The organism is Thermoplasmata archaeon, from assembly GCA_015063285.1.
In the GTDB taxonomy this organism is placed as follows: Archaea; Thermoplasmatota; Thermoplasmata; order Methanomassiliicoccales; family Methanomethylophilaceae; genus Methanoprimaticola.
Genome location: SUST01000002.1, coordinates 1 through 112,900 on the forward strand (window position 1 = coordinate 1; position 112,900 = coordinate 112,900).

Consider the following 112,900-nt stretch of genomic DNA (forward strand, 5'->3'; position numbering starts at 1 on the left):
GGTGTTCAGTCTCCGAGCTGATGGATGGAGAGCAGAGGGATCTGCGATCACATAGAGGAAACCGAGGGTTTCCTCAAGCCGACAGATACCTTTCCAGTATCACCAGTGCACCTATGAGGATGACCGTTCCGATTATCACAGCGGTACTAGGCTGATGATCGGAATCGTTCGTAAGGTGAGGTCCAGAATCTAGAACGTCGATGATCGTCTGTTCTGAATCAGTCTCAATTCCGGTCGTTAACACGAAGGATGCCAGGATTGCTGCTGCAACAATTACGGCAGCTATTGCGATTTGCCTCTTTTTCATGTCTATTCCTTCTTTCCTGATTATCAATATGTCGAGAATCTATTAAAATATACCCTTAGGGGGTATCCGTATTTCTAATTCCTACTAATCGTATAGTATTTACGACAAATAGTGAATCCAGTGTCATGGAGTTCAAGTACCTTACCGCAGAGGATGCCGAAGAGGCCTCGGCGTTCGTTCATGACATGTGGGTAGACACGTATGCACCCATAGTCTTAGGCGGGAGGGAAAGAGCAGAGAACATCTTCGATGATTGGATCGGACCTAACAAGATCCGCAAGGACATGTCTAGAGGACATTTCTTCATTTACATTGTCGAGGACGGAAAGACAATAGGGCTGATGTCCGCAGGCAAAGAGGACAATGGCTTGGAGATCAGCAAGATCTACCTTCTTCCAGAATACCGCGGAAGAGGTCTGGGAAGGAAGTGTATGGAATTCATGATGGACAAGGGAAGGGAGATGGGCTGCAAACGTGTCTATCTTGAGGCCAATCATGATAACAGGAACGCGCTGGCGTTCTACGAATCGCTAGGTTTCAAACCGTCAGGTAAGAATCTGTATGAGCATTCATACACATTGGTCATGGCGAGAGAACTCTGATCGCCATGACCGTTTGATGTTTGTTCAGGCGCCTTTGTGGCGGAGCATCTGAACTTCTACTTTGTCGCCTTCGACCGTGACGATAGCACTGTAGCCGTCCTTTGCCGGTCCGGGGTTCACGAATGTAGTTCCGTTCTTGATCTCGCATCCGATCGCTTCATGGATGTGACCGGACATCGCCAGAATCGGGTGGTATTCCTCGATGATCTTTGTGATTCCCTTGCATCCGACGTGCATGCCCAACATGATTTTATCCATCATTCCGTAAGACGGTGCATGCGTCATCAGGATCATTCCCTCCGAAGCGTTGGCCTTTATTCCCTCATAGATCTCATCGTCTTCCAGTTCGAAAGGTGTACCGAAGGGACTCTTGTTTCCTCCTCCGAAACCTACGATGTCATGGCCTTCGATCGTGACCTTCTTTCCGTGAAGGTCTGTTGCGACATCTCTGATTTTCTCAGGCATGTCCCTGGGGTCGCAGTTTCCGGGGATGACGTAAACTTTCGCCTTAATCTTGGACAGCAATTCTACGGCATCCTCGGATGTTCCCATGTCGGTGACATCTCCGAGATGGATGACGAAATCGACCTTGTACTGTTCGATCTCCTCGTTGATCCACCCCATCGCAGAGTGGTGCTGGTGCAGATCGGTGATCAATAGAAATTTCATGGTCCTGAATTGTCGGATTCATACTTAATTTCTGTCCGAAAGCGTAAACGGATTACTGAAGAATCTACATTTTTATATTGAGTAGTCAATATTTTGGATGATACATCCAAAGAGGAGAGTTTCATATGGAAAAGATCGAAAGATTCTGGGGAGACTACTTTTTCTTGAACAAGTGGTATCCGATAGGCATTGAATATGACGGAATGAAGTTCCTGAACAGCGAGGCCGCATACCAGTCTCAGAGATGTGCTGATAGGGAGGATGGTGCCCGTTTCGCAGGTCTTGACCCTGCCAGGGTCAGAGTCTACGCGGATTAGATGGTTCCGCGTCCCGGTTGGGAGGAACAGAGGATATCTGTAATGGAGGACGTACAGATGCAGAAGTTCCTTCAGTATCCCGATCTGGCCAACAAGCTCCTGGCTACTGGGGATGCAGAGCTGGAGTACAATAACACCTGCGGCGACACATATTGGGGTATCGTCGATGGAGTAGGCGAGAACAATCTTGGCAAAGTCCTAATGAAGGTCAGAGACAGATTATCCCAACAGGGTGCTTGATCAATACATCATCAGGGGTCTGGGCTCATCCTTGGGCTCCCCCTGATATGGTTTCTTACCTATCGATTCCAGCTTCTCTAGCACGAGTTTCTTTCCGATATCGGTCACGCCGAAGATCTGAATCTTGTTGCCCGCGACCAATACGTCCCTCTTCTCGGCCTCCGCCCTTATGCGTCCTGAGGCACATGCGGTGATCATATCGCAGTTGTCGAACATCTTCTTGGCACCGTCGCAAGTGGAATGGCTTGTGTGGACACCGACTATCACGACGCTGTCTCCATACTTCTCACGGATGGTCACCGCATCGTCGGGGATCGCTACTGTTACGGAGAATCTCTTGTATCCCTTCTCATGGGCAAGATCGGCCCCTTTGACCATGTTCAGAGGCACGGTTTCCGGATCCAGGACATTGTCTCTGCCGATGGCATCCAACACTACCTGGAGAGGGGATGTCTCGACCAGGCCGGAGATCCTTCCGCACATACCCTGCAGCAATGCAGGTTCAGTGATGATGGCGGTCCCGCATCCGTCCGCGGCTATGACGCAGGCGTCCAGCTGGTGCTTCTCCAGAGCTGTGCTCAGGATTTCAGAGACACCGAATGTGACGTAGTCCTTTGCACGGACCACACGGTTCTCGGTGCAGAAACCGAAATCCCTGATGCGGAATTCTATGTTCTCACGGATCTTCTCAGGCGATATATCCTGCATGCCGACCAGTTTCTTGAACAGGGGACAGTACTTGAGCTCGGGTTCGCCGACTTCCACGACCTTTCCGTTCTCTATGACTATGCGCGTCATCCCCAAAGCATCAAAAACATGTCTATCGCCATTCCCAGACATAGTACCGGACGTTAGAGCGATCTGTATGTATTTAAGAAGGTCAGCTTAGAGAATTAGAGTAAACCTCAGTCATGGCATTCAGCTTCTTGTCCAGAGCATCCAGCACCAGATCCACGTGCTCCTCCCAGTGCATGATGACGGCCTGTTCTGGCAATCCGGACAACACGGTGCCGATCACGCTCCATCTGTTGAAGTTCTTGTAGAAGTCTCCCTTGTGGTCAAGGATGAACGCTTTCCCTTCGTCAAGGCTCTTCCTTATGAGATCGGTCGACTCTGAAAGCTTCGATGCCACGATTTCTCTGAATTCCGGATACTCCAATAGTTCGCTGTACCAAATGTTGGTCTCCGCTGCATACATGTGGTTGGGAAGAAGTGAGTAGTACCTGTTCCCGTTTCCGGCGGTCCTGTCCAGATCCCATGCAGGTCCGCTGTACAGCTTGCTGTCCTCTGCCATGTACAGATAGAAGCTCGATATGCCCACGTCCTCGTTGCTGAAAAGCTCATGAAGTATGTAGGAGGAAGCGAAGGATTCCGGATCGATGTATTTCTCCACCTCGTTCCAGTTCCCTGATGTTATCCCTTTCCAAGCGGATTGCATGTCGTTCTTGATCGCGTCCACCTGTCCAGGGGTACAGTCCGGATCCTTTACTGTGTAAGGCATCTTATTCACAAGGAAATAGTCCGTACCCTCAACGCCCTTCTCAGATGCACGGACGTCCATCTCGACTATGAATGCGATATGGCCCTCGGGGTCCTTGACGTCGACACGGTTCTTCCCGATCTCTATCTTTTCGCTCAGAAGATACAAGCCGCGGTATTCTCCGTTGATGTATAGATGAACGAATCTGCAATCCATGTTGGAGCTGCAGTCAAGTGTGTCGGCCACCAATGAGGCCAGATAGTTCCTGGACAGGCTCTGGTCGAAGTAATTGCATACCAGTACCCATTTCTTGGCAGCGTTCATCCCCAGTACATCTGTCTTGGATTCGAACTTCAGGCTGTACGGTTTCTTGGGGGACTCCCAAGTTGTATTCCCGCGTCCTTTGATCTTCGCAGGTTCATCATAAAGTTCCTGGCTATCACCCAGAAGGTCCACTGTGCATGCGATGTAATCCTCTTTGGATACGATTTCGGATCCGTTCTCGGTATCGATATGTATAGCAGGGAAGGACTCTTCCCCCTCAGGGACGGCAGTCATCATCGCCAAGATGATCACTGTCGCCGATACGGCTGCAAGGATTGCTATTTTGATCGCAATTCCGGTGTTCATGCCCACATCACCACCGATGTTAAGAAGCCCAGGAACAGATCCAATGCGCAGATGTATACGGTAAGGGCTATTGCATTATTCAAAGAGATCCGTTTCGCCACGAAAAGTGTGATCGCGGTTTCCATGATTATGAGCATCAAGCTCCAGCCTATGAATACCGAGAGGTGAGCGAATTCTTCCACGATCGCAATCATGCATCCTGTACAGAACAGCAAGACTGTCAGACACAAGGAGACAGTGGCGATCGCGATCAAAGCAGGGGCAGGCAGAACCTTCCTGGCATCGGTCTCAACCAGGATGAGCTGGATGTTCTCCTTTTTCCAGAATAGAAGCGTGGCCACGGTGGCGATCGAAGCCACTGCAGTCATCCAGTAATATGGTGCCCGGTCGATCAGTATCATCACGATTGGTACCGAGACGAGAAGCCCCATCACGATGCCTGGAAGGTTCGTTTTGACACCGCCTGCCACTGAAAGGATGATGAGCAAGACGCCCATGCCCACGGTCGCCAACTGAGTTCCGAGGACCACAGGCGAGAGCAGTCCATCGAAAGTACACGAGACTGCCATCGAGCAGATTATGCCGACTGTCAGCGAGATGATGATCGGTATCGGAGAATAGGATTCTTCAACGTATTCTCTGGAAATCCTGAAAACACCAAAGATAGCTAGCAGCGCTATCGCAAGAGCGGGAATCCAGTAGAGCACGCTTTGAGAGCTTAGTGTGCATAGATAATTGTATGGTAGTTATTGACCAGATTAAACCGTCTTTACGAATGGAAGGGCCCGGCATTCGGCCGGGGAATAGGTTGAATCTCAAGGGCTGGCGGGATCTTCCTCAGGGGCCTTATCGTCACTTCCCTCAGGCCCTAGTTTACCGAAATCGCTTATCGTGTATGTCTCTTCCACGGGCAGGACGATTATCTTTCCGTCCCCGTGGTTCCCTGTGGTTGCCGTCTTGCATACGGAGTCGATCACAGCTTTGACATCCTTATCATCTACCACGATCTCGAACTTCGTCTTCTCTATCTCGTCGACGACGAATTCCCCGTACCTGTTGGCGAACTTCAGACCTGCCTGTCTTCCGCGCCCGGTAACATGGGTGATCGTCATGCCGTTGAATCCCGCCTCATGGATCGCATCCTTGACATCCTGGGCCTTCTCGGGACGCACAATTGCAATTATCATCTTCATGTCATCACCTCACTGATATGCACGTTCTCCGTGTTCTATGATATCCTGCCCCATGTCCTGTTCCTCAGGCGTCACACTTACACGGATGAAGAGTGATATCACCTTCAGGATCACGTATGATATGGCCGAGCTGTACACAACTGTGAACAGCACCATGACTATCTGACTGGCCAGGAGCGAGAAACCTCCGTATATCAGCCCTTCGGCCTCCTCTCCGACAACGGCCGGATCGGCCAGGAATCCGAGGGCTAAGAGTCCGAACATCGTCACGCACCCGTGCAGTGCGAACACATCCAGGGCGTCATCGAATTTCTTAAGGCTGTGGAAATAGCTGATGGCGTAGTATCCCACGACGGAACCGCATATCCCGAGGAATATGGACGCAGGTATCCCGACGTATCCTGCACAGGGGGTGATCGCAACGAGGCCTGCCAGCAGACCAGTGCATATTCCGACGGTGCTGACGCGTCCGTACATCGAATACTGGATGATCATCCAGGTGACGGTACTGCCTAACCAAGCGACTATGGTGTTGATGACCGCATGGATTGTGTATGAGTCCGCTGTTCCGAACCCTCCTCCGTTGAAGCCCATCCATCCGACCACGAGTATCCCTGTTCCTAGGAATACCATCGGGATGTTATGGGACGGGAGCTTGCGGATGTGCTCCTTTCTCGGTCCAAGGAATCTGACCGCTACCACCCCGGCCATAGCGGCCGCAAGATGGATTGCTATACCTCCTGCGAAGTCCAGGCCTTGGAACCAGTCGCCGAACATGCTGGAGAATCCGCCATCCCAAACAAAATGGACCAGAGGTGCGTAGATAAGGATGGACCACGCGGCCATGTATGCTATGACAGCTTGGAACCTCATACGTTCCGCACATGCTCCCAGGAACAGGCATGGGGCGATCATCGCGAACATCATCTGATACATCGCGAATTCAAGTTCTGAGATGTTTCCGCCGGATGCGGTGTCTATGGCTCCATCCATGAACAATCTGGAGAAATCGCCGAAGGTGCCGTCTCCTCCGAACGCCAGAGAATAGCCGCAAACCACCCATAGCAGACCAACGACTGCTGCACCGCCCATGGATTGGGCGATCATCGCAGACATGCTCTGCTTACGGAGAAGCCCTCCGTAGAACAGGATTAGTCCGGGGATCATCAGGAGGACGAGGCTCGAACTCACTAGCATCCACGAGATGCTGCCTCCTGCAGTCTCATCTTCGGGATCCACGGATGCGTCAGAACCCGGCGTTACACATACTAGAATCGATACGGCCGCTACGGCCGCAATCATCAGGATCATTGCCATCTTCTTTTCCATTCTATACCTTCCTGCTTCGATTCGGCAATGCTTACCACACGTTTTTTCATGATATTTAGAACGTGTCCAGATAACCAAAAATTAGGTAGTTTTATGTCGCACTGGCGGAAAATCGCAATGTTCGGAATCGGACACTTTTCTTTACCGATTGGACAGATTGGACAGAAGTTTGTAAAACCGCTTTTTCCGGCGGAACGTCCGGAGAACGCCGGTTTATTGGGCCGTCGGAGCCTTGTCTTTGGACATCAGCGAAGCTACGATCGTGATGAGGAGCACCCCGACGATGAAGGCCAAGGATGCGATGATGGGGACCTCGATGAAATCGACAAGAAGAAGTTTCGCGGCTATGAACATGAGGATGATTCCCAGACCGTACTTCAGATACTTCAGGGAACTCAATCCCCCCTTGATGGCGAAGTACAGCGACCTTAGTCCGAGGATGGCGAATATGTTCGATGTGTAGATGACGAGCAGATCGTTTGAAAGTGCTAATACGGCGGGGATGGAGTCCAGAGCGAAGACCAGATCTGAGAATTCTATCACGATCACACATAGGAGCAGAGGGGTTGCGACCTTCTTTCCGTCTATTTTTGTGAAGAATTTGTTACCATCCAGTGTTGGAGAGGTCTTCAGATGTTTGCTCATGAATTCAGCTATCTTGCTCTTTCCTTCTTCCTCTTCTTTGGCGAATAACGTTTTCAAGGCCGCATAGGCAAGGAGCGCTCCGAATATGTACATAACGAAATGGAATTTCATCAATTCTACGCCTATGAGCATGAACAGCAGACGGAATATCACCGCTCCGAATATCCCATAGAACAATGCCTTGTGCTGGTATTCGTCTGGTATGGAGAAGAGACTGAAGATTATGATGAACACGAACAGGTTGTCTATGCTCATCGATTCTTCCATGATGTATGCGGTGATGAATTCCAGTCCCTTGTCGTTTCCAAAAGTGATGAAGATGAATATGCCGTAACCCGCTGCTGCGAGGATCCATATCATCGTTTCCTTGAGGGCCCTCTTCATCGGTATGTGCTCGGGTTTGCGATGGAGGATCAGATCGAGGACAACCAAAACGAGTGCTATGATTATGAAAACAATCCAAGCCATCATTTCGTTATCCATTCGACTACGGTCCCCACTGTCTTGTGTAATGGGGTGAATAATCCTATTACAATATCAATCAATCGAATGCAGACGGGTTTCGTTTCTGAAAATCATAAGCGGTAGGAGAATGGCGTGGAGGACGTGATGCAGAACGTCCCGACCCAGCCGAGATGTGTGATTCGCCATCTTGGAGGGTCTGGGAAAGTTGCTAAGCAACCTCTCTACGCCATGACTTGCAGAAAACTACAACTCTTAGATTCATTTTGCAATCCGATCCGTCCCGTATTCGTTAGATTTTGGTGTTAAACCTCTTAAATCAACGAATTGCGAGGAATCAGAAATGGCAATTGGTAACATAGGAAATGATGTCATACAGACATTCGGAACAGCAGCACAGCCCATCAGGAACGAGCACCCTCCCATGAGGGACAACGTCATGGAGTTCAGGAGAGGGCCTCTCATGATCACCGTGAGCATGAGTTCGTTCTACGACGAGGCGAAGAAAGAGTACGGACCCTACACCGCAGGAATCTCGGTTGCGAACAACAAGAGATACAGTTCTCTCCCCGCGGATCCCAAGGTCCTCCTCGAGCTCAGCGATTGGCTCAAGGTCGTCGCGAAGGCAGTCGAGGGAGCACCCACCAGGGACGGAGACAGGACCGACAACAACGTCGATGAGGCCAAGAGGATCATCGCGAAGTACAAGGTCTGATCCACATGAGGCCCTTCGTCGTGGACATATTCAGGACGGACTCCAAGAACAACGTTTCTAAGAGACGCCTGCAGGCCGATACCCTCGAGATCGCGAAACGTCTCATGGAAGTACACAAGGAAACCGGGGATGTGACCCGCATAGTGATATCGGAACGTGTCGGAACGAGATACACCAGACTCGAGAAGAAGTGTGTCTGGACGAGGGGCATCTGAACTGGTGAAGATCGCTGCGGACGGTCCGGTCCAAAGAGGGGATGTTTCCATCCTCCAGGCTGTTTTGAATGAGTTTGCAGCCTCAGACCGAACCGCTCGTTTTCTTCCTGCGTCCTTTGTCGGGTGGTGAGGTCATGGTCTTCCGGTCTGCTTTTTCGGCTTGTTTTCTCAGGCCGGTCGACCGCATCCCCTCGGACATACGGACCGTCCGCGGCAAACCCCTTCTCTGCAGGGGCACCAAGCAGAGCGAATAAAGAAGGTGTCAACAATGGCAAACAGATATTTCAGGCCCGGAGAAGTGGACGATATTTTCGGTTCCATGGATCGCGTCAAGGCCACGAAGTACGCCCACAAGGTCCTTGCCAACAGGGATTCCCCTGTCGTCAACAAGGATGCCGTGGCTGCGTACATGAGCGCACACCCTGAGAAGTTCCTCACCCAGGAGCAGATCGACCTCGATCCGTCCATCATGGGAAGGAGATCCTTCTTCGGGGGAAGGAAGACCAGAAGGCCCATCGCCGAGGTACGCTCCGTCGAGGAGATCTCCAAGGCGGTCAGCAACATGGGCACCCCTCTCAGGAGGAGGATGTACCTGGAGAGCATCATCGACAATCCGGACACCCCGGCGGAGACCCGCCAGAATGCGAAGGATTTCATGAACCTCAACAGGGACCGCCTCGCTACTGACAAGCAGGTGGAGGCCTATAAGGCAAGGAAGGCTGCAGAGGCAGCTGACCCCGAGCTGAGGAACAGGAGGTTCTGGTCCAGGTTCTGGAAGTCCAAGGAGGACTACGCGAAGATGTCCCCCAAGGAGAAGAAGTTCTTCGGAATAGCCTTCCAGAACAAGAATCAGACCCGTACCGCCTCGTATTTCCTGAGGGTACTCACCAACAAGGAGTCCTCCCAGGAGGACAAGGATGCGGTCACCAAGGTGATCCACGACAATCCCCACATGGTCTTCAAGCACTACAACCGCGACTGGAAGAACGCCCCCAGAAGGGAGTACGGCACCAGAAGGGAGTGAGCAGGGATGGTCGGAATCAGATGTGTGGCAGCGATAGCTATGGCCCTCCTCGTGGTGATGACCTCGGTCGCATTCCTCGCGGACGATTCCGACGCTGTCGATGAGCACGGCACCTCGAACCACCCATTGACCGGGTTCTCGTACGACTGCTACATCCTGAAGGAGGACTCCGACAGGACATACTATGTGGCTGTGGGAAGCGATGTAAGCATCGTTAGCGGATACCACAAGGATAACTCGTGGTCGGCTCTGACCTACTACAACCCCGGATCGGTGACCTCCGGATACGGGCTGTCCTTCAACGGCAGCAAGGTTTCCGGTACCATCTCCAAGGAAGGGCTAATCGAGGTCGAGGTCAACCACTCCCAGATGGGCGTCGTCTACACGGACTTCACCCTGAGGATCTTCGCAGTCAACACCAACCCGGTCTACACCATCACATACGATGCTGGGATCGGACTGGTGAACGGCCATCAGACATGGTCCGAGCAGATCCCCGAGGGATCCTTCGCTTCGCTACCTCAGGCCGTCCATTCCAGCGGTGCATACGCATTCATGGGATGGAGCGAGTCCGAGACTGCAGACGAGGGGGTATCCTCGTACAACGCCACCAGGGACGTCACCCTGCATGCGGTCTGGAAGAGGAACGCGGTGCAGATCAACGATGCCACTGCCACAGTAACTAGCGGCCAGTCGGCCTCGCTCCCGATCCACACCAGCCCCTCATCCGCTGCGGTATCCATAGGATCGGCCGGAGGTCTTCCTATAGATAATATCAAGATTGAAGGCCACGACCTCATCCTCGATATGACCGGAGTGGATCCGGGAACGTACTTCATACAGCTGAACGCATCCTACACGGGATACATCACAGGCGAATCCGTCGTCACCGTCAAGGTGCCGATAACCATCGTCAAGCCTATAGAGTACGTCCTCACCGAAGGGGATTTCTTCTCCTACACCCCGGTGACCAATCCCACCAACGCCGAGATCACACTGGTCTCGGTGACCAAGGACGGCAACCTCGTATCCGATACTGGGCTGCAGGTCAACGGAAGGTCCATAGCAGGGACGTTCGATGGGAAGGGGACCTATGCGATTACCTACAGGGCTAGTCTGGAAGGATACGTTGATGTCAGCAACACCGTATTCGTGAAGGTCAACGAGAGACAGGCATCCGCCCCAGCGCCGGTGATGGGAACAATAACGGCGACTCCGAGGGCAACGGAGCCTAGGGTCTACGACTTCGTGATCTCCGGATACGCCAATGCATCGAACATAATCTGGTCCTACGAGGGAGTGGTATTCGCCACATCATCCCCCACGGCACTGTACGAGTTCCCCGCATCCGGCAGCTACACGGTGAAATGCACCCTGGCGGGATTCGACGGATTCTTTGTATCGGAGGACGTGTCGGTCATCTGCCTGGACAACTATCACCGCGAGGCGGCTTGGGTCGGGATACCGTACAGCTTCATCATCGAATCCGATGACGAGGTCAGCATCGAGGACGGCGCCCCGTTCAGCGTGATCACTTCGACACTGGATGGAAAAACGTACAGGATGGTCTCCGGAACCCCCGGCGACGTCTTCGTGGGCGAATCCTTCGGGGTCAACCTCGGAGACGACTCATGGAGCATCCATGTGTATCCCAGGGAGACCTCCGCGCCGGTGGTCGATTTCGATCTGGTCCTCAGCGACGACGGTTACACAGTGGTGGCCCTTTTCAAGGGACAGAACGCATCGTTCTACTCCTTCGACTTCAACGGCGACGGCATCCCCGAGCAGGGCAACGCCTACACCTACGACAGGGAGGGAAGGTACACCGTGGTCTGCAAGGCAGTCAACAATGTATCCGAGACCTCCAAGTCGGACATGGTGTCGATCAACGTCATCCCTCACGAGGACGTCTACGTCCTGGAGCTCACCGATTTCCAGATGGTCGTCGGAGAGAGGCTGGACGTCATCCTCACGGTGGAGGAGGGCGACATCGTCACGGTCTCCGGCCCCGCGGCCGATTTCGTCACCGTGAGGGACGGTTCCACCCTCAGGGCTGAACCCACCGAGAAGGGCGTCTTCGATCTGAAGGTCACCGTCCATCACGACAACGGCACATCCGTCTCCAAGACGGTGAAGGTCACGGTAAGGGGCGACGAGGTCCAGGACCTGGTGGAGGAGAAGCACGACTACATGGTGGTCATGGCGATCTTCTTCATCATCTCGGTCTCGGCTATTGCGGTCTTCATCCTCAGGGACATCAAGACCCCGATCCAGAAACCTTCGCTTATCGGCAGGTACCTCCGCAGGAGGCAGTACAGATGACAGACGTTGTCATCCCGGTCACAACGGTATGGGACGTTCTGGCCAACGCTCTCGACGACCCGTGGTTCTGGGCGCTCTCAGCAGTGGGGGCGTTCGGTACCGCACTGGTAATCAGGTCCAGGCTCAAAGGAGGCTGCTATCGATGGTTCTCCCTGCGATAATCCCTGCGATTGCATCCGCCCTGGCCTGGGTGGGCATCGACCTTGGAATTTCGTACCTCACCAGCGATTCCTCGGACGTATCCTACGTCTCCGGACTGGACTTCCCCATGTTCCTGGAATCGTACTGGCTTCCTCTCCTACTCTACGGTCTTATGATGGTCTCAGCGGTAGCTCTGGCCATCCCTAAGCATACACATTCGAACAACGGTCCCGGCCGCCGTATCTAAGGCCGGAACAAACGAGTTGAAACAATGTTTAGCAACATCAAGGCGACCGCATTGTTCGCAGTCCTCGTCATGGCGATGGCAGGTTTCTGCATCCTTGCGGAATCCCATGAGTCCGACGCTATAGGCGAAGATCTCAGCGCAACATACGGAACGCCCACGAACATCAACATCGCTCCCGGCTACAGGTGGACATACACCCCTGACTTCCCGAGCGATCTCACACAGTACCTCACGGTCTCCCTGAAGGTCAACGACGGAAACGTCGGATCGGTTAGCGGAAAGACCGTCACAGTGAACATCCCCAGCAACGCCACTGCCGGAACGAAGTACAACGTGGTCATCCAGGCCAGCATGACCTCTCCGGTCTCCCAGACCGCCTACCAGTACGTGACATTCACAGTGGTTGGCGGACTCTCGGTCTCCGGAACCATCAACGACATAATCAAAGGCAGCAACATCAACTTCACCCCCACCGGAACATCCGGAATGGGTACAGTCACATGGACGGTCCAGTCCGGTAAGACCCTTCCGGCAGGCCTCAGCCTGAGCAACGGAAAGGTCACAGGAACCCCTACGGCCACTGGCCTTCAGACAGTCTATCTGACAGCCACGGCTCCCGGAGGAGAGACCAAGAACCTCGCGGTCTCATTCACCGTATATTCCAAGATTGTCGGAGGAGCCGCAGAGACAATCACTTCCTATGGGACCGTGGTCTCTTCCGCAGGCATAACCAATTCCGAGGACATCGGAGTCACTTGGGCGGTCACCAGCGGCACCCTTCCCACCGGATTCACTCTGAACTCCAGCACCGGAGTCGTCAACGGATCCTCTTCCGAAGTGAAGTCCACCACCATAACCATCACGGGAACCTCCAGCCACGGACCTTCCCAGACTGCAACCAAGCAGATCACCATCCAGTCCGAGCCCCAGCTCACGCTCTCCAGCGACTCCAACATCCTGACCTACAGGAACAATCCCGTCGAGAAGACCCTCCAGATCACAACCCCCGAGACATCGGCGAAGACCTGGTCCGTAGAGGACTTCTCAGGAGCGTCCGTCGAGGACGGCGTCCTGAAGATCGTGAACTCCGACCAGCCCGGTCTCAACCAGATGGTCGAGGTCACCTGTCATACGGCATACGGCCAGACCAGGTCCGCGTACTTCTTCGTCAACGTCGAGGACACCCTAGCTATCTCAGGTGATGACGTCCTCAACGGGGTCTGCGGTACAAGCTCCAAGACCTCCGCCTACACCATGTCCGGAGGATCCACCAACCAGCTCACAGCTTCCACAGAAGTCCCCGGCCTCTCATGCAGCATCGTCAACAGGGAGCTCCGCGTCATGGGATATTCCCCAGGAGAGGACCTCACAGTGACCCTGACGGCAACATCCGCCGCGGGACAGACCGCGACCAAGGAGGTAACCGTCAACCTGTACAGCCAGCTGATCTTCACATCCGCACCCACCGGCGGAGCGGTCATCTACGCCGTGTGATACGATGATCACCAAGAGCATGAGACTGTTCATGTTCGCGGCCTTGGCCATACTCATGGCCTCGGCCTGCGTCATGATTTCGGAGAACTCCGAGGAGGCGGACGCGATCTCCAACCACGGAACCTCGTCCAGCCCCCTCGATTCTCTGAGCGCCAACGGGGCCCAGTTCAACACTGACTCGAACAACTCGTACTACGTGAAGGTAGGGGGAACGGTCAGCATAACCCTCGGATCCAGCGGAAACTATTCCTATTATCCGAACACCGTGACATCGGGATACGGCCTCTCCAAAGGCAGCGGGTCCGTCTCCGGAACCATTTCTAAGGCGGGAACGATCTCCGTCGGACTCGTACGCGAGAACTCCAACGGTAACGTCTCCACTGTGAAGACCATTACGATCTACGCCGTGAACGCCTCGTCGTCCAGCTATACGGAGCAGTCCTACTCGTGGAACGTCGGGGACTCCATCAACAAGGTCCTCGGACCCGGAGACGACTTCACGGGATCCATCCCTGGAGTCACATTGTCTTCGTTCATCAATGCTGGTGTACCGTTCGTCAAGGCGGTCGGTTCTCCAACCACGGCAGGTACCTATGTGATCACCACCGATTATGATTACAAGTTCACCGTCACCGTTACCGGAAGTGCTGCGACTCAGTACACATGCTATCTGTACTACAACGCTAACGGCGGATCGGGAGTACCCAGCACCCAGTCCTATTCTGGAACGAGCACTAGCAACCATTCGTTCACCGTCTCGTCTACGACCCCCACTAGGTCGGGATACGACTTCCTCGGATGGTCCACATCGTCATCGGCTACCAGCGCCTCATACCAGGGTGGCAGCTCCATCTCCGTATCCTACAACGGATCGAAGACGCTGTATGCGGTCTGGCAGGAGAAGGTAACCACCTACACCATTACCGTCTATAAAGGGAACTGGGAAAGCTTCCATGTCCTCGGAGTGGATACAGACGTGGTCACCGCGAGCAGCAAGTCCTACACCGTTGAATCGGGAACTAGGTTCGACGTCGACTGGTACGGGGCACAGGACGAGACGGGATCGGGAACCAACTACACGTACACCGTGAGCTACGATTCCGGATGCTACAACATGGCGTCTTCCCTCTACGGCACCAGCCTCGGGGACTCCGTCACCGTGACCAAGACCGCCAAGTACTATCCGGCGGAGGAGATGGGATCGACCACCACCTACAGCTACCAGTACACCATCAAGTACAACGCGAACGGCGGATCCGGTGCCCCATCGAACACCACCGCGACGGCTTCCACCACCAGCAAGTCGATAACGTTGTCATCGACGGTGCCGACCAGATCTGGATACACGTTCCTCGGATGGTCAACTTCATCATCGGCGACATCGGCGAGCTACCAGGCTGGAACGGCCTACAGCTTCAGCTACGGGTCCACCCAGCTCTATGCGGTCTGGAAGCAGTCCACCATAACCGTCTCCGGGACCCCCGATACCTACGGTGTCGTTGGTTCCGCGTGGAGCTTCAAGCCCACCGTTTCCGTCAGCGGATGCTCGGTCTCGATAAGTGGAGCCTCATGGCTCTCTGCCAACGGGACCAACGTATCCGGAACACCCACCAGTCCGGGCACTTACAACGTGACCCTCACATTCTCGAAGTCGGGCTACACATCGGCGACCAAGACCTTCTCGATCACCGTCCTGTCCGCTCTGAATTTCGAATCATCTCCCACAGGAGGTGCGATCATCTATGCAGTTTGACAACAGAATCCTAGCAGCAGCCATGGCCCTCGCTTTCATCGTGGGGGCCTTCTCTCTGGTCGGCTCGGAAGTCGATGCCGATCCAGAGATAACGAGGGATTACGGGGAATTCTACTCCTACACCCTCCAGTTCGTATTCGACGGAGCCGACGCCCAGACCATCGACTGGGATTTCGGCGACAACACTGAGCATTCAAACGAATGGAACCCCAGGCACACATATGCCGCAGTGGGGACATACTTCGTCACTCAGACCACCACCAACACACAGGGAACGACCACTGAGATCTACAAGGTCCAGGTCATGGGATACCCCAAGCTGACCTTTAACAGCAACGGCGGTTCTGCCGTCTCCGAGATCCAGATGGATTCCTACAACGCAACGGCCACCAGACCTGCGGATCCCATCAGAGATGGATATACCTTCGACGGTTGGTATTGCGAAGCCACATTCGAGAACGCCATGGACTGGACCGCAGGCATCACAAGGTCGATGACCCTGTACGCCAAGTGGACTCCCGTCCAGGCTCCTGCTGCAACGCACACCGTGACCTTCGATTCCAACGGAGGATCCCCCGTCCAGGCTCAGACGGTCCAGGACGGTATGACCGCAACCGCTCCCGCGAACCCTACCAGGGACGGATATGTATTCTCGGTATGGTTCCTTGGAAGCCGCGCATACAGCTTCGACACCCCCGTCACCCAGGATATCACCCTGACTGCGGTATGGTCGCAGGTCCCCGAGACGGTCTACCGCACGGTGACATTCAACGTCGACGGAGGATCCACCACCGTTCCCATGATCAACGTGGAGAGCGGAACCCAGATCACCCTTCCCGGATACACCGGAACGAAGGAAGGCTATGCCTTCGGCGGATGGTCATGCAACAGCACCACCTATCAGCCCGGACAGCCTTTCACCGTGTCTTCCGACATCGTGTTCAAGGCCGTCTGGAGGTCCACTGCTCCTGTGGTCTCCGAGATCGTCGTCACATTCAACGTCGACGGCGGATCCAAACCCATAGCTGCGATGAACATCCAGTCCGGAGGCATGTTCACCTTCCCCGAATACGACGGAACGAAGGAGGACTGCACATTCGGAGGATGGGCATGCGGACTCCAGGTCTATCAGCCCGGACAGTCCGTTCAGCTCACAGGCGATGTGACCGTCAAGGCAATCTGGAATGCGGCGGAAAGCGGTTCAGGCGATGATGTGAATGATGTCATCGACCAGATCAAGGATTTCGTCGAGAAGAACCTCGTCCTGTGCATCATCATCCTCGTGTTGATCGTGCTAGCCATCCTGTACATCAGATCAAGGAGGATGTACTGACCATGTCAGCCTGGAGCAGTCTGGCCAAGGCGGTCTCGAACCTCTTCGGAAAGGGAGGCTCCACCGCCACGGCCACATGGACCAAGACCTGGACGGCCAACGGCGTCAAGAACGTCCAGACCGTCACGAAAGTGGCGGGAGAGGCTGTCCAGGCGGGAGCGAAGACAATCATCACCTGGGGCAACGCCGCGAAGGTGGCCATCGTCGGAGGGTTCACCTACCTGTTCCTTAACGGGGGCGCATCCAACGTGGTGGCCTCCACCCTCGGCATCAGCCAGGAGGCGGCCCAGATACTGATCATCTTCGGGTTCATCGTGATGATGGTCCTCATCCTGAGGTACATCGTCAACTACCTGAGGGCCAACCACGGTCTGAACAGGGAGTATCTCGAGACTCCGATCATCCAGAACACCAGGAACCACTACTGGAACGAGGAGGAGCGCAGATGGGAAAGAAGATGATCTTCTGGGTCCCGCTTCTGGCAGGGCTCCTGAACGCCAGCTTCATCCTCGATCTGGTCGTGACCCTGGGGACCGGGGAATCCCTCGGCTCCCTTCTGAGCGACGCAACAGGGAACACTGTCGCGAGGGCGGTGGTGGACAGCATCCCCACCGACCCCACCGTCTTCTGGCTGATGGCGGGGTTCATCCTGTTCTTCGTCTGCGCCCTGGAGTGCATCGTCATCTACCTGGCGTTCTACTCGGAGATCTCGGATTGCGAGTGCAGGAGGCCCTTCCCATGAACTTCATCCGCATGATCATAGGGGCCGGGTTATTCCTGGCATCCTCATGGCTGTCGCCCTATCTTAGCGACGTCCTGGGGATACCGGAGACCCTGTCCTTCCTGACCGTCGGAGGGATACTGGCCTTCTTCGGAGGCATGCTGTTCTACTCGGGGGTGAGACCGTCAACATCGTACTATGCGTTCTGATGGTCGCCGTCACCGCCTGGGTGTTCATGAGGTCGTTCAGGTACCACATCATGAAGATGGATACGGAGGTCCGCGATGTCGTCTGAGGAAGGCGCCTATGAAAGATACGAGGAGGAGCAGCTCTCGGAGGACCCCCAACCCATACCAGATACGGCCAGGAGGCGCATGCCTTCGGTCTTCGGTATACTGGTCCGCAGGATCCTCCTGCTGGCGGTCGCCATCGGTATCGTCACGGCCGTGTGCTATTTCGTGTACGGCCCCGAAGCGATCAAGGAGGTGGTCCAGGAATACTGGCCCATCGCCCTTGCGCCCATCATCGGTTGGATCCTCGGATCCTGGGCATCGAAGATACTCTACCGTCCCAACGGGAAGATTGTCATCGCCCTCGAACCTGAGACCCACGGGATCAGGGTGGTGTTCGTGCCCGAGAGGATGTTCAGGTTCTTCAGGCAGTCCGGGAACAACGTGACCTACCACACGCCGCTCTTCAGCGACGTGTATCTGGCCAAATCGATCGATACCGACAACGGCGACATCGATTACGGCTGGGTGCACGAGCTCAACGCTCTGCTGGTGTTCACCAGGGAACAGGGCTACACCAGGTTCAGCAATCTGACCGAGGAGGTCCTGATGGAGAACAACCAGATCAAGGACAGGGGCACAGCCATAGGTCTGGCGTATGCGAGGAGCTTCCTGAAGGGGATCCTCGACGACATCGGTTCCGCCGCAGGGCTGATCAAGCCCGACTACTCGAAGGACAGGACCGCAGAGGGGCCTGTCGACAGCGGGGGTGCGAGGGATGACCGTCCAGAGGAGTAAGGCCATCGACTACATCCGCGACATGGAGCACGGCATAATCATCGCCGTGGGCAGCGGGAAGCAGGGCAAGTCCTGCTCCCTCCACAGCCTGATAGCGATGTGCTGGCCGGACCGTCCGAAGTACATGCTGGACACCCTGACCTACGATGTCAGCATCTTCCCGGGGTACACCTTGGTGGAGAAGACCTCGGACATCCCGGTGAACGCGATAGTCGTCATCGAGGATGTGAACAGGATCTTCCAGTCCAGAGGCTCGTCCAAAAGGACCGATCTCCAGGGATGGCTGTCCATCATCAGCCACAAGAGCATCGTGGTGTGCATCACCACCCAGAACCTCGCCGATACGGACATAGCCTTCCTGCGCAGCCAGGATGCGGTCGTCATGTGCAAGTACATGCATCAGGAGGACCTGCAGTTCGAGAGGCCCGAGTTCAGGCAGTCGCAGGCATCTGCCAACTTCTGGATCGACGTGGCCAACGCCAGATTCCCGAAGGTCGACAGGCGTGCCTGGTGCTACTTCCCGAGGTTCGAGGACTGCGTCGCGGTTCAGAAGGTCCCATGGTGGACCTACCGCAACAGCCACATGTTCAGGGACGTGGTGATATGAGCGTCAGCATCACGACGGACCAGGAGACGGACAGGATGCTCTCGATGAGAGCTTCCGCACACGTACCCCTTCCACCGGAGATCTCCCTCGCCGAACCGAGGGACTCCAGGCAGTACTTCGAGTGGCTGTTCCCGTTCAGGTTCCTCGGTCTCGAGGACCATCCGGTGGTGAGATTCATGGAATCCATCGGAAGGGAACGCATGATGTCTGCCGCCGTATCCAAGGCGGAGCATCTGGACAGGGTGTCCCATTACGGCTCATGGCTCGGCAACGACATAGTGTCGATCGTCGACCTCACCCATCCGACGATGGATGATAGGGAGGAGGTGGGGCCTATGCAATGAGGTCGGGGGCAGCGGCCATCCGCACCGCTGTTCCCCAACGGCGGCGAAGCCGCCCATATGACTACCACGGAACCCACCCCCTATCCCTACGGGGTCGCCCGGCCGAAGCGCAAGCGAAGGCCGCGGCCCCGAGCGAAGCGAAGGGGACGGGCGACAAACAGGCCGAGCGTGCCGTTGGGCACCGCCCAGGCACGCCGGCCGCCTTCCAACGGCGACCCGTCGCCGCTTACCCCGACCGTAAAGTCGGAACGCATAGCATACGAACGAACCTATCAAGGAGGAATGGAAGATGATGAGATCATTGGATTACTACGACGCCAAGGCGGAGGAGTCTCGCATCAGGGCCCTCGAACGCCGTATGAGGGATGCAGAAATCGTATCCATGGCCGAACAGGCCGCCCTCAGTCAGCACCCTGTAGTACCTTACGTTCTCAACTTACCAGTCCAGTCGCCCCTGTATCCTGCCAATAGGTACCTTAGATTTGCGAACAGGGTGAGCAAGGATGACGGTTCGTTCATAGACCAGGGAACTCAGGAAAGCGATCAGGAAGGGATACCTCTCGAGAACACTAAACTTATCACACCCACAGGAAAGGACACGTCCGAGAGAAAGATATCGAGGCAGCTTCAGGAAAGGATCACCAACCACATCACATGGGATATGCCCGGCCACGATCAGGAAAGACCCCTATCGAGAGGATGCGGCTTCATCAGAGCATCGGATAAGACAATCGTATACACAGCCTGTCCCGAGGACCATCACCATCACTGCAAGGCCAAGAACAAGCACTGCTGGTCGCTAAGATGCCCGAAATGCATGAACGACACCGCACTCAAGAAGGCCGTCAGCGTAGAGAAGAGGATGCTCCAGTTCAAGGGCCTCAACCAGAAGCAGGGAACGGACGTAGGCGACGTATCGCATTGGGTGGTATCCCCGCCCCAGGACTTCATGAAGTCCGCGATGCAGTCATACCAGCCCTACGACGACGTATGCAAGTACATAGAGGCACAGCTCGTGAAGCACGGAGGCCTCGCTGGATTCAACGTGTTCCATCCCTGGAGGCAGTCATGGAAGGCCAGCACAGGAAGCTTCTGGGAACTCTCGCCGCATTTCCACATAATCATGTTCGGAAGGATCGATACAGACGCATTCAGGAAGGAGAACCCGGGATGGATAATCAAGAAGATACACTCGAGACAGAAGATCCGCAGCATAAGGCACACGGTAGCATACCTGATGACGCACATGGGCCTCGGCTACGTCGATATAGAGCCGGAGGACGTCGATTGGGACCTGGATTTCATGGACCACATGATCCCCGGCCTCAAGTCCCCCGGAGCGCACTACTCGGACAAGGACTACGAGAACCAGGATCTGGGCATAGGCCGTATGGTAGGCGACCTCAGCGACATCGACTGGGAGCAGTGGACCATGGACAGGCTCTACAAGGACCTTCGCACCAGATACTGGGGCGGAGTGTCCAGGAAGGCGATAGTCAACATCGACATCTATAGGGAGTACAAGATCAGGGTCTGCAAGGAATGCGGATGCCTCCTCAGGACATACGACGGAATATCAGATAGGGAAGGCCAGTACGTCAGATACATCGCGGACCATCAGATAGTCGCATTCCGCAACAACGCCGACCTCGTGAGACAGTTCTTCCAGAGGTACAAGTCGCAGCTGCGTGACAAAGAATTGACCAAATACGATCTGGCAAGGATGGTCCCCTTCTGCATCTGCTCCAAGGAGCTGGAGATAGAGAGGGAGAACCACGACCTGGTCATGGACGGCCCCTTCGCGGAACCCGACGAGTACTTCCTCAGACGCCAGCGCAAGGCATTCGGCACGGAGGAGGCGATAGTCACCGCCTGACCTCATTCTCGCCAAGAATCCGTCTGGACGTCGTCCAGAACATGTCTGAAATACGAACGAGTCAGCGGACGCTCTAGATCCGTACAGGAGAGAACCTGTCTAAAAACATCGAACAAGGTGATAATATGACAGAGATCACACAGGAAATCAGGGAACAGAACATCGAACGCAGGTGCATCGAGCTCGCGAGATGCCCCAGGAGCGACAAGGTCGTATTCGGGAAGCAGCTGAAGGGATACGGCATCAGGATGCCGGAGGGCCTCGGATTCTGCGACGCCCTCGACTGGATCGCGGAGTACATCAACAAGGTCTACGGACCCGACGCGATAGACGTCACGGTCAGGGTCAGAGCCCTCGAGAGGTCCGACGTGGGATACCGTCCGATGCTCATCGAGTCAGAGGATGGGAGGCAGATCGAGAAAGCAGAGCTGGGAATGAACGACGTGTTCCTCCCCGACGGCAGACCCGCATCCAGGTGCCCGTTCCACATCCATCTCAGGATGAACACCCTGATGGCGGAGGACTTCGAGGCACTCGGCGACAATCTCGCCGGATCCGCCGCACAGAATGACGGGGAAGGATACGATGACGACGACTCCGACAAGGATGACGATACGGACGGAGAGTCCGGTCAGCATCAGGAAGGGACGGACCTCAGGAACTCACACGTCCCCGAGCATCTCGAAATCGACCTCACGACCAAGGAAGGCCCGGTCCTTTCCGAGATAGGCGACATCAGACACGGGGAGACGGTGGAGTTCACCGTCCGCTGCCCCAACCACGACATCGCGTTCGACCTCCTCCAGACCATCGACGGGAGATACTTCCCGGACGAGGGCCAGGATTCCACCGAGGCATCCCCATGACCAACAGGAAGGTCAACAAGTGGGTCGGCAGCATCAAGGAGACATACGAGGCCGAGAACTCGCCGTACAGGAAGAACTCGGAGGCCCATGAGTACTTCGTCATCCCCACGAGGTACCCAAAACAGACCAGGGTCAACGGCGACTGGCGCAACTGGAAGTCCAGCAGGCCCATCCCCCGCGGATGGGTCGACATCAGCAAGATCACCGGACCCGTGGTAAGGAAACTAGACGACGGTTACATCAGACAGAGATTGGCACTCACAAAATCCAACATCGCATACAACCAGCATTACATAGAGCGCATCCTGAACAATCCCAAGTCCCCCCAGTGCAACCGCGAAGCAGCCATCAAGTTCGTCAAGGACCATCCGGATTACTTCATACCGAGACCGACAGACACACCATTCGAGGACCTCAACAGGCACAATTCGGTAATCAACGGCGACAACCCCGACAGGAAGTTCATCTCAAGGTTCATCTGAATAATCAAGGGGGCGTGGGCATCCGCCCCTATCTTATGTTGTTTATATCTGTGACTTCATCGGCTCATCATGGAAGAGAGACAGGATCAAGTTGAATACACCATCGGTACCGATGGTTACGAGGGCGAGATGGAGTTCGAGGACGGAAGCCTCAGGCTGTTCTTCCAGGGCGGAGATGTGTATTACGAACTCCATGAGAACATCGTCTCCAGATTGGAAGATTATCGCATCCCATACGATGATGTGGAGTATATCATTCTCAAGAGGAAGAACAGCGAATACTATGTGGATAAGGACGATTTCTTCGACAGATTCTCCCATCTGTTCATCTGGACCGGCCTCGAGCCGAAGATCACTGTCGTCGGCAAGGGGTTCACCATGCAACCCGTCGATACAGAAACCGGTTTCCATGCAAGCTTCGAGGATAAGTCCCGCTACGAGGGGCTCAGCGATTGGTACAGGGAGCATGAGACGGACTACAGGCGTCCCGTGAAACCTTCGATAAGGGTGACCAACGGCCTCTATCCCGACGATTCGGATCTGAGGCATTCGTGGTTCGATCCCTATCAGGATGAGCCTGATATCGATGAGATCAGGAGAAGGGTAGCCATAGCCTGGGAGAGGATGATAGACAAGCCTTCCAGGATATACATGCTGAATGACGATAACGTTCACGACTTGATATTCATGCTGGAAGGCCGCACTTCCATATACCCTCCGGACAACAGGGACTTCCAGCCTCTGTTCGGAAGACAGGTCCATGTCTTCTTTATGAAGGACGTTCTTGATTGCGGCACCAAGGATTACGTGTGCGTTTATGAACGCAGTTGAACATTTCTCCTGCTCGAACTTATCTGAATGATTTTGGGGTTGTGGGCATTCGTCCTGTCTTTACTATTCGGTCCTTCAATAATGTTCTGGATTTTTCGATACGACAAGCGAATAGAATATATACCTAACGACCATAGTATACATTGTCCCAATTGGGGGGCGCGGCAGAGGGATGTGGCTCCTAAGCGACTAAACTCTGTCATCTTCACTTCTTCGGATAGATCTTCAGTCCAGCACCTTTTACTTTTCCGCTGTTACCCCTTCTGATGTGCGGAGCAATCAGCTCGTAGCAATCTTTGTAGAATACCATCTCGCTCTCATCAGTATTATCACGGAAGCATAGGCGGTGATAGCGTCTCACGACATAAGCGACACAGTCCACGATCTGCGACATGGACCTGTATCTTGAGTCCACAAATACGACATCCTCGATGATATAGTCGTTATCCGTGAATTCGGTCCCTTCCTTTATCATTTCGCGGACCTTTGTCTTGATCCCTTCGTTGATTTGCGGCTGTATGGAATCCATGAAGAGGATTCCGAATTGGGGATCGGATCCTTTCTTGATGAGCTTCCTGTTAAGTTTCTCGTGTGTCATGCACAGTCTTTCGAAAAGGAATTTGTATGCGAGGCCATCCACATCAGGTTTACGTTTTGTCAATAGATCTTTCCTTATCAAGGTGCAGTTGACCGTACAATCTATCTTCTCCAGTATCCCAAGCACATCCTTCAGAAGCTGGAGGCGTCTGCTGAGATCCATTGTGTTGAAGACGCCTTTGCGGCTGATTATGTCGGTCGCATGTATCTCGACATCCTCTGGATCCGTTTCTTGGAAGTAGAGCATCTTGATCTTTGACAGTTCTTCCTCGACGTGTCTGTATTCTGACTCATGGATGGTGATGGCAGCGAGAACGTATTCGTTCTCCGCATCGTTGTAGTTGGGTTTCCCGGATTCATCCATGTATGTCAGGAACAAGCTATCGACTCCTCATAACCCCACATGTACTTAATTTAACTTGGAAGATGTCAATCAGCATTCGGTGATGATGATCCTGGTCATAAGTTATTGTACAGATTCATCTGAACACATTAGATCAAGACTCTAATCCTGATAATGGGCGTGGGCATCCGCCCCCCCCATATCAGTCCATAAGTTGCTGGGGTTTCCCCCAGCGATAATATCATGTTTGATGTTTATGCCTGTTTGACGTAATCAATCCAGAACATAGATTGGGATTTACCATCTTCATAGATCGTATAACTGCAGGTCAGGCCAATATCTGAATCATAGAAGACGGTGCTCAACAATTCCCCTTCAGAATACGTTTTGTATGTGTATGCTTTCAACTTGGCATTGGCGTAATATCCGTTACCGGTGAATATCGAACCGTTCGATATCTCCTGTTGTTTGGTATCGTTCGTTCTTACGATATTGTCTGTTCCTGTAACGATAATCGTCTTGTATTTTTCTCCGGTCTCTCCGAATGCTACATGTTTGTTGTAACATACTGTGGGTGCGCGTAGTCCCATCAATATTTGCTCACAGATCTTGTTGTCCTTCATGAAGAACGGATCCTTGAAATCGCATTGATACGGTCCAGATGTACAAAGATTGAACGTGTTGATGACCACTTCCGTCAATCTGAACAGTATATTGTCATCCTTGGAATAGGATAGGACGTTGTTATAATCCTTGATCTTCGGATTTTCGTCGGAGGTACTGATTAGATACCATTTCTCTTTCGACGGTATATATTCTGCGTAATAGTACATGTCGGCAGAGTCTATCTTCGCCGAGTACGAGGTATCAGTCAGTTTCATCATCGTAGCATTCGTAGAATAGTTTGTTCCATTCATCATGATGTTCAGTCTCAGCATATTCGATGAAGACGATGTAGTCTTGAAGTAATATTGTGCTTTTGTTGGTTGACTCCCATCATATGTCTGGATCGTGCTCTTCAGTTCGAAGCCTTCTCCGTAATTAATCCCATCTGATGATGATTCTGATGAATCTTTGTTCAAAATAGAATAACCCGCGATAGCGCCTACTGCTATGACCGCTACGACCACTATTGCGATTATCAGCTTGTTCATGTTCTCGTATGTTTATAGGAGTAAAAAAGTACTTTGATGATTCTTTATCCTCAAGCATTTGTATCGTTTTCATGAATTCATTCGAAGGTCGATTAGACCACGTTGACATCTACTCCAGTTTATTCTGAATCCGGGGCATTATCACTTATTTCGGCGAGTTTCTTCATTAATTCGATACGTTTCTGATCCCTTTCCTCTTTTTTCAGTTTCTCTTTCTCCTCATCAATAAGAATTTCGGAGTTTAAATCGGCGATAGTTCCTGTGAATATGGAAAGTACGCGTCTTCCCTCATCATCCATATCGTATCCTCCTACCGCTATTTCATCTTCCTTGACCCATTCGTTCTTACTCCATTCGCCAAGGATGTTCCTTTGGTAGAAGTTCTTCTCACGGTAGACTATCCTCTTCTGTTCTTTGGTCTTCTGTCTCGGTTTTTTGATACTGAGTGATGTTCCAGATTCTCCATCTTCCGGTCTGTCTATCCTCTTTAGTTCGTACCAAACACCATCGGTCAAAAGTCCTTTGATTATCTCTGAAGCGCTTCTTTTACCTCTTGGAGTGTCGTTGTATATCTTCAGTGCCCTGATCAGATTCAGATCCGGCAGTTCCATGTCGAATCCTGTTACTTGGCCCATACAGATGGATTCCGAGAATGTCGTTTTCACTCCCGGTGTGTTTTCGATCTCCTCATCGGTCATGGCGGTTTTGTTCTTCTTGACACTCACTACATGTACCCTTTCATAGCACATGGCCAGGATACTCGCCGCTGTACAGAATTCTCCTGATGCTCCGGTTATGTTCAGGAAGACGTTATCAACGACTTTCAGTCTGTCTTCCATAATGACGAAGATCGTATGCATCATCTTGTCAAAATCATGGATGTCGGACTTTATCATGATCGTATTGTGATCGTCCGAGAGGTAGCTCTTCCTGAGCTCTTCAAGGACGTCTACTAGTTCGTATTTCCCATCTTCGTGAACAAGGCTCTTAATGGGCCCCTCATTCGTGATGATGTACCTCTCTGTGCTCTTAGCACGGGAGTCTATGAACATGATGTTCTTGTAATCGTCCTCGATGCAGCATACCAGCGCACTCGTTGGTTCGTCGCTGTTTGTCTCCTTATTGATCTCTCTCCGCATGTTTACAAGTATGGCTATCAAGATTTTAAGTTTATTGAGTAAATTAAGTGAATTAAGTAAAGCATCGTACTTAGTAATCATCTGCGGATATGACGTCTGAGGAGCGTTTCCTCAGGTGTTTCTAATGAAAAACACGAAAAATAAGGACGTAAAGGGGTACATTCTTACCGAGAATGTCGTAGAGCATATCTGCGATGACCAGTTCGATCAGAGCTGTATCTCCATCGCATACATCGAGGTCGGTCACAAGACCAAGCTCGGTGTGACCACTAAGACCGAAAGCAAGGAAGCCGCCGATTTCGCGGATTCCATCCTGGGATTCGTCACCGACGGGCTCAACGAGGACAACAAGGTCGTAGACCTCTTCGACAGTATCGAGAGCAATCTCGATGTCTGCATCTAGGATCTGTCGGCCGCACACCTGACCTCCCTCATCTGGTGCATCCTGTCCACGATCCACTTCCTGGATATGGACATCAGCGCTGACGATGCGGCGAAGGTCCTGGAGAAGAGGATACTCAAGGCAATCCGCCAGGCACTCATCGAGATCTACGAGGGTGATGTAGATGCGTGAGTACGACATCGGCCGCGACATTGTCACAAGGCCGGACCCTCCCGCAGGGCTCTTGAGGCTGCTCTTCAACTGCTCGGCGGGAGTCTCGTTCATCACATACAGCGCATCATCTGGACTCAGGAAACTGGCCTATGTCGATTCCCTGATCGCCACGGTACTGTGCTATATGTTCCTGCACGAGACCCCTAGGGAGGATGAGTTCGATGTCAGGGAGATAACCTATGGTCTGGAGATCTCGGAGGAGGATGCCGCCAGGGCGCTCATGTTCATGTATATCCACGGCCTCGTCTGCGAGATCCAGTATGAGAACGGCACCATCACGTATCTGCTCACGAACAGGGGGTGTCGTCTGGCATGGGACATCTATACCCTCGAGGACCAGAACAAGTGCGCTTGGAGGGTCGGCATAGCCATCGACGACAAGACACACGAGTTGATCCCTATCCTTCTGTGTCCCCATCCTCCGGTAATTATCGGATAAAACTACTTAAGAAGTTTAAGGGGAGGTCATCCCTCCCCTTTTCAATCGTTTCACACTTCTATGCTGTTCGCCTCCAGCCAGTTCTGCGCCTTGATGGCTTCTGGACAGGCCTCCATGATGTTTGAGATCTCCTCGGTCCTGCTCTCACGGTTCATGTTGAATCCCACGGCAATGTTCGCCAGCTGCTTCAGCAGGCAGTAGTCGAGGGTCGTGTCCGGTGCATCTTTGAGAACCGGATTGAGGATGGCCACCCTCATCAAGCATGAGCTCTCGCCCATCTTCTTCGATCCATCGGCCTTGGACCAGTAGAGTTTCAGATCCTCGATCTCATTGATGAGTCCGTCCTCCACCAGTCTTTCATAGCTCTCCTGGAGCCTGTCATCGCCGTCCATCGGCAATGCGATCATCCTCGATCTCTCGAGGTACGCCTGCTGGTTCGTTGTCCTGAACTCATGCGAGGTCAGCCATTCGATCGTCTCCTCGGGGTATCCTATCTCCTCTCCGCGGATCTTGCTCATGATCGTCTTAACGATCCCCTCGATGACTTCGATGGGCGCTTCTGCCAGATAGTCTGAGACCTGGAAACTTGCCCAATCCAGGGTGCGCTGCCATTTTACCTTCAGATCCCTAAAGGGAGAGAATTCTGCGGATACATTGTCGAATCCGAAATCGTTTCCGACCTTTTGGAAGGTCAAATCAAGTTCTTCTGATGTTACCATCTTCTCAACTCCTTTTTTTTTCTTTTTCTTAGGGGCTACCTGAACCCCGGAACGGAGCTGAGAGCGAGGGGCGTATGCGGACGCGGTGAACTCAAAACTACTTCCCATTTCGTTCATCATTATGGATTCATATTATGAACCGCAGGACACAATATTGCCCCTTGCGATAAGTGCAGGGGTGAGGGTGCCCCGGAAAAGGAGGGGTACGAAGCATTTTCTTCTGTTTTCTACTGGTTCTTCCTTTAGTTTATAAATATGGATGGTATTAACGGTTTATAAAAAAGGGGAGGGAATTGTTTTACTATGGCCTTTACTCATGATAAGATCGTCCATGATTATCAGAGGCTCCTTTCAGGTCAGATATTGCTTCTGGGGATGCTTGAGAACTCTCCTTGTAAACCCACCCGTATCCAGAAGCTAAGCCTCTTCATTGAGAGAATCCTTGAGGTGGATCCGGCGATCGCTCATGGTTCTTACATATATGGTGGTTTCTCGGATGAGCTCTATGAAGCATCCGTTCTGTTGAGTAAAACAGGGGCGATTGTCGAAGGTAAAGATGGGTATGAGCTGTCTGATTACGGTAAGGCTCTTCTGGCAGAGGCCAAGAAGGATCCCGAAAACAAGGATCTTCTTGAGGAGATGCCTTCGGTGGTCGCATTCCTGGACTCATTACCCGATGACGATCTGCTCAGATTATCATATATCCTGTATCCGGATACGACAGATAAGTCCCTCATCAAGAGCGAGATAAACGTGAGTAAGAAATCATATTCTATTATTGATGTGAGGGTTCGGACAGGATTATCCAGAGAGCAATTGAAGGAGATGATCCTCCGTAAAATCAGTGATCTTGATTCTATCATCGATATGTTGGATGACGGGAGATCGGTCGTGGTCTCATCAGAGGGTATGCCGACCACGCTTCTTACAAAGCAAGGCGGAAGGTACATTTTGACCGAGAAATACAGGAAGTTCTTCTGAGGAGGCATTCATGGTCTTCAAATATTCTGTTCGTGACACGCAGATATTCACGGATGTTGATGATGTGGATAGCAAGGCTCTGATGCGTACTTCCACACTATCGGTCCCCAGCAAGACTCAGCGCAATATCGCGAAATCTCTTGATCCCAGGTTCGCGAATGAAGAAATGTTCAGAGCGCTCTCATCTTCCAACAACCTCATCAACGAGACCTATCTAAATCTTACACTCGATAAGATCATCGAGTTCAGCGATGACAATCGTAAGCTGAAATCATACATCAAGTATCATTCACCTTATCTCGGAATGGGCGCTCTCGATGTATTCTTCATCAATCTCAAGGTCGGGCCAACAGAGAAGATAATGACTGAACACATCATCTTTCTCAACGATCTCTTGACCAAGTGGAAGAACGACATCTATGTCATGCCTGTGGTCCAGTTCGAAGGAAGAGATAGATTCGATAACATGGAGCTCTATTCTAATTTCGTCTCTAGGATGATCCATTATAAGAATTCCAACACTTCCGGTAATCTGAACCTGGGAGTAAGCATTCCTCCATTCTACTTCGATGACGATCTGAGCGAACTTAGCAAGCTCTATTCGGACGAGAATGCGGAGCCTACTTTCGTATCGGTCGATTTCAGTCATGCCGGTATGGACAATCCTGATCGTATGGCCGTCGTGGATGCTGTGAACAAGTATTATGAGGCCGAGGGCGTAGAGAATTATTTCCTGTACGGTTTCAACGTTCGTGCATACAAGAGGAAGCAGGCCACCCCCATCTCCGACGAGATGATCGTCGCTCGCAGCGGGCTCAACGCAGTCGGAGCAGCCCACTATCCTGGAGGTGGACCTCCCAAACCGGTGACTCAGCTGTATCAATTGGGTGTTGTATTCGATCGTGAAGACTATCATTTCCACCATCTCGATGAGAAGAAACATCTGGACTCATTCCTTGATTGGTCCTTGGAAAACGGTTACAACTTCGATATTCACAATAATTTGACGGGCGATGCGGAGAATATCAAGAAGATAATGAAAGGATACAATTTCTATAAGGAGAACGAGGAGTTCTTCGACATCAGCTATGCCATACGTAAGAACGACAAGCCACTGCTCAAAGATATTCTCGGTAAGGGATATGAGCCTCCCCCGGCTAAGCGTGTTCTCGATCCATCTCAGCGTACTCTGGATTTCTTTTGAGTCTTACTAAGTTTGACGTACGCTCAGATGGGATATATTTCCACGTTACGGCCTGAGATAATTCTTTAGAAGTCTATAGCTATTATCGATTATGGCCCATGGCAAATCGATTCGTCTTTTCCTCATCGAGGGAGAGTATTCAGGAAGATGGAAGTGCGAACTGTCTAACTGGACAGGTCTCGCGTATAAGATTCCCAGAAGCATGCTCTCTAAGTGTTCCGATCGTACGGATCTTGATTATGCCGGAGTCTACTTCCTCATCGGTAAATCCGATGATCAGGTCAAGGATAAGGTATACATCGGTGAATCAGAGGATGTTTTGTATAGGTTGAACCAGCACGTTCAGGCCGGCGAGAAGGAATGGCAGGATTGGAGCGATTGTGTAGTCTTCATCAGTAAGGACAACCAGCTCAACAAGGCCATGATAAAGTATCTCGAAAGCTCTCTTTACGATCTCGCAGTTACCGCAGACAGGGCCGAAGTCACCAACGGCAATCGCCCCAGGAAATCATCGTTATCAGAACTCGATGCGGCAGAGATGGATGAATACCTCGAGAACCTCAGACTCCTAATGGGTGCTCTCGGATACAGGTTCTTGGAACCTTCTATCTCCAAGACCATGAAAAAAGAAGACAACATCTTCCACCTCAGCAGCAAGAAGACAGGCTATGATGCCAAGGGCATGATCGTCGATGATGGTTTCGTTGTACTGAAGGGATCCATCATTTCTGATGGCATCGCAGACAGTTTCAAGACCAAGGGCTATAACGTTCTCCGTGAACGTCTTATTTCCGAAGGTGTGATCAAGGACAGGGTATTCGTTAAGGATCAACTCTTTTCGAGCTATTCGGCAGCTTCATCTGTAATAGAAGGCCACAATTCCAACGGTTGGCTGGATTGGAAAGACAGCAAGGGGAATACTATCAACGATTTGCTAAATTCTTAAACTGATTGTTTCGGTCTCATAACAATAATAACAACAATTACAAACAAATGTTATTATATGGTATTTCCATATACCATTTTACGATCAAATCTTCACGTTCAGATAGAATGAATACAGGGAGGCCCTCAGGTTGCCGGTTACAATTTTATCGTCTAAAGTACTACCACTTTCAATTCGTACAGGATGTGTTCTATTGAGTATGCCCGACCTATTGGATTATGGTGGTAAGGACGATTTACAGTCCGTTTCCGATCAAGAGGTCAGGATTATAGATATGACTTCTTACCCTGTAAAAGATGTCCTCGATATACTTCTTCAGGATAAGACAACTGGTAAGAATATTATCTGGGCCACCGATGCTTATAAAATATTTGGTTACTCAGATAAAAGTCAGATTTCGCCCAGTATTTTCAAATCCAATAGATATCTTCTTCAACCGAGGATAAACAAATCTGTAGAAGATCAACAGGAGCGTACCAAAAAAAAGGCCGAGGTATTCACTCCAGTTTGGTTGTGCAACAAGATGAACAATTACTGCGATGAGCAGTGGTTCGGCAGGAAGGATGTTTTCAATCATGAAAAGGGTGACAATTTCTGGGAAGTCATCGAAGACAAGATACAGTTTCCTGATGACAGAGATTGGAAGGACTATATTGATTCTAGAAGATTGGAGATAACTTGCGGTGAAGCCCCATACCTGGTTTCCAGATATGATGCTGCCACTGGAGAATTCATATTACCTCCATTGAGGCGCATAGGGATTCTCGATCGTAAGTTGCGTGTTGTCAATGAGAACACATCTGATGAGGAAGATTGGAAAACATGGGCCATTAGGTCTTTTCAGAGCTGCTATGGTTACGAGTGGCAGGGCGACAGTCTCCTTATTGCTAGAGTAAATTGTTTAATGACTTTCTTTGATTATTATAAAGAACGTTGGGCTAAAGATCCAGATACAGATCTGCTCAGACAGATTGCAAATATCATTTCATGGAATCTATGGCAAATGGATGGATTCAATGATGCAATTCCATTGTCTTCTGGAGAGCAATTTCATCATCAGATGACTTTGTTTGATACTTTTGGATCAGATAATACGGTTCAGTATCATCAATCATATTTCTGCAGAGTTTATGACTGGAGATCTAAAAAATCATTTCAATTTAAATCTTTTAAGACGAGGGGTAAAATGGATAAGAAATTGTTTGATTATATAATTGGGAATCCGCCTTATCAGGTTGAAACATCCGAAGAAAAGCAAAATTCAACCAATGGTCAGGCATCAAGAAAGAATGTGTTCCAGATTTTGCAGATTGCTGCGAATAATATGGCTAAGGAATCTATTGTCCTTATTTACCCTGGGGGTAGATGGATTCAGAGATCAGGTAAAGGTATGCAGGAATTCGGATTGAAACAAATTAATGATTCTCGTTTATCGGCGATCTATTATTACCCCAATTCTAAAGAACTATTTTCTGGAGTTTCTATAGACGATGGTGTTTCCATTGTTGTTAAACAACAAAAGAAATTAACCCCTGGTTTTAAGTATGTTTATTGTCAAAATGGTGAAGAAATTGTAATTGATATGGAATGCCCTGGGGAATCTATCATTCCTCTAGATCCTAAAGATGTATCTGTTGCTTCAAAGATTGACGATTTTATTCGGTCTTATTCTTTATCCGTTATGCATGATCGCATTTTACCTCGTTCTTTATTTGGAATTGAAAGTGATTTTGTTCATAACAATTCGTCTTTGATTTCAGAATATATCGATGATGCTTCTGTTGATTTCGATAAACAAATCAAATTATTTACCAACGATAAAGCTGGGCCATCTGGAAGAGCAACATGGTTTGTTGTTGATAAATCTGTGATCAAGGACAATGTTGAATACATAGGGAAATGGAAGGTTGTAGTTTCTAGTGCTCATCCTGCCGGGGCTTATAAGAGAAGCAGACAGTTAGAAATTGTTGATAACCATTCTGCCTTTGGTCGTTCTAGAGTTGCTTTGGCCGCATTCGATACTGAATCTGAAGCTCTAAATTATGTCAAATACATCAAGAGTTATGTTATCAGATATGCGTTTTTATTGACTGATGAAGCATTATCGACGTTAGGAGTTCGTGTTCCTGATATCAAGGATTATACTAACGATAATAAATTGATTGATTTCAGTAAAGATGTAGATACACAACTCACCAACTTGATGTCTATAACTGTTTCCGAATTTGAATACATAAAGAATGTCGTAAGTCAAAAAGGTGGTGACGATTGATGGTTATCCCGCAGATCCGCACATCAAAAAATGTCGTACCAACAATTTATGCTTACACGACTCCGGATTACCATCCTCATGATGGTTGGACTAAGATCGGGGATACCAAGCGTGATGTGGCCATTCGTCTGAGAGAACAATCTCGTACTATCGATGTTGCAATCCATCCAGAATGGGCTCTCGACGCAAAATTTGAAGGCACTCCTCCTAAGACGTTCAGAGATACTCTGTTCCATAGTTATTTGATCAAGAACGGGATTAAGAAGATGCCCGGGAAGAGGAACGAATGGTTCTTTATTTCTCCGGATAAGGCAAAGATGATGCTTTATGATTTTAGATCCAATCGCGGTATCACTGAAGATCTAACATCGATACCCTATTCTCTCAGGGATGAACAAGATAAGGCCGTATCTGTAGCAAAAGATTATTTCTTGCTACATGACAAGGGCGAGTTCTTATGGAATGCCAAACCTAGATTTGGAAAGACCCTTTCAGTCTATGATCTGTGTAAGCGTATGGATGCTCATAAAGTATTGATTGTAACTAATCGTCCAGCAATAGCCAATTCATGGTATGATGATTATCAACTGTTCCTTGGTCTTGATTCCGGTTATAGGTTCGTCAGTGGTTCTAGTTCTTTGCGGGAAAGGCCACTTACATTGAGTCATGAGGAGTTTGAGGAGATTTATTCTAAGGATAGTTCGTTGAAATACATAGAATTCATGAGTTTGCAGGATCTCAAGGGTTCTATCTATTTTGGCGGAAAATTCAATAAGCTAAAGTATGTTTCCACTGAAGATTGGGATCTTCTGGTAATCGATGAGGCTCACGAAGGTGTTGACACCTATAAGACCGATGTAGCTTTTGATCACATTAAACGCAAATGGACTCTTCATTTGTCAGGAACACCGTTCAAAGCTTTAGCTAACGAGAAGTTTGAGGAAGGAGCCATTTATAATTGGACCTATGCTGATGAGCAGAGGGCCAAAGGTTCTTGGAATTACGAGGAGGACGAGGACAATCCGTATGAATCTCTCCCTAAATTGAATATGTATACCTATCAGATGTCCAAGATTGTTGAGGACCAGATCCAACAAGGTATTGTCCTTGATGATGAGGTCGAAGAATATGCTTTCAATCTTAACGATTTCTTTTCGACTAAGAAGAATGGGGAATTCGTGTATAATGAATCAGTAGAGAAATTCTTACAGGCTTTGGTCACTCAGGAGAAGTTTCCCTTCTCTACTCCAGAACTTCGTAGCGAACTCAAACATACACTTTGGATACTCAATCGTATTGATAGTGCTAAAGCGCTTTATAAAAAGCTCAGGACTCATCCGATATTTGGCCAGTATGAGATCATCCCAGCATTTGGAGATGGAAAGGTTGATGATGAAGGCGAGAATACCAAGGCCTTTGATAAGGTCACCAAGGCTATTCATGATCATGAGAAGACCATTACTTTGTCTGTTGGTCAATTGACCACAGGTGTTACCATTCCAGAATGGACTGCTGTCCTCATGTTATCAAATATCAAAAGTCCTGCCCTCTACATGCAGGCAGCTTTCAGAGCTCAAAATCCTTGTATCTTTACCAACGAGGATGGTAGTTTCTCCAAGAAGATCAATGCCTATGTTTTCGATTTCGATCCTGCAAGAACTCTTGATATTTTCGAAAAATTCGCCAATGATCTTTCCTCGGATACCTCTGCAGGTAAAGGTGACATGGATTCTAGGAAGAATCATGTTAGAGAGCTCTTGAATTTCTTCCCTGTTATCGGTGAGGATGAAAATGGAAAGATGATTGAACTCGATGCAGAAAGCGTGCTTTCGATCCCCAGGAAGATCCGTTCGATAGAAGTGGTCCATCGCGGATTTATGTCCGATTTCCTTTTCCAAAATATCAGCAATATATTCCATGCACCTCCTCAGGTATGGGATCTTATTAATTCATTAGAACCTGTGAAGGAACCAGACAGTCTCATAAGATACACTTACGGTGAACTCGATTTGGAGAATGGGGAGATAAAGGTCCCTCAGGAAAAGGTATTGGGTACAGCAGTCGATCTTTTTGGCGATAGCATTTATTCAGTCGATGCAGAAGAGGTCGATGAGATATTTGATAAAATCGAGTCTAAAACTACTCAATCTCAGAAGGATGAGCAGATCAGGCTGATGAGAGAAAAGTTCAATGCTTCCGTCTTAACACCTATGATAGATCAGGCCAAAGATAGATTCGGTCGTGATTTTTCGTCCTCTGCATCTAAAGCGGTTGAACGTAAGATCAATTCGGATGTCGAGATGGAAATGAATAAGGCTGTAAGTGAGCTGCAGATTCTCCATAAGACTATTGACGCCGAGAAGGACGAGGCTCTAAGCAAGACGCTGGATGCAAAAGAAAGGATTGATATTGAGAAGAAATACGAAGAGGAGAGGAAGGCCAAAGTTGCGGAATTCAAGAAGTCTTTGGATTCAACTCTCGATGATCTTGTGAATAATGCTGGTCAAGATATTGTGGAAAGGGTACTAACAGATCAGCAGAATCAGAAGAAGAAATCTGTTGAGGATGCTATCAAGGATCACCTTAGAGGTTTCAGCCGGACGATTCCTGCTTTCCTCATGGCTTATGGCTCTGAAGGTGATGTTACTTTGGAGAATTTCGACAAAATTATTCCTGCCGATGTCTTTAAAGAAGTCACTAGTATCTCCCTTGAGGATTTTAGATTCCTTAGGGATGGCGGCAAATATATCAATGAGGAAACGGGGCAAGAGGAATCGTTCGATGGTCGTCTCTTTGATCCTGTAGTGTTCAATGATTCCGTCAACGTGTTCCTTTCACTTAGGAAAAAGCTCGCCAATTATTTCGACGAATCAGCTACTCAGGATATCTTTGATTTCATCCCTCCTCAGAAGACCAATCAGATCTTCACTCCAAGGAAGGTTGTTACCCAGATGGTCGATATGCTTGAGCAAGAGAATCCAGGTTGCTTCGACGACGATTCCAAGACCTTCGCTGATCTCTATATGAAATCTGGACTTTATCTGGCAGAGATTGTCAAGAGGCTATATCGTAGCGAGAAGATGAAAGTCAAATATCCCAACGAGCAGGAACGTTTAGACCACATCTTCTCAAAGCAGATCTATGGCCTAGCACCGACTGAGATCATCTACCGTATCGTTCTCTCATTCCTTCTCGGATTCAGTGAGGATGTGAACATCTCCAAGAACAACATCAGACTCTGTGATTCTCTCCAATATGCTAAGGATGGAACCCTAGAGGAAAAACTTAAAGAGGTTTTCAATCTCTGATTACAAATCGAAGGGGTCGTCCCCCTTTTCTTTCTTAATCTTCGATTTAGCGGCGGTCTTCCTGTCCCACATGTAACTGCTGCAGCACACCTGTCCGCTGTTCTTCCAGCATTCGGAATCCTTGTCCCTGTTGGAGGATTTCTTTCTTAGACATGTCTTGCAGCACTCCTCCACCGGATACATCGCAAGGTTCCTCAGTGCGGGGACGTCGTAAGACAATTGCAGTTGGATGCCGATCCTCTCGGCGCATTCGCATATCTGATTGAACTGCTCGTTCGGGATCATCCCGTTAGGGACGTCACCTTTCAGGCTGATCTTCTTCGCATCTTCCACGGATATATTCCTGGAGAACGGCCTCAGTGCCGGTGTGCCGTAGACATACTCCTGTCTCCATCCCATCATCGTTCTTGGAAGCTGGTGTCTGTAGCATTCTATCGCAAAGTGTTCCAGATCAAATGTCGGGTTGTAAGGATGCAGGTCGTATCTGTCGATTTCCTCATTTGGGTGTATCTCTGCGAGATACTCTCCTGATTCGAGTCTTATGTGCAGCGTATTTCCATCGATCCATGCCTCTTTCAGAGATTCGTAGATCCATTCCCGTATCTGTTTTCCGTCGAGGTAATGCCACTTGTACGGATGCGGGTCTATGCAGTCCATTATCTCTCCAGTGGACTTCACCATCTTCTTCATCCCGATTCCCCTCTGCATCCATATACAGGCATCCCAATCCTTGAATCTGGATTCGTAGGAACGTGAGTGGTCCACTTCCAGGCATCTAAGCCATGAGCCCTTCCCCGAAGGCATCCTGTTCAGATCCTCCACCAGGGCCTCTGCATCCATCCTGTAGATCCCTTTGTGTGTTCCGTCATAATCTTCCAGCCACTTCGGTTCAGTTGATATCGGTACATCATCGAATGCGAACAGAGTCAATTGCTTTGCAGCGTTCATCTTATCACCATGAAAATGGGGCCTTTCGGCCCCTTTTAGGTTCAGTATTCCTCCGGTAGAAGGATGGTTGTCACGGATCTGTCGCACTCGGTTATGATGTAGATCTTCCCGAATCCGGTCTTATATGCGCTGAACAGGCTGTCGGTGTATCCGCCGTTCTTCTCGGCTGCCAAGGCATCATCGTTCATCTGCCTGTCCTCTTCGCAGAGGTCGCCCCAGTCTCCTGACTTGTGGCGGTCCAGGCAGCTCTGTATCTCGTCCTGGTAACCAGTCACCATCATCTCTCTGATGCCTTCGGTCATCACTATGGGTCCGGTCTCGAAGAGGCTCATGCGATCACCTCCTTGGTGGAATCTACGGAGACATGTCCTCTCATCTCGTCTGGGATCAGTATCGACTCCCTTCCATCCTTCCACTGGAATCTGGGAAGCTTCATCTCCTCCCCGTCCTTCTCGACGATCAGTTCCATGAACGGTTTGTCAACAACTCTGAGGATATTGTCAGGCTGCCTCTCGTTCAGAGAGTAGTACGATCCTATCTTGAATCCGGTGCATCCCAACCCTTCCTCTTTTCTCTTGTTCATCTCGTAGGAGTAGTTCCAACAGACGTCGGAGATCGTCTTCCCGTGGTGCATCAGGCAGTCTATCATGTCGCCGCCTAACTGCTGGTCTTCAGGTTGCGATTTGTCCAGATAGTGCAGGAACTCGCACAGTCCGTACTCGTTCTGCTCCCAGGTGGAATCGTAGAATCTCCTTCCGACTATCTTCCAGTCCTTCATCAGATAGACTCCGTTGTCTCCGTTGTCCATGTCCAGACACTTGACGTCGTCTATCCCCACGGAGCATCCGTCTGCTCCCATGAAGTTCCCGATCACCTGGGCAAGCCTGGCCCATCCGTAATCGTCGTTCTCCGGTCTCCTGAAGGCCCTCAGCCTGCAGTACTCCAGGAATCCCTGAACGCTGTCGCGTCCTCCGTTCCAGTGCAGATAGATTCCGAGTCCGGACCTCTTCTCGAAGTTCTCTTCGGTCGTGATGACGGCTCTGTTCCCCATCAGATCACCCCGTTCATCTTCGCTTCCGCCATGAACATGGCGTAGTTCTCGTAGTCCGGCGTGCTCATCAGGATATCGAGCACTTCCTTCCTGTCCGCGAACATCCCTCTGAAGGGTTCGTCCGGGCACATGATGACCGGCTTCCTCTTCGACTTCCTTACGGTCGCAACGATCGCGGGGATGCTCATCCTGTGCTCTCTGTCGGTCTTCCTGATGACCAGTCTGTATCCAGTGTATTGGTCCTGGTCGATCCTGAGGTTCTCGCTGTTCAGGACAGCGATCTGCCAATCCTGCATTCAGTCCACCTCCTTGTTGGAGTACTCGTCGCAGAATGCGGCGTAGTTCCCTCCGAAGTACTTCTCTTCGAATTCCTCGAACGCTTCCTGATTGGGATCCATTCAGGCCACCTCCCCGCTTGCGAGCATGTCCTTCACGGTCAGGATCCCTAAGGCGTTCAGCCTGTAGCACATCCTTTGTGCGTATGCCCTTTTAGGGCTGGCAGTCACATGCCTCTGGAGGTGGTACACGAATCCCTTCTCCTCCAGCTTCTTGATCTCGACGGCCACATGGCTCCTGGAGATCCCGATCGCTTCCGCGATGCCGTCCTGAGTGGTCTCATAAGGCATCTCGTAGGTGTTCCCGAATCCCAGCTGTCCGTACAGATGGATCAGGATCTGTTCCTGTCTGGTCGCCATCAGTAGCACCTCCCGAGTCCTTCCTCGGTGTAGTTGCCGTCCTCGTCCAGGGGGTACACGTACGGGTCGTCCTCGACCATGAATCCGTGGCATCCGTTCCCGCATTCCCTGATCCACGCCGCTAGAATCCCGATCCCGGCGTAGTCCTCTTCGTCCAGCATCTTCTGGAGGTCGTTCCTGTCCCATCCGTAGCGGATGATCTCATAAAGGTCTTCCACGTTCAGCTTCTCGATGACAACCTCACCGATTAGAATCTTGTAATCAGTTTCGAAGTCGTTTCTTAAGTCGTTTATCTTGTTTTCAGGTAAGTTCATAGAGAACATTTTTTTCAACCCTGGGCTTTTTTCGAAACCCGAGGCGACTGACCGAAGCCCTGCGTGCACGTAGCTTACACACTGGAAGTGGAAAGCCCGATGACGCAGGGCAAGATAGCTGAAGGGTGGAGAAGAATAAGCGCAGGGTGTTAGGAAAGTACCTCCTTCTCAGTTCAGTTTCCCGATCCTCTGACCAGGACCTTTCCCTTGGACGTAGTACCCGTTGTTCCTGAACAGGGTATCCCAGTTCATGTCCTCGGGACCGGGTTCTATACCCTCTTCGAGCAGCAGCTTGCAGAACAGTGACTTGTGGATAGTCCCTTCGTCGTTCTTCTCTTTGAAGATCCGGTCCATGGCCTGCTTGGTCTTGGACTTCTTCTTGTTGGTGGACTTCTTCTGTTGGCTTCTCGCCTTCGTGTAGAGGTGGTCCACGGTAGATGTCATGTTCATGAGCTGGCGCACCAGGTTGTGTATCTCTATCGCATCGTTGTGAAGATTATCGGATTCGTAGCTCCTGTATTCATGGATGATCTTGTTGCGCTTATCCACAGCATCCTCGAACTGGGAGTACCTTATCTCGGTGTCCTTGAACAGGGACTTGATCATTCTCGTCTGCTTCCCAAATGTGCCGCTCTCGAATGCTCCGATGAATTCCTCTTTGTCCTCATCTGACAGCCTGTCGGTGATCTCCAGCAGATCTATCATCGAGTCGATGAGCATCAGCAGCCTGGTGTTCATCACGCCGATGCCCTCATGGATCATCCTCTCGCTGACCGTTACAGGAGGCTCCTTCTCCGCAGTCCAATCGTATCTTGCCATGCTGGTATCATCCCCTGGTAACTATTAAAAATATTATTTATATGATTCAATTAATATTTGAATTATGGAACGTCATGTCCATTTCTACATCATAGGGTCCAAACCCGAGACCGCTTTCATCGCGGTCGATAAGATCCCATTGGACAAGATGTACGTCCTGAACAACGATTCAAAGGATTTCAGCGGATACGAGGACGAGGTCGTCTCCGGATTCCACGGCATCAAGAAGCAGGTCGAGGTCGTCAGGGCAAATCCATTCGATTATTACGATGTCTTCCAGAAGGCCAAGGCAATCGCCGACAGGGAGCTCTCGGAGAATCCTGATGTGTTCTTCCACATGAACATCACCATGGGCGCCCGTCCCGGTGCCTGCGCCCTCAGCAATGTCGCCTATTCATTCCACTCCGAGCTGTATTACATCCAAGAAGCACCATACTCGCCCACCAAGAAGGATGAGCTGATCAGGATAGGCATAGACAATCTCAGTATCATCTACGAGCTCAAGAAGAAGCCCAAGACCCTCGAGGTCCTGCTGCGGTTCATCGACAGCGACTGCATCTCGAACTCGGAACTGGTCGGGGTGATAGGTTCCCCTACATCGCTCTCTTATCATACGAAGTATCTTTGCGACAACGGTCTCATCGAAAGGGACGGCATCCGCAATGCGAAGTGGAGGATCACGGATCTCGGCAGCCAGGTATTGAAGAGGTTATGACCGGTCACTTGTACTCGTCAGGGCTGCATTCCTTATGGGGCAGCGCCTGATAGATCCTTTCGAGGTTCTCCCCGACGATGTTCCCCATGTCGGTGCAGAACAGCGGCTTGGCGTTGTGCTTGTACTTCTGCTCGTCCTCGCGGATCAATCCGTAGTCTATGAGCTTGTTCAGCGTCTGATATTTCACCCTCATCGATCCGCCGTCCTCGTCGACCGCCATCTTCTTCAGTATGCCCGGGTTGCGGTATACGTTCAGCAGGATGAAGGTCGCGAAGCGCTGCTCGATGATCAGTGTGGTTGCGTCCATGGTTGGTCCATATCCCATTTTCTCTTTATTATATTATCTGATTACTACAAGTGTAAAAGTCTGCATTTGCAGACTCCGGCACCGGTTTTTCCTATGTCTTGCCGTATTCTACGCTTGCAGATTTCGGATGGTATAAATACAATGAGAACACTTGCAGTATTCAGAGGGTGTAAAGCCCTCACAACGACAGGAGGTAACGGAAAATGGTCAAACCTGAAGATAGGAAGACAAGGGATTACAACCTAATCGACTACAGCGAAGACAGCAACAATCAGATGCCCGAAGATTTCGACAACAGCGTACCATACATAGACATCAATCAGAAGACATCTAAGAGAAAGACTATTCCGGGACTCGACACGGATCAGGTGTCGTATTCCCCGAGCAAGACGGAACGTCGCGGTTCCGGAGGAAGAGCGACGATGAAGACGTACGCGGCTCAGTTCATGCGTTCCATGGACCGCAAGTACATGGAGGGCACGAAGGACGGTATATGGAGGAGATACAAGAGGATGGACAAGGACATCGATTACCTGTTCAGGCTCGGGAAGCTCTCCACCATCTCGCCCGCGAAGTTCACCCCGGAGGATGTGCATAACTTCATATCCTACAGGATGAGCCTCGAAGTCTCCGACTCCGAGATGGCACACGAGCTCGCAGCATTGTCCAACATCTTCTCTTTCATAAGGAACGATGCATTCAATGTGGCGATGGTCGAGTACCCTTATCTCAAGGTCTCCGTCAGCCACAAGAGGCTTCCGTCCCTCTACGAGGAGGAGGTGGCCGCCATCATCGCCAAGGCGAACGAGGTGAAGGATGACGACTGGCAGGGCATGGTAAGATATGCGACCGTCGTCTTTGCGATCTGCTCCGGACTCAGGTCCAAGGAGCTCAGGTTCTGCAACATCAACGACGTGCATATCAAGGATGATGTCTGGACAGTTGAGGTTCTCCACCCCAAGGGCGAAGGCAAGTACGGGGAGCAGAGAGAGGCGCCCATCCACCCGGATGCGTACCCCTTCCTCACCAGGTACTTCGTCGCGAGGGCACAGCACGTCAACGCCATCGGCGCATCCACAAGGGCACTGTTCCTCGGAAGCGTCGCAACAGACGGATACCTTGCCACCAACACCGTCAGGCTCTACGCTCAGAAGGTATCGGACGAGACAGGCATCGATGTGGATCTCCGCAAGTGCAGACGCACCTACGGTCAGAGGCTCGTCGACGCCAAGGTCCCGATCTCAGTCGTGAGCGTGGCGATGGGCCACAATTCGACCAGGACCACCGAGCTGCATTACGCGCGTGTCAAGCACGCCGTTGCTGTGGAGGAGATCACGAAGGTGTTCAACAACCTCGAGAAAGCTCCGAAGGAGGATTTCGATTCGCAGATGCCGACTGGATTCAAGATCAGCCGCTCTTCGCCATCGGAGACACCATGAACCGTGAGGATTTCGTAGATCCTCTATCAAAACACCTTAACAACACCACTGATAACGACAATCGGACTGACGCGATTCGTAGCAGAATGGATCTTCACGGCGTGGATGCACATCCGCGCCATAAGGGTAGCCAGAAGTGAGTAATGGCGTGGAGGACGTGATTTGAACACGCGAGCGCATAGCGCACTAGCTTAGCAGGCTGGCGCCTTACCGGGCTGGGCCACCTCCACAAGTAGTGAAATCGGGAACAGTGCTACAATAATAAATGTTTGGTCGGCTGTATATGATGTGAAATCGAGGATATTGAGATTATTTCAGATATTGCCGGTCAGTTTGTCCTTTACCTTTTGGACGGTTTCATTTTCCATCCCTACGAAATCGACGAGATATTTCGTGAAGACCTCTTCGGGATTGTATTTCACATATTCTACCTTGCTCCAATCGACCTTCTCCGGATGAGCAGCATATTCGGTATGTTCAAAGAGATAGAGGATACGGTCAATCAGGATTTCGGCGACGACATAGTATTCATCGCTGCCTCTCTCGACGCCGTAATAGTTGCAAATTGTAAGCATGAAGTCGTCTCTGACCTCATCGTAGGTCGCACCTGCGAGACCTTCCAAGATCCCACAGTACACTCCTGTGCGGTCCTTGCCTAGCGAACAGAAGATGCCGATCTTGCCTTCTGCTTCCAGGAACGATTCGATAAAGAATTTGCATTCCTCAGGATATGAATGTGTGGAAGGATGGAGCTCCCGGCAAAGGACTTTTCCCTCATTGTACATTTGGCTGACATAGGCGTCAGGGGAGCCCTCTGCGAAGTGCTTTGCCCTCTCGTCGTCCATGTTGAGGCACATCAAGTAATCTATTTCGTAGGTTCTGTAAAGATCATCAGTATAAGCGGTGCGAGCACCTGAGGACCAAGGCGAGGCGGAACGGTATATGCTGTCGGATACCAAATTGCCGCCGCTCAACGCACGGAAGTTGCAGAAATCCTCTATCGAATCATAGTCATCGAGGATTTCGCTGTAGCCATTGATGTAGTTCGGCATCTTGTCTACATAGGGATTCCTCCCTTCGCGGGATAGGGTTATCACATCGCCGACATCGATATCAGTGGATTCCAAAGTATAGCAATTGAAGTATCCAAGACAGCATTGGCCTTCGGTAAATGTTATGAAGGCCTCATAACTCGGAATGCCGTTGAAATCATAGCACAGGATGGCGGTGAACGATTCATCTCCGCACTCCACTCTGATATCGTCACCTATCGTGGCCCCGATCTTCTTGAAATCCTTTATTGATATGTCCAAATACAGGTTCTCATAGGATCCGATGCTGGTGACTGCGGCGTCGATTGTGGGTTTGTCATCTCCATTGTTCGCATAAATCGCTGCGCAAGCAACGATCGCCGCTATGGCAACAGCGGCAATAATGACCACAATCTTCTGGTTTTTCTCCATTGGTAGAGTAATCTTAGAGCGATAGAAAAAAAGATGTGCTTTGATATCGATGATTCGTAGTTTCTATCTCTCTTAATAATAGAATATAATATAGTTTGAATATTGATTTCTACCCTCACAATTATTGTTAGATTATCGGTAAAAATGAATAGAAAATTGACCCTTACCAACCTTTTTATAATACGTGAAAATAGGGGGGTCTGCGCAATGAATCGGACGCCACCCAGTGGCGTCACGGATGATTTGCGAATGATAAAACAACCCCTCGATCGGGTGGGAAGAGTTCGAATACGAATTCTTATATACTCCATCTGGTTACACGGGGTTGCGCGATGCGACGTGGCATCGACTCCCAGAGTCTGCCGCGGTCAGTCACGATCCATGTATGGACTGAATGGGCCTATCTGATAGGCTTATATATTTGGTCAATATACAGGGGAATGCGCGGTTCCAAAGGACCGCAATCATGGAGAATCATGATCCCCGACAGGGAAACACCATCCTGCCGTGCTCTCATGAATTCTGACGTTCGATGCTACGAATGTTCCGTTAGACGGGATATTCGAACAAGAGTGTGCCGTTCAACGGGACAGCGGTGAAACATGGTAAACTGCCAGTTTCAATTTCATCCATCAGAGACGAAATAAGTCAATGATTTGACTCCGGTTGATCCTGCCGGCGGCCACCGCTATAGGATTTCGATTAAGACATGCGAGTCGAGAGTCGTTATGGACTCGGCGGACTGCTCAGTAACACGTGGAGAACGTGCCCTTAAGTGGAGGATAATCTCGGGAAATTGAGGATAATACTCCATAGATCATGGGATCTGGAATGACCCATGGTTCAAAGTTCCGGCGCTTAAGGATCGCTCTGCGGCCTATCAGGTAGTAGTGGGTGTAAAGTACCCCCTAGCCTATGACGGGTATGGGCCTTGAGAGAGGGAGCCCAGAGTTGGATTCTGAGACACGAATCCAGGCCCTACGGGGCGCAGCAGTCGCGAAAACTTCACACTGGGGGCAACCCCGATGAGGGAAATCCTAGTGCTAGGACATTTGTTCTAGCTTTTCTCAAGCGTAGATAACTTGAGGAATAAGGGCTGGGTAAGACGGGTGCCAGCCGCCGCGGTAATACCTGCAGCCCAAGTGGTGGTCGATTTTATTGAGTCTAAAACGTTCGTAGCCGGTTTGGTAAATCTTTGGGTAAATCGGGAGGCTCAACTTTCCGACTTCCGAAGAGACTGTCAAACTTGGGACCGGGAGAGGCTAGAGGTACTTCTGGGGTAGGGGTAAAATCCTGTAATCCTAGAAGGACCACCGGTGGCGAAGGCGTCTAGCTAGAACGGATCCGACGGTGAGGGACGAAGCCCTGGGTCGCAAACGGGATTAGATACCCCGGTAGTCCAGGGTGTAAACGCTGCCGACTTGGTGTTGGAGGCCCTTCGGGGGCATTCAGTGCCGGAGAGAAGTTGTTAAGTCGGCTACTTGGGGAGTACGTCCGCAAGGATGAAACTTAAAGGAATTGGCGGGGGAGCACCGCAACGGGAGGAGCGTGCGGTTTAATTGGATTCAACACCGGAAAACTCACCAAGGGCGACTATCACATGAAAGCCAGGCTAACGACCTTGCTTGATTCTTAGAGAGGTGGTGCATGGCCGTCGTCAGTTCGTACCGTAAGGCGTTCTCTTAAGTGAGATAACGAACGAGACCCTCATCTATAATTGCTACTTCACCCTCCGGGGTGGAGGCACATTATCGAGACCGCTGGCGCTAAGTCAGAGGAAGGAGAGGTCAACGGTAGGTCAGTATGCCCCGAATCTCTTGGGCTACACGCGCGCTACAAAGGGCGGGACAATGGGCTACGACGCCGAAAGGCGAAGTCAATCTCGAAACCCGTCCGTAGTTCGGATTGAGGCTTGTAACTCAGCCTCATGAAGCTGGATTCCGTAGTAATCGCGAATCAAAAACTCGCGGTGAATATGCCCCTGCTCCTTGCACACACCGCCCGTCAAACCATCCGAGTTGGGTTTCAGTGAGGTGGCCCCTGATTAGGGTCTTCGAACTGAGATTTAGCAAGGAAGGTTAAGTCGTAACAAGGTATCTGTAGGGGAACCTGCAGATGGATCACCTCCTACGCAGGGATGGGGTTTACCCCATCCCTCTCAAAATCAACGCGTAACAATTGCAAGGAAATTCGTAAAGGATTTCCCGCAATTCCTTGGCAGCTTACCATGCACTAAACGTAGCATCGAACGTCACTTCATTTTCAATAATAGTCAGTGATTCAATGACAATTGTTGTTTATTCTTCTCATACAGGTTCTACCCAGAAGTATGCTCAGGCATTCGCTGAGAAGGTCGGTTATCGTTGTTTCTCTGTCAAAGAAGAGTATGATCCTAATGAGGACATAATCTATTTCGGATGGCTCAGAGGCCCTAGCATAGTTGATCTGAAACGTATAGATGGGAAGAAGCTCACCGCAGTCGTGACAGTGTCCATTGAGAAGGATCGTTCCTTCTTCATGAAGGTGAAGGAATCGAATGATGTGAAGGTCCCCTTCTACAATCTCCGCGGTTGGATTGACCGTAAGAAGGTAGGGCTTTTCGCCAAGATTCTTTTCGTTTTCATCTGTGCTATGTACAAGCTCAAGGGACTCGATGATTATACTGGTCCCATGTTCGATGTGATGATGAACGGCGGAAGCTTCTACGATGAATCAGATCTTGAACCGTTGATTGAATTCGCAATGTCTCGTTGAGAAAGGATGGTAGTCCCGTCCGGGTTCGAACCGGAGTCGCCGGCTCCAAAGGCCGGCATGATTGACCACTACACTACGGGACTGTTGAGTCTGGGATACACTTTCTTTATTACAATTTTTTCCCGAAAAGATATGTCGACCTGCAGTCGGTTATCTCCACATCAAGGAATGTCCCCAAGGGGATCTCCTCTCTGATGACCACGGGTCTGTAATAGTTCGTACGGACGATGGTCCCTTCCTTTCCGACTTCGGTCGCTAATGCCGTGAATCTCTGTCCTACGAGTCTCTTGTTCACATCGTATTCGACCTGATTCTTGAGTTCGGTCAGCTCTGTGGATCTCTCTTTCAGGATACGTCCGTGGAGCTGCCCCATACCTGCAGCTTCCGTTCCGGGCCTGGCCGAGAATCTCGTTATGTTTAGGGTATCCGCATGCAGGTCTCTGATGAGCTGTTTGGTCATCTCGTGATCCTCGTCGGACTCTCCGGGGAATCCTGTGATGATGTCTGTCGCGATGCTTATCTCAGGTATGCTGGCGCGGAGCGTATCCACCAGCTCCATGAACTGTTCAGCGGTGTATCCGCGGCGCATATCTCCGAGGATCTTGTCGCTGCCGCTCTGAACAGGAATGTGAAGGAATCTGTAGACCCTCTGGTCATCCATGACCGATATCAGGCCGTCGACGATCTTCTTGAGGTGGTTGGGGTTCATCATACCTATCCTCATCCTGTATTCCCCTTCCTTACGTAGCATCGATCTCATCAAAGACGGGAGGTCCGTGTGGATATCTGCACCGTAACAGGCTGTGTCCTGGGCGGTTATGAGGATCTCCTTAGCTCCTGTGTCGACGAATCTGTTGAAGTCTTCGACAAGGGATTCGGCAGGATAGCTCTGTAGTTTTCCGCGTGCGAATTTGGTTATGCAGTACGTGCAGTTCCCGAGGCATCCCTGTGCTATGGGTAGGATTGCGTCCGTACCTTCTTTTATCGGAATGGCCGGACCAGCTACACCGTAGCGTTCCGCGACCTCCTTGGCGAACATGTGATAATCTGACGGTGCGAGCACTATGGACTCCGGAAGACGGATCTCTATCCTCTTGGGCTGCACCTTCGCCATACATCCTGTGACGATGACCTCCTTCTTCATCTTTTTGAGGTCAGATATCCTGGAGAGCATCTTCTTCTCAGTGGTCTCGACCACAGTGCAGGTGTTGAGGATAACGATGTCCGCATCTTCTGCACTGGATGTCTCCGAATAACCCATCGAAGCCATGTCGCGGGAGAGCTTGCGCCCTTCCCCGTAATTCATCGTACAGCCGTACGACTCGACGTAGTACTTCATCAGCGGGTGCAGGGTTCCGTAGTGGGGACTGCGAATGCCGTCTTGGCAGAGATCTTTGTGATCTTTGCGTGAACGGTCGCTCCCTTGACGGTTCCGGGGACGACGACCAGGTAATCGAAGATCTTACCGACTCCGTCACCCTTCTTTCCCACATCTGAGATGGTGATCTCGACGATGTCACCCTCCCTGATGGTGTTGGCGGTGTCGGCCTTTACGGATTTCCTCACGGTGATCGGCCTGCGTGCTCCGCATGCTTCGCACTCCAGCATGAGTGTCCTTCCGTCCTTGGTCATCTTGGTGTCAGGCAGACCGCATTCGGAACATATGACATAGGTCTCTGTGTACATCTGTATTTTGTCGTTGATCTGCTGAGGGCTGATCTTCGCTTTGAATACTGCTCTGCGGCCCTCGATGTTTCCGGGGGTTCCGAGCTCCTTCAGCATGAACTGGAGGAGGTGCTGGGGGTCTCTTCTGAGCTTGTCGGTGATATCGATAAAGTTCCTGAGGACAGTGATCTTTCCTTCCTGGAGCACATCCATTTCGGGGAGCTCAAACCTCTCGTGGTTCTCTATCGTCTCGGGACAGGCGATCTTCGCCCTGTCGAGTAATGCCAAATAATCATCTTCACCGGCCATTCTAAACACCTGGTCTCGGCTATCATGGAATCGTTTATAAACCTTTATACGCGCGCGTTAGGGGAATGCGATGAACAGAGTACCTCAATAAATGCGGAAAAATGAGCGATAAGCTCTGATACGGAGTGAAAAATCACACTCGTCTTGAACATCCTTTGTCGCTAACTATTAGAGTAGGGAGTGATATTAGGGCGAGAGTGAGAAAGATGGGCGACCAGAAGAATATTGCCGACATGGATTTTGAAGAATTCTTTTCTGAATCGAAGGTCAAGGCGGAGAGGGAGGCGAACAGGAAAGTCGCAGCAGCAGAGAAGACTCATCCTGAGATGTCCAAGACCGCCCGTGGTTTCCTTGGTGCGACCCCGAAGATCAACTTCTACAACGGCAAATTCCAGATTTATGTGCCCAGATACAGAGGCATGGAGAACGACCAGTTCAACGTTGCAGTCGAATGCGGAGACAGGGTCGTGCCCATGGGCCGTCTCAAGCAGGTGAAACAAGGTTCATCCAGGGTGTCCAAGCCCGACACCATAGATCTCACTCTAGCAGATGTCACACCCATGGATGACTTCACGGTCACCATCGATGGGGAGAAGGCATTTGTCAACAAGGCCCGTGCCATCACTTTCTACAACAGCGTCGGTACACAGGTCATGAGGCCTATGGGGGAGGTCACAGCAGTGACCCGCGCCGGTGCGGAACTTAAGCTCTTCAAGGCCGAGCTCCTGGATTCCACAGAGAAGAACGGCCTGTCGATATTCAAGCTCAATGTGCTCGTTTCGGGCACGGCTAAGGTCGACGAGGGGGCATCACCCTCGTCCGAGGAAGAGTCCGAAGAGGCTCCAGCAGAGGAGCCCAAGAAGGAGCCCGAAGTCGAGGAGAAGCCGAAGAAGAAGGCTGCAAAGAAGGTTACAGTAAAGGGAAAACTCACTTTGAGCCAATCATCTCAGGATGCAGACGTCATCTATGAGTCTGAGAGGCTTCCTCTGTATGTCTCAAAACCTATCATGTCCGTGGCAGTCACAGGCTGCGAACCCTCGGAATGCACAGTACGTGCAGAGGGCAGGAACGGAGAGATCCTCAACACCTCTGCGGCATCGCAGATGTACGTAGATACAGGCGATTATGCCGGACCCGTCACAGTGACTTTGGAGAAGGGAGCGAAGAAGATGGGTTCCGCCAAATACTTCATCATCCCCGGAATGGAATGCGAGTACTCCGGAAAAGGCGACATCACTGAGGACACGGTAGTGAAATACAAGCTATTCGGCGAGTCTGGTTCGAGGGATGTTTCCGAGGATGGAGCATACGACTTCGAACATGACGGAATGAAATTCCAGATCGTCTGGTGTGTTCCAGTTGTCACCTACGACATAGGCAACGGACCTCAGCCCTTCGGTGCTGTCGATGTGGACATCCTCGAGCTCAAGGACACTATGAAGGTCACTGTCAAGGGTGCCCGCAAGAAGGCACTGTTCTTCGGCGGAAGTACCGGAAAGAAGAAGGACATCACGCCAGATTGGAACGACGAATCCTACGAGATAGACTTGGTGCCAATCCGTGAGGAGGTGTTCTCGTCGCCTTCATCGGTCTTCTCCCTGTTCATCACTGTCAATTCCTTCCCCAACAGGAAGTTCATGACCATTCGCAATCCAGTAAGGGTCAAAGCGAAGTACGAGGATGGCAACGTGGTTGCAGAGATCGACCCCTCGGTGAAGGAGTGCGTATGCCGTCTCTATAAGATTGACAAATCTGTAGAAGAGTTCCCGATGAGTACCGAGAACTGCACAGTGCCAGTAACACAAGATACGATCGAGGCGGAAGTCGTCGAGATGTATAACGGACAGCCCCGCACATCCATCACAGTGACCGTCCGTCAGCTCCCGTTCCTGCTAAGGGATCAGATGGGAGACAAATGGATGTACGTCTCCAAGTCCAAGCGCATCCCGCTACCTGGTGAGCTCTTCAAGGACGACAAGCCCGATATGAACGCCATCAAGGCATGGCATGACAGGATCGTCAGGATGAACCCCGAACTCAAAGGGGTCACGTTCGAGATGATCAAGAAGGCATTCACCGATTTCAGTTGAAACGAGGTTGCCCGTGACCCGGGCGCCTCTTTCTTAATAATAAACGCGTACATACGTTACGAATTTTTTATATACAAATTGAGGCTACGCACATTGCTTTAGGTACTCTGTAGAGGGTATCCAAGGGCATTCACGATCATTGGAATCTCAGAGATTCTGAAGGTGAAACAATGGGAAATGGTTTGTATACCGCAAGAAAAATGAAGACGGACCGTCAGAAGTTCCGCTGGCTTGACAGGGGATACAAGAAGAGGGTCCTCAAGCTCAGGGAGAAATCCGATCCTCTCGAGGGATCCGCCCAGGGCCGTGGAATCGTACTGGAGAAAGTCGGAATCGAGGCTAAGCAGCCCAACTCCGCTATCCGTAAGTGCGTGAAAGTCCAGCTTATCAAGAACGGACGTCAGATCACAGCATTCGCTGTAGGAGACGGAGCTATCAACTTCATCGATGAGCACGACGAGGTTATGATCGAAGGTATCGGAGGAAGGATGGGTAGGTCCTACGGAGATATCCCCGGAGTCCGTTACAAAGTCATCAAAGTGAACAACGTCTCCCTTGACGAAATGGTCAGGGGAAGGATTGACAAGCCTGTTAGGTGAGTATCATGGCAGACGAGATTGTTACACAGAAAGCCCTCATGTTCGGAAAGTACGACTCCTCTGAGGTTGTCGTCAACGACGGTGGACTTGCAAAATACATCGATCTGACACCCACCAACGTGCCCCACTCCGGTGGAAAGCACGCAAACAGGTGGTTCGGAAAGTCTAAGCTGAGCATCGTCGAGAGGCTCATCAACAACATCATGAGGACCGAGAAGTACACCGGAAAGAAGATGAAAGCGTACAAGGCGGTCTCTCAGGCCTTCGACATCATCGCTCGCAAGACCAAGAAGAACCCCATCCAGGTTCTCGTAGAGGCCCTTGAGAACGCAGCACCCCGTGAGGAAGTCACCAGGCTGCAGTTCGGAGGAATCTCCGTCCCCAAGGCAGTGGATGTCTCTCCCCAGAGGAGGCTCGATATCGCTCTCCGTAACCTGAGCACAGGTGTCGTCAGCGCATCATCCAAGAACAAGAAGCCTATCTACGAGTGCCTCGCAGACGAGATCATTCTCGCCTCGAAGGGAGACATGACATCGTTCTCGGTCGCCAAGAAAGAGGAGATCGAGAGGGTCGCTCAGTCCGCTAGGTGAACTTAAAAGGTGAGTGAACATGGGACGCAGAGAAGACAACGCGAAGAAGGCAGTAGAACTGATGAAGGATCAGAAACTCATCAGGAACCTCGGAACGGCAGCTCATATCGACCACGGAAAGACCACCTTCTCCGACAACCTGATCGCAGGAGCCGGAATGATGTCCTCCGAGACAGCAGGTGAGCAGCGTCTGCTCGATTACGATGAGCAGGAAGCAGCAAGGGGAATCACCATCAACGCAGCATCCGCTGCAATGGTCGTTCCTTACAAGGAGCCCACAACCGGAGAGATGAAGCACTACCTCGTCAACCTCATCGATACCCCCGGACACGTCGACTTCGGTGGAGACGTTACCAGGGCAATGAGGGCACTGGATGGAGTTTACATCCTCTGCTGTGCAGTCGAGGGAATCATGCCCCAGACCGAGACCGTTATCAGGCAGGCCATGAAGGAGCGTGTAAGGCCCATGCTGTTCATCAACAAGGTGGACAGGGCCATCGTCGAGCAGCAGCTGACTCCTCAGATGATGATCGAGAAATTCTCGAAGATCATCACACAGTTCAACCAGAAGATCATGGATGTACTGCCCGCACCCCTCAACAAGGAGTGGCAGGTCAGTCTCCAGGACGGAACCGTCGCACTGGGATCCGCTTACAACAACTGGGCGGTCTCACTCCCCTACCTCAACAGGCCCGAGCTCAAGAAGATCGGAATGAACCTGACAAAGGTATTCGAGTACTGTGCAAAAGAGGGCGGACAGGCGGAACTCGCCAAGATCATCCCTCTCGCAGACGTCGCACTCGAGATGGCGATCAACCACATCCCCTGCCCCGTCGATGCTCAGAAGGTCCGTATCCCCACCATCTGGAAGGGAGACCTCAACTCTGAGCTAGGAAAGCAGATGCTGAACTGCGACCCCAACGGAGAGGTCGCACTGATGGTCACCAAGATCATCATGGACAAGCAGGCTGGAGAGATCGCAATCGGAAGGCTGTTCTCAGGAACAGTCAAGAAGGGAATGACCCTGTACGTTTCCGGTATGCCCGCACCCCAGCGTGTCCAGACCGTCGCACTGATGGTCGGAGCCGACAGAACCCCTATCGAAGAGTGTAAGGCCGGTAACATCGTTGCAGTCACTGGACTGAAGGACGCCATCGCCGGATCCACCGTATCCACCCTGAAGGACATGGAGCCCTTCGAGAAGATGGCCCACTACTCCGAGCCTGTCATCACCAAGGCCATCGAGGCCAAGAGCATGGCGGACCTGCCCAAGCTGGTCGAGGTTCTGAGGGTCATCGCAAAGGCGGACCCCTCGCTGAGCATTGAAATCAACAACGAGACCGGAGAGCACCTTATGTCCGGAATGGGAGAACTGCACCTTGAGATCACCGAGTACAGGATCGTCAACGAACAGGGTGTCGACATCATCTCGTCACCTCCGATCGTCGTTTACCAGGAATCCGTCAAGGGACCCAACCCCAACGAGTTCGAGGGTAAGTCACCCAACAAGCACAACAAGTTCTACTTCATCGTGGAGCCCCTCGAGGAGGGAGTCAAAGAGGCCATCCGCAAGGGAGACATCGACACAGAAGCAAAGATCAAGGACCCCAAGGAATTGGCCAAGATCCTTGTCGACTGCGGAATGGATGTCGACCAGGCTAAGGGAGTTGTTGCCTTCAAGAACAACAACGTCCTTATCGACTGCACCAAGGGTATCCAGTACCTCCACGAGACAATGGAGCTCGTGAAGCAGGCCTTTGAAGAGGCCATGATGAGAGGACCTCTCGCAAACGAGAAAGTCGCCGGTTTGAAGGTCAAACTCATGGATGCAAAACTCCACGAGGATACGATCCACAGAGGGCCCGCACAGATCATCCCCGCAGTCAGGGACGGTATCTACGGAGCAATGTGCCAGGCAGGAAGGATCCTGCTCGAGCCTATGCAGAAGGTCTTCATCAGTGTTCCCCCAGACTATATGGGAGGAGCAGTCAACCTGATCAACCAGCGCCGCGGTACCATCCTCGAGATGGGACAGGACGGAGCAGACTCGACCGTGACAGCAATCTGTCCTGTCGCCGACATGTTCGGATTCTCATCCGATATCCGTGGAAGCACACAGGGACGTGCGATCTGGTCGATCGAGAACGCTGGATTCGAAAAGCTTGTGCCCGACCTACAGAAGAAAGTTGTCACAGAGATCAGGACCCGTAAGGGACTCAACCCCGAACCCTACGACGACAAGTACTACTCAGGGCTCTAAACCTTTTAATATGAAACTAGTTTACGCATAATATAAGATTCCATTGGAGGAACAAATATGGCAGAGAAAGAACACATGAATCTGGTCATCATCGGACACGTCGACCACGGAAAATCCACCCTCACAGGAAGGATCCTGCTCGAGACCGGTGCAATCGACCCCCACCTTGTGGAGAAGTACAAGAAAGAGGCAGAAGAGAAGGGAAAGGGATCTTTCTACTTCGCATGGGTCATGGATGGACTCAAGGAAGAGAGGGAGAGAGGAGTTACTATCGATGTTGCTCACAAGAAGTTCTACACCGACAAGTACTACTTCACCGTCATCGACGCCCCTGGACACCGCGACTTCGTCAAGAACATGATCACTGGAACATCCCAGGCAGATGCAGCAATCATCACCTGTTCCGCTATCGAGGGACCCCAGGCTCAGACAAAGGAGCACGTCTTCCTCGCAACCACACTCGGTGTCAGGCAGATCATCGTCGCCATCAACAAGATGGATGCAGTCAAGTACGATGAGGCCAAGTACAACGAGGCCAAAGAGGCAATGACCAAGCTGATGAAGATGGTCGGAGTCAAGACCGATGAAGTTCCCTTCATCCCCGTCTCCGCATACGAGGGAGACAACATCAAAGTTGCATCCCCCAACACCCCCTGGTACAAGGGACCCACACTCATCGCAGCTCTCGACAACCTCAAGGTTCCCGAGAAGCACACCGAGAAGCCCCTCAGGCTTCCCGTTCAGGATGTCTACACCATCACCGGTATCGGAACCGTCCCTGTCGGACGTGTCGAGACTGGTGTCCTGAAGCCCAACATGGATGTCATCTTCAACCCTTCCAACGTCAAGGGTAAGGTCAAGACCATCGAGATGCACCACGAGCAGCTGCCCCAGGCACTTCCCGGAGACAACGTTGGATTCAACGTCGGTGGAGTCGCAAAGAACGACATCAAGAGGGGAGACGTCGCAGGACCTCTCGACAACCCTCCGTCTGTTGCTAAGACATTCACAGCACAGATCGTCGTCCTCAACCACCCCTCCGTCATCACAGTCGGATACACCCCTGTATTCCACTGCCACACCACCCAGACCGCATGCAGGTTCGTTGAGCTCATCAAGACCATCGACCCCAAGTCTGGACAGGCAAAGCAGGAGCACCCTGACTTCCTGAAGACCGGAGACATCGCAGTCGTCAAGGTCGAGCCCACAAAGCCCATGGTCGTCGAGACCGCAAAGGACTTCCCGCCACTCGGAAGGTTCGCTATCCGTGACATGGGACAGACTGTCGCTGCCGGAATGTGCATTGAAGTCCAAAAGGCTTGAAAGTGATTCCGATGTCACAGCGCGCAAGAATCTCTCTCAGCGGAACCGACCCCGCAAAGGTCGACAGTGTCTGCGCCCAGATCAAGGGAATCTCCCAGAGGACTGGCGTCGACATCCGTGGACCCGTACCGCTTCCCACAAAGAAGCTGAAGGTTCCCTGCAGGAAATCACCTGACGGAGAGGGAAGCGAGACTTGGGATCGCTGGGAGATGCGCATTCACAAGAGGCTCATCGATCTGGACGCCGACGAGCGTGCCCTTAGGCAGCTCATGAGGATCCAGGTTCCCGATGGAGTCAACATTGAGATTGTGCTTCGCAGTGCTTGAACAATAAACCCTAAAGAGGGGGGAAACCCCCTCATTAATTCTTCTATTAACATTTTCATTGATGCTTTCTGTCTGAGATCTACTTCCTTAGTTAGCAGTCCGTGAGTCTCGGTTATAGTTCTGAAAAAGAGGATTTTGTAGGAACAGTTGGTAATATACGCAAAGTCAAAAGTTGAGGAAGGTGGCGGAGACATGCTCCCGCCAATCAATGAGTTTGAGTTTCTAGGAATTGCTAGACTTTCTGCTCTGATGAATGCTATATGGATCACTGTGATTGCGAGTTGTCGGACGTTTCGTTGCATGCTGCCATTCCGAAGCATCCAACGAAGGCGACCCCAAAACCACCGGCGACTGCTAAGCCGGATCCAAATACAAAGGCTCCGCTCCCAGCTATGAGGCCTCCGACTACTCCACCTATTCCGCCGAGGGCGATGAACGCACCCGCTATGGCTACGCCGACGAAGAACTTCTTCCAGCTCCATCCTCCGTCGAATTCCATTTCAGTTGAAGACATGTCCACATAGTTCGTGGGCATTTTCAATCCTTCAGTAGCATATGTCATCCCAGTGCTTCCTTGATCTTTCTGAATTGTGTTTATACAGACTTATTCTGAGGTGAACAAGAAGCCTCCAACGGACCCTATCGAAACGGTACTTCCTACGCCTAATATCGCCGCACCGATACCCATTGCGGTACTCGGGCCTGCAAGCGTACATGTGGCCCCTCCCGCCATAACGAATGCTGCCGCACCTCCGGTTAGGACTATCGCCCCTACCCCTGCTATGACTGCCCCTACGATTGCGGCTGTGAAGAAGGCCTTATTCCAGCTCCATCCTCCGTCGTATTCCATCTCGGAAGAGCTCATTTCGACGTAGTTCGAGGGCATCCTCATCGTGTAAGTGGCATTGTTCATAATTACACCTTCAGGTCTTTCTTATTTCAATCATTTTGACTACATAATCAGTTTAAAAGACTATTGCTGGAATCCACGGAAGAGTGGGAAAGGGTGGCGGAGTTACCGCCGGTTTATATGTTCGGGGCCTTCTGGTTTCTCCTACAGGCCTCTGTGAATCTGGATTGTTTTTCGCTCACATAATCTTCGTTTTAACTCCTACCATAAGGTTTATATTCAATATTCAAATAGGGGGGTTTACTGGGCAGTTAGATCAGCTGGAAGATCGCCTGCTTTGCAAGCAGGAGGTCGTGGGTTCAAATCCCACACTGTCCACTTTCTTTGTCCACCCAGATCATCAAAATCGACTTTCTGGCTTGTCCACCATTTTTGCGGTTCTGTCCACCTTTTTTCCGTGCCTGTCCACCAGTCACAGTTGGCCCATTGTCCGCTCGTTGTCGTAACTCCCCTCTCCGGAGGGGGGAAGGGGGTTTTCGGAAGGGGTTTCATCAGAGCCGGAAGACCATGTCCTGCGGGCCTTCTCAATCGCCATGATGTTCTTCTGCCTGCCGTAGTACTTCTCGGTGGTCCTCGTCGATGCGTGGCCCATGAGAACGCTTACGGAGGTCAGTTCGAGGTTCTGGTCGATGTATCTCTGCCCGAAGGTCCTGCGGCATTCGCGGAGCTCGAAGCGGATCTGTAGATCCTGCTCGACGATCTCCTTCATCCTGCGCAGCGAGTTACCGCACATGAAGCCGTCCTTGCTCTGCTTGGAGTTGGACGGGAACAGGGCCTTGGAGGGGCAGTGGTTGTCGAAGATCCACTTGGTGCGGGCCTCGAGATATCTCTTGACCACGGGCCTGATCTCCTCGCGGATCGGAACGATGCGCTCCTCCCCATAGGATGCCTCTCCCTTGACATGCACGATGTCGAAGGTCCATGCCCGGGTATCGATATCGCTGACCTCAGCCAGACGGATCTCCTTGTTCCTGGTGCCGGTGTCTATGCACAGGAGCACCAATGCGTAAGCCCTTACGCGGTTGAAGTCCGCGGGATCCACGGTCAGTCCCCTCTGGAGAATCGCCTGGTAGGTCTCGTCGGACATAGAGGACTTGCGCTTGCCGCTCTTATTCTTCGGTCTGAGCTCCGGGTTGCGATCCAGACACGGCTCCACGACGTAGTTGCCGCAGAACTTGCACAGCTTGTTCAGAGCGTTGATCTCATGCGCCATGTCGGCGGGGCTGTGATGCTGAGAGTCCTCCCTGAGGATGACCTCGATGTCCTTCTCCGTGAACTGCTTGGGTGAGGATGTCGATATGAGCTTCCTCTCCCTGAGGTCCACGACGAACGCGTTCATCCTGCGGTATCTCCTCTCGCGGTTCCTGTAGGTCTCGTCGGTGAACGACGTCTTCGCCTTCTGCAGATACTCTTCCGCGAAGTCCTTGAACGGATACTTTCCCATTCCTATCTTGCCTCCTATTTGTTTCTTCCTTGCGAGGGGTCCGGTATCCTTCACCGTTCCTCTCTATCCCTCGTTATGGCGTTCGTGTATTTAATTTTCTCCCAACTTTTGACGGAATACTGTTAAAAGTAGTTGTAAAATTGTTCAAGTATTGGAGGAATAAACACATATGTTATAGGAAACGATTTAAAAGATGTAGGTAATAAGGCACATTGTGACCGAAATGACCGGAGAGGGACGCATCATCGAGCAGGACACCTTCTTGGATCTCGAGCAGAGGTACGCCATGTACTGCCTCCTGATGATCGACGAGTATCCGGGCAGCATCAAATCGGACATCGCGGCGGATACGGATCCTAAGAGGAACACGATCTACTCGCGCATACAATATCTAATTACGATGGGCTACGTCAGGTACATGAACGTCAACGGAAAGCCGACGAAGAAGCTGCAGACCACCGCGAAGGGGAAGAAGGTCGCAGAGTGCCTGAGGACCATCCAGGACGCCATCAGAGAGTGAACGTACAGGAATCACTCGTCGTCTTCCGGGTCATCGTACAACGCAGGGCATTCGTCGAAGCACATCTTTCTGAAGTACAAAGCCTCGGTGCCGTGGATCTCCTTCAGTCTGCCATCCTTCTATATTATCTATTGAAGGCGGCCGAACTCATGATTCTCCGGAAGGAAATCGGGATAGAACACATCGGAGCCATCATGTGTGCAGAAGTAGACCATGAAATCGCACCTGAGATCCTTGCAGAGAGCTTGGACGCATTCCGGCACATCCCTATCCAACAATTCGGTGACCATGGATACGAATAGAGATCGATGGATATGAAACAACCCCGTGCTTTTTCTTCTCCACCCTTCGCTGATATCGGGCCGCATCATCGGGCTTTCCATTTTCAATGTTAAGCTACGTGCATGCGGCCCTCCTTCCGTACCGCTTGGGTTTCGAAGAAAGCCCAGGGTTGAAAGAAATGTTCAAAGAGAATGAACACGGAAACCAGATAAACCCCTTAGGAAACGACTTCTCAAACGACTTCAAGATTCTGAAAGGAGAGGCGGAGTTGGACAGGCTCCGCGTCGAGGACATCGTCGAGATCCTCGATTACGGATGGGACCACTGGGATCTCCAGAGGATGCTGGATGAGAGGGACTACAGAGAGATCGCATTCCTCGCGGCATGGATACGCGAATGCGGGAACGGACACCTCGGATTCATGATCGAGGACGATCAGCCCTACGTCTACCCCCTGGACGAGGACGGCAACTACACCGAAGAAGGCCTTGCGAGGTGTTACTGATGACCACCAGACAGGAGCAGATCCTGATCCATCTGTACGGACAACTGGGAATCGGGAACACATACGAGATGCCGTATAAGACAACTCAGGACGGCATCGCGGAAGCGATCGGGATCTCCAGGAGTCACGTGGCCGTAGAGATCAAGAAGCTGGAGGAGAAGGGATTCGTGTACCACCTCCAGAGGCATGTGACTGCCAGCCCTAAAAGGGCATACGCACAAAGGATGTGCTACAGGCTGAACGCCCTCGGGATCCTGACCGTAAAGGACATGCTCGCAAGCAATGAGGGGGTGGCCTGAATGCAGGACTGGCAGATCGCTGTTCTGAACAGCGAGAACCTCAGGATCGACCAGGACCAGTACACAGGATACAGACTGGTCATCAGGAAGACCGACAAAGAACACAGAATGGGAATCCCCGCGATCGTCGCGACCGTGAGGAAGTCGAAAAGGAAGCCGGTCATCATGTGCCCGGACGAACCCTTCAGAGGGATGTTCGCGGACAGGAAGGAAGTGCTTGACATCCTGATGAGCACACCCGACTACGAGAACTACGCCATGTTCATGGCGGAAGCGAAGATGAACGGGGTGATCTGATGGGGAACAGAGCCGTCATCACGACCGAAGAGAACTTCGAGAAGAGGTCCGGACTCGGAATCTATCTGCACTGGAACGGAGGACGCGACAGCGTTCAGGGATTCCTGGAGTACTGCAGGCTGAGGGCCTTCAGGAGACCGGAGAACGACGATTACGGATGGGCCAGATTGACTCAGGTGATCGGTAACTTCATGGGAGCAGACGGATGCTCTGTGGGAATAGACGACATCAAGTGTCTGGACATGGACAACGGAGACAACGGAGTCTACCTGATCAAGGACTGGAAGATCGTGGGAAGGAGATTCTACGATTCAACCTGGGAGCAGAACGAGTACGGACTGTGCGAGTTCCTCCATTATCTGGACAAGGAACAGCCCGAGAACCAGCAGTTAGGCGGAGATATGATCGACTGCTTGATGCATCACGGAAGGACGATCTCCGACGTCTGTTGGAACTACTCCTACGAGATGAACAAGAGGAAAGAGGAAGGGTTGGGATGCACCGGATTCAAGATCGGATCCTACTACTCTCGGAACGAGAGGCAGCCTGACAATATCCTCAAAGTCGTCGACAAACCGTTCATGGAACTCATCGTGGAGATGAACGGAGAGGAACAGACGCTTCCCAGATTCCAGTGGAAGGACGGAAGGGAGTCGATACTGGTCCCTGATGATATGAGAGGACATGTCTCCGTGGATTCCACCAAGGAGGTGATCGCATGAGCCTCTTCGAGACTGGACCAGTTGTAACCACACCAGGAATCAGAGAGATAATGGAACTCGGATCCCAGGCGATTGAGACCATCCAGAATTGCCTGGACAGGCACTGCCAGGGAGACTGGGGAGACCTGTGCGACGACGACAAGCAGCTCAACCAGGACTCCCTGGATGAGGAGAAGGAGAAGGGATTCACCTATGACAACCTCTTCAGCTCATACGAGACCGACTTCGGAAAGATCTACATCATAACCGAATGTGACAGGTCGGTCACGACCATCCTGACACCAGAGGAGTACTGACCTCCGAAGGGGCCGAAAGGCCCCATTTACAGGGTGATAAGATGAACGCTGCAAAGCAATTGACACTGTTCGCATTCGACGACATCCCAGTATCATCGGAACCGAAATGGCTGGAAGACTATGACGGGACCCACAAGGGAATCTACAGGATGGATGCAGAGGCCATAGTCGAGGATCTGAACAGGATGCCCTCGGGGAAGGGCTCATGGCTGAGATGCCTTGAAGTGGACCATACCCGTTCCTATGAGTCCAGATTCAAGGACTGGGATGCCTGCATCTGGATGCAGAGGGGGATAGGTATGAAAAAGATGGTGAAGTCCACGGGAGAGGTGATGGACTGCATCGACCCGCATCCGTACAAGTGGCATTACCTCGATGGGAAGCAGATACGCGAATGGATCTACGAGCCTCTGAAGGAGGCATGGATAGATAACGATACACTGCATATCAAACTCGATTCTGGAGAGTATCTCGCAGAGATACATTCTAATGAGGAGATCGACAGATACAACCTGCATCCCTACAACCCAACGATGGATCTTGAACACTTCGCAATCGAATGCTACAAGCACCAGCTTCCGAGAGATATGATGGCCTGGAGAAAGGAATACGTGTATGGAACACCGGCTCTGAGACCATTTTCCAGAAACATATCAGTGGAAGATGCGAAGAAGATCAGTCTGAAGGGAGACATCCCCAACGGAATGGTACCGAACGAGCAGTTCAACCAGATATGCGAATGCGCCGAGAGGATCGGCATCCAACTGCAATTGTCTTACGACGTCCCCGCACTGAGGAACCTTGCGATGTATCCGGTGGAGGAGTGCTGCAAGACATGTCTAAGAAAGAAATCCTCCAACAGGGACAAGGATTCCGAATGCTGGAAGAACAGCGGACAGGTGTGCTGCAGCAGTTATATGTGGGACAGGAAGACGCCTGCAAAGAAGAAGGTGAACGTTAAAAGAGGAGATTATGAAGATGAATAATCACACTTCGACCAAAGGCGATGTACCGTCATAATCAACATTGATGTTGATCTCCTGAACCGCCTTAAGTATGTTATCGAGGACATCATGATCCTCCTTGAATATCTGATTGATACTACCTTTATTGATGAAGGGCTTGCCTGACAATTTCTTCTTGTCAACGACACCATACATGACAACGTGCTCGATGATCTCGTTGAGGAAATACATCTGACTGTCGCTGAGATCCGATAAAGACAGGTATTTTGCGAATATCTTGTAGGCAGCCTCCCTATCCAGACCTACAATCTGGCGAACTAGAAGCTTGACCGATACATCCTTGAATTCTAACTCGAACTCGGATTTGGATTCGGGATCTGTCCAGAGGATATCCTCAAGCTCCTGGAGATCCTCCCCATCCAAAGGCTGGTTGGTATGTATTTTCTGAATTGCGATATAATCCATATGGGATTCGATAAGATTCCTCACCTTCTTCTTGTAATCGGTGTATTGGAACTCGGGTAGCTCGAACCCTTTGTCCTCTATGGATCTTATGTCGTCAGAGAGATTTGTCGTATACATCTTCTCCTCCTTCTCGATTAGATTCATGAGGTCGCGTAACTCCTGACGGATCTTCTCAAAATCCATGACGGAACAGGAGACAAGATAATCGCGATCCATACACCTGCGAATGGTCGCATCATGGCTCTTGACATTAGCTAGCGTATAGCACCGGTTATAGAGATAGCTAGCCTTTCTGACGAGATCGGAAATATGCTTCCTTGGAACGATACCGTCCGAAACGAAATTGCAGATAGACATCATCAGATTGTCGAACCTCAACTTGTTGACATCGTCCTGTTTGCACTCGATATGAGATGCGACATGGTCGGTCAGAATGTCCAAATCATCATCCGTAAGCATCTGGAAAGAGCTTTCATCCGAGAACTGCTGGATGAATGCCCTATCGAGACCAATGTCGAAATTATTTAGGCAAATGCCTCTGACATCTGACAATTCATCATTGACCAGATCTGAACGCATCTTGGCATATTCTGGGCTGCTGAACTGGCCGGATTGCAGTTTGATAATCATCTTGGATCTCTGGATGAAAAGGGCTTTGGAAACAGAGATACTGCTCGGTGGTTCCACACCTTCTGGATGCTCATCGAAATATTCGAAATTACCACAGAAATCGAAGATCTGGAAATGGTCCTTCGGCATACCGTCGATAAGGTCATCACAAGGCCTGGTTCCGCGACCTATCATCTGCCAGAACTTTATCCTGCTATAGATGGGTTTGAAGAATACCAGATTGAGGATGCAAGGTATGTCAACACCAGTGTCAAGCATATCGACCGATATCGCGATACGGGTCGTGCTGTCCTTATCCTCGAACTTCTTCATCAACGAATCAGGAGACTCCCTTCTTCTGGACGATCCTGAACTGGTCTTATAATCGATGACGACACAGGCATCCTTATCTTGGTTGGGAAGCATGGCATAGAATTCGTCCCTGATGGCCTCGGCATGCTGATGAGTTGTAGCGAATATGATCGTCTTACCAAGAGTTGCCCCCTCATCGACGCGGATTCCTTTTTCCCACAGGGTCTGTATCACCTTACGGATTGAATCGCGGCTGATGACCTTCCTATAGAAACTCTGAGGCGGTATGAAGTCCGGAACGATACCATTCTCATCCATGAATTCATACTTGAACCGTTCCTGTTCCTGCAGAGTGAGGTCGGAGAATCTAATCCCTTCGCGATTGAACTTCATATCAACGTCGGTAAGATTGAAAGGTTTGAGGACCCCCTGCTTAACACCCTCGTCATAGCTGTACTCATATACCGAGGATCTATCGTCGATATCGAAAAGCTCGAAAGTGGATATCTCGTCAAGACTGTTCCTGGGAGTGGCTGTGAGACCGAGTACATACGCATCGAAATACTCGAAGACCGCCCTGTATTTCTCATAGACTGAACGGTGGACCTCATCAAGAATGACCAATTGGAAATGACCAGGGGAATAGATGCGGCCTGTAGCACCATCCCTATTGAGAAGAGACGCCATCGAAGGATAGGTCGAAATGACAATCCTTGACTTATAATTAGGCGAGGGATTATCCCCATAGACCATAGTAGGATCGTAAGAATGTAGATTTGAATCAAAGGTACCGTACGCCTGAGTTACAAGCTTCTTCCTATCTGCGAAAAAGAGGACATTCTTGGCCCAACCATAATTAAGAAAGATGTCGGAGATGGATGCGGCCACACGGGTCTTACCAGATCCGGTAGCCATGATAAGGAGATTTTTGCGTCTCCCCTCAGAATATTGTCTCTTGACATGTTTGATAGCCTGTATCTGATAAGGGCGTCCAGCAATAGATTCCTTGATCTCAGCAGAAGTCAATGAATCAGCCCTGTACCGGGATAATTCATGATAGGTATGAAGATCTGATTGTGAATAGAAACCGTGTATAGGGCGCAAAGAAATGTTGTCGAGAATCATAAGTTTGACACCATTGGTCAGAAAGACCACTGGACGGCGATTGGCTGAATCATGTGATTGATAATAGTCAGCATACTCCTGGGCCTGCAACAAGCCAGCTTCGGGATTTATGGATGTACGTTTGGCCTCTACCACGGCAAGAACAGTGTGGTCCTTGTCATAGAGAACATAATCGGAGAATCCAATACCTGATTGGGTACTATTACCAGAAACCCTGGACTCAATCTCATAGTTCTCATGAAGTTTCCATCCTTGTTCGGATAGCATCTTATCGATGAAATTATCACGAGTATCCTTCTCAGTGAACACAAGATAACTGAGTGGACCGTATGAATTACCCATCTGAACACCTCATCCTTTCTTCAAAGAGAAATACTCTTGTTGAATGGATTTTGATAATTGAATTAAATTATTACGCTGATTAATCACATCATTTTTCATCTTCTCAATCTGCTGGACAAATGCAGCAAAAGATTCCTGAATCGGAATAGGTGGAAGTCCAATAGACAATTTTTCAAAAAATGACTGTTGTATTCTCTGCTGACCGGCAGTACCTTTCATCTTATTGGAAGCCAATTGTCTAAGAGTATCTGACTTAAGAAGATATTTAAGCCATACCGCATTAGAAACGCCGGGGATGGGACGAGAAACATGGATTTCAGTCGTACCAAATGCTAAACCATTTGTACAGCCATCTGCAATTGCAACTTTACCATTCTCAAAAGAAGGCGTTATTTTAGCAAAAATAACATCCCCATCTCTAAAGTAAGAATAACCTTCACGGACTTCACCTAATTGTTTAACATCATTAAGACTAATGACGCCATTGGAACCAATATTTTCCATCGGAACAAAAGAAACAAGAATTTCGTCATCCAAATGATTAATTTCTGATTTACTCGGATTAAAAACCATACATTCCATAAATGGTTTGGGAGAGTATTTAGGAAAGAAAAACGGATCTCCGAACAACTCATTAAATTTGGATTTTATTAATTCATCGTAAAGGCCAATTAACGTGTCATACCGTTCGATCATATCAGTTATTTTATTAATATTCTCAACAAACTTTTTTTGAATATCGACACTATACAACCTAATAGGGATTTTTTGTAAAAGATATATGGTAAGCTCAGGTCTAACAGATCCTCTGCATATCGCGTCTATAATCTGCAAATAAAGATCGCTTTTTAAAAGTAATTCTAAATATTCTGGATAGATTTCATCACCTGTGAGTTTAAAAACTACATAACGGGAACTGACCAAAACCCTATCCATAACATTTTGATAACCTAAGGAGCCAACATTTGCTCTTAGAGGATTGTAAGCAAAATGACCTCTAGGGACTATCTTATAAGTTGTCTTGTCATCGCTAGACATATCTTTATCAAAAAACGAAGTACAAAAACCTCTATCGCGAGTTACACTATATACTGGAATCTCATCATCAGATTTATTTCTAATATTATCAGCAACAACATATGGCTTTAAAAGAACAATAGAACCAGATACCGATGTCATTCAGATCAAATCCTTGAACTGTTTTAACGATTGGATAGTCTTTTCAGTATTCGAAATAATATCATCAAGAATCTCTGAAGGTGGCCTATACTGAATCTCTTTAATGACGATCTCCTTGTATTCCTTAAAAGTCAAGTTATAATTATGCTCCACAATCTCATCTTTCGATACCATGAATGATTTATCTAATCTAGTTCTACCGACTTCATTATCAAGATTAAAATAACGATTTAAGACATCAGGAATATCATTATCATCAATAGGATCATGTCTTGTATCTAGAGTAAAACCGTCAGATTCCATATTATAAAACCATACCTTGTCTGTACCTCCACAACCAGTCTTATTGAAAATTAGAATAGATGTAGAAACATCTGAATATGGAAGAAAAACTCCTTTCGGCAAAGTAATTGCAGCAATTAATTGATTTTTATCAACAATTTCTTTTTTAATCGATATTGCGGCCTTTGTTTCCCAGAATAAAACACCTTCAGGAACAATGACCGCACACCTACCGCCCACTCTCAGCAACTTAACCATAAGAGAAAGGAAAAGAAGTTCAGTTTTTGTACAATCAGTTATAGTAAGAAGATCGGGTTTAACCAAGATTTTGTCTGTGATCTTACCGGTGAAAGGCGGATTCGCAAGTATGAGCGAATACTTATCATCGATAACATAATCATCCTCGAGACTGTTCCTGTGAACTATGTCTGGATTCTCGATCCTATGCAACATCATATTCATTGCGGCAATCCTGATCATATGCGGATCCTTGTCAAAACCGGAGAACATCGAATTATTGTAATGGTAAAGAACCGAGTCCTCACGAAGCTTATCCTGATGGTGTTCAGTAAGATATTCCGCAGCAGTGATGAGGAAACCACCGGTTCCACATGCAGGATCGGCGATTACATCGTCCGTATTCGGTTGCATGAGATCGACCATGAGGCGAATGATGTGCCTTGGTGTCCTGAACTGACCGTTTTTCTTCTGCGTTGATAGTTCTCCGAGCAGATACTCATAGAGGTCTCCTCTGACATCATTGTTGTTCTCACGCTCTATTATCTCATAGATTTCATCGAGATTGTCGACGACACGGGTGAACATAACGGGGTTAGGGATGGTGAACTTGGCATCCGCCATGAACTTGCTGAATGCACTATCCTTCTCACCATGAAGTGTCTTAATGAATGGAAATACACCGTCTCTGACGGTCGCGAACATTCTTTCAGGATTCATATCCTTGAAAACGGACCATTTGAAATCATGCTTATCCCAGACTATATTGTTCTCCTCAGAGGAAAAAGAACCGACAAACTTGCTCTCGTAAGGGATTCCCAACAGATTTGATGTCTCGATTCCATCGATATCCATATCGTCCAGATCGTGAATGAACATCAGATAAGTGATCTGTTCTATGATGGAAACTGATTCAGTGTCACTACCTCCGGCCCAGAAAAGATCCCAAAGCTTCTTGACACTATTCTTCATCTCTGTTGAAAGACCCGACAAATAACCCCTTCCATGACAGTTAGCAAAGGGGAATCAGGGTTTACATATTTGGATTAAACGAGACAATGCATCGAATAAGAATATGCCCACCTGAATTCAGGCAGGCATGAAAGTGTTTGCGCTACATGCCGGATCTACAGCCGATCAGTGCTCTGTAAAGATGCTCACCGGCTTCAATCCGTCTACTAGCTCTGCGCATGTATCGGGATCCGGAAGAGGGACCCTGATCTGAAGGATTGCTTCTGAGGTGGCCTCGTCGCGGCTGTTGATAGAGCAGCCGCTGAGGAAGATGTCCTCGTAGACGTACTTCATCAATAGAGTGGTGAGATATACTCTCTCGCAGTCGATGAAACCGTCGATGCCTCTCTCTATTCTCTCTTTAAGCCATTCCTTGTCCTTGTCAATGATGTTGTCAGACATGGAATACATATGGGTTGTATGAAGTTAATAAAGAGTTCCTGATTTTTTAGGGTTTAAAAACCCTAAATTTTTATCAGTAAAACTGCAATTAACTATTAGATAGAATGAAAGCAAGCACGACAATTGCAATTATTGTAGTTGCTATAGTAGTCGCGGGAGTTGGAATCTATGCATTACAATCCTCAGACAATGATAACAATAACAGTAGCAACAACGGTAGCAGCAAAACATCGACTGAAAGAAGTTTTAATCCAGCTAACGGAACATACCAATATGAAACTGACCCGTGGAATGAGAATGGATCGGCATACAAAGCAACACTCTCTATAAAATTCACGAACGGGAACATTGTGTCATACAATATGTCAAAAACTTACGTAGGGGGAGCTTCCGTAGTACTGGAGCCTAACAGCATCAAACCCGTAGAACCGGTTCCGATGGATCCGACACCATATGGTATGAAAAAGACCAATGAGCTCATACAGGAAGCTAACCCATATCTGAAAACATATACGAGATACTCTGACATGGAGTATGGAAGCTATCACGGACAAAAAGTGGTGACATACCACTTCGGAGGGAATGGAGATAGCATGTGGGTGATGGAATCAGGCGTTCCCTGTAAAATTCAGGACTATTACGATGGAAAAAAATTGACTTTTAAAATTATAGGTTAAAAACTGAGCGGGAGCACCCGCTCAGTATTATTTATCTGCGCTTTATGAGAAGAATTACTAATGCAATTCCCATAATGGCGATGATCCCAATCAGGGTCAGAGTCATATAAGTCAATTCAAACCCGAAAATGACAATGACATCGGATCCTGGGGAAGGAGTAGGTTGTGGTGTTTCTTTCCAAACAGCTTTGAAGGTAATATCGGAATTACCCATCGTCATCAAAGAACCTGGATAATAAATAGAACTATCATAACTCCAACCGTCAAAAGTATAGCCTGTTTTTGATCCATAATAATATGCAACAGAAAACTTACTTCCAGATTGGACATGTTGAGAAGGCACAGAATCAGAACCACCCTTAGTATCATAACTGACGGTGTATGTTGTTACAACATGCTCTACCCAGTCAGCAACGAAATACATGTCTGAAGTACCCATCGTGAAAACGTTGGAAGGATAGTACTTCTTTCCATTACAAGTCCAACCATCAAAATCATATCCCGTTTTAGTAGGGGAAACAGAAGGAATACTTGCATTGCTACCCTCATAGACTGTTAACGAAGGAACAGAAGGAGTACCTCCATTAACATCGAAATAAGCTGTATGAGAAGGAACCGATTTCCAACTGGCAACAAATGTCAAATCAGAAGAACCCATGGTGATCCGATAACCAACATTATACGTTGTTGAACCTAATGTCCAACCGACAAAAGAATATCCGGACTTAGTACCAGAATATGATGGAAGAGAAAAGACTTCACCTTCAGAAACAGTTATCGATGGAACCGTTGAAGAACCGCCATTGACGTCATAATAAACAGTATGCTTGGCTCCAGACCAGTGTGCTGTTAGTAAAAGATCACTAAAAGGCATAATCTTAGTGGATCCAGGATAAGCAATGGTACCATCACTGCACGACCAATAATCAAAGGTATATCCTGTTTTAGTACCTGTATAACTGGGAACAGAAAACGAATCTCCGGGAGATGCTGAGAATGATGTAGGAGGTGACAACGAACCCCCATTAGCTGAAAATGAAACAGTAAAGGTAGGTACATACTCCCCTTGATAGGTCATAGAAGTAGTTGTTCCGGACCATATTCTACCCCACAAAGCACCATTATACAAATCTACATTCGTTAACTCTACACCATCCTTATAGAAATGCACATTTCCAAAACCGCCAATTGCAGTGCCTTCTTTGATTCCAGCGGGGAATTTGTACCCAGTGACACCAGTGTCGCCAAAAACAATACCATCTAGATGAGTCAGCGAATGAGGGTATGCTATCATGCCTGTGATTTTAGTACTCATGAATGCACCCGTGCCTATGTAAGTCAAAGTAGACGGGAAAGAAATAGATATCAATCCAGCTTCTTGGAAGGCAAAATTATCTATTTTTTTCAGACCGTCATGTAAAGTAACGGAATATAGTTGTGTAGCACGCCAACAAAGACTCTCAGGAATTACTTCAACAGTTGAAGGGATATCTAGAGTTCTAATATTAGTAAGAGAAAGAGCACGTGCGCCTATAGTCTTAACAGATTTCAAATCAATACTCGATAAACTTGAACCAGCAAATGCTCTTTCACCTATGCTGGTAGTATTTGGAGATAATTTAACTGAAACAATAGCTGAACCCATAAATGCATCTTTTCCAATTGATTCAAGGTTAGGTAGATCCAAAGACGTTATTGAGGATGATTTGAAGGTTCCTTCGCCTATCTGCTGAATAGAAAAAGGTATAAAGAAATCATCAAAACTAGTACTCTGAAAGAGATAATTACCAAGATAAACGATTCCATCCGAAATCCTGAGACTAGTTAGACTCTTCCTGTATAGAGGTGATGAGCCATCAGAATAATCATATGTTCTGGCCTGCTCTTGTGTCGTAGTAATGTCGGCAACACCCGTATCTTATTCCACGTAAGAGTCACACCAGACCCTATCTGTTCTACAACAATGTCGTCAGCATCAATAGGATCATCACTAACAAAGAACATAGATGATACTAATAAGAACGATACAAACAGCATCGTAGCTTTAACAGCCGTCTTCATAGTTATGCATAATAGTTGAACTATTTCAATAATTAGAAAACAAATTCACAAGCTGACAAAGGATAATAATCATTTAACAGCAGCACATGCCAACATGTTCATCTTAAGTTGAAAAAGTGGTCCTTATACAGAAAGAACATTGTTGAAATTTGAAACCGAGTGCAAGGCGAGAGCATTTGATAGGGTGTTACTGAAACTGATGCTGTATAGGTTCTGTAGAGGATGATTGTCATCTGCCGATCTTTTATCAATGAAGCGGTCGAGCCGGCAACCTTCTGACTCCAATCTTGCGAGCAAACCGACGGCCATTTTATATGACTAAATGAAACGACAACCGGGATGGACTCCTTTTCCGGGCTTTTTGAAACCTCACCCTTCACTCAACGCTCGGGGACGTATTGCGTCTTGCGGCTCGCATTTCCTGTTTGATGTTCTCTCGTTCGCCGCATCCGCATAGGCCCCTCGCTTGCACTCCGTTCCGGGGTTCGGAAAAAGCCCCTAAGAAAGAAAAGGAGTTGCTTAGAAATGGTAACATCTGAAGAATTGAACGCGACCTTCGAGAAGGTCGGAAACGATTTCCACTTCGATGAAGTGACCGCGGAGTTCGCTCCGTACCGTGATCTGAAAGTACGCTGGTGCAGGACCATGAGAAGCATCAGCTTCACTGTGTCCGACTACCTGCAGGACGCGACTAACGGAGTGGTCGAAGGCATCGCAAGAGCGATATTCGGAAGGATCCGCGGAGAGGAGAACGTCGAATACCCTGAGGAGACAATCGCCTGGCTGACATCCGGCGAGTTCCGCGATCTGAACCAGGAGAAGTACATCGAGAGGAGCAGGACCATCGGTGACATGTCCTCCGAGGAGACCGGACTGCTCTGGGAGGCATACTACAGGCTCGTAGATGCCGGACTGATCCCGGAGGTCGACGGGCTGAGGCTGTTCTGGTCGAAGAACGATTCCGTGGCCAAGGCAGGGCAGTCAAGCTGCCTGATGAAGGTCGTCATCATGAACAAGAGATTGCTGAAGGATAACGTTCCCTCCGAGGTGCTGGACTTCTGCCTCCTGCACGAGCTGGCGAACATCGTCGTCGGATTCGGACTCAACAACATCGAGAGAAAGAAGACCGTCAGCGAAATCTCCGAGGGTTATGAAGGAGCATCCGTGGCCAAGAGATGGCTGGACCAGGTGATGATGGAGGTCTGAACAAACAGGGGCTCAGGCCCCTTTACCCCAAACAATTTCATTGATTTTTGGAAGATTGATGCGGGGGCTTCCCCGCGAGTAAATGTTTTCAGGTTACTGACGTTGTGTTCAGTGCGTTGCGAATCGTTGTATCGATACGTACGAACCAACCTCTGCCTTGAAGGTCAACCGCCCTCCTGGATCCATTTGGAATCAGTGCCTTTTCAAAGAATGAAGCTATGTTTTGAAACAATAAACGGAGCCTCAGATACCCTGCAACCTATCCAAAAGGGTGCCGATGTCGTCATATTTGGAGCAGCAATCGTTACAGACAGGGTCGTTAAAGGATGAACCAAAAGGATTGCCGCAGATCAGACAGACTCCGTCCTTCTCCTGATAATCCCTGTTCGACCACCTCTTCCAGGACTTCATGCATTTGGTGCAGTAGATGGAATCGGAGATGGAAGCGGAGCATCTGATGCAATGAAATTTCAAAGGCAGTTCGACGATCGGTTCGGGTACCGACTCCGGTGACACCGTCACCGGTTCGTTGGGACGCGAGGTCTTGAAGGAGCTCTTGAAACCCTTCTTGAAACTCGATAGGAGCGATGGCTTGGGATCGTCGGTTCCGAAGATCGTACGGTAATCCCAATCTCCGTGCTGTCTCTCGCACATCTTCGAATATTTATCGAGCATATCGATGATGCGATCGTAACAATCCACATCCAAGCCGTTGACGAAGAGTGACCCGAGTTCCTCGTTGTTCTCCTGAGAGAAGGTATACAGATTCATCGAGGAAAGAACCGCCTCATTCTCATTGACGATGACCTTTGCATGGAGATCCTTGATGAAACCGATGGAACAGTTGTCAAGGGATTTCAGCCAAGACATGGTGTCGTTCTTGACCTCCCACTTGCCATAGATGACGAAGATGCGAACCCCTTTGCCGTCAGCGAGCTTCAATAACCGGCGAAGACGGCTGTTGATATTCAGAGACGCGGTCACTATGAAGATGAATCTTTCGGATTCATCAACGATCCTGTTGATCTCGGCGGTTATCTCTGAGGTATCAAGAATGAATGCCATAGAGGAAAATACGGATGAATGATAAAAATCTCATTCATAAAAACCTTAGAAGTTAATTCTATGATAACTTAGATAAAATGAATGATTCGAACAAAATCGGACGATCTCTGAAGAAAACAGCGATTGAGATGTTGACCTATATTCGTCTCAGTTTCAACAGAAACGAAAATAAGAAGTTGTGCGGGGAGCCTCCCCGCGAGGTAAATCGTTTCAGGTAACTGTCGTTCGTGTTCCGTGCGTTGCGGTTCGTTGTATCAATGCCGACCATCTGACCTCGGATTTGAAGGTCAGGACGCTCCTGAGACGTTCCACGTTCACCACCCTGAGCTGTGCGAAGACGCAGGTGTCGCAGCTTGCGTTGCCGCATTCTTTCGCATGGGGGCATTGATGATCGTGATTCTCCCAGCTGCCGTTGTCAAGCATCTCGTTCATCTGATACATGTGATTGACATTATCGATGACCATCTCGTCCTGGATCAGGTGAGGGTCAACCACCTGCGATTCTCTTGTGTAGATGGCCACGTTCGTACATGACGAGATGGCCTTCGACACTTCCGGATCGTGGTCGGAGAGGTTGTCGATATAGTCGATCGCTTGCTTCGTCTTATCATAGATCCCAGGGATGAGGTTGATATCCGATCCCGGAGACCTGGCTTTCGCTGATCTGTTCTCTTTACCTTGCATGGCTCCTCCTATGAATGAGGTTCTTTCTCGATGCCTTACGGATGTTCGAAGGGCTTCGGTTGTCCGATGAGAATATGCACACGATTCCATGTGGTTTCGGCCCTTCTCCTAGGCGAGAGTATGATTTCTGCCGGAGTATTAAAAGCGTAGTGAAAGGTCGTAACTTTACTTTGCAGAATGATTCGAGCGGTTACGCAAGGGTTGATAAAAGGTTCGGAAGGGTCACATGCGTCCGGGCTGATCATCGAAGTCCTGACCGGTGTAGGCCACCTGTATCACCCTGACGAGCTTCCTGTCCTCCTTGACGATGTAGAAGATGCAGTAGTTCCTCCTGTAGTTGAACTGCCTCTTCTCCACCGTACCCACGTGACGGGGGTCCTCGCGGACCATGTGGTCGTAGGGATACTCCTCGAGGGAGCCTATCGCCTCGTCGGTGTCCCTCAGGAACCTCTCGGCCGCCGAGACGTTCTTGAGGCGGTCCCTGATGTAGTCCCTTATCGATACGATATCGTTCTGGGCGTCCGCCGAGACCTCGACGCGGTAATCGCTCATTCAGGAGCCTCTTGATGAACTGATGGGCGTCGGCGTTGCCTCCCTGTTCCGATCTCTGGTACCTCTCTTCCAATTCGATGTCGAGGAGGATGTCCTTGACCCTGTTGTAGTGATCGATGTTCATCAGGACCCTCGACCCGTAGCCGTTCTTCGTGATGAAGACCGGTTGGTTCTCTGAAAGGTCGAACATCTTGGAGGTGTCTCTCATCTCGGTGATGGGAACGATTTGGGTCATGGATATAGGGATGCGGTCGGAGTATAAAACATTATTATGTACATTATCATGCTATGATGGGATTGAAGGAGGCTTTCGCCCCCTTGTTTCATTGCTGTTTGGTATATTTCCTGCGTTGGTATTCCTCGACCGCCAATCTCCTGCGCTCCTCCTCGGAGAGGCCTTCATAGGAAGCGTCCTTGGGGAACCTCGATTCGTACTCCCTGAGGTTGCGCTCTATCTCCTCCTGCTCTATGTCGATGCCGTAGAGCGGCGTGGTGGCCTTGCGGAGGACCGCCTTGCCGTCCTCGACGGACCAGACGACGAGGTCGTCGCCCTTGGTGAGGTTCAGCATCTCGGCTAGAGGCCTGGGGACGGTGACCCTGCCGCTTCTGTCGTAGCCGACCTTGGATCCTATCCTGAGCATGATATCGCCTCACGGACGGTACCAGCCGTAGCGGTCCCTGAAGGTCTGCAGCCATCCGAAGACGGCGGAGCCGTTCTTCTTCCTGGCCCATTCGTTGATATCCGGACTTTCCGTCTGGTCGCAGAGGGCCATGAACTTATCCGGATGATCCATGACGTACTGGAACGCTGTGCGCTTGTTCTCGATCGGGGTCCTGGGGTTCTCCATGATCCTTTCGATGTAGTGCTGGTTCATCCCGATGGTGTTGGTCCTGGGCATGCGGGTGTTCAGGAAGCCTTCGGTTAGGATTCTCCTCTTGGGGTTGGATCCCTTTGGAAGACGGACCCATCCCAGAGGATAGAGCATGCCCTTTGGCCTCCTCGGAGGGATGAGCTCGTAGTCATCCGTCATACTCTATCGTCTCCGGGAAGTCTTTGAAGATGATGTCGTACCTTCCGTAGGGCTGCCTCGAGTTCCTGACCGGTACCTTTCTGACAGTCACGCTCTCGATGAGATCGCGGTCCTCGGAATCGATGTAGCCCATCTCCGCCACATCCTTCCTGCAGAATCCCGGCTTGGGATTGCAGGGGCACATGACGGATGCGATGTTCGGTTCGGGGCAGACGATGTACTCGTCGTCGTCCAGCATCCTGATCAGGACGGCGTCCTCATAGGATGTCCAGACGTTGCTGTTTGGTTCCTCGTCATCGATGTCTTCGGCATCTTTGGTATCGGATTCGGATTCGGGATCGTCCTCCTCGTCCGTTACCGGATCGGGATAGAGTCCGCATTCCATCGCCTCTTCAAGTGACTGGTCGTGGACCTCGAACGAGGTCCTGAGCCTTCTTTCGAAATCTGTGAGGATGACGTCTATCTGTCCTTCGTGGTCCTCGAGGCCCTTGGTCTCCGAGTAGGCCTCGGCGAGGGCCATCATGAGCGCGTCGAGTTCAAACTGGTCGTTATCGCCGCATATCGCGTACGTTATGTATCTAATTGCGTCGGTGGCTTCGTAGAGGTCGAAATCGTCGTACTGATAGTCCTTGGGCGCGTCCTGTTTCTTGAGCAATGAGATGTATCTTGCCATTGTATTGTCTCCTTTGATTGATTCTTTGATTGTGTTCACGGCTTCGGATAGGGTGCCGCGATCGCCCTTGATTGCATAGCTTGCGCTGGAGGTTCGATGTTTGAGAAGCCTCGGAGAGGCGTTCAGAACTCCTTTTTAGGTACAAGGGAAACTGTGACCTCAAAGCCATCGGACTCGAAGCGCTTCATCATCCCAGGGATTTCCTTGTCCCTGATGTCATCGGGATCCGAGGCGACTGGATTCTGAACAGGTTTCTCGATAGATTTCGGGCAGCGGATCTTCCAGAACGTCTTCTTGTCCTCGGGGGTGTCGATTACCTCCGTGGACCTTTCCGGTTCGATGGGCTGGGGGAGATCGTCGTCTTCATAATCCTCTTCTTCAACAGGGACCTCGATGCCGAATTTGGCATTGATCTCCTGGACGTCCTCGACGGTCAGGGGACGGACATCCTTCTCCGGAGCGTCATAGGCCCCGTTCTGGATGAGGGCCTTCCTGAATGCGACAGCATCGCATACCTTGTCCTCGATGCTGGAAACGAGGAACCCGATGTCCTCGATGTCGTCCCCGGGTTCGAATGTGAATACATAGAAGTCCACGAGGGTGTTCATGAGGGCTTCGAGGATGACGGGCTCTCTGCCGTCGGTGAGCTTGTCTGCGGCGTTGATGAGCACATCCTCGAGCTCATCGGGGTCGACTATCGGAAGGTTCGAGATTATCTGATTGTGGAGATCCACTGTGATTGTATCCTTGATTTGGTTTGACATTATTGGTCACTTTTCCTCGCGACGCTTCGGAGGGATCGCGGTCCTCGTGACCTTCGACCGCGGATTGCGATGCGGTGATCTGATTGATTCCGCGGTCGTAATTGCTTGAAGCCGATGATTCAGAAGATGGTTCGGGAAGGCTGCTGTTCGGATCCCTTATCCTATCCTTTCAGGGTAAGGACCGTCCTTCCTGTTGACCGGAATCGGCTACATGAAGGAGTATAGTTAGGTAGAATATAAGGTTCTGCGAGAGAGTTCTGGCACTGTCCACCAACGATTAGAAATCTATTCATCTAAAAAATAGTTACATTAGGAAAAACAGAGAACAATCCAATAATCGTAACAAATGATGCTAAAGATCCTTGCATAAAAACATTTAATGGCTCGAAGAGATAAGCGCAGAATAATAAGAGAGGTGAATCAAAGATGTCCGACGAAACGAAAATCTGCAAGTCAACTGATAAAAACGAGACCAAAGACAAGGTAACGAAAAAACAATCGAAAAAGGGCATCAGAAATACAAAACCTGAAAAATCAAGAATTATAGATTTCATAGATCCAGACGGGAATCCCTTCAGATGGGGGCACGATGAATGGCCGTACCATGAGAAGATGATCGTCCGCAACGTAAAATTGGTCCCATATGATGGCGGACCATCCGATTATCCGGGATACTTCGATGAGGAAGGACACATCATTCTACCCGAAGAAATGGATGATGAACGGCCCCCTACCCCTGATGAATGCAAGGAACTGAAACGTCCCGGCTGGAAGCTCATAAGGGACGGGAAGGTAGTACCTTACGATGGGAAGAAATCCGACTATCCCGGATACTTCGACGAGGAAGGGAATTTCGTTCAGACAGAAGATGACAGCGGTCCTGAATGGTACTGAATCACTCGCTTACGGAGTAAGCTCTAGCCTGACGGCTGATAAAATAACTGTCCGGCTCTGCGAAAGGTCCTGACATGACCAGATCGTTGTTCTGAGGAATGAATTCCAGATCGGATACTGCGAATGGGATGGACTTTGCAAAGTCCGTCAGGGTCTGGTCGTTGGCCTTGAGGCGCTCCTTGAACTGGAGGTACGTGGTCATCACGACGCTGTAATGCTGGGCGAAGCAGACTATCTCGTTGTCCTGGATGTACCTGACGTAGTTGCCGATGGAGTCGTGGACTCCCTCGTACACTCTGAGGAGCTCCCCGCATTCGCTGCATCTTCTGATCTTGTACTGCCTGTGGATGCCGATGCGCTTGATCTTGTTGCGGCCGATTCCTCCCCATTCCCTGAGACGGGTCTTTAGGAGAAGCTTCTTCTCGACCCATTGATCCCAGTCGACGCCTGAGAGGTCGCCTACCATGCGGCCTTTGCCGTTGAACTCGTCCTCGTAGTCCTTGTCCTTGTACTTGCCTTTGCCTGACTTGACTCCGGGGATCATGAGATTCATGGTCTCCTCGAACCAGTCGATGTCGTCGGGATCCCTCTCTGCTATGCCGAGGCCCATGTGGGTGAAGAGATAGGCCAGCGTGTGCCTTATGGAGTTGATCCTCTCATGGGGGTGGACCTTCTTTATTATCCAACCGGGATGTAGCCTCCTGAACTTGTTGGTCTTGATATGGCCATAGATCAATGAATGGAAGTGAGGGGCGAGCTGCCACTCGGTCTGCTTCTGACGCCAGGGATGGAATAGGGTGACCCCTGCGTTGCCTCCGCATTCCTGGAGGTCGTCTACTATGATCCTCAGCATCTCATCGTATTCGTCCTTGGTCTGCATCATGGACTTGGCCCATTCCTGAGGTGGTGACACGACCCAATGGCCGATCTCGGGACGGTGACCGGACTGTTTCTCGATGAGCTTGGAGTATCTGAGTAACGGTTTCTCAGTCTCGACACCCTGTCTTAAGGCCTCATCGTTCATGCATTCCGGACAGTGGAGGGACCAGCAATGCACCCTCTTGCCTTTGATGAAGTGCTCCGGATGGTCGGGGCACATGCTGTATACTATGCCCCCTTCCCTAGAGCGTATGAAGCCGCACCCCTTCTCCTGAGGGCGGTTAAAATCGTGGCCGGGCATGGTCCACTCGATGAACTCGTGGAACTCTGGACGGAAGAAGACGTTGTTGCCTGAGGGGTCTTGGAATACCGTCTTTCCTTCCTGAACCTGACGGTATGCTTCCTGAATCGGTATTCCGACTTGCATTGCAAGTCTAAAGTACTCTATGGCAGGATACTTGGAGGACTGTATGGGAAGGTTCATGACGTAGTCGACTACCTGATGCCTCTTGAGAGCAGCTTGTTCCGCCAGGCCTTGCCTTTCGGCTAGAGCGAAATTGGCCATAAGGGAGGAGAGCCTGCGCTGCTCTGCCTTGGAATCGTAGTCTTCGATGGTTCTCATAGTATACTGCAATGAAGGCTCTGAGGGCCTTCGGTCTTGATCGTGAATCGTGCCCCTGCTGGGAAGCGGCGACTGACGTCGCCGATTGGAAGGCGGCCGGCGGTCGCCTGGGCTCGCGCCCCAACGGCGCCCGCTGCGGCCTGTTTGAGTCGCCCGACCCACTCGGGCGATGCCCTCGGGGTCTGCGCCGTCCGCTGACGCGTCCGTCGGGCGACGTCGATTTGGATGCCCCGTGGTCCCCGTGCGGTGCGGGGGCGGAGGCCCGCAGGGGCACCACGGTTCAGTGCTGGTCATCCCGGGTGGGATGCGTGAGGTCTACGATATGGAGCTTCGGTCCGTTGACGTACGCTCCATAGTGGGAGATCCTGTCGAGGTAGCCGGCGCGGCTGATGCTGGCGGCCATCATCCTCTCCCTCTCGATGTCCTTCAGCATCTGCACCACGGGATGGTCCTCGAGTCCGAGGAACCTGTACGGGAACAGCCAATCGTAGAACCGTTTGCTGTCCTTCGGCTCCGACAATGCGATCTCCGGAGGGAGGGGGATGCTTGAGGCCTCCCTCATGGAGAGGATCCTGTCCAGTTCCTGGTCGGTCGATATGTTGGCGCTCATATCACCACATCCCTGAACATGTGGCTGTTGGCGTAGCTCCACCAATCCACCTTGGGGATCGCCACGCAATCCTCGAACCTGGGGAAGTAGCACCATGCCCTCCTGTCCACATCCGGGTGCATGGCGTTCGCGAGATCGATCGCGTAGTTGGCCGAGGCCTGGGATGCCCTGAACTCGGGACGCTCGAACTGGAGATCCTCCTGGTGCATCCACTTGTTCATGATGATCGCATCCTGCGACCTCAGGAACGCTATGTCCGTGTCCGCGATGTTCTGCGTGGTGATCGCGATGATGATGGACTTGTGCGATATGATCGACAGCCAACCCTGTATGTCTCCCCTCTTTGCGGAGCCTCTGGACTGGAAGATCCTGTTGACATCCTCGACGACCACTATCGACCCCACCGGGACGTCGCTGGTCTGGGAGACCAGATGGTATCCCGGGAAGATCGAGACGTCGAACTTCAAGGTGTCCAGCAGGTACTTCGGACGGTCGGGGTGGCAGTACGCCAGCAGACTGTGGAGGCTGCATGACTTCCCCTGCTTCCCGGAGCCGACGGCGATTATCACGCCGTGCTCCATGGCGCTGATGTAGTCGATGGCCGCGCTATCAGTCATCGTCATCGTCCTCCCGGTCGTCGCATGTCCTCTGGTTGGCCTTGCAGGCCTGGTTTATGTACCATATCCGCTTGCGCTCCGGGTTGCCGTGAACCCAGAACGGAGGGGCGGAGCCGTCATTCCTTGTCGTCATCGTTATCACCTCCCTCATCGTCCTTTCCGTGTATCGAGTCCATGAGGTCGGACATGGAGTAGTCCTTGGTGCTGAGGTCCGGATCATCCATGTTGAGCATCCTCGCGATGCCGTCCAGGGTCTTCCCGACATGGTTCCTCGTAAGGAGGATCGCCAGCAGGAGAGGGTTGTCCCTGAGCTGGGTGTTCTCCTTCGCCACATCGAGCACCCACTTGCTCCACTTGGAGTAACTCTCCTCCCTCGAGAAGAGCAGCTGGGGATCCGAGTCGAACGGCCATGCGTACGCTATCCTTCCCGACTGGAGGTCCATGTCCTGCACCGGGTAGTAGCGGTTGCTCATCGGTGTGTGGTACTGGACGCTGTTGCCGGGCTGGTCGAAGTACTTGATCATCTCGTTCGGTATCCTCACGATGGTGAACTGGTGGGTGTTGGGGTCCAGGCACCCGTAGAATGATGCCGTGGGATGGTAGAGGTTGTGAACCGCCCAATAGCCTAGCAGCCATCCGAGTATGGGAGCGAACACGATGGGCCAGTACTCGTTGACGATGTCAATGAGAGTATCCGGTCCGACGTACCTGTATAGGACGTATCCGCCAGCACAGATTCCTACTACGATCGCGAGGATGATCAGGATCAGGTTCCTGAGGGACCTCCTCCTGAAGTCCTGAGGGGTTTCGTGGTCTTGGGGCATCTCCGGGATGGGGAGCTCGAGGTCGGGGACCTGTTCAGAAGACATAGGCTATCTCCGTGTCCAGCTTGCGGACCTGGCGTCTGAAGGACCATCTGAAGAACACGATCCCCAGGAGGATCATCGCCCCGAAGAGGATCCAGTTCATGCTATTGCCTCCGATATCCCCTTCTCCGTGAGTCCGGACCAGAAGATGCATCCTCCGAGGAAGGCTAGAAGCGACGAGACGGAGACGTATCCGAAGACCTCGGACACTCCCAGAAGGCTCGCCAGAGCTGGTCCCATCCATGCGCTTGCCGACAGGATGGTGATGCCTGATATCATGCGTATCAGTCTCATGGCTTCACCTTCCTCGGACACTTGCACTCGCAGCTGGAGTTCTCGACGATGATCCCTGAACCGTAATAGGAGATCCATATCGAGAAGGTCAGCAGGAGGACTGAAACTCCTAAGAGTATCCCGTTGGCCGCGAGGAACTCCGCCGATGTCATCTCCGGATAGTACTGGAGAAGGAGGTCGGCGAGGCTTCCTCCGTCATCGAATGCTAAGGCTGCAAGCGATTTTCCGTACAGGGCATATGTCATGAAGTCGATGATGAACAGGACGTTCAGGACCATGCTCAGGAATCCGAGCCAGAATGTCCACTTCATCTTGCATACCTCCTTCTTGGGGTGGCGATGATGTAGCCTGCCAGCAGGATTCCTGCGATCAGGAGTATAGATGGCCATACCTCTGCGATGAACTCGTCAAGGGTCATCCTGTTCTCGAGCATGGCCATGTAGGCGTCCATCTGCGTCATGGAGTCCTCCATGGAGCTTGCGTTATGGAGGTCGACAATGGTGAAGATGCCACCTATCGCCGTTCCGACTGCCGAGAGTATGGGTAGGAACCATACCATCATATCATCCCCCACATGCCTAGACGTCTGATCCTGACGATGTACGCTATCGCTATGACCAGCACGAAGATGATGGCCAGCACCGCGGGGTTGGAAAGCAGTGAGACTATGTCCCTGAGCATGTCCGGGAGGTCCTGATAGGACGCTTCCTCCCAGATGGCGTAGACGGTCTTGGAGTAGACGATGTTCAGCGGATCCGATGAGTTCACGCTGTCCGCGTTGGCCGCTATCAGAGGGAAGTCGTCGGAGACATCGTTCGGCTGGTTATCCCCATTCACCGTGCTCCAGCCCTTGAAGGAGAAGCCCTCTTTGGTTGGGTATGCGGATGTGGTGTCGAAGAAGTGCATGCCGATGTCGTCTGAGGCCAATACTTGCCAGTAGTATGTCTGGCAGACCGAACCTCCCAGGCTGTCGAAGGTCAGGGCGTAGGTATGATGAACCTGGTCCTGCACGATGACTGATCCGTTCCACTGTACGTCCAGATGGATCTTGATTAGGAACGTCGATACCTCGGTATCGAACACGTTAGGGTAGGTGCAGCGGAAGTGGATCCAGTAGTCGCCGTGGGTGTCCTCGGATACCTGCTGGAGGGCAGGGGAGATGGCTATCGTGAGCTTCGCCGATTCGTAGTTGCCGTATGCCGATGTGACGTTCCATGAGATCCATGACGGGAGGCAGTGGGATTCCACGTAGGAATAGCCTGTGTTCCCGGAGTCCGCACGATTGATCAGATAGGCCAGGAAGAACTTGGCCGATTCCGATTCATGGTCGTAGACCACGTACTGGGTAGGGTCGTCGGACTTCAGATTGGTCATGGTTATCATGAAGGTCTCATCCGCTGCCGGAGGCTGTACATAGTTCACATCCTGGGCATCGACCACAGGGATGGCGAGGGTGAGGGCCAGCATGACGATGGCCATCGTTGCGATAGCTGACCTCATCTCTGACCCCTCCACTGCCAATCGTCGTATCCGTACCTGCTGTCGTCGTACCTCATCCTGTCCTTGGGAGGTAAGATGAGACGGACCACCACGTAGAGGATCAGGGCCGCGAATGTGAGTCCGATCAGTGTGGCCGTCGTATCCTCCGAGAGTCCGGTGGCGTCCGCTATAGCGGATACCCCGGAACGCCAGGTGGAATAGATCACTGCGACTATCCCTCCGGTGCCTCCGATCTTCAGCACGTTGCCTATCTTCCATGAAGAGACCCATGAGCTGAATCCCTTCAGACCCGTTCCGATCGCCTCGCCTGCCTTGAAACCGACCTTGGCTCCTCCCGATCTGGCTGCGGATGAGAATACCTTGAATATAGATGTCCAGGACATGGTATCATCCCACGGTGATAGTGTAGGAGCCGTCGTCGCTGTATGTGATAACAGGCATCACGATGCAGGAGGCGGTAGGTGCGCTGGTGAAAGCGATTGTGGTCTCCCAGACTGCATAGAGCGTCGTGGTCCCATTGTAGGAGACCGCTATCGATGCTCCGGGCTGGTATGACGGCGTCTTCGCTGTGCTCGATGTCGCCCATCCGAGGAACACGCTTCCCGACTTGGTCGGAACGGTGTTCGGAATGGTGAACGTATGGTTGCCTGTAGATGTTCCTGTGTAGTTCTGGTTACTTGGTGCACCGCTACCTCCGTTGGCGTTGAAGTTCAGATGACAGGTGTATGAGACCTGACTCCAGACCGCGTACAGTGTGGTGGTTCCGTTGTAGGCGACCGCGATGGATCCTCCGGGCTGGTAAGCCGCTGAGGTGGCGTTGTTCGATGTCGCCCAACCGAGGAATGTGTAACCCGATCTGGTCGGAGATGTCGACGGGATCGTGAACGTGTGGTTACTGGTGGATGTTCCCGTATAGTTCAGATTACCGGGAGCACCTGACCCTCCGTTGGCGTTGAAGTTCAGATAACAGGTGTACGTGTTCTGCTGCCAGACCGCATACAGCGTGGTGGTTCCGTAGCTGAAGGAGTACGAGCCGCCTGCCTGATATGCCGCTGAGGTGGCGTTGTTCGATGTCGCCCAGCCTTTGAAGGTGTAGCCCGATCTGGTCGGTACTGTTGAGGACAGGGTGACGGACTTCGTGGTCGATGATCCCGAGCCTCCGTTGGTGTTGCCCGGAGCTCCGGATCCTCCGTTCGCGTTGTATGCTATCGTGAAATAGTACGTAGTGGAAGTCGAACTTGTCATCTGTTCCGCTGGATAGTACTTCCCGCCCGAAGCCGCAGTCATGGAGTCGGATCCGCCTCCGGGATAGGTTAAGCTGGTTGCCTTGACCATGTTGTAACAGCTGGAGGAATACGAAGTCGTGGTGACCATTCCGGAGGATTGGGATCCCGAGGTGGTCGACGACGCTCCGTACCAATCGACATCGATCGTGGTGCCTGACTGGACTGTGTAGGTCTTGCTGGAGGATGTGACATTGGAATTATCCACACCCAGGAGCTTGAACGATGCCCAGTTCCCTTTGTACACGGTTATCGTGATGTTGGTGACGTTCTGTTCCCAGACTGCATAGAGCGTTTTGGTGCTCTTGTATCCGACGCTTATGGTGCCACCGGGCTGGTATGATGCCGATGTGGCTGAACTGGAAGTTGCCCATCCTTTGAACGTGTAACCGGATTTCGTCGGGGTTGTCGAGGAGATCGTGAACGTGTGGTTGCTCGTGGATGTGCCTGAGTAGGACTGGTCGCTGGGTGCTCCGGATCCGCCGTTGGCATTGTACTTCAGGTAGCATGTGTACTGGTTGGACGAGGATGCCGCCGTGACGGCGAAGGAGACTTCGAAAGAATCGTCCTCCGTGGTCCAGTCCGAGAACAGGATGTAGTACGTGCGTGCAGTGACGGAAGAGGATGCCTGAAGGGTCAGACCAGAGGAGTTCCAAGTGACCGTGATGCCTGAGACGGCGTTGCCGTCGCTGACATTGGACGAGGTACCGACCCCGATCGAGATGTCATGCTGATAGAAGTACCTGTTATCGTAGGTAGATCTAGCTGCCATAGAAGGACATGCCTGAGCCCATGTGTATGTGGAGCTGGAACCCTGCTGGACGGTCATGCTCGCGGATCCGTTGTCCAGAGCATCGGACTCCTCCGATACGGCGAGGGCTACGCCCGCGAAGGAGATGGCTACGATCAGAAGGGCCAGGCCCATAATCTTGTGGTTCATGGTTATCACCCGGAGGTTAGGGGCCGAGGCCCCTTGGTTTCAGTAGTAGCCTCCGTACTGGAGCGCCTTTCTTCTCCTGTAGATGACGAATGCCACTATGGCGATGATGAGAATTATCGCCGCAATGATGTACATCAGGTACTCGGAGAGGATATGCTTCATCAGAGGCACATCGACGACGATTGTACCTGTGACCCTGTCGGATCCGTGCTCGTTGACCCCGGTGCAGGAATATGTGTACGTTCCATTCTCGGAATAAGTATGGAAGACGGTAAATCCCTGTCCGGTGGTTCCGTCTCCGAAATCCCAGAGAACGGTGTCGGCGTCCTCGCCTGTCCAGACGAACTTGAATGTCCTCGTTCCGTCGGAGTAGACTGTAGTGGAGTCGTCTCCGGGGGTCACGGGTGCGGGTGTTGTGCTTCCGCCCGAGGTGTTACCTCCAGAGGTGTTTCCGCCGCTGGTAGAGCCTCCGCTGGTGTTGCCACCGGTGCCTGAGGATCCTCCGGATGTCGTCTCGGTCACTGAGAACACGATGGTGAACAGGTCATCCTCTGTGGTCCAGTCGAAGAAGGAGATGAAGTAGTCTCCGGGTTCGACGGCCGAGGTCGCCGCTATGGTGAGACCTGTGGAGGCCATGTTCACAGTGATCCCGGGGACCTCGGCTCCGTCTGCGGGCCTGAAGGTGTCCCCGATACCGAGCGAGAACTCGTGGGTGTAGAAAGCAGCATCATCGAAGGTGGATGTCTCCAGCATCGAGGGGCATGCCTGCTCCCAGGTGTATGTCGCTGTCGATCCTTTTACGACCGTGAGCTGGGCTGTTCCATTGTCGTATGCTGCCTCTGTCGCATCGAGTCCGCCCTCTCCGGGGAGGAACAATGATGCGAGTGGCCCCATGAATGCTCCCAGCGATCCGAGGAGGGAGAAGGATCCGTCATCGTCGTAGGTGTATACGGGGATGACGACGCATGCGGCCGTGGGCACACTTGTGAATGCGGCGGTCTTCTCGACGTTGAACGTGACGTTCTGCGACTTGACCTGTCCTCCTGCTGAGGTCGCGGTCAGAGTGAACGAGACCGAAGTGACGGAGATGTCATTGGGGATGGTTCCCGTCACGACTCCCTGGCTGAGGACCAGCCAATCGTAATCCGATGTCAGCGACCAGGTGCATCCGGCGGAGATGTTCACAGTCGGGCTGTATGTGTAGTTCTTTCCGGAATAGTAGATCCCGGTCGGTGCCTGTGATGTGATGGTCATGGTCTGCTCCGCGACATGGAAGACGATTTTCTTGGTCGCGGTCTGGGAAGGTCCGGCGGTGGTGAATCCCTTGAGGGTTATGGTGAAGTCACCGAACTCCGTGGGGGTTCCGCTGATCTTTCCGTTGCTGAGGGTGACCCCTGCGGGGAGGTTCCCGGACTTTCCGAAGGTCATGTTCACGTTGCCTGCGAGATCAATATCGGTCATCGCGGAGTTCTGGGTGAGGTTGTACGATGTGCTCACTGAATTCGCGATCTGAGCGACAGGATAGACATTGAAGCTTACCGTCTGCACAGCCTGCTGTCCTCCGGGCGTGGTGGCCTTGATGGAGTAGTAGTACGTGGTCATCGAGGTCACGCTGGGGGCTGTTCCCGATAAGGTGCCGTTGCTCAGGGTGAGCCAAGATGCGTTGGTCTTTCCGGTAACTGTCGTGGTAGTGAATGTGGAGGATGCCACGTTGACTGTAGGTCTGTATGTGACGGTGGATCCCGTCAGGGCATCGACCGCGGAGGGGGATGTATAGTTCACGTTGCCGGAACCGGAGCCTGAACCGGATCCTGCCGCTGTGACCGCGAAGGATACCTCGAAGATGTCGTCCTCGGTGGTCCAGTCGAAGAACTTGAGGTAGTATGTGCCCGTGGCTACAGAAGAGGTCGCCGCCAGGCTGAGTCCGGATGCGCTCCACGAGATCGTAATACCGCTGACCCTTGCGCCGTCCATCGGACCCTGGCTGGTGCCGACTCCGTATGAGAGGTTGTGGGTGTAGAACGGCTGACTGTCATACGTCGATGTGGCCGCCAGACCGGGACAGGCCTGGGCCCATGTGTAACTGGATGTCCCTCCCTGGGCAACCGTCATGCTCGCCGATCCGTTGTCCAGAGCGTCGGTATCCTCTGTGAAGAGGACCGCGCATCCTCCGAACAGGGCGAGGACGGAGACCAGGGTGATCATGAATAGCTTGTTCTGCATGGTATCGCCTCAGTAGTACCTGTTGTACTGTCTCCCGCCCTTCCTCTTGAAGTAGAGGTCGGGGTTCTTCTGGACGACGCTGGTCACTGCCTGCTTGTCCTCGGGGGACGCCTCGGGGTTGGTCAGCACCTTCAGTGCGTAGCTGGAGTTGCCGTTCCTGTTCCTGCCCTGGAAGGCCTTGACGAAGAACTTCTTCTCCTTGGGTGTCATGGAGTCGAACTCCTCCTGGGATTTCCAATGGGCAGCCCAGAATCCCTTCCTCTGGACCTGGGGTCCGGCCGCCTGTGCGACATCATCGGGGGCGAACATGTGGGGTGCGTTGTTCCTGAGCCTGACTAGGTTGACCTTGGTCTCCTCGGGAGTCTGAGGGTTGCCAAGGACCTTCTGGAAGTACCTGGTCCTGGCGACGTCGCTCTTCAGTCCGGAGACGGTCTGGTAGAGGTCGTCGTAGCTGCGGACGTCGGAGATCGGCCTCCTCTGCCCGCGGTCTGCATTGAAGTAGCCGTTGCGGGGCCTCTGGTTGGCCGCTCCGTAGTACCTGGAGAAGCCGTTCGCCCTGCCGTTGCCCTGGAAGCGCCTTCCGTCGCCTCCGTCCTGGAAGCCGTCGTCCCTGCCGTAGGGGGTGAAGCGCTGTCCTGTGTTCTGGTCGTAGTAGAATCCGTCGGAATCCTGCACCATGCCTCTGGGCCTGTATCCTCCGGAGTATCCCCTTCCCCTCAGCCAGGATCCCGTGTTCTTCTGGGATGCCATCTGCTCGTCGGAGAGGAACTTCTGAGGGTTCTGATCCCTGTACTGCCTGACGATGCTCAGATTCTCCTGGGGGGTGTTGGGGTTGGTCATGATCTTGTTGTAATAGCGCGTGGCTCTCAAGGGCGACATTCCTGCGAAAATACGGGTTGCCTCGCTGGGAGAGAGCCTCTGGATGCCCCCGTTCTGGGGGTCTGTACCTAAGTTGTTTTTCGAAGCCATTTTTCTCACTTCTATGATCCCGGGGACTCCCCCCGGGTGGATGTTTTCTGGGATGGTCGGGCGGCGCGGCAGGGATGTACGGAGGTCCGGACTACTACCGGCCAGGAGTGACTTACATGGATGAGATCGGATAGGGCCGACGCGGTTGAAGAGAACGAAAGAATCCCGCGGCCCGGACCCTTTCCGCTCCCTGGCGCCTCCGCCTTCACATCCCGTTCTCCCAGACCTTGATCACCGTGGGCTTGTTGGAATACCTGGAGTCCTTGCTGAGCCTGATACGCGTGGTGTCTCCCATCTCGAGATATGACATGCAGGCGTGCTCGGCATCCTCCTGCGTGGAGTAGCGGAACCTCTTCTTTCTGAGTTCTCCGTCGCTCCACAGGAACCAGCGGTCCACGATGTACGGGTGCTCGGAGATCACTGTCCTGTCCTGAACTTGGCCATCATCTTCTGGCCAGTCGCGACGTCTGCTCTGTTCACGCTGGTGTTGAGGTCGACCCCGTCCATGATCTGGGCGAATTTGACGGCGAAGTCGGCGAAGTTCTTCCACCATTTGCCGTCCTTGGGGAAGTTGACGAACTTCCCGTCGATCATCGTGACCAGGGAAGGGCGCTCGTCCTTGTACTGTCCGGTCGACTCGTCGTAGTCGCTGACGATCTTCAGGCCGACGTAGACCCCGCCCTCGTTGAAGGTGGAGACCTCCTTCTTGATCGTCTCGTTGCCGGTCTCGATGTTGAGCTGTCCCATCTGGGCCCTGATCTCTGCTGCGTTCACTGCTCCGTTTCCTGCTGTTGCTTTTCCTGCTGTTTCTGCCATTTTTCTTTCCTCCCTATTTCTCAGGGTAATAGACCCGGCCCGAGGGCCGGTAAAGTGTTTTAGAACGGAAATTGTCCACCATGAAGGCTTACTAAGCAGCCGAAAAAAGGCGATTGTGACAGAACAAATGGGATATGAACAGGCCAGAATGCCGATTAGTTAGGGTGTTTCAAAGAAGTGCTGGCTTACCCTGTGGTGACTCCCACACTGTCCACTTTCTTTATCCACCCAGATCATCAAAACCTTGGTTTGGCATTGTCCACCATTTTTTTGCGTCCTGTCCACCACAAAGCCGGTCCTGTCCACCTGTAGCTCTTGGTGCATTGTCCACCATCTTCTCAGATTATTGTTCAATTACTTCTGAATAGCGGAATCCTAATGGTGCTTGTTTCCTACGTTTATGTAACAAATATCAGTTAGCCGTAAATATGATTCACAACAATTCATAATTCATGGGAAAATACGTCATATTCAAGACATCGGACGAGGGCTACAAATTCAACCTTGTCGCCGGAAACAACGAAGTGATCGGAACCTCTCAGGTGTTCAAGTCTCTGGATTCCGCAAAGAAGAGCACAGAATCCGTCAAGAAGTTCTGCGATGCGGAAATCGAGGACCAGACCCTGAAGAACCCCGAGTCCAAGAAGTACCCCAAGTGGGAGATCTATCTTGACAAGGCCGGGGAGTACAGGTTCAGGCTCTGTGCTTCCAATGGAGAGAACCTCCTGGCTTCCGAAGGCTACACAGCAAAGGCGAATGCCAAGAAGGGAATCGAATCCATCAAGAAGAACGCTGCTTCCGAGATAGTCGTCAAAAACGATTGAATCTTGATAAAGATCGGAAAGGGTGCAACATCTCTCTCCGATCACTTTTCTTTATGTATTTTTGAAACGTTAGTGCCGTTACACTTATCATGGATGTATGAATATCTATCAGCATCTAGGGTGGAGACTGAATGGTATCATCAGTAAAGGGACGTGACAATAAACCGAAGCATACGTGGTGGTACAAGTTCTTCATGCAGGTACCTATAAGGTGCTTCCTCCTCCCGATAGGTTCTCATTTCCTGAATATCAAGACCACAAAGTACGAAGGAAAACTGAAAGGGCCGTTCCTTCTCCTGTATAACCACTCATGCGATTATGACTTTGTAGGCGTCCTGAAAGGGGTGCCCGGTTACTACAGATTCGTCATGAGTGACGAGATAATCAAGAAACGCTACAAGAGGGTGGTCGTCAAGTCGGCCACGAACGGTATCTACCGCAGGAAGGGAGAATCCGCACAAGGTGTGGCCGAAGGTATCAGGGCGACCCTCGATATGGGCATAGGAGTCTGCATGGCCCCCGAGGGTCAGGAGACGCCCAACGGTGTGTCCGCCCCCGTCCGCAAGAAGACAGGTCAGCTGATAAAGGACATGAATGTCGATGTGGTAACATACAGGCTTGAGGGAGGTTACGGTTTCCTTCCCAAATGGACCTCGGAGCGTTCCAAGGGACCGCTCTTGGGCTCCTTCGTCAATATCTACAAGAAAGAGCAGCTGGCCGAGATGACGCCCGATGAGATCAACGAACTTCTCAACAAGGATCTCTACTTCAGTTTCTACGATTGGAACAGGAAGGAGCGTCGCGAGTATCCGCGTTCGAAACCTGCGGAATGTGTCGACCGCATCATCTATACCTGTCCGAAATGCAATGCGTTCCATACGATCCGCAGCAAAGCGGATGAAGTATACTGCGAGGAATGCGGATACAAGGTGAAGATGAATGTCTATGGTTTCTTCGAAGGTGAGGACATGGTCTTCGACAACATCTATGATTGGGATGTTTGGCAGAAGGACCGTCTGAAAGAGAAGCTCCCTCAATGGCAGGCTGAGCCCGACAAGGTCATCACCAGTACCGAGGGCGGAATCCTGAAGAGGATGAATGGCGACGACCAGGAGATTCTGGATGAGGGGGTCACCATCGAGATCACATACAACGATGTGATCATCAGGAGCGACAGGACGAATATGAGGTTCCCTCTCAAGGATCTCGAGGGGTTGGCACCCATCGCTCACGGAATAGGAGTCAGTTATGGCGGAGAGTTCTACAAGGTGTGGTTCGCATTCCCGGATGCGACCATCCGTTTCCGTACCATCCGCAGGATAATCATGAACGAATCGGTCATCTGATGTCCTTTGCCTGGCTCGGAATCTGATGAATATGCCGTTTGGTAAGCGACACCTTAATAATGATGGCTCAATGTCGAATCAATAACGGGGCTGTTATCATAGATGTGAAGAACTCATGGGTATTGTACGATGTTGCAAACTCTGCATACATTCTGTTCGTACTGTCCATCATTCCCATCTATTTCAACAAGCTAGCGCAGGAAGGAGGTCTCGAAGAATCAGAGTACCTTGCATTCTGGGCCGCATCAGTCTCGCTGGTCACGTTCGCGATGCTTTTCTTCGGACCGTTCTGCGGAACGTTGTCCGACAGACAGGGATGGAGAAAACCGGTGCTGATCACATTGGTCATCATCGGGGCCGTCACTTGTGCCCTCCTGGGTTTCATCCAGATGTGGGCATTGTTCCTTGTTGTTCTCTGTATCGGAAAGGTCGCGTTCTACGCATCCCTTGTCGTCTATGACGGAATGCTCGTCGATGTGGCGAAGGATGAGGAGATGGACCATCTGTCGTCAAAGGGTTATGCGATAGGATATATCGGCAGCTGCATACCGTTCGCATTCTGTCTCGTCTTCATGGTGTTGTCTGACTTCATCGATATGGGGCCGAACATCTTCACCACACAGCAGGCAGTCATCCTTTCACTGGTCCTGGTCGGAGCATGGTGGGTGATCATGTCACTTCCGTTGTTCAGGAATTATGAGCAGGTCCACTACAGGAAGGTCTCCATGAGGCGTCCTTCCAAGAGCGTAAAACGTTTCATCCACACATTCAAGGACATAGCTTCCAACAAGGCCATGCTCTTCTTCATGATTGCTTTCCTGTTCTACATCGACGGTGTGAACACCGTTATGGAGATGGCGACAGCTTACGGAAAGGCATTGGATCTGGGAGATATCGGATTGCTCGGAGGATTGCTGCTGACGCAGATCGTAGCATTCCCCGCAACCATCTTCATGAACAAAATGGCGTTCAGGTTTGGAACGCACCGTATCATCATAGTGTCCATAGTCGGATACCTGTGCATCTCGGTGTTCGCATATTTCCTGAGCAATATGGTCGAATTCTTCATCCTCGCATTCGCGGTGGGATTGTTCCAGGGAACTATCCAGGCTCTGTCCAGATCCTACTTCGGAAGGATGGTCCCCAAGGATGACACCGGGGAGTACTTCGGTATCCTGGACATATTCGGCAAAGGATCTACGATCATCGGGACAGCATCTATCGCCATCCTGACCACATTCTTCCACGAGCCCCGCACGATGGTATTCGTCCTCATCGCGGTATTTCTGATCGGTCTCATCTTGTTCCTGCTCTCCAACAGGTATGCAATTTATGACAATCCCGCAACCAAATCCGAGTGAGGTGGGAAAATGGCCCGGAAGGGCCTAAAGCGTTATTGATCCGACCAGATGGTCGAATCGACTTCAAGGATACTGGGCCCACTGGATGCGCAGGCATGCAGGAGGTTTGTTCCCGCCCTTGACATGGAATTCCACACATTCGCGGCAGTTTCCGTGCCTGGGGCAATCAGTATTCTTGCATGGGCAGTCCTCTTTGAGTTCTGTCATGCATAATGAATTGTCTGGATAGGATAAAAGATAATCCGGCCTTTCGGCCGGTTGAATGGTTTCAGTCGAACTTTCCGACGACAGCTTTGATACGCCTTACGCCGGCTGCGGAACTCTCTTCCTTCTTGATCTTGAATCCCTGAAGTTCCTTGGTGTTCTTGACGTGGGGTCCGCCGCACATCTCAGCGGAAACGTCGCCTATCTTGTAGACTTTGACGATCTCGCCGTATTTGTTGGTGAAGACTCCTTCCACACCCTCTTCCTTTGCCTGTTCGTAGGGCATCTCCTCGCAGACGACCGGGATCTCTGCTTTGATGCATTCGTTCACCCAGTCCTCGATCTGTTTGAGCTCTTCGGGTGTGACCTTCCTGTCCAGGTTGAAGTCGAATCTGAGCCTCTCAGCCGTGATGTTGGATCCCTTCTGATGGATATCCGGAGAGACGAACTTCCTCAGTGCCGCATTGAGAAGATGGGTGGCGGTGTGCAGCTTTGTGGTCTCCTCGCTGTGGTCGGCAAGACCTCCCTTGAAGGTTCCTCCGTCTCCGCGGGACTTGTCCTGGTGCGTCTTGAACCTTCCGTTGAAATCGTCCATGTCGACCTTCAGTCCCTTCTCCGCCGCCAGTTCCACGGTCATCTCGATGGGGAATCCGTAGGTGTCGTAGAGCCTGAACACGGTCTCTCCGTTGAGGACAGGACTGTCGCCGTTCTCAGCGACCATCTGGTCGAATCTTCTCAGACCCTTCATGACTGCCTTGTGGAACTTCAGCTCCTCGTTGTTGATGTTGTTGTAGATGAAATCCTTGTTCTGTTCGAGTTCGGGGTACGCCTTGGAGTAGTTGTTGACGATGACCTCTGCGATCTTCTGCATGAAAGGCTCCTCATATCCGAGTTTGGACATGTATCTGGAGGACCTCCTGATGAGCCTCCTGAGGATGTATCCCTGACCGATCTTGGCGGGAACGACACCGTCTCCCAGGATGAATGTGGCCGCTCTCATGTGATCGGCGATGATCCTGAATGCCCTGGTGTCCTCCTCGTTCTCGCCGTACTTCTTGCCGGTGAGCTCTGAGATCTTGTCGAGGATAGGGGTGAACAGAGGTGTGTCGTAAACGGTCTCGTTGTGGTTCAGGATACGCAGGATCCTCTCGAGTCCCATTCCAGTATCGACGTTCTTCTGCTTGAGCGGTGAGAAGGTTCCATCCGCGTTCTTGTTGTACTGCATGAACACGTTGTTCCAAATCTCTGTGAACTTTCCGCAGTGGCATGAGGGCCCGCAGTCAGGTCCGCATTTGGGCCTGCCGTCGTCGAAGAAGATCTCCGTGTCGGGTCCGCAGGGTCCTGTCTGACCGGCCGGGCCCCACCAGTTATCGGATTTGGGGTAGAAGTAAATCTGATCGTCCCTCAGTCCGTGGGATTTCCAGAGTTCTGCGGTCTCGGTATCGCGGGGAGCATCCTCGTCACCGGCGAATGCGGTGACCGAGAGCTGGTCGGGCTTGATCCCGAGGACCTCTGTGAGCAGGGTGTAGCTGAAATCGATGGACTCCTTCTTGAAGTAGTCTCCCAAGGACCAGTTACCGAGCATCTCGAAGAAGGTGAGGTGACTGGCGTCTCCGACCTCATCTATGTCTCCTGTCCTGACGCATTTCTGGAAGTCCACAAGCCTCTTTCCTGCTGGGTGTTTCTCTCCGAGAAGATAGGGGACGAGCGGGTGCATCCCTGCGGTCGTGAACAGTACCGTCGGATCGTTCTCAGGGATGAGGGATGCGGAACTGATGTATGCGTGTCCCCTCTCCTTGAAGAAGTTGACGAAAGTCTCTCTCATTTCTTGAGCGTCCATTGTGTACACTCCTTTCTAATAAGGGTGGCTATCGCTACCTCATTAATAAGAATAACCTTAATGCGCGCGCAATCAGTGTTTGGATTGCCTGACAGCTTCGTTGACGTCGCCCTGGGTGATGATGACCTTCACGCCTAGTTCAGGCAGTATCCTCGAAGGCATCGGACCGATTTCTTCGACGATCACTGTCCCGCAGTCCTCCAACTGTCTGATAATGGATTCTATGTGATCCCTGTGGTCCTTCCCTGCCACGGTACCCGATCTGTCGATAGGAACGGTCCTCAGGAATCTGACGGTGTCCCCGTCGGTAGCGTATATCCTGAACTCCGAAGCATTTCCGAATCCGCTGTTCACAGTCTTACCATCGCTGGTTGCCACTGCTACCTTGGACTCATCATGTTCGGTATCGAATGTGACATTCAGGTTGCAGTCCTTCAGACCGCAGCCCTCGATATGGGTGAACTCCGCGGACCTGTCCTGGCCGAGCAATCCGATGGCATCCGCACGGCATTGTCTGCAGTGGCGCATCATCTTCATGTCCAATCCGCAGCGGTCCATCATGTCCCTTCTCTCAAGGGGGGTGGGTGCCTTCAGGTCGGAGAACTTCGTCCCTTCGACAGGGATCAAGGGGAGTATGTTCACAATGTACACTCCCATGTCGCGCACATGCTTCACCAGATCGGGGATATGGGAATCGTTTATCCCCGGGATCATGACAATGTTTATCTTCACCAGCATCCCGAGGTCTACGCATCTGCGTATGCCCTCCAGCTGTTTGTCCCTTAATATCGTGGCCCCTTCGATCCCGGAATACTTCCTTCCCTCATAGATTACCGCATCATAGATCTTCGCCCCGATCTCCGGATCGATGCAGTTCATCGTGACTGTGACGAATCTGACATTCAGATCGAACAGTCTCTGAGCACAATCCGGAAGAGCTAGACCGTTGGTGGAAACGCACAGCGTAAGTCCGGGCATCTCTTTACCGATGAGCTCCAGAGAACGGAACGTGTTCTCATTGGCCAGAGGGTCCCCGGGCCCCGCCACGCCGATAACGGATAGCTGGGGGATTTCCTCCTTCACCGCCTTCACCTTGGCCAAGGCCTGTTCCGGATCGAGGACCTCGCTTGTCACTCCAGGTCTGGACTCGTTGCAGCAGTCGAACTTCCTGTTGCAGTAGTTGCATTGGATATTGCACCTGGGTGCGACTGGGAGGTGCATCCTTGCGAACGAATGGTGGGCATCCTCGCAGAAACACGGATGTTCTGATAATGCCTTCCTGAGGTCCTCTGGTATGTCCATGGAAATACTATGATGTGGACCGACCATAAAAGGATGTGGGCATCCTTCATATTTGATATTCTATTAATTATAATAATAAAGAAGAGAAACATTCCGAAGGATCGATGGCAGACTTCCTAGCATCGGTCATGTCCGAATTGAATTCCAACCTTGCAGTCGGCAAGAGGACTTTGGAGCAGATGATGGATTCCGGGGATTTCACATACAAGACTAGGAGCGGTTCGGTGGTCAGCATTCCCAAGGAACAGATGGATTATCTTTGGGAAGTATGCGAGGAGACCGAAAAGATCAGGCTCAGGCTGCCGATCTATGTGTCCACAGATATTTCGTCGGATATCGGTGCATGGAAGGTGGAGGGAACGCCGGATGCGGATGTCGTCGCCAGAATCCTCGGGAAGAACATGCATCGCGAGGGATATCTGCGCCTTTATCATCCAGATATGAGGGATTTGAAATCGAAAATACCCGATGCCATCATAGTAGTCTTCACGCCTTGATACTAAGGATTATATATGGCCTGGAGATACACGAATCTGCGCGATGAGACCCATTGCGTGGTTGGCATCTGATGCCGATCGATCAAGTTCGAAAGTTCGAACTGACGCTCTTGGAGGTCTTCCCAAGCTTTAAGTACTTGGTGAGATTACAGGGGGTTGCGCGACTCAATAATCGCGTGGCCAGTGCATTGCACGATGGTCAAGTTCGAATCATATCGAGGTGAAAGCCGACTGGTAAGAGTTAAATACTTCTTGCGAGTACGGAAATTTCGCGTCTGTCTATAAGACAGCGATTCAAATCGAATGTAACATGCACCCGAACAGAGGTCCTGTCTCGGGGAAGTGGTGTAGGGCCCCGTAAACGGAGGATGAGAGCGGATAAGCCCAGTGATCACCGATCATACGAAACCTGGACGTGTGCTAGATCATACGCCAGCGGCGATGCTACGCCGTATGGGGGATGGTTCGGCTAGAGCGCTGAAGAGGGTCGTGTCAAGCAGCGATATGCGTCGGGTAGGTGCAAGAAGCCTATGATCCGACGATTACCTAATGGGACTTCCTATTCTTCGGAATGATCAGTAATGATCGGGAACGCGGGGGATTGAAGCATCTTAGTACCCGCAGGAAAAGAAATCAATCGAGATACCGTTATTAAAGGCGATCGAACGCGGTATAGGGCAAACTGAATCCTTTATCGAAAGGTAAGGGAGATGTGGTGTTGCAGGCTCATTTACTCCTTAGCTCAAATACTCGAACTTGTCTGGAAAGACAGGCCGTAGAGGGTGATAGCCCCTTAGAGGAAAGTGAGTATGGAGATTTTTGATGTCCTTGAGTAGTCTGTGTTGGATATCACGGATGAATTTGGGAGGCATTCACTTCCAACCCTAAATACGTCTCTAGTCCGATAGTGCAGTAGTAGCGTGAGCGAAGACTGAAAAGTACCCTTAACGGGAGGTCAAAAGACCTGAAACCATACGGTCAAAGATTTATATGGCATCAAAGGGAAGAAACCAATTTGGTGGACCAGTGTTATATTGTTCGTTTCGAAAAACGATCCAGGGAGTTCTGGTCATTGGCGAGGTTAACTATTCAATTAGGGAGCCGAAGGGAAACCGATTGTCCGCAGTTTTTTACGAGGGACATCGTGTGCTCGCGAGGAGTCAATGGTGCGGATACCCGAAGCCGGTCGATCTATGCCTGAGCAGCTTGAAGCCCCTCGAAGGGGGGGTGGAGGAGCGAACCAGTTCTGATGTGCAAATCGTTTGGATGACTTGGGTATAGGGGTGAAAGGCCAATCTAGGCCGGAAATAGCTGGTTCCCCCTGAAACTAGTCGCAGCTAGACCTCGATCGAGGCGGAGCGTGAGGTAGAGCACCGATTGGGTGCTTAGGGGAAGAAATTCCTCGGCATCTTGTCGAACTCCGAACTTGCGTTCACCGTAGACGTCGGGTGTGAGGCCATCCGGGGTAAGCTTGGTGGCCATAAGGGAAACAACCCAGACTACAGTTAAGGTCCCTAAATATCGGTCAAGTGTAATACGAAATGGCGTCGGCGGTCTAAAACAACCGGGAGGTGGGCTTAGAAGCAGCCATCCTTCAAAGATAGCGTAACAGCTCACCGGTCTAGATCGTGGGCCCAGAAAATGGACGGGGCTAAACCGACTACCGATACTGTAGAAGACAGAAATGTTATTTGGTAACGGGGCGTGGTGCATGGGTAGAAGCAGGGGAGTGATCTCCTGTGGACCGTGTACCAACGAGGATCCTGGAGTGAGTAGCAGCAAAGCACGGTGAGAATCCGTGTCGCCGCAGGGGCAAGGGTTCCTTGGCAATGTTCGTCAGCCAAGGGTTAGTCGATCCTAAGGTAGTTCTTAATCGAAGCTATCGAATGGGAATCAGGTTAATATTCCTGAACCAGTAAGATCTTTGCCTACGTTGTTGGATCAGGGTAGTTATTGTAGGCCCGTCAGCCTATCTAAGTGTCGAATCTGATGAAGAACCGTAATGGTGAGAAGTTGGAGAATACACGATGGGGCGAGCGTAAGCTCGCTTATGATAATCCCCGGTCCCCGTGAAAGCAATGTAGTTACAATCTTATTGTTCGTACCAAGAACCGACACAGGTGTCCCTAGGTGAGTAGCCTAAGGCGTGTTAGCATAATCGTGGCGAGGGAACTCGGCAAATTAGCCCTGTAACTTCGGGAGAAGGGGTGCCAGTACTGTGAGGTACTGGTCGCAGTGACAAGAGAACACCGACTGTTTAATAAAAACATAGGTCTCTGCTAGTTCGAAAGGATGTGTATAGAGGCCGAAGCCTGCCCAGTGTCGGCATCTGAAAATCTGTTTCAACGGATCGAAGGACCGATAAACGGCGGGGGTAACTATGACCCTCTTAAGGTAGCGTAATACCTTGTCGCTTAATTGGCGACTTGCATGAAGGCTCAACGAGTGTTCTACTGTCCCCGCCATGACGCTAGTGAAATCAATCAGTCTGGTGCACAATCCAGACCCCTCCATCTGAAAGCGAAGACCCCATGGAGTTTCACTGCAACCTGTTGTTGTTGTAGGAAATGGTATGTGTAGGGTAGGCGGGAGACGTTACCCAGGAAGGTGCGCTAGCATCTCTCCGAGTCACCGATGAAACACCGCCCTTATCATTTCTTACGACTCACCTCTCCGGAGGAACAGCTATAGGCAGGCAGTTCGGGTGGGGCGCCACGCCCTCAAAAAGATAACAAGGGCGCCCAAAGGTTAGCTCAGGTAGGTCAGAAATCTACCGAAGAATGTAAAGGTAAAAGCTAGCTTGACTCGGAACCAGACAATAGGGTTCGGAGATAGGAAACTATGGCTTAACGAACCAATCAACCTCCTGAATGGGGGTGATTGATATCAGAAAAATTACCCTGGGGATAATTGAGTTGTCACGAGCAAGAGTTCATATCGACCTCGTGGCTTGCTACTTCGCTGTCGGCTCTCCCTATCCTGGTGGTGCAGCAGCTGCCAAGGGTGGGGTTGTTCGCCCATTAAAAGGGATCGTGAGCTGGGTTTAAAACGTCGCGAGACAGTTTTGTTGCTTTTTGATGGAGGTGTTGGTACCTGATGAGAAGGACCCTTTAGTACGAGAGGAACAGGGGTTCGTGGCCTCTAGTTTATCAGTTGTCTGACAAGGCATGCTGAGTAGCCACGCCGCAGCGGATAAGAGCTGAAAGCATCTAAGCACGAAGCCGCCTTAAAAAAGAGGTACCCATATAACGCTCATAAATGATGAGTTTGATAGAAGCCGGATGTAAGTATCGAGGTTCGCCGAGATATTCAGTCCTGGCTTACTAAAGTTATTTTGACGTCGCTGGAGTGTGATCTAGCAGTTAAACAGGTTTCGTATGAACTTAATCTCATCTTCCAATACACATCTCTTTTCATTATTCATCTTCAATAGTTGATATTATCTCATCCTCTTGTGGTTTTTCAAGCCTTTAATTTGGCTTTCTGACAACTATAGTTTTTATTCCTATACCAGCCTCTTTTTTCTGGAGGTCCAGTTTTGGATAATAAAGCAATAATCGTGATCGCAGCCGTAGCCGTAGTCGCCGTAGCTGCAATAGCTGCCGTCTTTATGATGAGCGATGATTCGGAGGATGTGCCTTCGGATACTGTCCGCTATAAAGGAAACGGCGGATCTATGGAAAGTGGTGCGAAATACTATGATTACAAAAGTACTGAGGTTGCGGATTGTCTCTTCACCAAGGACAGTTACCACTTTGTGACTTGGAATACCAAGTCTGATGGAAGCGGTCAAGAGTATAAGGTTGGTTCGACAGTTCCCTTAAAGACCGTTCTTTATGCACAGTGGTCCGACCTGAATGCTATTGGTTCCGTCAACATGTATACCAATGTATTCAACCTGTTCGTTGCTGAAAAAGGTACTAAGGATGTGACTAATATTGATGGCATCTACACCGATATTGCATCAAAAGATGCAATTCTTGTCCTTAAGGCAAAGAATGGTTCCCAAATTTCAATCGATGATTCCAACAGAGTTGTGATCAATGATGGTAACAAAAAATACACCGTTATTCTATCACTTTCTGTCCAAGGACTCTCACTAGGTAATCCAACAATTTTGGATCTTTCTTCCTCTTCCGTGTATTATGATATAGATCAGAGTGTGAAGAATCAGAGAGCAAATGTGAATATGCAGATTCTAGAATCATCATCTTCTTGATAAACAAGGGTGTTCACCACCCTTTCTTTTTTTTCTATTGCTGGTTATAATTTTCATAATCTGGCACTATTCGATTCTTCGAAAGGTAACTCTTTATACGCACCTATTCTTCCTTGAATCAATGATTCATCGCATAGGGCCGTACATATCGATAGATTCGAACATCTACATGCTTACAGGCAGTCAGAATATCCTAATTGATGCCGGAACAGGTCTGTCGTCCAACGAGGTCATCAGATCCATAAGGAATGTATTGGGGCCGGAGAGAAGATTGGACAAGATTCTGCTCACCCATTGCCATTTTGATCACATCGGAGGGGTTCCTTATTTGGTATCTGCTTTCGGATGCAAGGCCTATGCGGGTTATGCAGATGCCATCTCAATCCGCAATGGGGATTACAACTATACTCTCAGTCATGATTTCGGTGTAGACATACCGCCTATACCTGTCGAGGATCTGCATGAGGGCGACATTATCGATAACGGCGAATCTAGGTTGCGTGTGATTGAGACTCCCGGACACACGATGGGAGGTGTAAGTTTCTATGACGAGATCTCATCCTCCCTCTTCTCAGGAGATACTGTGTTTTCCAACGGATACGGCCGTACCGATTTCAACGGCGGTTCTTTGGAAGTCCTAAGAAAATCTATAAGAAAGCTATGTAATACGCCAGTGAAAGGGTTGTACCCAGGTCATGGCCTTCCCGTATCTGACGGTTCGGCCGCTATCCAGAGAGCACTGGAAATGGTAGGTGAGTGAATGAAGATCATCAAGTGTGACTATTCGAACGGATTCGGAGCACAATGCGAGGAAGCCGTCAAGGCAGCAGCCGAGGACATTGCAGCGGGAAAGCTCATAGTCTACCCCACAGAGACCGTTTACGGAATTGGGGCAGACATCTACAACGAGGCCGCGGTCAAGAATCTCTATCTGACCAAGAAGAGGCCTTTCGACATGCCTCTGTCTGTCGCGGTTTCGGATATCTCCATGCTTGAGAAGGTTGCTGTTCTCAACGAGAACGCACAGAAGCTCGTCAAGGCGTTCATGCCCGGGCCGCTCACCATCATCGTTCAGAAACAGCCCAGCGTACCCGATATTGTGACATCCTCGTCACAGAAGGTCGGAATACGCATTCCTGACAACAGGTTCGCTCTGGAGCTCATCAAACGTACCGGTCCTATCATCACCACATCGGCAAACCTTCACTCGCACCCCGATGCGATCAACGTTGATGCTGCAGTCGAGGATTTCGGAGATGCGGTCGACACCTACATTGATTCCGGTGCATGCAACCTTGGAAAGCCGTCCACCATCGTTTGGCTGATGGACGACCAAGTCGAGATCATCCGTCAGGGTGCAATCTCAGAGAAACAGATCATGGAAGTCTTAGAATGCTGACAAGCGAGGAATTGGAGAAGCTGCGTAAGGCAGGAAAGGTCTCTGCGGAGGCCAGGGAACTTGGGTTGTCAATGTGTAAGCCCGGAGTCAAGCTCTACGATGTAGCACAGGAGGTCGAGGGATACATACGCAAGCACGGATGCAAGCTCGCCTTCCCATGCAACATAAGCAGGAACGAGATCGCGGCCCACGCCACTCCCAGCTGCAACGATAAGACAGTCTTCGAGGTAGGGGACATCGTTAAGGTGGACTGTGGAGGGATCCTTGATGGATTCATCGGCGATACCGCCGGTACAGTCGAAGTGGGTTCCCGCAGCTATCCGGAGCTGGTCGAGATCAGCAAGACTGCGAGGAATACCGTAGCGGAGTTCATCGGAGAAGGCGTGCCTCTCTGTGAGATCGGCAGTGCGGTGGAGAGGACCATTAGGGGTGCAGGATTTGCACCTATCGTCAATCTTTGCGGACATCAGATCGCCAGGAACGAACTCCACGCTGGATTCTCTGTTCCGAACTATGACAACGGCGACGACTTCAAGATCCAATCCGGTATGACGGTTGCCATCGAGCCTTTCGCCACAAACGGAAAGGGAGAGATCAAGAACGGAAGGCCCGGAAATATCGTACGTATCATCAGGGAGAGGCCTCTCGCCGATCCGAAGGATCAGGAGTTCTACGAGTACATCAAGGAGGAGTTCTTCCAGCAGCCGTTCTGTGCAAGGAGCTGCGAGTTCCCTGACGCAGAGAAGCGCGTGAGGAGTCTTATCCGTCACGGTGTATTGTCCTGCTATGCGGAACTGGTAGAGGTATCTGGAGGACTTGTTTCCCAGCACGAATATACCTTCTACATAGACGGTAAGCACGGAGAGGTCACGACACTCCCGTAAACGTTTTAATAAAACTCCCCTTACACCGGTCTAAGCTGAAGTTGCCAAGCCTGGTCAAAGGCGAGGGACTCAAGATCCCTTCTCGTAGGAGTTCGCCGGTTCGAATCCGGTCTTCAGCACCATTTTCCTTTATCAATGATTGAAAAAAGAAAGAGGTTTTACCGGACATCTCCCGATGTCCGGTTGGATACTCAGTTCTGAGGCTCTTCGTTCTTGATGAAGTCGTAGTCGTCAGAGAACATCTCCATGGGTTTGCCCATGGTGACCTTCATGAGGATACCAGCGATGGCTCCTCCGACGAGAGAGACTGCGAAGACGATGACTGCCATTGCAATGTCTGCAAGGGCCATTGAGGTCTCGCCTGCGATGAGAAGAACGATAGCACAGGAGATAGCTCCGGTCCATCCTGCCATTCCGTGCAGGTTGTGAACTCCCATAACATCGACGATTCCAAGCTTGTTGCACAGCCTGGGCTGCAGGTAGATGAAACAGAGAGCGGAGACGATTCCAGCTGCGATACCGATGATCAGTGCTGCCCAGGGGCCGACGATGATCAGAGGTGCTCCGATAGCGACAGGACCTGCGAGCATTGCGTAGGTGTATGTCAGGGGGTTGACCTTCTTCTGGCAGACCATACATACGACATATGCGCTGATAATCGATCCAAGTCCGGCCATGTAACAAGTCATGATTCCGAGTGCGAAGAGTTCCATCGGGAGGAATCCGCAGACGAATGTGGGCCAGAGGACCCAAAGGAGCATACTGGCGAGCCAAACGAAAGAAACACTGTGAGTTGTAGTGTACATAGGCTCGTTGAAAGCTTCCTTAACCCTAAGAGCGAGACATGCTCCAAGACCGAAGTATGCAGCACACATGTGGACCATGATGGATCCTCCGTCGTCGGTAGTGAGTGCGCCGAACAGCTCTAAATTGCCCACGAGCCACTCGACGAGGCAGTACACGAACGCGAAAACAATTCCACCGAGGAAGTAATGCCACTGTTTGACTGTTCCAAGGAATACACCGATTGCGATGACATAAGTGATAGCACAGATGACCGCTCCGATCATGAGGGTCTGGTTCCACGCGTCACCGAAATAGAACTGGTGGATTCCGGCATATACGATATAGCTTGCCGCTGCAGACAGAAGGACTGCAAGACAGACTCCCCACTCGAACTTCTTGATGAAGATCATGAGGAACGCGACAAGCATCAGCATAAACCATACACCAATGTTCTTTATGAACATGAAAGCTTCATTCAACAGATCATTGTCTTTGTCGTCGAAGTCACCGGAAGGGGTAACATAGTCTTCGGGGATCAGAGGGCTGTCAGGAGATGTTGCGTCCGACATTCCAAAAGTCAATCCGGCGAAGAGTCCGACAAGGACTATTCCTAGGACTACAGCCATTGCTGTAGCCTTCTTCATACCATTCATTTGATTTATCCTCCTAGGGTAATCGAAAAAAGAACCGTTTTTCTTAATATAAATAAAGTATGCGGAAATCAACCATACATATTTATAATTTGATTATGAGGTCAAATCATCATTTCTGCATTACTTATATATTTGGAATTTTAGACCTCCTGGTTTAAAATACCAGGAGGGGTGCCCCCCAAACGAGGAAGGGGGGCGAAGGAGTTTACTTTTTGAGGAACTCAGTATCTGTAGTTCTTAGGGTCGTCGTATCCGCCGTACATCACACCGGTGTTGTAGGGGGTGATCTCGAATCCCCAGTCTGCCATGCGCTTGATTGCCTTGTCGTAGACCTCGAGGTACTCCTTGGTAGGCCTGACGGTCTTGACATCGTAACACTCCTGGAAGGTCTTTCCGAGGTCTGCGCAGGTGTACTGAGGCTCGTACCACTCGACAAACTTCTTGAGGATGTCGTTGACCTCAGGGATCTTCATTCCTGCGGTCTGTGCTGCTGCCTCTCCCATGACACGGGCTTCCATTCCGGTGGTCTTGTCCTGGACAACTCCCTTTGCGACTGCAGATCCGGAGAGGAGTTCTCTTCCGGAAGCGGTGTCGGTGATTGCCTGGGCTGCGGTCTCGATCAGTCCCATCTCGGTGCAGGGTCCTGCAACGGGGTAGTACTGGTTAGCGAGGAGCAGGTCGGTGTTGTTGTCGACTGCTGCGCAAGCGTGTCCAGCGACTGCGAGGGTCTCCTTAGCCATGGTTGTTCCCCACCTGATGTGGATAGGTCCGTCAAGGTGGAAGTTTCCGGAGAAGAGTCCGAAGGATGCGAGTGTGGTTGCGACATCACAGATTGCGGTCTCCTCGAGCTGTCCGCAGTATCCACCGAAGATGGGCATCTGCTCGATCATGATGACGTCTCCGCTGATGGTCCATCCAGCGAGCATGTTCAGACCGGTCATATCGATCTTCAGCTCATTCAGCTGGGAACACTCGTGTGCATCGGTGATCCTGTGTCCGGCGTTGGGGCAGTCTGCGACAAGCCTTGCTGCCTCGGACAGAGGAGTCTCGGGTCCCTAGACACCGAGTCCGGGCCTCTGGGCTCTGATTCTTGCTTCCTTTGTTGCCCTGAGCTCCTGCATTGTTGCACGGATCTCGTAAGGGGTCTTGGATTTGGCGGGCTTGCCCTCGACGGTGGTCATAACTCCGTTAACGAGGTCGTCAACGATTCCCTCCTGTGCGTAGGACTGCATGATCTGTACGAACACGTCTTCAGAGATAGGGGATCCAGTAGGTCCTCCCTGGATGACGGGTTTGATGGGTGCGTTTCCGTGCCTGGGGTAGAACCTGGCGACGTCCCTTCCCTCTCCGAGGATGATCTTTTTGGGTGCCCTCTTGATTCCCTCCCAGATTTCCTCTTCCGTGAACTTCATTACACGGCCGAGGTCCTGGCAGTAGAATCCGCAGGTGCACAGCATCTCCAGTCCAGCCTGGAACAGGTTGTTCTTTGTCTCGTTGTCCTCAGGGACGAATTTGTCGCCGAAGTTGAGCTTGTACTTCTCTTTCAGAGCTGTGGCTGTCTCAGGGATGATCTTGTAATCCCAGTCTGCCTCAGGCACTTTCTTTCCCTTGATGAATCTCTCGTAGACATCAGTGATTGTCAGGAATCTTGTTGCTGCCATTTTATTCACCTATTATAGTGTTATAGAATCAGTTTCCAGTGAGCTTGTCAACGAGTCCGATGATCTCGTTTGCTGTCTCAGAGTATCCGTCGGCTCCGATCTCGTCGCACCACTCCTTGGAGCAGGGTGCTCCTCCGAAGATTGCCTTGTAGGGCGCCTCCATCTCTTTGATGGTCTCAACGAGCTCTCTCTGGGACTCGAGGGTTGTTGTCATGAGTGCGGATCCTCCGCAGACCTGAGCGTTGTTCTCCTCTGCTGCATCCATGAAGTCCATTGCGGATGCGTCGGGTCCGAGGTCGATGACGTTGTATCCAGCTCCCCTGAGCATTGCACAGCAGACGTTCTTTCCGATCTCGTGGATATCTCCCTCAACAGTACCCATAACGACGGTACCCTTCAGGTTTCCCTCTCCGCTCTCCATGAGGGGCTTGAGGATGTTCAGTGCTGCCTCCATTGTCTTGGATGCTGCAACGACCTGAGGTAGGTAGATCTCTGCCTTGTCGAACCTGACTCCGATGGTCTCCATTCCCTTTCCGAGTCCCTCTCCGATGATGGTTCCGATGTCCATCTTGGCGTCGATTGCCTTCTGGGTTGCTTCCTGAGCAAGTTTGATGTTCCATGTCTCAACTGATGTCTTGAGATCAGCGAGAATCTGTTCGTTTGCCATTTTTATTCCTCCTATTTTTGGACCGGGTTGCCCGGTTCTAAATCAGCAACTAAGTCCATCATTATAAAAGGTTTCTCATTTGGTTATATCATCCAAGAGGATATAGTTGCTTTTATATTGAGTTAATCAATAAAATAGTGTACATAAAAGTATATTTTAGTGGCAAAATAGGTATGTTTTTATATGGTTAACCAAACCATCCACAATTAAATTTAAATATGAATTCAAAAAAACTATTAAAATGAATAATTTTACAAAAAAATATCAGGAAAACGATCGATTTTTTTGATTGAAATATTGACCGCATCAACATTACTTGGATGGATGGATGCTCTATGCATCGTCTTGCTACAAAGACTCATCCAACTCTAGACAACTAAGACTCATCCAACTCTAGACAACTAAGACTCATCCAACTGATGTGATTACGATCCATGACGATTGCAATAAATACGGGCAGATGATGTGAGATGCATTGCAATAGCATCGTGTTCTATTGTATGTCAAATCTCTTCTATGCTTACTTTTATTAATAATAAGAACATCCCGCGGTTTACGTAAACTCAGGACCCACTCTCTATATGGGGGCGAAAACTGAGAGCTCATTCCGGAAGGAACTTGAGCTTGACTGAATCCCCTCGGGGATCATTTACGGAGGAATAAAAATGGCCAAAGCGAAGAAAGACTCGCAGCAGACCGAGGATGAGAACTTCAACTACATCGTCCGTATCGTCAACACCGATATCGACGGTCAGAAGAGGACAGTCATCGGTCTCCAGAGCATTAAGGGAGTCGGAAAGAGGGTCGCACAGATCGTTACCAAGAAGGCAGCGGTCGATCCCACAGTCAAGATGGGATCCCTCCCCGACGAGAAAGTCAAAGAGATCGAAACACTCGTCAAGTCCTACGTCGAGTACGCACCCACATGGGCAATCAACAGGCAGATGGACTACGAAACTGGAGCTGACATGCACCTTTTCGGTCAGGATCTCGAGATCATCCAGAAAGAGGATATCAACAGGATGAAGATGATCCGCTGCTACCGCGGTATCAGGCACGAGACCCACCACAAGGTAAGGGGTCAGAGGACTCGTTCGAACGGCAGACACGGACTCACCATGGGAGTCTCCAAGAAATGAAGGTGGTTTGAATGGGAGATCCAAAGTTTTCAAGAAAGACATATGACACCCCCTCACACCCCTGGCAGGGAGAGAGGATCAAGGCAGAGGTCGAGGTCGTCAACGCCTTCGGACTCAAGAACAAGACAGAGGTTTGGAAGGCAGAGACCATCCTCAGGAACCTGAGGGGTCAGTCCAGGAACCTCCAGGCACGTCTCAGAACCGGTGACGCCCAGGCAAAGATCGAGGCAGATGCCCTTCTCGCAAAGTGCGGAAGGCTCGGATTCCTCACAACTGACGCCACTCTGAACGATATCCTTACTCTGAAGGACGAGGATGTTCTGTCCCGTCGTCTCCAGACAATTGTCTACGAGAAGGGACTGTCCAGCACAATCAAGCAGGCAAGGCAGATGATCACTCACGGACACATCTTCGTGAACGGACACAAGGTCACCGTTCCCGGATACATCGTCACAAGGAAGGAGGAGTCCTCAATCGAGTACAACCCCGCATCACCCTTCACCGATGAGATGCACCCCATGAGGATCTCGGCAGAGCAGGCAGCAGCCAACGCAGCAGTCAAGGCAAAGGCCGAGGCAGAGGCAGAGGCTGCCGCAGCAGCAGCCGCAAAGGCAGATGCAGAAGAGGCAGGAATTACAATCGAGGATGGTGAGCAGTGATGACCGCAAAATGGGGAATCGCCAACATATTCGCGAGCTACAACAACGTCATGATCACACTGACTGACATCACCGGAGCAGAGACAGTCGCAAAGGTCACCGGTGGAATGGTCGTCAAGCAGGCGAAGGACCAGTCTTCGCCTTACGCGGCACAGAGGGCAGCCGAGAAGATTGCCGAGGTCGCTAAGGAGAAGGAGTACGTCGGAATCCACGTCAGGGTACGTGCTCCCGGAGGAAACAAGTCCGTTTCGCCCGGACCCGGTGCTCAGGCAGCTATCCGTGCTCTCACAAGGGCCGGACTCAAGATCGGCCGCATCGAGGACGTCACACCCATACCGCACGACGGAACCAAGAAGAAGGGCGGACGCAGAGGACGCAGGGTCTGAGGGGGATATCCCATGGACATAGAGATTATCGAAATGGCTGACAGGAAGGCAAAGTTCGTTCTCAAGAACTCTTCCCCGGCCATGGCGAATGCGCTCAGGAGGACACTCCTCTCGGACATCCCCAAAATGGCGATCGATACCGTTGAGTTCTACACCGGTAAGATCGAGGGTGAGGATGGAAAGGAGTATGAGAGTATCACGCCCTTGTTCGAGGAGATCATCGCCCACAGGCTGGGAATGCTCCCAGTCCCCACGGATCTGGACCTGTTCGTCCCTCAGAGCGAATGCGAATGCGGCGGAGAGGGCTGCCCCAACTGTACCATCATGTACAGCCTGAGGAAGACCGGACCTGCAACGGTCCTGTCATCCGATCTGCAGCCCCTCGGAGGACCCGACAGCGACAAGCTGAGGATCGTCGACGAGTTCATCCCGATTGTCGAGCTCACAGCCGACCAGGGGATCACCGTCTACGCCAAGGCAGTCATGGGTACCGCGAAGAAGCACGTCAAGTGGCAGGTCTGCAACGGTGTCGGATACAAGTACATGCCTGTGATCGAGATCGATCCCAAGCACGCATCCGACGAGCAGGTCGTCGCATGTGCAGAGCTTTGCCCTGCAGGACTAGAAGTCAAGAGCAAGAAGCTCGTCGTGAAGGATCCCGTCGCATGCGGATATGCGAAGGGATGCCTCGAGAGACTCGACGAGACGGAGGGTGTGACCGTAAAATGGGACGACACCAACTTCCTGTTCAAGTTCGAGACCGACGGTTCTCTCACAGCCCAGCAGGCATTGGATATCGCCATCGATACCCTCTCGAAAGAGGCAAAGGGCTTCGCTGACGACATCAAGGCTCTCTGAAGAAACTATTCATCCCCCGAAAGGGGGAATTCTCATTTTTCATAATCTATTATAATAAAAGAAAGAGGACAGCCATGGGGCTGTCCGTGATTGTTCGAGATCAGGCATCAGAAGAAGTCGGATAACTTGCACTTCTTGACCTTGTCGTTGTTGAACACGGAGTTCATGTTCATCTCAAGGATGTCGATTCTCTCTCTGGTGTAGGCATCGAGACCATACTTCTCGCCTATGGTCTTGGAGATCTCCAGATACTTCTTCACAGAGGCCTCGTGGACGGTGAGGTTCAGAGGGTTTTTGCATTTGTAGCATGTGCCGCTGAGGGTCATCCTGCGGTACTTCTCTCCGCATTTCGTGCATCTCACTGTCTGAGTGGAGAAGCTCCTCAGGTTTCCTATCATGTCCGGCATGAAGTGTTTGTTCAGGACACGGACAGCCACATCCTTCTCGTCGACCGCACGTATCTTCCTTCCCAGTTCGAGCTGTGCGTTCATCTTATCCATCATGGATTCCAAGGTCGTGTAAGCGGAGTACTTGGGACCTAGCGAGATGTCACTGGTGTCGTGCGTGAATCCCATGCCCTCATACTGCTTCTCGGTACCGATACGTCCAGCGATGAGATCCATCTTCTTCTCGATCTCCTTGGGCTCTTTCATGGCCATCGCGGCCTCGTAGAGCTCCAGAGGATACTCCCTCAGGCAGTCCACGTTGTGGGCCTCCTTATCGATCTCGTTGGGGTCCAGCCTCGTAGTAAGGACCAGAGGTGCATCCATGAGTCCTCCTCTCCTATCCGGGAGGAAGCTCCTGGAGAAGTTGAGCAATGCATCAAGACCGAGCATCAGACAATCCTCATCACCGTCGCAGTTCCTTCTCTTGGCGGCGTGGAAGAAAGGATGTCCGTAGCAACCGCGAACGTCAGCGTATCCTATGATACGGCAAAGGATGCAACCGGATGTGTGGGGTGCAAGACCGAATACTATGTTCCCGATCAGGTCGGTCCTGTTCTGGACATTGTAGTAGCGCGGAAGGTGATAGAGCAGCTCCAACTCATCGTCGAGATAGATGGCAACCTTTGCAAGATAATCCCCGCAGTCCTTCGCGGGAACGACGTCCTGCACCTTCAGTTCGCAGATCTGCTCCGGATCCACGAGAGGATCGCCGTTCCAATCCTTCGTGTACCCAAGCTCGTGGGCCTTCTCGATGGACAGCCCTATCTCCCTGGGTTTGAAATGTGTTAGAGGGATGTCGGTCATGTCGAAACGGACAGTTCCGTCCTTGAACACGGAGATGCCGTTCTTTGACCTGAGTATACCTTTCTCAAGTGTCTCAACGGTCTTCGTCTTTGAGATCAGCGTATCATGGCATTTGACCTCGCTCGGGTTCGTTATACCGAGGTACTTGCAGGCCGCTTCGAACTCCTCGTTGAGGTCGATCTTCATCGGTGCCGGTCCGTCTGCTCCCATCTCGTTCTTCTTGGGAACGTATACGGTATGCCCGCCGCAGTTCCTGCACCAGTTGCGGAATGTGTAG

General features: G+C 51.0%; 116 protein-coding genes, 4 tRNA genes, 2 rRNA genes and 2 pseudogenes (1 of these 124 cut by a window edge). 64 read left to right on the top strand and 60 right to left on the bottom strand.

Annotated elements, in window-relative coordinates; genetic code table 11:
- Positions 1-73 precede the first annotated feature (73 nt).
- Positions 74-307, bottom strand: coding sequence for a hypothetical protein (locus tag E7Z62_01395; GenBank protein ID MBE6521776.1), 234 nt, complete (start codon positions 305-307; stop codon positions 74-76).
- Between the two features lie 125 nt (positions 308-432).
- On the opposite strand from E7Z62_01395, the gene E7Z62_01400 reads away from it, so the two are divergent.
- Complete coding sequence (locus tag E7Z62_01400) at positions 433-909, top strand: GNAT family N-acetyltransferase (protein MBE6521777.1); 477 nt, start codon at positions 433-435, stop codon at positions 907-909.
- 24 nt (positions 910-933) lie between these two features.
- On the opposite strand, the gene E7Z62_01405 is transcribed toward E7Z62_01400, so the two are convergent.
- Entirely contained in the window at positions 934-1,578 is a 645-nt protein-coding gene (locus E7Z62_01405) for a phosphoesterase (GenBank protein MBE6521778.1), read from the bottom strand.
- A 125-nt stretch (positions 1,579-1,703) separates the two neighbouring features.
- Here E7Z62_01405 and E7Z62_01410 point away from each other — a divergent pair, with 125 nt between their 5' ends.
- Together E7Z62_01410 and E7Z62_01415 are read left to right on the top strand one after the other, a co-directional pair.
- The gene (locus E7Z62_01410) at positions 1,704-1,895 is read left to right on the top strand and encodes a hypothetical protein (protein ID MBE6521779.1); all 192 of its coding nucleotides are present in this window, start codon (positions 1,704-1,706) and stop codon (positions 1,893-1,895) included.
- The gene (locus tag E7Z62_01415) at positions 1,896-2,135 is read left to right on the top strand and encodes an NADAR family protein (protein MBE6521780.1); all 240 of its coding nucleotides are present in this window, start codon (positions 1,896-1,898) and stop codon (positions 2,133-2,135) included.
- On the opposite strand, the gene E7Z62_01420 is transcribed toward E7Z62_01415, so the two are convergent.
- From E7Z62_01420 to E7Z62_01445, 6 genes are all read right to left on the bottom strand, one after another.
- Positions 2,136-2,975 (bottom strand): DUF2099 family protein, encoded by an 840-nt coding sequence (locus E7Z62_01420; GenBank protein MBE6521781.1) that lies wholly within the window; start codon positions 2,973-2,975, stop codon positions 2,136-2,138.
- A 40-nt stretch (positions 2,976-3,015) separates the two neighbouring features.
- The gene (locus tag E7Z62_01425) at positions 3,016-4,245 is read right to left on the bottom strand and encodes a hypothetical protein (GenBank protein MBE6521782.1); all 1,230 of its coding nucleotides are present in this window, start codon (positions 4,243-4,245) and stop codon (positions 3,016-3,018) included.
- A complete protein-coding gene (locus E7Z62_01430) occupies positions 4,242-4,952 on the bottom strand; it encodes a hypothetical protein (protein MBE6521783.1) in 711 nt (236 codons plus the stop codon). Before E7Z62_01430 ends, E7Z62_01425 begins: the two co-directional genes overlap by 4 nt.
- Before the next feature lie 108 nt (positions 4,953-5,060).
- A complete protein-coding gene (locus tag E7Z62_01435; GenBank protein ID MBE6521784.1) occupies positions 5,061-5,438 on the bottom strand; it encodes a P-II family nitrogen regulator in 378 nt (125 codons plus the stop codon).
- Between the two features lie 9 nt (positions 5,439-5,447).
- The gene (locus tag E7Z62_01440; protein MBE6521785.1) at positions 5,448-6,767 is read right to left on the bottom strand and encodes an ammonium transporter; all 1,320 of its coding nucleotides are present in this window, start codon (positions 6,765-6,767) and stop codon (positions 5,448-5,450) included.
- 213 nt (positions 6,768-6,980) lie between these two features.
- A complete protein-coding gene (locus E7Z62_01445) occupies positions 6,981-7,883 on the bottom strand; it encodes a TerC/Alx family metal homeostasis membrane protein (protein MBE6521786.1) in 903 nt (300 codons plus the stop codon).
- 334 nt (positions 7,884-8,217) lie between these two features.
- Between E7Z62_01445 and E7Z62_01450 the strand changes: the two genes are divergently transcribed.
- The 18 genes from E7Z62_01450 to E7Z62_01535 all read left to right on the top strand — a co-directional run bounded on the left by E7Z62_01450 (position 8,218) and on the right by E7Z62_01535 (position 23,873).
- Positions 8,218-8,589: a hypothetical protein gene (locus E7Z62_01450; GenBank protein ID MBE6521787.1), complete on the top strand. Its 372-nt coding sequence runs from the start codon at positions 8,218-8,220 to the stop codon at positions 8,587-8,589.
- 5 nt (positions 8,590-8,594) lie between these two features.
- Complete coding sequence (locus E7Z62_01455; protein ID MBE6521788.1) at positions 8,595-8,804, top strand: hypothetical protein; 210 nt, start codon at positions 8,595-8,597, stop codon at positions 8,802-8,804.
- A gap of 268 nt (positions 8,805-9,072) precedes the next feature.
- The gene (locus E7Z62_01460; protein ID MBE6521789.1) at positions 9,073-9,828 is read left to right on the top strand and encodes a hypothetical protein; all 756 of its coding nucleotides are present in this window, start codon (positions 9,073-9,075) and stop codon (positions 9,826-9,828) included.
- Positions 9,829-9,834: 6 nt separating this feature from the next.
- Positions 9,835-12,150, top strand: a complete 2,316-nt coding sequence (locus E7Z62_01465; protein MBE6521790.1) for a hypothetical protein — start codon at positions 9,835-9,837, stop codon at positions 12,148-12,150.
- Positions 12,151-12,292: 142 nt separating this feature from the next.
- Positions 12,293-12,538: a hypothetical protein gene (locus tag E7Z62_01470; protein MBE6521791.1), complete on the top strand. Its 246-nt coding sequence runs from the start codon at positions 12,293-12,295 to the stop codon at positions 12,536-12,538.
- 24 nt (positions 12,539-12,562) lie between these two features.
- Entirely contained in the window at positions 12,563-14,032 is a 1,470-nt protein-coding gene (locus tag E7Z62_01475; GenBank protein ID MBE6521792.1) for a hypothetical protein, read from the top strand.
- 4 nt (positions 14,033-14,036) lie between these two features.
- Positions 14,037-15,785 (top strand): hypothetical protein, encoded by a 1,749-nt coding sequence (locus tag E7Z62_01480; GenBank protein ID MBE6521793.1) that lies wholly within the window; start codon positions 14,037-14,039, stop codon positions 15,783-15,785.
- The gene (locus E7Z62_01485; GenBank protein ID MBE6521794.1) at positions 15,775-17,118 is read left to right on the top strand and encodes a hypothetical protein; all 1,344 of its coding nucleotides are present in this window, start codon (positions 15,775-15,777) and stop codon (positions 17,116-17,118) included. Before E7Z62_01480 ends, E7Z62_01485 begins: the two co-directional genes overlap by 11 nt.
- A 2-nt stretch (positions 17,119-17,120) precedes the next feature.
- Positions 17,121-17,579 carry a hypothetical protein gene (locus E7Z62_01490; GenBank protein ID MBE6521795.1) on the top strand — a complete coding sequence of 153 codons (459 nt, stop codon included), beginning with the start codon at positions 17,121-17,123 and terminating at the stop codon, positions 17,577-17,579.
- A complete protein-coding gene (locus tag E7Z62_01495) occupies positions 17,564-17,860 on the top strand; it encodes a hypothetical protein (GenBank protein MBE6521796.1) in 297 nt (98 codons plus the stop codon). The genes E7Z62_01490 and E7Z62_01495 overlap by 16 nt, the downstream gene beginning before the upstream one ends.
- Positions 17,857-18,048: a hypothetical protein gene (locus tag E7Z62_01500; GenBank protein ID MBE6521797.1), complete on the top strand. Its 192-nt coding sequence runs from the start codon at positions 17,857-17,859 to the stop codon at positions 18,046-18,048. The genes E7Z62_01495 and E7Z62_01500 overlap by 4 nt, the downstream gene beginning before the upstream one ends.
- 75 nt (positions 18,049-18,123) lie before the next feature.
- Positions 18,124-18,867, top strand: coding sequence for a hypothetical protein (locus E7Z62_01505; protein MBE6521798.1), 744 nt, complete (start codon positions 18,124-18,126; stop codon positions 18,865-18,867).
- Positions 18,848-19,474, top strand: a complete 627-nt coding sequence (locus E7Z62_01510) for a hypothetical protein (GenBank protein ID MBE6521799.1) — start codon at positions 18,848-18,850, stop codon at positions 19,472-19,474. Before E7Z62_01505 ends, E7Z62_01510 begins: the two co-directional genes overlap by 20 nt.
- On the top strand, positions 19,471-19,818 hold the full coding sequence (locus E7Z62_01515; protein ID MBE6521800.1) for a hypothetical protein: 348 nt from the start codon (positions 19,471-19,473) through the stop codon (positions 19,816-19,818). The genes E7Z62_01510 and E7Z62_01515 overlap by 4 nt, the downstream gene beginning before the upstream one ends.
- Before the next feature lie 289 nt (positions 19,819-20,107).
- Positions 20,108-21,694: a hypothetical protein gene (locus tag E7Z62_01520; GenBank protein ID MBE6521801.1), complete on the top strand. Its 1,587-nt coding sequence runs from the start codon at positions 20,108-20,110 to the stop codon at positions 21,692-21,694.
- A gap of 125 nt (positions 21,695-21,819) precedes the next feature.
- The gene (locus E7Z62_01525; GenBank protein ID MBE6521802.1) at positions 21,820-22,560 is read left to right on the top strand and encodes a hypothetical protein; all 741 of its coding nucleotides are present in this window, start codon (positions 21,820-21,822) and stop codon (positions 22,558-22,560) included.
- Positions 22,557-23,042: a hypothetical protein gene (locus E7Z62_01530; protein ID MBE6521803.1), complete on the top strand. Its 486-nt coding sequence runs from the start codon at positions 22,557-22,559 to the stop codon at positions 23,040-23,042. The genes E7Z62_01525 and E7Z62_01530 overlap by 4 nt, the downstream gene beginning before the upstream one ends.
- Positions 23,043-23,111: 69 nt before the next feature.
- Positions 23,112-23,873: a hypothetical protein gene (locus E7Z62_01535; protein ID MBE6521804.1), complete on the top strand. Its 762-nt coding sequence runs from the start codon at positions 23,112-23,114 to the stop codon at positions 23,871-23,873.
- 205 nt (positions 23,874-24,078) lie between these two features.
- Here the strand turns inward: E7Z62_01535 and E7Z62_01540 are convergent, their stop codons facing one another.
- The 3 genes from E7Z62_01540 to E7Z62_01550 form a co-directional block, all read right to left on the bottom strand.
- Complete coding sequence (locus E7Z62_01540; GenBank protein MBE6521805.1) at positions 24,079-24,834, bottom strand: DUF3800 domain-containing protein; 756 nt, start codon at positions 24,832-24,834, stop codon at positions 24,079-24,081.
- A 233-nt stretch (positions 24,835-25,067) separates the two neighbouring features.
- Complete coding sequence (locus E7Z62_01545) at positions 25,068-25,967, bottom strand: hypothetical protein (GenBank protein MBE6521806.1); 900 nt, start codon at positions 25,965-25,967, stop codon at positions 25,068-25,070.
- 119 nt (positions 25,968-26,086) lie between these two features.
- Entirely contained in the window at positions 26,087-27,106 is a 1,020-nt protein-coding gene (locus E7Z62_01550) for a hypothetical protein (protein ID MBE6521807.1), read from the bottom strand.
- A 124-nt stretch (positions 27,107-27,230) separates the two neighbouring features.
- On the opposite strand from E7Z62_01550, the gene E7Z62_01555 reads away from it, so the two are divergent.
- On the top strand, positions 27,231-27,509 hold the full coding sequence (locus tag E7Z62_01555; protein MBE6521808.1) for a hypothetical protein: 279 nt from the start codon (positions 27,231-27,233) through the stop codon (positions 27,507-27,509).
- Positions 27,510-27,672: 163 nt separating this feature from the next.
- Positions 27,673-28,161, top strand: coding sequence for a hypothetical protein (locus E7Z62_01560; GenBank protein ID MBE6521809.1), 489 nt, complete (start codon positions 27,673-27,675; stop codon positions 28,159-28,161).
- A 50-nt stretch (positions 28,162-28,211) separates the two neighbouring features.
- On the opposite strand, the gene E7Z62_01565 is transcribed toward E7Z62_01560, so the two are convergent.
- On the bottom strand, positions 28,212-28,880 hold the full coding sequence (locus E7Z62_01565; protein MBE6521810.1) for a hypothetical protein: 669 nt from the start codon (positions 28,878-28,880) through the stop codon (positions 28,212-28,214).
- Between the two features lie 303 nt (positions 28,881-29,183).
- Between E7Z62_01565 and E7Z62_01570 the strand changes: the two genes are divergently transcribed.
- The 6 genes and pseudogenes from E7Z62_01570 to E7Z62_01595 all read left to right on the top strand — a co-directional run bounded on the left by E7Z62_01570 (position 29,184) and on the right by E7Z62_01595 (position 37,591).
- A complete protein-coding gene (locus E7Z62_01570; protein MBE6521811.1) occupies positions 29,184-29,861 on the top strand; it encodes a hypothetical protein in 678 nt (225 codons plus the stop codon).
- A 10-nt stretch (positions 29,862-29,871) separates the two neighbouring features.
- A complete protein-coding gene (locus tag E7Z62_01575; protein ID MBE6521812.1) occupies positions 29,872-31,065 on the top strand; it encodes a hypothetical protein in 1,194 nt (397 codons plus the stop codon).
- 91 nt (positions 31,066-31,156) lie between these two features.
- A complete protein-coding gene (locus E7Z62_01580; protein MBE6521813.1) occupies positions 31,157-32,011 on the top strand; it encodes a GIY-YIG nuclease family protein in 855 nt (284 codons plus the stop codon).
- Between the two features lie 199 nt (positions 32,012-32,210).
- A pseudogene (locus tag E7Z62_01585) lies at positions 32,211-33,152 on the top strand (restriction endonuclease subunit M).
- Between the two features lie 45 nt (positions 33,153-33,197).
- Positions 33,198-34,283 (top strand): hypothetical protein, encoded by a 1,086-nt coding sequence (locus tag E7Z62_01590; protein ID MBE6521814.1) that lies wholly within the window; start codon positions 33,198-33,200, stop codon positions 34,281-34,283.
- Positions 34,283-37,591: a restriction endonuclease gene (locus tag E7Z62_01595; protein ID MBE6521815.1), complete on the top strand. Its 3,309-nt coding sequence runs from the start codon at positions 34,283-34,285 to the stop codon at positions 37,589-37,591. Before E7Z62_01590 ends, E7Z62_01595 begins: the two co-directional genes overlap by 1 nt.
- On the opposite strand, the gene E7Z62_01600 is transcribed toward E7Z62_01595, so the two are convergent.
- The 7 genes from E7Z62_01600 to E7Z62_01630 all read right to left on the bottom strand — a co-directional run bounded on the left by E7Z62_01600 (position 37,592) and on the right by E7Z62_01630 (position 41,418).
- On the bottom strand, positions 37,592-38,539 hold the full coding sequence (locus E7Z62_01600; protein MBE6521816.1) for a hypothetical protein: 948 nt from the start codon (positions 38,537-38,539) through the stop codon (positions 37,592-37,594).
- A gap of 41 nt (positions 38,540-38,580) precedes the next feature.
- Positions 38,581-38,871 (bottom strand): hypothetical protein, encoded by a 291-nt coding sequence (locus E7Z62_01605; GenBank protein ID MBE6521817.1) that lies wholly within the window; start codon positions 38,869-38,871, stop codon positions 38,581-38,583.
- Positions 38,868-39,590, bottom strand: coding sequence for a hypothetical protein (locus E7Z62_01610; protein MBE6521818.1), 723 nt, complete (start codon positions 39,588-39,590; stop codon positions 38,868-38,870). The genes E7Z62_01605 and E7Z62_01610 overlap by 4 nt, the downstream gene beginning before the upstream one ends.
- The gene (locus E7Z62_01615) at positions 39,590-39,886 is read right to left on the bottom strand and encodes a hypothetical protein (protein MBE6521819.1); all 297 of its coding nucleotides are present in this window, start codon (positions 39,884-39,886) and stop codon (positions 39,590-39,592) included. The genes E7Z62_01610 and E7Z62_01615 overlap by 1 nt, the downstream gene beginning before the upstream one ends.
- 102 nt (positions 39,887-39,988) lie before the next feature.
- Positions 39,989-40,285 (bottom strand): winged helix-turn-helix domain-containing protein, encoded by a 297-nt coding sequence (locus E7Z62_01620; protein ID MBE6521820.1) that lies wholly within the window; start codon positions 40,283-40,285, stop codon positions 39,989-39,991.
- Positions 40,285-40,599 carry a hypothetical protein gene (locus tag E7Z62_01625; GenBank protein ID MBE6521821.1) on the bottom strand — a complete coding sequence of 105 codons (315 nt, stop codon included), beginning with the start codon at positions 40,597-40,599 and terminating at the stop codon, positions 40,285-40,287. The genes E7Z62_01620 and E7Z62_01625 overlap by 1 nt, the downstream gene beginning before the upstream one ends.
- Positions 40,600-40,767: 168 nt before the next feature.
- On the bottom strand, positions 40,768-41,418 hold the full coding sequence (locus tag E7Z62_01630; GenBank protein ID MBE6521822.1) for a hypothetical protein: 651 nt from the start codon (positions 41,416-41,418) through the stop codon (positions 40,768-40,770).
- A gap of 64 nt (positions 41,419-41,482) precedes the next feature.
- Between E7Z62_01630 and E7Z62_01635 the strand changes: the two genes are divergently transcribed.
- The gene (locus E7Z62_01635; GenBank protein ID MBE6521823.1) at positions 41,483-42,133 is read left to right on the top strand and encodes a hypothetical protein; all 651 of its coding nucleotides are present in this window, start codon (positions 41,483-41,485) and stop codon (positions 42,131-42,133) included.
- Positions 42,134-42,137: 4 nt separating this feature from the next.
- Here the strand turns inward: E7Z62_01635 and E7Z62_01640 are convergent, their stop codons facing one another.
- The gene (locus tag E7Z62_01640) at positions 42,138-42,458 is read right to left on the bottom strand and encodes a hypothetical protein (GenBank protein ID MBE6521824.1); all 321 of its coding nucleotides are present in this window, start codon (positions 42,456-42,458) and stop codon (positions 42,138-42,140) included.
- A gap of 185 nt (positions 42,459-42,643) precedes the next feature.
- On the opposite strand from E7Z62_01640, the gene E7Z62_01645 reads away from it, so the two are divergent.
- Entirely contained in the window at positions 42,644-43,879 is a 1,236-nt protein-coding gene (locus E7Z62_01645) for a site-specific integrase (GenBank protein MBE6521825.1), read from the top strand.
- A gap of 144 nt (positions 43,880-44,023) precedes the next feature.
- Here E7Z62_01645 and E7Z62_01650 read toward each other — a convergent pair.
- Both E7Z62_01650 and E7Z62_01655 read right to left on the bottom strand, forming a co-directional pair.
- Positions 44,024-44,109, bottom strand: a tRNA-Ser gene (locus E7Z62_01650).
- Positions 44,110-44,193: 84 nt separating this feature from the next.
- Complete coding sequence (locus E7Z62_01655) at positions 44,194-45,342, bottom strand: tyrosine-protein phosphatase (protein MBE6521826.1); 1,149 nt, start codon at positions 45,340-45,342, stop codon at positions 44,194-44,196.
- A gap of 655 nt (positions 45,343-45,997) precedes the next feature.
- Here E7Z62_01655 and E7Z62_01660 point away from each other — a divergent pair.
- Together E7Z62_01660 and E7Z62_01665 are read left to right on the top strand one after the other, a co-directional pair.
- Positions 45,998-47,476: ribosomal RNA gene (locus E7Z62_01660) — 16S ribosomal RNA — on the top strand.
- Between the two features lie 149 nt (positions 47,477-47,625).
- Positions 47,626-48,096 carry a hypothetical protein gene (locus E7Z62_01665; protein MBE6521827.1) on the top strand — a complete coding sequence of 157 codons (471 nt, stop codon included), beginning with the start codon at positions 47,626-47,628 and terminating at the stop codon, positions 48,094-48,096.
- Between the two features lie 7 nt (positions 48,097-48,103).
- On the opposite strand, the gene E7Z62_01670 is transcribed toward E7Z62_01665, so the two are convergent.
- The 3 genes from E7Z62_01670 to E7Z62_01680 all read right to left on the bottom strand — a co-directional run bounded on the left by E7Z62_01670 (position 48,104) and on the right by E7Z62_01680 (position 50,070).
- Positions 48,104-48,179: transfer RNA gene (locus E7Z62_01670), tRNA-Gln, on the bottom strand.
- Between the two features lie 26 nt (positions 48,180-48,205).
- Positions 48,206-49,435: a tRNA (N(6)-L-threonylcarbamoyladenosine(37)-C(2))-methylthiotransferase gene (locus tag E7Z62_01675; protein MBE6521828.1), complete on the bottom strand. Its 1,230-nt coding sequence runs from the start codon at positions 49,433-49,435 to the stop codon at positions 48,206-48,208.
- Complete coding sequence (locus E7Z62_01680) at positions 49,435-50,070, bottom strand: translation initiation factor IF-2 subunit beta (protein ID MBE6521829.1); 636 nt, start codon at positions 50,068-50,070, stop codon at positions 49,435-49,437. Before E7Z62_01680 ends, E7Z62_01675 begins: the two co-directional genes overlap by 1 nt.
- A 206-nt stretch (positions 50,071-50,276) precedes the next feature.
- On the opposite strand from E7Z62_01680, the gene E7Z62_01685 reads away from it, so the two are divergent.
- The 6 genes from E7Z62_01685 (at position 50,277) to E7Z62_01710 (ending at position 57,258) form a co-directional block, all read left to right on the top strand.
- Positions 50,277-52,160, top strand: coding sequence for a hypothetical protein (locus tag E7Z62_01685; protein ID MBE6521830.1), 1,884 nt, complete (start codon positions 50,277-50,279; stop codon positions 52,158-52,160).
- Positions 52,161-52,330: 170 nt separating this feature from the next.
- Positions 52,331-52,759, top strand: a complete 429-nt coding sequence (locus tag E7Z62_01690) for a 30S ribosomal protein S12 (protein MBE6521831.1) — start codon at positions 52,331-52,333, stop codon at positions 52,757-52,759.
- A gap of 5 nt (positions 52,760-52,764) precedes the next feature.
- Complete coding sequence (locus tag E7Z62_01695) at positions 52,765-53,349, top strand: 30S ribosomal protein S7 (GenBank protein MBE6521832.1); 585 nt, start codon at positions 52,765-52,767, stop codon at positions 53,347-53,349.
- 19 nt (positions 53,350-53,368) lie between these two features.
- The gene (locus E7Z62_01700) at positions 53,369-55,609 is read left to right on the top strand and encodes an elongation factor EF-2 (protein ID MBE6521833.1); all 2,241 of its coding nucleotides are present in this window, start codon (positions 53,369-53,371) and stop codon (positions 55,607-55,609) included.
- A 57-nt stretch (positions 55,610-55,666) separates the two neighbouring features.
- A complete protein-coding gene (gene tuf / locus E7Z62_01705) occupies positions 55,667-56,932 on the top strand; it encodes a translation elongation factor EF-1 subunit alpha (GenBank protein ID MBE6521834.1) in 1,266 nt (421 codons plus the stop codon).
- 11 nt (positions 56,933-56,943) lie between these two features.
- Positions 56,944-57,258 (top strand): 30S ribosomal protein S10, encoded by a 315-nt coding sequence (locus E7Z62_01710; protein ID MBE6521835.1) that lies wholly within the window; start codon positions 56,944-56,946, stop codon positions 57,256-57,258.
- Positions 57,259-57,523: 265 nt separating this feature from the next.
- Here E7Z62_01710 and E7Z62_01715 read toward each other — a convergent pair whose 3' ends face one another.
- Both E7Z62_01715 and E7Z62_01720 read right to left on the bottom strand, forming a co-directional pair.
- Positions 57,524-57,820 (bottom strand): hypothetical protein, encoded by a 297-nt coding sequence (locus E7Z62_01715; GenBank protein ID MBE6521836.1) that lies wholly within the window; start codon positions 57,818-57,820, stop codon positions 57,524-57,526.
- A 42-nt stretch (positions 57,821-57,862) separates the two neighbouring features.
- Positions 57,863-58,171, bottom strand: coding sequence for a hypothetical protein (locus E7Z62_01720; GenBank protein ID MBE6521837.1), 309 nt, complete (start codon positions 58,169-58,171; stop codon positions 57,863-57,865).
- Between the two features lie 242 nt (positions 58,172-58,413).
- Here E7Z62_01720 and E7Z62_01725 point away from each other — a divergent pair.
- Positions 58,414-58,486: transfer RNA gene (locus E7Z62_01725), tRNA-Ala, on the top strand.
- A gap of 94 nt (positions 58,487-58,580) precedes the next feature.
- Here E7Z62_01725 and E7Z62_01730 read toward each other — a convergent pair.
- Positions 58,581-59,666, bottom strand: a complete 1,086-nt coding sequence (locus tag E7Z62_01730) for a site-specific integrase (protein ID MBE6521838.1) — start codon at positions 59,664-59,666, stop codon at positions 58,581-58,583.
- Positions 59,667-59,835: 169 nt separating this feature from the next.
- On the opposite strand from E7Z62_01730, the gene E7Z62_01735 reads away from it, so the two are divergent.
- The 7 genes from E7Z62_01735 (at position 59,836) to E7Z62_01765 (ending at position 63,519) form a co-directional block, all read left to right on the top strand.
- The gene (locus tag E7Z62_01735; protein MBE6521839.1) at positions 59,836-60,132 is read left to right on the top strand and encodes a hypothetical protein; all 297 of its coding nucleotides are present in this window, start codon (positions 59,836-59,838) and stop codon (positions 60,130-60,132) included.
- 460 nt (positions 60,133-60,592) lie between these two features.
- Positions 60,593-60,919: a hypothetical protein gene (locus E7Z62_01740; protein MBE6521840.1), complete on the top strand. Its 327-nt coding sequence runs from the start codon at positions 60,593-60,595 to the stop codon at positions 60,917-60,919.
- Positions 60,919-61,218 carry a hypothetical protein gene (locus tag E7Z62_01745; GenBank protein MBE6521841.1) on the top strand — a complete coding sequence of 100 codons (300 nt, stop codon included), beginning with the start codon at positions 60,919-60,921 and terminating at the stop codon, positions 61,216-61,218. The genes E7Z62_01740 and E7Z62_01745 overlap by 1 nt, the downstream gene beginning before the upstream one ends.
- Positions 61,219-61,515, top strand: coding sequence for a hypothetical protein (locus tag E7Z62_01750; protein ID MBE6521842.1), 297 nt, complete (start codon positions 61,219-61,221; stop codon positions 61,513-61,515).
- Complete coding sequence (locus E7Z62_01755) at positions 61,515-62,237, top strand: hypothetical protein (GenBank protein MBE6521843.1); 723 nt, start codon at positions 61,515-61,517, stop codon at positions 62,235-62,237. The genes E7Z62_01750 and E7Z62_01755 overlap by 1 nt, the downstream gene beginning before the upstream one ends.
- On the top strand, positions 62,234-62,533 hold the full coding sequence (locus E7Z62_01760; GenBank protein MBE6521844.1) for a hypothetical protein: 300 nt from the start codon (positions 62,234-62,236) through the stop codon (positions 62,531-62,533). Before E7Z62_01755 ends, E7Z62_01760 begins: the two co-directional genes overlap by 4 nt.
- Positions 62,534-62,574: 41 nt before the next feature.
- On the top strand, positions 62,575-63,519 hold the full coding sequence (locus tag E7Z62_01765; protein MBE6521845.1) for a hypothetical protein: 945 nt from the start codon (positions 62,575-62,577) through the stop codon (positions 63,517-63,519).
- On the opposite strand, the gene E7Z62_01770 is transcribed toward E7Z62_01765, so the two are convergent.
- From E7Z62_01770 to E7Z62_01785, 4 genes are all read right to left on the bottom strand, one after another.
- Positions 63,520-66,351 carry a DEAD/DEAH box helicase gene (locus E7Z62_01770; protein ID MBE6521846.1) on the bottom strand — a complete coding sequence of 944 codons (2,832 nt, stop codon included), beginning with the start codon at positions 66,349-66,351 and terminating at the stop codon, positions 63,520-63,522.
- 9 nt (positions 66,352-66,360) lie between these two features.
- Entirely contained in the window at positions 66,361-67,530 is a 1,170-nt protein-coding gene (locus tag E7Z62_01775; protein MBE6521847.1) for a hypothetical protein, read from the bottom strand.
- Positions 67,531-69,021 carry an SAM-dependent DNA methyltransferase gene (locus E7Z62_01780; GenBank protein MBE6521848.1) on the bottom strand — a complete coding sequence of 497 codons (1,491 nt, stop codon included), beginning with the start codon at positions 69,019-69,021 and terminating at the stop codon, positions 67,531-67,533.
- 165 nt (positions 69,022-69,186) lie between these two features.
- Complete coding sequence (locus tag E7Z62_01785) at positions 69,187-69,462, bottom strand: hypothetical protein (protein ID MBE6521849.1); 276 nt, start codon at positions 69,460-69,462, stop codon at positions 69,187-69,189.
- A 104-nt stretch (positions 69,463-69,566) separates the two neighbouring features.
- On the opposite strand from E7Z62_01785, the gene E7Z62_01790 reads away from it, so the two are divergent.
- On the top strand, positions 69,567-70,139 hold the full coding sequence (locus tag E7Z62_01790; GenBank protein MBE6521850.1) for a hypothetical protein: 573 nt from the start codon (positions 69,567-69,569) through the stop codon (positions 70,137-70,139).
- A gap of 31 nt (positions 70,140-70,170) precedes the next feature.
- Here the strand turns inward: E7Z62_01790 and E7Z62_01795 are convergent, their stop codons facing one another.
- A complete protein-coding gene (locus E7Z62_01795; protein ID MBE6521851.1) occupies positions 70,171-71,784 on the bottom strand; it encodes a hypothetical protein in 1,614 nt (537 codons plus the stop codon).
- Between the two features lie 941 nt (positions 71,785-72,725).
- On the opposite strand from E7Z62_01795, the gene E7Z62_01800 reads away from it, so the two are divergent.
- Positions 72,726-73,406 (top strand): hypothetical protein, encoded by a 681-nt coding sequence (locus E7Z62_01800; GenBank protein MBE6521852.1) that lies wholly within the window; start codon positions 72,726-72,728, stop codon positions 73,404-73,406.
- A 243-nt stretch (positions 73,407-73,649) separates the two neighbouring features.
- Here E7Z62_01800 and E7Z62_01805 read toward each other — a convergent pair whose 3' ends face one another.
- The 7 genes from E7Z62_01805 to E7Z62_01835 all read right to left on the bottom strand — a co-directional run bounded on the left by E7Z62_01805 (position 73,650) and on the right by E7Z62_01835 (position 78,175).
- A complete protein-coding gene (locus E7Z62_01805) occupies positions 73,650-74,471 on the bottom strand; it encodes a hypothetical protein (GenBank protein MBE6521853.1) in 822 nt (273 codons plus the stop codon).
- 210 nt (positions 74,472-74,681) lie between these two features.
- Entirely contained in the window at positions 74,682-75,155 is a 474-nt protein-coding gene (locus E7Z62_01810; GenBank protein MBE6521854.1) for a hypothetical protein, read from the bottom strand.
- A gap of 222 nt (positions 75,156-75,377) precedes the next feature.
- A complete protein-coding gene (locus E7Z62_01815; GenBank protein MBE6521855.1) occupies positions 75,378-75,707 on the bottom strand; it encodes a type II toxin-antitoxin system RelE/ParE family toxin in 330 nt (109 codons plus the stop codon).
- A gap of 323 nt (positions 75,708-76,030) precedes the next feature.
- Positions 76,031-76,348: an AbrB/MazE/SpoVT family DNA-binding domain-containing protein gene (locus tag E7Z62_01820; protein MBE6521856.1), complete on the bottom strand. Its 318-nt coding sequence runs from the start codon at positions 76,346-76,348 to the stop codon at positions 76,031-76,033.
- Between the two features lie 9 nt (positions 76,349-76,357).
- A complete protein-coding gene (locus tag E7Z62_01825; protein MBE6521857.1) occupies positions 76,358-76,738 on the bottom strand; it encodes a hypothetical protein in 381 nt (126 codons plus the stop codon).
- Complete coding sequence (locus E7Z62_01830; protein ID MBE6521858.1) at positions 76,728-77,411, bottom strand: hypothetical protein; 684 nt, start codon at positions 77,409-77,411, stop codon at positions 76,728-76,730. The genes E7Z62_01825 and E7Z62_01830 overlap by 11 nt, the downstream gene beginning before the upstream one ends.
- 122 nt (positions 77,412-77,533) lie before the next feature.
- Positions 77,534-78,175 (bottom strand): hypothetical protein, encoded by a 642-nt coding sequence (locus tag E7Z62_01835; protein ID MBE6521859.1) that lies wholly within the window; start codon positions 78,173-78,175, stop codon positions 77,534-77,536.
- Positions 78,176-78,601: 426 nt separating this feature from the next.
- Between E7Z62_01835 and E7Z62_01840 the strand changes: the two genes are divergently transcribed.
- Positions 78,602-79,069 carry a hypothetical protein gene (locus E7Z62_01840; protein MBE6521860.1) on the top strand — a complete coding sequence of 156 codons (468 nt, stop codon included), beginning with the start codon at positions 78,602-78,604 and terminating at the stop codon, positions 79,067-79,069.
- Position 79,070: 1 nt separating this feature from the next.
- Here the strand turns inward: E7Z62_01840 and E7Z62_01845 are convergent, their stop codons facing one another.
- The 14 genes from E7Z62_01845 to E7Z62_01910 form a co-directional block, all read right to left on the bottom strand.
- Positions 79,071-80,570: a hypothetical protein gene (locus E7Z62_01845; GenBank protein ID MBE6521861.1), complete on the bottom strand. Its 1,500-nt coding sequence runs from the start codon at positions 80,568-80,570 to the stop codon at positions 79,071-79,073.
- A gap of 280 nt (positions 80,571-80,850) precedes the next feature.
- Positions 80,851-81,180, bottom strand: coding sequence for a hypothetical protein (locus E7Z62_01850; protein MBE6521862.1), 330 nt, complete (start codon positions 81,178-81,180; stop codon positions 80,851-80,853).
- Positions 81,177-81,803 (bottom strand): hypothetical protein, encoded by a 627-nt coding sequence (locus E7Z62_01855; protein MBE6521863.1) that lies wholly within the window; start codon positions 81,801-81,803, stop codon positions 81,177-81,179. Before E7Z62_01855 ends, E7Z62_01850 begins: the two co-directional genes overlap by 4 nt.
- Positions 81,804-81,913: 110 nt before the next feature.
- Entirely contained in the window at positions 81,914-82,666 is a 753-nt protein-coding gene (locus E7Z62_01860; GenBank protein ID MBE6521864.1) for a hypothetical protein, read from the bottom strand.
- A 96-nt stretch (positions 82,667-82,762) separates the two neighbouring features.
- The gene (locus E7Z62_01865) at positions 82,763-82,957 is read right to left on the bottom strand and encodes a hypothetical protein (GenBank protein ID MBE6521865.1); all 195 of its coding nucleotides are present in this window, start codon (positions 82,955-82,957) and stop codon (positions 82,763-82,765) included.
- Complete coding sequence (locus tag E7Z62_01870) at positions 82,954-83,268, bottom strand: hypothetical protein (protein ID MBE6521866.1); 315 nt, start codon at positions 83,266-83,268, stop codon at positions 82,954-82,956. Before E7Z62_01870 ends, E7Z62_01865 begins: the two co-directional genes overlap by 4 nt.
- Complete coding sequence (locus tag E7Z62_01875; GenBank protein ID MBE6521867.1) at positions 83,265-83,516, bottom strand: hypothetical protein; 252 nt, start codon at positions 83,514-83,516, stop codon at positions 83,265-83,267. The genes E7Z62_01870 and E7Z62_01875 overlap by 4 nt, the downstream gene beginning before the upstream one ends.
- Positions 83,516-84,457, bottom strand: coding sequence for a hypothetical protein (locus E7Z62_01880; GenBank protein ID MBE6521868.1), 942 nt, complete (start codon positions 84,455-84,457; stop codon positions 83,516-83,518). The genes E7Z62_01875 and E7Z62_01880 overlap by 1 nt, the downstream gene beginning before the upstream one ends.
- Positions 84,454-84,840: a hypothetical protein gene (locus tag E7Z62_01885; protein ID MBE6521869.1), complete on the bottom strand. Its 387-nt coding sequence runs from the start codon at positions 84,838-84,840 to the stop codon at positions 84,454-84,456. Before E7Z62_01885 ends, E7Z62_01880 begins: the two co-directional genes overlap by 4 nt.
- Before the next feature lie 4 nt (positions 84,841-84,844).
- Entirely contained in the window at positions 84,845-86,680 is a 1,836-nt protein-coding gene (locus tag E7Z62_01890) for a hypothetical protein (protein ID MBE6521870.1), read from the bottom strand.
- A 39-nt stretch (positions 86,681-86,719) separates the two neighbouring features.
- A complete protein-coding gene (locus tag E7Z62_01895; GenBank protein ID MBE6521871.1) occupies positions 86,720-88,903 on the bottom strand; it encodes a hypothetical protein in 2,184 nt (727 codons plus the stop codon).
- Positions 88,904-88,912: 9 nt separating this feature from the next.
- Complete coding sequence (locus E7Z62_01900; protein MBE6521872.1) at positions 88,913-89,872, bottom strand: hypothetical protein; 960 nt, start codon at positions 89,870-89,872, stop codon at positions 88,913-88,915.
- Between the two features lie 205 nt (positions 89,873-90,077).
- Positions 90,078-90,293: a hypothetical protein gene (locus tag E7Z62_01905; protein MBE6521873.1), complete on the bottom strand. Its 216-nt coding sequence runs from the start codon at positions 90,291-90,293 to the stop codon at positions 90,078-90,080.
- Complete coding sequence (locus E7Z62_01910) at positions 90,290-90,688, bottom strand: hypothetical protein (protein MBE6521874.1); 399 nt, start codon at positions 90,686-90,688, stop codon at positions 90,290-90,292. Before E7Z62_01910 ends, E7Z62_01905 begins: the two co-directional genes overlap by 4 nt.
- 452 nt (positions 90,689-91,140) lie before the next feature.
- Here E7Z62_01910 and E7Z62_01915 point away from each other — a divergent pair, with 452 nt between their 5' ends.
- The 3 genes from E7Z62_01915 to E7Z62_01925 all read left to right on the top strand — a co-directional run bounded on the left by E7Z62_01915 (position 91,141) and on the right by E7Z62_01925 (position 94,219).
- Positions 91,141-91,512 (top strand): DUF1508 domain-containing protein, encoded by a 372-nt coding sequence (locus E7Z62_01915; GenBank protein MBE6521875.1) that lies wholly within the window; start codon positions 91,141-91,143, stop codon positions 91,510-91,512.
- Between the two features lie 131 nt (positions 91,513-91,643).
- Complete coding sequence (locus tag E7Z62_01920; protein MBE6521876.1) at positions 91,644-92,858, top strand: hypothetical protein; 1,215 nt, start codon at positions 91,644-91,646, stop codon at positions 92,856-92,858.
- 59 nt (positions 92,859-92,917) lie between these two features.
- Complete coding sequence (locus E7Z62_01925; GenBank protein MBE6521877.1) at positions 92,918-94,219, top strand: MFS transporter; 1,302 nt, start codon at positions 92,918-92,920, stop codon at positions 94,217-94,219.
- A gap of 268 nt (positions 94,220-94,487) precedes the next feature.
- On the opposite strand, the gene E7Z62_01930 is transcribed toward E7Z62_01925, so the two are convergent.
- Positions 94,488-96,263: an alanine--tRNA ligase gene (locus tag E7Z62_01930; GenBank protein ID MBE6521878.1), complete on the bottom strand. Its 1,776-nt coding sequence runs from the start codon at positions 96,261-96,263 to the stop codon at positions 94,488-94,490.
- A gap of 72 nt (positions 96,264-96,335) precedes the next feature.
- Entirely contained in the window at positions 96,336-97,559 is a 1,224-nt protein-coding gene (gene nifB / locus E7Z62_01935) for a nitrogenase cofactor biosynthesis protein NifB (protein MBE6521879.1), read from the bottom strand.
- A gap of 110 nt (positions 97,560-97,669) precedes the next feature.
- Here nifB and E7Z62_01940 point away from each other — a divergent pair, with 110 nt between their 5' ends.
- The 7 genes from E7Z62_01940 to E7Z62_01970 all read left to right on the top strand — a co-directional run bounded on the left by E7Z62_01940 (position 97,670) and on the right by E7Z62_01970 (position 104,686).
- Entirely contained in the window at positions 97,670-98,062 is a 393-nt protein-coding gene (locus E7Z62_01940) for a DUF61 family protein (GenBank protein ID MBE6521880.1), read from the top strand.
- 479 nt (positions 98,063-98,541) lie between these two features.
- Positions 98,542-101,336 (top strand): 23S ribosomal RNA (locus E7Z62_01945).
- Between the two features lie 264 nt (positions 101,337-101,600).
- Positions 101,601-102,281, top strand: a complete 681-nt coding sequence (locus E7Z62_01950; GenBank protein MBE6521881.1) for a hypothetical protein — start codon at positions 101,601-101,603, stop codon at positions 102,279-102,281.
- A gap of 121 nt (positions 102,282-102,402) precedes the next feature.
- On the top strand, positions 102,403-103,041 hold the full coding sequence (locus E7Z62_01955; protein ID MBE6521882.1) for an MBL fold metallo-hydrolase: 639 nt from the start codon (positions 102,403-102,405) through the stop codon (positions 103,039-103,041).
- Positions 103,042-103,680, top strand: a complete 639-nt coding sequence (locus E7Z62_01960) for a threonylcarbamoyl-AMP synthase (GenBank protein ID MBE6521883.1) — start codon at positions 103,042-103,044, stop codon at positions 103,678-103,680.
- Positions 103,674-104,564: a type II methionyl aminopeptidase gene (locus E7Z62_01965; protein MBE6521884.1), complete on the top strand. Its 891-nt coding sequence runs from the start codon at positions 103,674-103,676 to the stop codon at positions 104,562-104,564. Before E7Z62_01960 ends, E7Z62_01965 begins: the two co-directional genes overlap by 7 nt.
- Positions 104,565-104,598: 34 nt before the next feature.
- Positions 104,599-104,686 (top strand) — tRNA-Leu (locus E7Z62_01970).
- Between the two features lie 69 nt (positions 104,687-104,755).
- Here the strand turns inward: E7Z62_01970 and E7Z62_01975 are convergent.
- The 3 genes and pseudogenes from E7Z62_01975 to E7Z62_01985 all read right to left on the bottom strand — a co-directional run bounded on the left by E7Z62_01975 (position 104,756) and on the right by E7Z62_01985 (position 108,331).
- Positions 104,756-105,919, bottom strand: coding sequence for an ammonium transporter (locus E7Z62_01975; GenBank protein ID MBE6521885.1), 1,164 nt, complete (start codon positions 105,917-105,919; stop codon positions 104,756-104,758).
- A 305-nt stretch (positions 105,920-106,224) separates the two neighbouring features.
- A pseudogene (locus E7Z62_01980) lies at positions 106,225-107,664 on the bottom strand (monomethylamine:corrinoid methyltransferase).
- 28 nt (positions 107,665-107,692) lie between these two features.
- Positions 107,693-108,331 carry a dimethylamine methyltransferase gene (locus E7Z62_01985; protein MBE6521886.1) on the bottom strand — a complete coding sequence of 213 codons (639 nt, stop codon included), beginning with the start codon at positions 108,329-108,331 and terminating at the stop codon, positions 107,693-107,695.
- Positions 108,332-108,996: 665 nt separating this feature from the next.
- Between E7Z62_01985 and E7Z62_01990 the strand changes: the two genes are divergently transcribed.
- From E7Z62_01990 to E7Z62_02005, 4 genes are read left to right on the top strand one after another with little or no spacing between them, the layout of a single operon-like run.
- On the top strand, positions 108,997-109,470 hold the full coding sequence (locus tag E7Z62_01990; protein MBE6521887.1) for a 30S ribosomal protein S13: 474 nt from the start codon (positions 108,997-108,999) through the stop codon (positions 109,468-109,470).
- Between the two features lie 11 nt (positions 109,471-109,481).
- On the top strand, positions 109,482-110,129 hold the full coding sequence (locus E7Z62_01995) for a 30S ribosomal protein S4 (GenBank protein MBE6521888.1): 648 nt from the start codon (positions 109,482-109,484) through the stop codon (positions 110,127-110,129).
- A complete protein-coding gene (locus tag E7Z62_02000) occupies positions 110,129-110,515 on the top strand; it encodes a 30S ribosomal protein S11 (GenBank protein MBE6521889.1) in 387 nt (128 codons plus the stop codon). The genes E7Z62_01995 and E7Z62_02000 overlap by 1 nt, the downstream gene beginning before the upstream one ends.
- 12 nt (positions 110,516-110,527) lie before the next feature.
- Positions 110,528-111,373: a DNA-directed RNA polymerase subunit D gene (locus E7Z62_02005; protein ID MBE6521890.1), complete on the top strand. Its 846-nt coding sequence runs from the start codon at positions 110,528-110,530 to the stop codon at positions 111,371-111,373.
- Positions 111,374-111,480: 107 nt separating this feature from the next.
- On the opposite strand, the gene E7Z62_02010 is transcribed toward E7Z62_02005, so the two are convergent.
- Positions 111,481-112,900, bottom strand: the 3' portion of a protein-coding gene (locus E7Z62_02010) for a DNA polymerase II large subunit (GenBank protein MBE6521891.1). The gene runs 1,913 nt beyond the window's last position; only the last 1,420 of its 3,333 coding nucleotides appear in the window; the start codon falls outside the window, past its right edge; the stop codon is at positions 111,481-111,483.

What these genes read in the sequence shown, in the direction of transcription:
- E7Z62_01395 (MBE6521776.1), bottom strand. Translation starts at nt 307, where the DNA reads ATGAAAAAGAGGCAAATCGCAATAGCTGCCGTAATTGTTGCAGCAGCA.
- E7Z62_01400 (MBE6521777.1), top strand. Translation starts at nt 433, where the DNA reads ATGGAGTTCAAGTACCTTACCGCAGAGGATGCCGAAGAGGCCTCGGCG.
- E7Z62_01405 (MBE6521778.1), bottom strand. Translation starts at nt 1,578, where the DNA reads ATGAAATTTCTATTGATCACCGATCTGCACCAGCACCACTCTGCGATG.
- E7Z62_01410 (MBE6521779.1), top strand. Translation starts at nt 1,704, where the DNA reads ATGGAAAAGATCGAAAGATTCTGGGGAGACTACTTTTTCTTGAACAAG.
- E7Z62_01415 (MBE6521780.1), top strand. Translation starts at nt 1,896, where the DNA reads ATGGTTCCGCGTCCCGGTTGGGAGGAACAGAGGATATCTGTAATGGAG.
- E7Z62_01420 (MBE6521781.1), bottom strand. Translation starts at nt 2,975, where the DNA reads ATGTCTGGGAATGGCGATAGACATGTTTTTGATGCTTTGGGGATGACG.
- E7Z62_01425 (MBE6521782.1), bottom strand. Translation starts at nt 4,245, where the DNA reads ATGAACACCGGAATTGCGATCAAAATAGCAATCCTTGCAGCCGTATCG.
- E7Z62_01435 (MBE6521784.1), bottom strand. Translation starts at nt 5,438, where the DNA reads ATGAAGATGATAATTGCAATTGTGCGTCCCGAGAAGGCCCAGGATGTC.
- E7Z62_01440 (MBE6521785.1), bottom strand. Translation starts at nt 6,767, where the DNA reads ATGGAAAAGAAGATGGCAATGATCCTGATGATTGCGGCCGTAGCGGCC.
- E7Z62_01445 (MBE6521786.1), bottom strand. Translation starts at nt 7,883, where the DNA reads ATGATGGCTTGGATTGTTTTCATAATCATAGCACTCGTTTTGGTTGTC.
- E7Z62_01450 (MBE6521787.1), top strand. Translation starts at nt 8,218, where the DNA reads ATGGCAATTGGTAACATAGGAAATGATGTCATACAGACATTCGGAACA.
- E7Z62_01455 (MBE6521788.1), top strand. Translation starts at nt 8,595, where the DNA reads ATGAGGCCCTTCGTCGTGGACATATTCAGGACGGACTCCAAGAACAAC.
- E7Z62_01460 (MBE6521789.1), top strand. Translation starts at nt 9,073, where the DNA reads ATGGCAAACAGATATTTCAGGCCCGGAGAAGTGGACGATATTTTCGGT.
- E7Z62_01465 (MBE6521790.1), top strand. Translation starts at nt 9,835, where the DNA reads ATGGTCGGAATCAGATGTGTGGCAGCGATAGCTATGGCCCTCCTCGTG.
- E7Z62_01470 (MBE6521791.1), top strand. Translation starts at nt 12,293, where the DNA reads ATGGTTCTCCCTGCGATAATCCCTGCGATTGCATCCGCCCTGGCCTGG.
- E7Z62_01475 (MBE6521792.1), top strand. Translation starts at nt 12,563, where the DNA reads ATGTTTAGCAACATCAAGGCGACCGCATTGTTCGCAGTCCTCGTCATG.
- E7Z62_01480 (MBE6521793.1), top strand. Translation starts at nt 14,037, where the DNA reads ATGATCACCAAGAGCATGAGACTGTTCATGTTCGCGGCCTTGGCCATA.
- E7Z62_01485 (MBE6521794.1), top strand. Translation starts at nt 15,775, where the DNA reads ATGCAGTTTGACAACAGAATCCTAGCAGCAGCCATGGCCCTCGCTTTC.
- E7Z62_01490 (MBE6521795.1), top strand. Translation starts at nt 17,121, where the DNA reads ATGTCAGCCTGGAGCAGTCTGGCCAAGGCGGTCTCGAACCTCTTCGGA.
- E7Z62_01495 (MBE6521796.1), top strand. Translation starts at nt 17,564, where the DNA reads ATGGGAAAGAAGATGATCTTCTGGGTCCCGCTTCTGGCAGGGCTCCTG.
- E7Z62_01500 (MBE6521797.1), top strand. Translation starts at nt 17,857, where the DNA reads ATGAACTTCATCCGCATGATCATAGGGGCCGGGTTATTCCTGGCATCC.
- E7Z62_01505 (MBE6521798.1), top strand. Translation starts at nt 18,124, where the DNA reads ATGTCGTCTGAGGAAGGCGCCTATGAAAGATACGAGGAGGAGCAGCTC.
- E7Z62_01510 (MBE6521799.1), top strand. Translation starts at nt 18,848, where the DNA reads ATGACCGTCCAGAGGAGTAAGGCCATCGACTACATCCGCGACATGGAG.
- E7Z62_01515 (MBE6521800.1), top strand. Translation starts at nt 19,471, where the DNA reads ATGAGCGTCAGCATCACGACGGACCAGGAGACGGACAGGATGCTCTCG.
- E7Z62_01520 (MBE6521801.1), top strand. Translation starts at nt 20,108, where the DNA reads ATGATGAGATCATTGGATTACTACGACGCCAAGGCGGAGGAGTCTCGC.
- E7Z62_01525 (MBE6521802.1), top strand. Translation starts at nt 21,820, where the DNA reads ATGACAGAGATCACACAGGAAATCAGGGAACAGAACATCGAACGCAGG.
- E7Z62_01530 (MBE6521803.1), top strand. Translation starts at nt 22,557, where the DNA reads ATGACCAACAGGAAGGTCAACAAGTGGGTCGGCAGCATCAAGGAGACA.
- E7Z62_01535 (MBE6521804.1), top strand. Translation starts at nt 23,112, where the DNA reads ATGGAAGAGAGACAGGATCAAGTTGAATACACCATCGGTACCGATGGT.
- E7Z62_01540 (MBE6521805.1), bottom strand. Translation starts at nt 24,834, where the DNA reads ATGGATGAATCCGGGAAACCCAACTACAACGATGCGGAGAACGAATAC.
- E7Z62_01545 (MBE6521806.1), bottom strand. Translation starts at nt 25,967, where the DNA reads ATGAACAAGCTGATAATCGCAATAGTGGTCGTAGCGGTCATAGCAGTA.
- E7Z62_01550 (MBE6521807.1), bottom strand. Translation starts at nt 27,106, where the DNA reads ATGCGGAGAGAGATCAATAAGGAGACAAACAGCGACGAACCAACGAGT.
- E7Z62_01555 (MBE6521808.1), top strand. Translation starts at nt 27,231, where the DNA reads ATGAAAAACACGAAAAATAAGGACGTAAAGGGGTACATTCTTACCGAG.
- E7Z62_01560 (MBE6521809.1), top strand. Translation starts at nt 27,673, where the DNA reads ATGCGTGAGTACGACATCGGCCGCGACATTGTCACAAGGCCGGACCCT.
- E7Z62_01565 (MBE6521810.1), bottom strand. Translation starts at nt 28,880, where the DNA reads ATGGTAACATCAGAAGAACTTGATTTGACCTTCCAAAAGGTCGGAAAC.
- E7Z62_01570 (MBE6521811.1), top strand. Translation starts at nt 29,184, where the DNA reads ATGGCCTTTACTCATGATAAGATCGTCCATGATTATCAGAGGCTCCTT.
- E7Z62_01575 (MBE6521812.1), top strand. Translation starts at nt 29,872, where the DNA reads ATGGTCTTCAAATATTCTGTTCGTGACACGCAGATATTCACGGATGTT.
- E7Z62_01580 (MBE6521813.1), top strand. Translation starts at nt 31,157, where the DNA reads ATGGCCCATGGCAAATCGATTCGTCTTTTCCTCATCGAGGGAGAGTAT.
- E7Z62_01590 (MBE6521814.1), top strand. Translation starts at nt 33,198, where the DNA reads ATGGATAAGAAATTGTTTGATTATATAATTGGGAATCCGCCTTATCAG.
- E7Z62_01595 (MBE6521815.1), top strand. Translation starts at nt 34,283, where the DNA reads ATGGTTATCCCGCAGATCCGCACATCAAAAAATGTCGTACCAACAATT.
- E7Z62_01600 (MBE6521816.1), bottom strand. Translation starts at nt 38,539, where the DNA reads ATGAACGCTGCAAAGCAATTGACTCTGTTCGCATTCGATGATGTACCG.
- E7Z62_01605 (MBE6521817.1), bottom strand. Translation starts at nt 38,871, where the DNA reads ATGAGCCTCTTCGAGACCGGACCCATAGTGATGACCGAAGGCATCAGA.
- E7Z62_01610 (MBE6521818.1), bottom strand. Translation starts at nt 39,590, where the DNA reads ATGGGGAACAGAGCCGTCATCACGACCGAAGAGAACTTCGAGAAGAGG.
- E7Z62_01615 (MBE6521819.1), bottom strand. Translation starts at nt 39,886, where the DNA reads ATGCAGGATTGGCAGATCGCTGTCCTGAACAGCGAGAACCTCAGGATC.
- E7Z62_01620 (MBE6521820.1), bottom strand. Translation starts at nt 40,285, where the DNA reads ATGGCGACCAGACAGGAACAGATCCTGATCCATCTGTACGGACAGCTG.
- E7Z62_01625 (MBE6521821.1), bottom strand. Translation starts at nt 40,599, where the DNA reads ATGAACTTACCTGAAAACAAGATAAACGACTTAAGAAACGACTTCGAA.
- E7Z62_01630 (MBE6521822.1), bottom strand. Translation starts at nt 41,418, where the DNA reads ATGGCAAGATACGATTGGACTGCGGAGAAGGAGCCTCCTGTAACGGTC.
- E7Z62_01635 (MBE6521823.1), top strand. Translation starts at nt 41,483, where the DNA reads ATGGAACGTCATGTCCATTTCTACATCATAGGGTCCAAACCCGAGACC.
- E7Z62_01640 (MBE6521824.1), bottom strand. Translation starts at nt 42,458, where the DNA reads ATGGGATATGGACCAACCATGGACGCAACCACACTGATCATCGAGCAG.
- E7Z62_01645 (MBE6521825.1), top strand. Translation starts at nt 42,644, where the DNA reads ATGGTCAAACCTGAAGATAGGAAGACAAGGGATTACAACCTAATCGAC.
- E7Z62_01655 (MBE6521826.1), bottom strand. Translation starts at nt 45,342, where the DNA reads ATGGAGAAAAACCAGAAGATTGTGGTCATTATTGCCGCTGTTGCCATA.
- E7Z62_01665 (MBE6521827.1), top strand. Translation starts at nt 47,626, where the DNA reads ATGACAATTGTTGTTTATTCTTCTCATACAGGTTCTACCCAGAAGTAT.
- E7Z62_01675 (MBE6521828.1), bottom strand. Translation starts at nt 49,435, where the DNA reads ATGAAGTACTACGTCGAGTCGTACGGCTGTACGATGAATTACGGGGAA.
- E7Z62_01680 (MBE6521829.1), bottom strand. Translation starts at nt 50,070, where the DNA reads ATGGCCGGTGAAGATGATTATTTGGCATTACTCGACAGGGCGAAGATC.
- E7Z62_01685 (MBE6521830.1), top strand. Translation starts at nt 50,277, where the DNA reads ATGGGCGACCAGAAGAATATTGCCGACATGGATTTTGAAGAATTCTTT.
- E7Z62_01690 (MBE6521831.1), top strand. Translation starts at nt 52,331, where the DNA reads ATGGGAAATGGTTTGTATACCGCAAGAAAAATGAAGACGGACCGTCAG.
- E7Z62_01695 (MBE6521832.1), top strand. Translation starts at nt 52,765, where the DNA reads ATGGCAGACGAGATTGTTACACAGAAAGCCCTCATGTTCGGAAAGTAC.
- E7Z62_01700 (MBE6521833.1), top strand. Translation starts at nt 53,369, where the DNA reads ATGGGACGCAGAGAAGACAACGCGAAGAAGGCAGTAGAACTGATGAAG.
- tuf (MBE6521834.1), top strand. Translation starts at nt 55,667, where the DNA reads ATGGCAGAGAAAGAACACATGAATCTGGTCATCATCGGACACGTCGAC.
- E7Z62_01710 (MBE6521835.1), top strand. Translation starts at nt 56,944, where the DNA reads ATGTCACAGCGCGCAAGAATCTCTCTCAGCGGAACCGACCCCGCAAAG.
- E7Z62_01715 (MBE6521836.1), bottom strand. Translation starts at nt 57,820, where the DNA reads ATGACATATGCTACTGAAGGATTGAAAATGCCCACGAACTATGTGGAC.
- E7Z62_01720 (MBE6521837.1), bottom strand. Translation starts at nt 58,171, where the DNA reads ATGAACAATGCCACTTACACGATGAGGATGCCCTCGAACTACGTCGAA.
- E7Z62_01735 (MBE6521839.1), top strand. Translation starts at nt 59,836, where the DNA reads ATGACCGGAGAGGGACGCATCATCGAGCAGGACACCTTCTTGGATCTC.
- E7Z62_01740 (MBE6521840.1), top strand. Translation starts at nt 60,593, where the DNA reads ATGTTCAAAGAGAATGAACACGGAAACCAGATAAACCCCTTAGGAAAC.
- E7Z62_01745 (MBE6521841.1), top strand. Translation starts at nt 60,919, where the DNA reads ATGACCACCAGACAGGAGCAGATCCTGATCCATCTGTACGGACAACTG.
- E7Z62_01750 (MBE6521842.1), top strand. Translation starts at nt 61,219, where the DNA reads ATGCAGGACTGGCAGATCGCTGTTCTGAACAGCGAGAACCTCAGGATC.
- E7Z62_01755 (MBE6521843.1), top strand. Translation starts at nt 61,515, where the DNA reads ATGGGGAACAGAGCCGTCATCACGACCGAAGAGAACTTCGAGAAGAGG.
- E7Z62_01760 (MBE6521844.1), top strand. Translation starts at nt 62,234, where the DNA reads ATGAGCCTCTTCGAGACTGGACCAGTTGTAACCACACCAGGAATCAGA.
- E7Z62_01765 (MBE6521845.1), top strand. Translation starts at nt 62,575, where the DNA reads ATGAACGCTGCAAAGCAATTGACACTGTTCGCATTCGACGACATCCCA.
- E7Z62_01770 (MBE6521846.1), bottom strand. Translation starts at nt 66,351, where the DNA reads ATGGGTAATTCATACGGTCCACTCAGTTATCTTGTGTTCACTGAGAAG.
- E7Z62_01775 (MBE6521847.1), bottom strand. Translation starts at nt 67,530, where the DNA reads ATGACATCGGTATCTGGTTCTATTGTTCTTTTAAAGCCATATGTTGTT.
- E7Z62_01780 (MBE6521848.1), bottom strand. Translation starts at nt 69,021, where the DNA reads ATGAAGAATAGTGTCAAGAAGCTTTGGGATCTTTTCTGGGCCGGAGGT.
- E7Z62_01785 (MBE6521849.1), bottom strand. Translation starts at nt 69,462, where the DNA reads ATGTCTGACAACATCATTGACAAGGACAAGGAATGGCTTAAAGAGAGA.
- E7Z62_01790 (MBE6521850.1), top strand. Translation starts at nt 69,567, where the DNA reads ATGAAAGCAAGCACGACAATTGCAATTATTGTAGTTGCTATAGTAGTC.
- E7Z62_01795 (MBE6521851.1), bottom strand. Translation starts at nt 71,784, where the DNA reads ATGGGTTCAGCTATTGTTTCAGTTAAATTATCTCCAAATACTACCAGC.
- E7Z62_01800 (MBE6521852.1), top strand. Translation starts at nt 72,726, where the DNA reads ATGGTAACATCTGAAGAATTGAACGCGACCTTCGAGAAGGTCGGAAAC.
- E7Z62_01805 (MBE6521853.1), bottom strand. Translation starts at nt 74,471, where the DNA reads ATGGCATTCATTCTTGATACCTCAGAGATAACCGCCGAGATCAACAGG.
- E7Z62_01810 (MBE6521854.1), bottom strand. Translation starts at nt 75,155, where the DNA reads ATGCAAGGTAAAGAGAACAGATCAGCGAAAGCCAGGTCTCCGGGATCG.
- E7Z62_01815 (MBE6521855.1), bottom strand. Translation starts at nt 75,707, where the DNA reads ATGAGCGATTACCGCGTCGAGGTCTCGGCGGACGCCCAGAACGATATC.
- E7Z62_01820 (MBE6521856.1), bottom strand. Translation starts at nt 76,348, where the DNA reads ATGCTCAGGATAGGATCCAAGGTCGGCTACGACAGAAGCGGCAGGGTC.
- E7Z62_01825 (MBE6521857.1), bottom strand. Translation starts at nt 76,738, where the DNA reads ATGACGGATGACTACGAGCTCATCCCTCCGAGGAGGCCAAAGGGCATG.
- E7Z62_01830 (MBE6521858.1), bottom strand. Translation starts at nt 77,411, where the DNA reads ATGGCAAGATACATCTCATTGCTCAAGAAACAGGACGCGCCCAAGGAC.
- E7Z62_01835 (MBE6521859.1), bottom strand. Translation starts at nt 78,175, where the DNA reads ATGTCAAACCAAATCAAGGATACAATCACAGTGGATCTCCACAATCAG.
- E7Z62_01840 (MBE6521860.1), top strand. Translation starts at nt 78,602, where the DNA reads ATGTCCGACGAAACGAAAATCTGCAAGTCAACTGATAAAAACGAGACC.
- E7Z62_01845 (MBE6521861.1), bottom strand. Translation starts at nt 80,570, where the DNA reads ATGAGAACCATCGAAGACTACGATTCCAAGGCAGAGCAGCGCAGGCTC.
- E7Z62_01850 (MBE6521862.1), bottom strand. Translation starts at nt 81,180, where the DNA reads ATGAGCGCCAACATATCGACCGACCAGGAACTGGACAGGATCCTCTCC.
- E7Z62_01855 (MBE6521863.1), bottom strand. Translation starts at nt 81,803, where the DNA reads ATGACGATGACTGATAGCGCGGCCATCGACTACATCAGCGCCATGGAG.
- E7Z62_01860 (MBE6521864.1), bottom strand. Translation starts at nt 82,666, where the DNA reads ATGTCTTCTGAACAGGTCCCCGACCTCGAGCTCCCCATCCCGGAGATG.
- E7Z62_01865 (MBE6521865.1), bottom strand. Translation starts at nt 82,957, where the DNA reads ATGAGACTGATACGCATGATATCAGGCATCACCATCCTGTCGGCAAGC.
- E7Z62_01870 (MBE6521866.1), bottom strand. Translation starts at nt 83,268, where the DNA reads ATGAAGTGGACATTCTGGCTCGGATTCCTGAGCATGGTCCTGAACGTC.
- E7Z62_01875 (MBE6521867.1), bottom strand. Translation starts at nt 83,516, where the DNA reads ATGGTATGGTTCCTACCCATACTCTCGGCAGTCGGAACGGCGATAGGT.
- E7Z62_01880 (MBE6521868.1), bottom strand. Translation starts at nt 84,457, where the DNA reads ATGAGGTCAGCTATCGCAACGATGGCCATCGTCATGCTGGCCCTCACC.
- E7Z62_01885 (MBE6521869.1), bottom strand. Translation starts at nt 84,840, where the DNA reads ATGTCCTGGACATCTATATTCAAGGTATTCTCATCCGCAGCCAGATCG.
- E7Z62_01890 (MBE6521870.1), bottom strand. Translation starts at nt 86,680, where the DNA reads ATGAACCACAAGATTATGGGCCTGGCCCTTCTGATCGTAGCCATCTCC.
- E7Z62_01895 (MBE6521871.1), bottom strand. Translation starts at nt 88,903, where the DNA reads ATGCAGAACAAGCTATTCATGATCACCCTGGTCTCCGTCCTCGCCCTG.
- E7Z62_01900 (MBE6521872.1), bottom strand. Translation starts at nt 89,872, where the DNA reads ATGGCTTCGAAAAACAACTTAGGTACAGACCCCCAGAACGGGGGCATC.
- E7Z62_01910 (MBE6521874.1), bottom strand. Translation starts at nt 90,688, where the DNA reads ATGGCAGAAACAGCAGGAAAAGCAACAGCAGGAAACGGAGCAGTGAAC.
- E7Z62_01915 (MBE6521875.1), top strand. Translation starts at nt 91,141, where the DNA reads ATGGGAAAATACGTCATATTCAAGACATCGGACGAGGGCTACAAATTC.
- E7Z62_01920 (MBE6521876.1), top strand. Translation starts at nt 91,644, where the DNA reads ATGGTATCATCAGTAAAGGGACGTGACAATAAACCGAAGCATACGTGG.
- E7Z62_01925 (MBE6521877.1), top strand. Translation starts at nt 92,918, where the DNA reads ATGATGGCTCAATGTCGAATCAATAACGGGGCTGTTATCATAGATGTG.
- E7Z62_01930 (MBE6521878.1), bottom strand. Translation starts at nt 96,263, where the DNA reads ATGGACGCTCAAGAAATGAGAGAGACTTTCGTCAACTTCTTCAAGGAG.
- E7Z62_01940 (MBE6521880.1), top strand. Translation starts at nt 97,670, where the DNA reads ATGGCAGACTTCCTAGCATCGGTCATGTCCGAATTGAATTCCAACCTT.
- E7Z62_01955 (MBE6521882.1), top strand. Translation starts at nt 102,403, where the DNA reads ATGATTCATCGCATAGGGCCGTACATATCGATAGATTCGAACATCTAC.
- E7Z62_01960 (MBE6521883.1), top strand. Translation starts at nt 103,042, where the DNA reads ATGAAGATCATCAAGTGTGACTATTCGAACGGATTCGGAGCACAATGC.
- E7Z62_01965 (MBE6521884.1), top strand. Translation starts at nt 103,674, where the DNA reads ATGCTGACAAGCGAGGAATTGGAGAAGCTGCGTAAGGCAGGAAAGGTC.
- E7Z62_01975 (MBE6521885.1), bottom strand. Translation starts at nt 105,919, where the DNA reads ATGTCGGACGCAACATCTCCTGACAGCCCTCTGATCCCCGAAGACTAT.
- E7Z62_01985 (MBE6521886.1), bottom strand. Translation starts at nt 108,331, where the DNA reads ATGGCAAACGAACAGATTCTCGCTGATCTCAAGACATCAGTTGAGACA.
- E7Z62_01990 (MBE6521887.1), top strand. Translation starts at nt 108,997, where the DNA reads ATGGCCAAAGCGAAGAAAGACTCGCAGCAGACCGAGGATGAGAACTTC.
- E7Z62_01995 (MBE6521888.1), top strand. Translation starts at nt 109,482, where the DNA reads ATGGGAGATCCAAAGTTTTCAAGAAAGACATATGACACCCCCTCACAC.
- E7Z62_02000 (MBE6521889.1), top strand. Translation starts at nt 110,129, where the DNA reads ATGACCGCAAAATGGGGAATCGCCAACATATTCGCGAGCTACAACAAC.
- E7Z62_02005 (MBE6521890.1), top strand. Translation starts at nt 110,528, where the DNA reads ATGGACATAGAGATTATCGAAATGGCTGACAGGAAGGCAAAGTTCGTT.